Source organism: Rhodococcus sp. Eu-32, assembly GCF_003336925.1.
Lineage (GTDB): Bacteria > Actinomycetota > Actinomycetes > Mycobacteriales > Mycobacteriaceae > Rhodococcoides > Rhodococcoides kyotonensis_B.
In genome coordinates, this window is record NZ_QGNK01000015.1 from 1 (window position 1) to 115,343 (window position 115,343).

108 protein-coding genes, 2 tRNA genes, 1 other RNA gene and 1 pseudogene (1 of these 112 running past the window's edge) are annotated in these 115,343 nt (G+C 65.7%); 40 read left to right on the plus strand and 72 right to left on the minus strand.

Annotation, left to right across the window (positions count from 1 at the left end):
• Positions 1–208 (minus strand): annotated as a pseudogene (locus tag DK926_RS27065) (cytochrome ubiquinol oxidase subunit I); the annotation flags it as partial.
• A 199-nt stretch (positions 209–407) separates the two neighbouring features.
• Between DK926_RS27065 and DK926_RS17860 the strand changes: the two are divergent.
• The 4 genes from DK926_RS17860 (at position 408) to DK926_RS17875 (ending at position 3,292) form a co-directional block, all read left to right on the plus strand.
• On the plus strand, positions 408–1,499 hold the full coding sequence (locus tag DK926_RS17860) for an ABC transporter substrate-binding protein (RefSeq protein ID WP_243636880.1): 1,092 nt from the start codon (positions 408–410) through the stop codon (positions 1,497–1,499).
• 1 nt (position 1,500) lies between these two features.
• Positions 1,501–1,974 carry an NUDIX domain-containing protein gene (locus DK926_RS17865; RefSeq protein ID WP_114331531.1) on the plus strand — a complete coding sequence of 158 codons (474 nt, stop codon included), beginning with the start codon at positions 1,501–1,503 and terminating at the stop codon, positions 1,972–1,974.
• A 199-nt stretch (positions 1,975–2,173) separates the two neighbouring features.
• On the plus strand, positions 2,174–3,091 hold the full coding sequence (locus DK926_RS17870; RefSeq protein WP_207890858.1) for an SPFH domain-containing protein: 918 nt from the start codon (positions 2,174–2,176) through the stop codon (positions 3,089–3,091).
• A 3-nt stretch (positions 3,092–3,094) separates the two neighbouring features.
• On the plus strand, positions 3,095–3,292 hold the full coding sequence (locus tag DK926_RS17875) for a hypothetical protein (RefSeq protein ID WP_114331532.1): 198 nt from the start codon (positions 3,095–3,097) through the stop codon (positions 3,290–3,292).
• Between the two features lie 33 nt (positions 3,293–3,325).
• Here the strand turns inward: DK926_RS17875 and nrdF are convergent, their stop codons facing one another.
• The 6 genes from nrdF to DK926_RS17905 all read right to left on the minus strand — a co-directional run bounded on the left by nrdF (position 3,326) and on the right by DK926_RS17905 (position 8,600).
• Entirely contained in the window at positions 3,326–4,327 is a 1,002-nt protein-coding gene (gene nrdF / locus DK926_RS17880; RefSeq protein WP_068421299.1) for a class 1b ribonucleoside-diphosphate reductase subunit beta, read from the minus strand.
• Positions 4,328–4,378: 51 nt separating this feature from the next.
• On the minus strand, positions 4,379–6,541 hold the full coding sequence (nrdE, locus tag DK926_RS17885; RefSeq protein WP_068421301.1) for a class 1b ribonucleoside-diphosphate reductase subunit alpha: 2,163 nt from the start codon (positions 6,539–6,541) through the stop codon (positions 4,379–4,381).
• A 38-nt stretch (positions 6,542–6,579) separates the two neighbouring features.
• The gene (gene nrdI / locus DK926_RS17890; protein WP_243636881.1) at positions 6,580–7,044 is read right to left on the minus strand and encodes a class Ib ribonucleoside-diphosphate reductase assembly flavoprotein NrdI; all 465 of its coding nucleotides are present in this window, start codon (positions 7,042–7,044) and stop codon (positions 6,580–6,582) included.
• A gap of 23 nt (positions 7,045–7,067) precedes the next feature.
• Positions 7,068–7,301, minus strand: coding sequence for a redoxin NrdH (locus DK926_RS17895; RefSeq protein WP_068421582.1), 234 nt, complete (start codon positions 7,299–7,301; stop codon positions 7,068–7,070).
• Between the two features lie 580 nt (positions 7,302–7,881).
• Complete coding sequence (gene ykgO / locus DK926_RS17900) at positions 7,882–8,004, minus strand: type B 50S ribosomal protein L36 (RefSeq protein ID WP_068421304.1); 123 nt, start codon at positions 8,002–8,004, stop codon at positions 7,882–7,884.
• Positions 8,005–8,033: 29 nt separating this feature from the next.
• The gene (locus DK926_RS17905) at positions 8,034–8,600 is read right to left on the minus strand and encodes an NAD(P)H-dependent oxidoreductase (RefSeq protein ID WP_114331533.1); all 567 of its coding nucleotides are present in this window, start codon (positions 8,598–8,600) and stop codon (positions 8,034–8,036) included.
• 105 nt (positions 8,601–8,705) lie between these two features.
• Here DK926_RS17905 and DK926_RS17910 point away from each other — a divergent pair, with 105 nt between their 5' ends.
• Positions 8,706–9,302: a TetR/AcrR family transcriptional regulator gene (locus DK926_RS17910; RefSeq protein ID WP_068421585.1), complete on the plus strand. Its 597-nt coding sequence runs from the start codon at positions 8,706–8,708 to the stop codon at positions 9,300–9,302.
• A gap of 6 nt (positions 9,303–9,308) precedes the next feature.
• Here DK926_RS17910 and DK926_RS17915 read toward each other — a convergent pair whose 3' ends face one another.
• A complete protein-coding gene (locus tag DK926_RS17915; protein ID WP_243636882.1) occupies positions 9,309–10,073 on the minus strand; it encodes a fructosamine kinase family protein in 765 nt (254 codons plus the stop codon).
• 36 nt (positions 10,074–10,109) lie between these two features.
• Between DK926_RS17915 and nadE the strand changes: the two genes are divergently transcribed.
• On the plus strand, positions 10,110–10,955 hold the full coding sequence (nadE, locus tag DK926_RS17920) for an ammonia-dependent NAD(+) synthetase (protein ID WP_068421313.1): 846 nt from the start codon (positions 10,110–10,112) through the stop codon (positions 10,953–10,955).
• A 19-nt stretch (positions 10,956–10,974) separates the two neighbouring features.
• Here the strand turns inward: nadE and DK926_RS17925 are convergent, their stop codons facing one another.
• Positions 10,975–11,217, minus strand: coding sequence for a MoaD/ThiS family protein (locus tag DK926_RS17925; RefSeq protein ID WP_114331534.1), 243 nt, complete (start codon positions 11,215–11,217; stop codon positions 10,975–10,977).
• Positions 11,210–12,280 carry a GTP 3',8-cyclase MoaA gene (moaA, locus tag DK926_RS17930; protein WP_114331602.1) on the minus strand — a complete coding sequence of 357 codons (1,071 nt, stop codon included), beginning with the start codon at positions 12,278–12,280 and terminating at the stop codon, positions 11,210–11,212. The genes DK926_RS17925 and moaA overlap by 8 nt, the downstream gene beginning before the upstream one ends.
• A gap of 207 nt (positions 12,281–12,487) precedes the next feature.
• Between moaA and glp the strand changes: the two genes are divergently transcribed.
• From glp to DK926_RS17945, 3 genes are read left to right on the plus strand one after another with little or no spacing between them, the layout of a single operon-like run.
• A complete protein-coding gene (gene glp / locus DK926_RS17935; RefSeq protein WP_243636883.1) occupies positions 12,488–13,672 on the plus strand; it encodes a gephyrin-like molybdotransferase Glp in 1,185 nt (394 codons plus the stop codon).
• Positions 13,669–14,658, plus strand: coding sequence for a bifunctional molybdenum cofactor biosynthesis protein MoaC/MoaB (gene moaCB, locus DK926_RS17940; protein ID WP_114331536.1), 990 nt, complete (start codon positions 13,669–13,671; stop codon positions 14,656–14,658). The genes glp and moaCB overlap by 4 nt, the downstream gene beginning before the upstream one ends.
• On the plus strand, positions 14,655–15,068 hold the full coding sequence (locus DK926_RS17945; protein WP_114331537.1) for a molybdenum cofactor biosynthesis protein MoaE: 414 nt from the start codon (positions 14,655–14,657) through the stop codon (positions 15,066–15,068). The genes moaCB and DK926_RS17945 overlap by 4 nt, the downstream gene beginning before the upstream one ends.
• A 1-nt stretch (position 15,069) precedes the next feature.
• Here DK926_RS17945 and DK926_RS17950 read toward each other — a convergent pair whose 3' ends face one another.
• Positions 15,070–16,113, minus strand: coding sequence for a GTP-binding protein (locus DK926_RS17950; protein ID WP_114331538.1), 1,044 nt, complete (start codon positions 16,111–16,113; stop codon positions 15,070–15,072).
• 11 nt (positions 16,114–16,124) lie between these two features.
• On the minus strand, positions 16,125–17,174 hold the full coding sequence (locus DK926_RS17955) for an N-acetylmuramoyl-L-alanine amidase (protein ID WP_114331539.1): 1,050 nt from the start codon (positions 17,172–17,174) through the stop codon (positions 16,125–16,127).
• Between the two features lie 242 nt (positions 17,175–17,416).
• Here DK926_RS17955 and DK926_RS17960 point away from each other — a divergent pair, with 242 nt between their 5' ends.
• Together DK926_RS17960 and DK926_RS17965 are read left to right on the plus strand one after the other, a co-directional pair.
• Positions 17,417–19,117, plus strand: coding sequence for an FAD-dependent oxidoreductase (locus tag DK926_RS17960; RefSeq protein WP_114331540.1), 1,701 nt, complete (start codon positions 17,417–17,419; stop codon positions 19,115–19,117).
• Between the two features lie 159 nt (positions 19,118–19,276).
• Entirely contained in the window at positions 19,277–19,624 is a 348-nt protein-coding gene (locus tag DK926_RS17965; protein ID WP_114331541.1) for an Lsr2 family protein, read from the plus strand.
• A 147-nt stretch (positions 19,625–19,771) separates the two neighbouring features.
• Here DK926_RS17965 and DK926_RS17970 read toward each other — a convergent pair.
• From DK926_RS17970 to prfB, 19 genes are all read right to left on the minus strand, one after another.
• Positions 19,772–19,844: transfer RNA gene (locus DK926_RS17970), tRNA-Ala, on the minus strand.
• Between the two features lie 95 nt (positions 19,845–19,939).
• Complete coding sequence (locus tag DK926_RS17975; protein WP_068421337.1) at positions 19,940–20,692, minus strand: thioredoxin domain-containing protein; 753 nt, start codon at positions 20,690–20,692, stop codon at positions 19,940–19,942.
• A 38-nt stretch (positions 20,693–20,730) separates the two neighbouring features.
• Positions 20,731–21,960 carry an MFS transporter gene (locus tag DK926_RS17980; protein ID WP_114331542.1) on the minus strand — a complete coding sequence of 410 codons (1,230 nt, stop codon included), beginning with the start codon at positions 21,958–21,960 and terminating at the stop codon, positions 20,731–20,733.
• Positions 21,957–23,597, minus strand: a complete 1,641-nt coding sequence (pgm, locus tag DK926_RS17985) for a phosphoglucomutase (alpha-D-glucose-1,6-bisphosphate-dependent) (protein WP_114331543.1) — start codon at positions 23,595–23,597, stop codon at positions 21,957–21,959. Before pgm ends, DK926_RS17980 begins: the two co-directional genes overlap by 4 nt.
• A 94-nt stretch (positions 23,598–23,691) precedes the next feature.
• Positions 23,692–24,480, minus strand: coding sequence for a DUF1295 domain-containing protein (locus DK926_RS17990; RefSeq protein ID WP_114331603.1), 789 nt, complete (start codon positions 24,478–24,480; stop codon positions 23,692–23,694).
• Positions 24,477–25,784: a cyclopropane-fatty-acyl-phospholipid synthase family protein gene (locus tag DK926_RS17995; protein WP_114331544.1), complete on the minus strand. Its 1,308-nt coding sequence runs from the start codon at positions 25,782–25,784 to the stop codon at positions 24,477–24,479. The genes DK926_RS17990 and DK926_RS17995 overlap by 4 nt, the downstream gene beginning before the upstream one ends.
• A complete protein-coding gene (locus DK926_RS18000) occupies positions 25,781–27,055 on the minus strand; it encodes a cyclopropane-fatty-acyl-phospholipid synthase family protein (protein WP_114331545.1) in 1,275 nt (424 codons plus the stop codon). The genes DK926_RS17995 and DK926_RS18000 overlap by 4 nt, the downstream gene beginning before the upstream one ends.
• A complete protein-coding gene (locus DK926_RS18005; RefSeq protein ID WP_114331546.1) occupies positions 27,052–27,792 on the minus strand; it encodes a DUF1365 domain-containing protein in 741 nt (246 codons plus the stop codon). Before DK926_RS18005 ends, DK926_RS18000 begins: the two co-directional genes overlap by 4 nt.
• Complete coding sequence (locus tag DK926_RS18010) at positions 27,783–29,048, minus strand: FAD-dependent oxidoreductase (RefSeq protein WP_207890860.1); 1,266 nt, start codon at positions 29,046–29,048, stop codon at positions 27,783–27,785. The genes DK926_RS18005 and DK926_RS18010 overlap by 10 nt, the downstream gene beginning before the upstream one ends.
• Positions 29,045–29,713, minus strand: a complete 669-nt coding sequence (locus DK926_RS18015; protein WP_114331547.1) for an alpha/beta fold hydrolase — start codon at positions 29,711–29,713, stop codon at positions 29,045–29,047. The genes DK926_RS18010 and DK926_RS18015 overlap by 4 nt, the downstream gene beginning before the upstream one ends.
• 140 nt (positions 29,714–29,853) lie before the next feature.
• Positions 29,854–30,224: a transfer-messenger RNA gene (gene ssrA / locus DK926_RS18020) on the minus strand.
• A gap of 91 nt (positions 30,225–30,315) precedes the next feature.
• Positions 30,316–31,680, minus strand: coding sequence for an NAD(P)H-binding protein (locus DK926_RS18025; protein WP_114331548.1), 1,365 nt, complete (start codon positions 31,678–31,680; stop codon positions 30,316–30,318).
• Between the two features lie 54 nt (positions 31,681–31,734).
• Positions 31,735–32,586, minus strand: coding sequence for a DMT family transporter (locus DK926_RS18030; RefSeq protein WP_114331549.1), 852 nt, complete (start codon positions 32,584–32,586; stop codon positions 31,735–31,737).
• Between the two features lie 8 nt (positions 32,587–32,594).
• Positions 32,595–33,068: an SsrA-binding protein SmpB gene (smpB, locus tag DK926_RS18035; RefSeq protein ID WP_068421367.1), complete on the minus strand. Its 474-nt coding sequence runs from the start codon at positions 33,066–33,068 to the stop codon at positions 32,595–32,597.
• Between the two features lie 87 nt (positions 33,069–33,155).
• Positions 33,156–34,061, minus strand: a complete 906-nt coding sequence (ftsX, locus tag DK926_RS18040) for a permease-like cell division protein FtsX (protein ID WP_114331550.1) — start codon at positions 34,059–34,061, stop codon at positions 33,156–33,158.
• Positions 34,062–34,123: 62 nt separating this feature from the next.
• Entirely contained in the window at positions 34,124–34,813 is a 690-nt protein-coding gene (gene ftsE, locus DK926_RS18045; protein WP_068421371.1) for a cell division ATP-binding protein FtsE, read from the minus strand.
• 47 nt (positions 34,814–34,860) lie between these two features.
• Complete coding sequence (locus tag DK926_RS18050; protein WP_114331551.1) at positions 34,861–35,322, minus strand: hypothetical protein; 462 nt, start codon at positions 35,320–35,322, stop codon at positions 34,861–34,863.
• Complete coding sequence (locus DK926_RS18055; protein ID WP_068421377.1) at positions 35,319–36,224, minus strand: mechanosensitive ion channel family protein; 906 nt, start codon at positions 36,222–36,224, stop codon at positions 35,319–35,321. The genes DK926_RS18050 and DK926_RS18055 overlap by 4 nt, the downstream gene beginning before the upstream one ends.
• Before the next feature lie 9 nt (positions 36,225–36,233).
• Complete coding sequence (gene prfB, locus DK926_RS18060; RefSeq protein WP_114331605.1) at positions 36,234–37,346, minus strand: peptide chain release factor 2; 1,113 nt, start codon at positions 37,344–37,346, stop codon at positions 36,234–36,236.
• A 113-nt stretch (positions 37,347–37,459) separates the two neighbouring features.
• On the opposite strand from prfB, the gene hisN reads away from it, so the two are divergent.
• Positions 37,460–38,248: a histidinol-phosphatase gene (gene hisN / locus DK926_RS18065; protein WP_114331552.1), complete on the plus strand. Its 789-nt coding sequence runs from the start codon at positions 37,460–37,462 to the stop codon at positions 38,246–38,248.
• Between the two features lie 3 nt (positions 38,249–38,251).
• Here the strand turns inward: hisN and DK926_RS18070 are convergent, their stop codons facing one another.
• Complete coding sequence (locus DK926_RS18070; protein ID WP_347812647.1) at positions 38,252–38,524, minus strand: DUF1304 family protein; 273 nt, start codon at positions 38,522–38,524, stop codon at positions 38,252–38,254.
• Positions 38,525–38,744: 220 nt separating this feature from the next.
• On the opposite strand from DK926_RS18070, the gene DK926_RS18075 reads away from it, so the two are divergent.
• The 6 genes from DK926_RS18075 to DK926_RS26680 all read left to right on the plus strand — a co-directional run bounded on the left by DK926_RS18075 (position 38,745) and on the right by DK926_RS26680 (position 45,155).
• Positions 38,745–40,151, plus strand: coding sequence for an acyl-CoA dehydrogenase family protein (locus DK926_RS18075; RefSeq protein WP_114331606.1), 1,407 nt, complete (start codon positions 38,745–38,747; stop codon positions 40,149–40,151).
• A gap of 39 nt (positions 40,152–40,190) precedes the next feature.
• Positions 40,191–41,414: an acyl-CoA dehydrogenase family protein gene (locus tag DK926_RS18080; protein WP_068421383.1), complete on the plus strand. Its 1,224-nt coding sequence runs from the start codon at positions 40,191–40,193 to the stop codon at positions 41,412–41,414.
• A gap of 142 nt (positions 41,415–41,556) precedes the next feature.
• On the plus strand, positions 41,557–41,892 hold the full coding sequence (locus DK926_RS18085; protein WP_114331553.1) for a YciI family protein: 336 nt from the start codon (positions 41,557–41,559) through the stop codon (positions 41,890–41,892).
• A 19-nt stretch (positions 41,893–41,911) separates the two neighbouring features.
• Complete coding sequence (locus tag DK926_RS18090; RefSeq protein WP_243636885.1) at positions 41,912–43,156, plus strand: RNA polymerase sigma factor; 1,245 nt, start codon at positions 41,912–41,914, stop codon at positions 43,154–43,156.
• Between the two features lie 100 nt (positions 43,157–43,256).
• A complete protein-coding gene (locus DK926_RS18095) occupies positions 43,257–44,900 on the plus strand; it encodes an acyl-CoA synthetase (protein ID WP_114331555.1) in 1,644 nt (547 codons plus the stop codon).
• 90 nt (positions 44,901–44,990) lie between these two features.
• Positions 44,991–45,155 carry a hypothetical protein gene (locus DK926_RS26680; RefSeq protein WP_165839602.1) on the plus strand — a complete coding sequence of 55 codons (165 nt, stop codon included), beginning with the start codon at positions 44,991–44,993 and terminating at the stop codon, positions 45,153–45,155.
• Positions 45,156–45,233: 78 nt separating this feature from the next.
• Here DK926_RS26680 and DK926_RS18100 read toward each other — a convergent pair whose 3' ends face one another.
• The 3 genes from DK926_RS18100 to DK926_RS18110 form a co-directional block, all read right to left on the minus strand.
• Positions 45,234–45,593 carry a metalloregulator ArsR/SmtB family transcription factor gene (locus DK926_RS18100; protein ID WP_084423537.1) on the minus strand — a complete coding sequence of 120 codons (360 nt, stop codon included), beginning with the start codon at positions 45,591–45,593 and terminating at the stop codon, positions 45,234–45,236.
• Positions 45,511–46,800 (minus strand): MFS transporter, encoded by a 1,290-nt coding sequence (locus DK926_RS18105; protein ID WP_114331556.1) that lies wholly within the window; start codon positions 46,798–46,800, stop codon positions 45,511–45,513. The genes DK926_RS18100 and DK926_RS18105 overlap by 83 nt, the downstream gene beginning before the upstream one ends.
• Positions 46,801–46,896: 96 nt before the next feature.
• Positions 46,897–46,973, minus strand: a tRNA-Met gene (locus tag DK926_RS18110).
• Positions 46,974–47,468: 495 nt separating this feature from the next.
• On the opposite strand from DK926_RS18110, the gene DK926_RS27225 reads away from it, so the two are divergent.
• Complete coding sequence (locus DK926_RS27225) at positions 47,469–48,089, plus strand: transglycosylase family protein (protein ID WP_114331557.1); 621 nt, start codon at positions 47,469–47,471, stop codon at positions 48,087–48,089.
• Positions 48,090–48,261: 172 nt separating this feature from the next.
• On the opposite strand, the gene DK926_RS18120 is transcribed toward DK926_RS27225, so the two are convergent.
• Positions 48,262–51,237: a UPF0182 family protein gene (locus DK926_RS18120; RefSeq protein WP_174551345.1), complete on the minus strand. Its 2,976-nt coding sequence runs from the start codon at positions 51,235–51,237 to the stop codon at positions 48,262–48,264.
• Between the two features lie 221 nt (positions 51,238–51,458).
• Between DK926_RS18120 and DK926_RS18125 the strand changes: the two genes are divergently transcribed.
• Positions 51,459–52,058 (plus strand): PPA1309 family protein, encoded by a 600-nt coding sequence (locus DK926_RS18125; protein ID WP_068421609.1) that lies wholly within the window; start codon positions 51,459–51,461, stop codon positions 52,056–52,058.
• Between the two features lie 24 nt (positions 52,059–52,082).
• On the opposite strand, the gene DK926_RS18130 is transcribed toward DK926_RS18125, so the two are convergent.
• Positions 52,083–53,108 (minus strand): PDZ domain-containing protein, encoded by a 1,026-nt coding sequence (locus DK926_RS18130; RefSeq protein ID WP_068421402.1) that lies wholly within the window; start codon positions 53,106–53,108, stop codon positions 52,083–52,085.
• Positions 53,109–53,256: 148 nt separating this feature from the next.
• On the opposite strand from DK926_RS18130, the gene DK926_RS18135 reads away from it, so the two are divergent.
• From DK926_RS18135 to DK926_RS18145, 3 genes are all read left to right on the plus strand, one after another.
• Positions 53,257–54,627: a zinc-dependent metalloprotease gene (locus tag DK926_RS18135; RefSeq protein WP_114331558.1), complete on the plus strand. Its 1,371-nt coding sequence runs from the start codon at positions 53,257–53,259 to the stop codon at positions 54,625–54,627.
• A gap of 143 nt (positions 54,628–54,770) precedes the next feature.
• A complete protein-coding gene (locus DK926_RS18140; protein WP_114331559.1) occupies positions 54,771–55,619 on the plus strand; it encodes a hypothetical protein in 849 nt (282 codons plus the stop codon).
• A 75-nt stretch (positions 55,620–55,694) separates the two neighbouring features.
• A complete protein-coding gene (locus DK926_RS18145) occupies positions 55,695–57,011 on the plus strand; it encodes an AarF/UbiB family protein (protein WP_068421411.1) in 1,317 nt (438 codons plus the stop codon).
• Between the two features lie 47 nt (positions 57,012–57,058).
• Here DK926_RS18145 and DK926_RS18150 read toward each other — a convergent pair whose 3' ends face one another.
• The 3 genes from DK926_RS18150 to DK926_RS18160 all read right to left on the minus strand — a co-directional run bounded on the left by DK926_RS18150 (position 57,059) and on the right by DK926_RS18160 (position 60,105).
• Positions 57,059–57,340 (minus strand): WhiB family transcriptional regulator, encoded by a 282-nt coding sequence (locus tag DK926_RS18150; protein ID WP_114331607.1) that lies wholly within the window; start codon positions 57,338–57,340, stop codon positions 57,059–57,061.
• A 241-nt stretch (positions 57,341–57,581) separates the two neighbouring features.
• A complete protein-coding gene (locus DK926_RS18155; protein ID WP_114331560.1) occupies positions 57,582–57,830 on the minus strand; it encodes a hypothetical protein in 249 nt (82 codons plus the stop codon).
• Positions 57,831–57,978: 148 nt separating this feature from the next.
• The gene (locus DK926_RS18160) at positions 57,979–60,105 is read right to left on the minus strand and encodes an ATP-dependent DNA helicase UvrD2 (RefSeq protein WP_114331561.1); all 2,127 of its coding nucleotides are present in this window, start codon (positions 60,103–60,105) and stop codon (positions 57,979–57,981) included.
• 124 nt (positions 60,106–60,229) lie between these two features.
• On the opposite strand from DK926_RS18160, the gene DK926_RS18165 reads away from it, so the two are divergent.
• Entirely contained in the window at positions 60,230–60,454 is a 225-nt protein-coding gene (locus DK926_RS18165; protein WP_114331608.1) for a mycoredoxin, read from the plus strand.
• Positions 60,455–60,482: 28 nt separating this feature from the next.
• Here DK926_RS18165 and nudC read toward each other — a convergent pair whose 3' ends face one another.
• Complete coding sequence (nudC, locus tag DK926_RS18170; protein WP_114331609.1) at positions 60,483–61,385, minus strand: NAD(+) diphosphatase; 903 nt, start codon at positions 61,383–61,385, stop codon at positions 60,483–60,485.
• 47 nt (positions 61,386–61,432) lie between these two features.
• On the minus strand, positions 61,433–62,500 hold the full coding sequence (locus DK926_RS18175) for a potassium channel family protein (protein ID WP_068421423.1): 1,068 nt from the start codon (positions 62,498–62,500) through the stop codon (positions 61,433–61,435).
• Between the two features lie 128 nt (positions 62,501–62,628).
• Between DK926_RS18175 and DK926_RS18180 the strand changes: the two genes are divergently transcribed.
• The gene (locus tag DK926_RS18180; RefSeq protein WP_114331562.1) at positions 62,629–63,015 is read left to right on the plus strand and encodes a hypothetical protein; all 387 of its coding nucleotides are present in this window, start codon (positions 62,629–62,631) and stop codon (positions 63,013–63,015) included.
• Between the two features lie 4 nt (positions 63,016–63,019).
• Here DK926_RS18180 and DK926_RS18185 read toward each other — a convergent pair whose 3' ends face one another.
• Together DK926_RS18185 and DK926_RS18190 are read right to left on the minus strand one after the other, a co-directional pair.
• Positions 63,020–66,463 (minus strand): ATP-dependent DNA helicase, encoded by a 3,444-nt coding sequence (locus tag DK926_RS18185; RefSeq protein ID WP_279387095.1) that lies wholly within the window; start codon positions 66,461–66,463, stop codon positions 63,020–63,022.
• Entirely contained in the window at positions 66,460–69,819 is a 3,360-nt protein-coding gene (locus tag DK926_RS18190) for an ATP-dependent DNA helicase (protein ID WP_243636886.1), read from the minus strand. The genes DK926_RS18185 and DK926_RS18190 overlap by 4 nt, the downstream gene beginning before the upstream one ends.
• Before the next feature lie 94 nt (positions 69,820–69,913).
• Between DK926_RS18190 and DK926_RS18195 the strand changes: the two genes are divergently transcribed.
• Genes DK926_RS18195 through DK926_RS18210 form a run of 4 tightly spaced genes read left to right on the plus strand, consistent with a single transcriptional unit; the run spans position 69,914 to position 73,235 of the window.
• A complete protein-coding gene (locus tag DK926_RS18195; RefSeq protein ID WP_114331564.1) occupies positions 69,914–70,690 on the plus strand; it encodes an alpha/beta hydrolase in 777 nt (258 codons plus the stop codon).
• Positions 70,691–70,993, plus strand: a complete 303-nt coding sequence (locus DK926_RS18200) for an MGMT family protein (RefSeq protein ID WP_114331565.1) — start codon at positions 70,691–70,693, stop codon at positions 70,991–70,993.
• A gap of 11 nt (positions 70,994–71,004) precedes the next feature.
• The gene (locus DK926_RS18205; RefSeq protein ID WP_068421436.1) at positions 71,005–71,439 is read left to right on the plus strand and encodes a PaaI family thioesterase; all 435 of its coding nucleotides are present in this window, start codon (positions 71,005–71,007) and stop codon (positions 71,437–71,439) included.
• A gap of 56 nt (positions 71,440–71,495) precedes the next feature.
• On the plus strand, positions 71,496–73,235 hold the full coding sequence (locus tag DK926_RS18210) for an NTP transferase domain-containing protein (RefSeq protein WP_279387096.1): 1,740 nt from the start codon (positions 71,496–71,498) through the stop codon (positions 73,233–73,235).
• Here DK926_RS18210 and DK926_RS18215 read toward each other — a convergent pair.
• The 6 genes from DK926_RS18215 to DK926_RS18240 form a co-directional block, all read right to left on the minus strand.
• Complete coding sequence (locus DK926_RS18215; RefSeq protein ID WP_114331566.1) at positions 73,192–73,932, minus strand: sirohydrochlorin chelatase; 741 nt, start codon at positions 73,930–73,932, stop codon at positions 73,192–73,194. The genes DK926_RS18210 and DK926_RS18215 overlap by 44 nt on opposite strands.
• On the minus strand, positions 73,933–75,141 hold the full coding sequence (locus tag DK926_RS18220) for a uroporphyrinogen-III synthase (protein WP_068421437.1): 1,209 nt from the start codon (positions 75,139–75,141) through the stop codon (positions 73,933–73,935). It abuts the gene before it with no gap.
• Positions 75,138–75,533, minus strand: coding sequence for a nitrite reductase small subunit NirD (gene nirD / locus DK926_RS18225; protein WP_068421438.1), 396 nt, complete (start codon positions 75,531–75,533; stop codon positions 75,138–75,140). The genes DK926_RS18220 and nirD overlap by 4 nt, the downstream gene beginning before the upstream one ends.
• Before the next feature lie 79 nt (positions 75,534–75,612).
• Positions 75,613–78,144 (minus strand): nitrite reductase large subunit NirB, encoded by a 2,532-nt coding sequence (gene nirB, locus DK926_RS18230; RefSeq protein ID WP_114331567.1) that lies wholly within the window; start codon positions 78,142–78,144, stop codon positions 75,613–75,615.
• On the minus strand, positions 78,141–79,565 hold the full coding sequence (locus DK926_RS18235; protein WP_068421442.1) for a nitrate/nitrite transporter: 1,425 nt from the start codon (positions 79,563–79,565) through the stop codon (positions 78,141–78,143). Before DK926_RS18235 ends, nirB begins: the two co-directional genes overlap by 4 nt.
• A 197-nt stretch (positions 79,566–79,762) precedes the next feature.
• Positions 79,763–81,013, minus strand: a complete 1,251-nt coding sequence (locus tag DK926_RS18240; RefSeq protein ID WP_068421620.1) for an MFS transporter — start codon at positions 81,011–81,013, stop codon at positions 79,763–79,765.
• Positions 81,014–81,112: 99 nt separating this feature from the next.
• Between DK926_RS18240 and DK926_RS18245 the strand changes: the two genes are divergently transcribed.
• Positions 81,113–81,775, plus strand: a complete 663-nt coding sequence (locus DK926_RS18245) for a FadR/GntR family transcriptional regulator (protein ID WP_114331568.1) — start codon at positions 81,113–81,115, stop codon at positions 81,773–81,775.
• A gap of 16 nt (positions 81,776–81,791) precedes the next feature.
• Here DK926_RS18245 and DK926_RS18250 read toward each other — a convergent pair whose 3' ends face one another.
• The 3 genes from DK926_RS18250 to DK926_RS18260 form a co-directional block, all read right to left on the minus strand.
• On the minus strand, positions 81,792–82,646 hold the full coding sequence (locus tag DK926_RS18250) for a TIGR02569 family protein (RefSeq protein ID WP_114331612.1): 855 nt from the start codon (positions 82,644–82,646) through the stop codon (positions 81,792–81,794).
• Positions 82,647–82,724: 78 nt separating this feature from the next.
• Positions 82,725–83,900 (minus strand): adenylyltransferase/sulfurtransferase MoeZ, encoded by a 1,176-nt coding sequence (moeZ, locus tag DK926_RS18255; protein WP_068421448.1) that lies wholly within the window; start codon positions 83,898–83,900, stop codon positions 82,725–82,727.
• A gap of 38 nt (positions 83,901–83,938) precedes the next feature.
• Complete coding sequence (locus DK926_RS18260; RefSeq protein ID WP_114331613.1) at positions 83,939–85,111, minus strand: DUF3152 domain-containing protein; 1,173 nt, start codon at positions 85,109–85,111, stop codon at positions 83,939–83,941.
• A 277-nt stretch (positions 85,112–85,388) separates the two neighbouring features.
• Between DK926_RS18260 and DK926_RS18270 the strand changes: the two genes are divergently transcribed.
• A complete protein-coding gene (locus tag DK926_RS18270) occupies positions 85,389–86,042 on the plus strand; it encodes a TetR/AcrR family transcriptional regulator (protein WP_114331570.1) in 654 nt (217 codons plus the stop codon).
• Positions 86,043–86,121: 79 nt separating this feature from the next.
• On the opposite strand, the gene DK926_RS18275 is transcribed toward DK926_RS18270, so the two are convergent.
• Both DK926_RS18275 and DK926_RS18280 read right to left on the minus strand, forming a co-directional pair.
• Positions 86,122–86,346, minus strand: a complete 225-nt coding sequence (locus DK926_RS18275; protein ID WP_207890862.1) for a DUF3107 domain-containing protein — start codon at positions 86,344–86,346, stop codon at positions 86,122–86,124.
• Between the two features lie 126 nt (positions 86,347–86,472).
• Positions 86,473–87,192: a ferritin-like fold-containing protein gene (locus DK926_RS18280; RefSeq protein WP_068421460.1), complete on the minus strand. Its 720-nt coding sequence runs from the start codon at positions 87,190–87,192 to the stop codon at positions 86,473–86,475.
• Between the two features lie 345 nt (positions 87,193–87,537).
• Here DK926_RS18280 and DK926_RS18285 point away from each other — a divergent pair, with 345 nt between their 5' ends.
• Together DK926_RS18285 and DK926_RS18290 are read left to right on the plus strand one after the other, a co-directional pair.
• Positions 87,538–89,163: a DEAD/DEAH box helicase gene (locus DK926_RS18285; RefSeq protein ID WP_243636887.1), complete on the plus strand. Its 1,626-nt coding sequence runs from the start codon at positions 87,538–87,540 to the stop codon at positions 89,161–89,163.
• Between the two features lie 11 nt (positions 89,164–89,174).
• Positions 89,175–90,443 (plus strand): hypothetical protein, encoded by a 1,269-nt coding sequence (locus DK926_RS18290; RefSeq protein WP_114331572.1) that lies wholly within the window; start codon positions 89,175–89,177, stop codon positions 90,441–90,443.
• On the opposite strand, the gene DK926_RS18295 is transcribed toward DK926_RS18290, so the two are convergent.
• Positions 90,419–91,216, minus strand: a complete 798-nt coding sequence (locus DK926_RS18295; RefSeq protein WP_068421465.1) for a ParA family protein — start codon at positions 91,214–91,216, stop codon at positions 90,419–90,421. The two genes, DK926_RS18290 and DK926_RS18295, sit on opposite strands and share 25 nt — an antisense overlap.
• A 115-nt stretch (positions 91,217–91,331) precedes the next feature.
• Positions 91,332–92,813, minus strand: a complete 1,482-nt coding sequence (locus DK926_RS18300) for a DHA2 family efflux MFS transporter permease subunit (RefSeq protein ID WP_114331573.1) — start codon at positions 92,811–92,813, stop codon at positions 91,332–91,334.
• Between the two features lie 329 nt (positions 92,814–93,142).
• On the opposite strand from DK926_RS18300, the gene DK926_RS18305 reads away from it, so the two are divergent.
• Entirely contained in the window at positions 93,143–93,769 is a 627-nt protein-coding gene (locus DK926_RS18305; RefSeq protein WP_114331616.1) for an acid phosphatase, read from the plus strand.
• Here DK926_RS18305 and DK926_RS18310 read toward each other — a convergent pair.
• Complete coding sequence (locus tag DK926_RS18310; RefSeq protein WP_068421469.1) at positions 93,766–94,188, minus strand: hypothetical protein; 423 nt, start codon at positions 94,186–94,188, stop codon at positions 93,766–93,768. The genes DK926_RS18305 and DK926_RS18310 overlap by 4 nt on opposite strands.
• A gap of 184 nt (positions 94,189–94,372) precedes the next feature.
• On the opposite strand from DK926_RS18310, the gene DK926_RS18315 reads away from it, so the two are divergent.
• Together DK926_RS18315 and DK926_RS18320 are read left to right on the plus strand one after the other, a co-directional pair.
• Positions 94,373–95,329, plus strand: a complete 957-nt coding sequence (locus DK926_RS18315) for a diacylglycerol kinase family protein (RefSeq protein ID WP_114331617.1) — start codon at positions 94,373–94,375, stop codon at positions 95,327–95,329.
• A 287-nt stretch (positions 95,330–95,616) separates the two neighbouring features.
• Positions 95,617–95,871 carry a WhiB family transcriptional regulator gene (locus DK926_RS18320; RefSeq protein ID WP_026347946.1) on the plus strand — a complete coding sequence of 85 codons (255 nt, stop codon included), beginning with the start codon at positions 95,617–95,619 and terminating at the stop codon, positions 95,869–95,871.
• Positions 95,872–96,004: 133 nt separating this feature from the next.
• On the opposite strand, the gene DK926_RS18325 is transcribed toward DK926_RS18320, so the two are convergent.
• The 4 genes from DK926_RS18325 to DK926_RS18340 form a co-directional block, all read right to left on the minus strand.
• Positions 96,005–97,483: a PAS domain-containing sensor histidine kinase gene (locus DK926_RS18325; protein ID WP_068421630.1), complete on the minus strand. Its 1,479-nt coding sequence runs from the start codon at positions 97,481–97,483 to the stop codon at positions 96,005–96,007.
• A gap of 19 nt (positions 97,484–97,502) precedes the next feature.
• Entirely contained in the window at positions 97,503–97,718 is a 216-nt protein-coding gene (locus tag DK926_RS18330; protein WP_068421475.1) for a biotin/lipoyl-binding carrier protein, read from the minus strand.
• Between the two features lie 239 nt (positions 97,719–97,957).
• Positions 97,958–98,269 carry a mycothiol system anti-sigma-R factor gene (gene rsrA / locus DK926_RS18335; protein ID WP_114331574.1) on the minus strand — a complete coding sequence of 104 codons (312 nt, stop codon included), beginning with the start codon at positions 98,267–98,269 and terminating at the stop codon, positions 97,958–97,960.
• Positions 98,266–98,925 (minus strand): sigma-70 family RNA polymerase sigma factor, encoded by a 660-nt coding sequence (locus DK926_RS18340; protein WP_068421633.1) that lies wholly within the window; start codon positions 98,923–98,925, stop codon positions 98,266–98,268. The genes rsrA and DK926_RS18340 overlap by 4 nt, the downstream gene beginning before the upstream one ends.
• A gap of 204 nt (positions 98,926–99,129) precedes the next feature.
• Here DK926_RS18340 and ybaK point away from each other — a divergent pair, with 204 nt between their 5' ends.
• From ybaK to rsgA, 3 genes are read left to right on the plus strand one after another with little or no spacing between them, the layout of a single operon-like run.
• Positions 99,130–99,624, plus strand: coding sequence for a Cys-tRNA(Pro) deacylase (ybaK, locus tag DK926_RS18345; RefSeq protein WP_114331575.1), 495 nt, complete (start codon positions 99,130–99,132; stop codon positions 99,622–99,624).
• Positions 99,625–99,630: 6 nt separating this feature from the next.
• Positions 99,631–100,950, plus strand: coding sequence for a 3-phosphoshikimate 1-carboxyvinyltransferase (gene aroA / locus DK926_RS18350; protein WP_114331576.1), 1,320 nt, complete (start codon positions 99,631–99,633; stop codon positions 100,948–100,950).
• A complete protein-coding gene (gene rsgA / locus DK926_RS18355) occupies positions 100,947–101,936 on the plus strand; it encodes a ribosome small subunit-dependent GTPase A (protein ID WP_165839604.1) in 990 nt (329 codons plus the stop codon). Before aroA ends, rsgA begins: the two co-directional genes overlap by 4 nt.
• A gap of 61 nt (positions 101,937–101,997) precedes the next feature.
• Here the strand turns inward: rsgA and DK926_RS18360 are convergent, their stop codons facing one another.
• The 5 genes from DK926_RS18360 to DK926_RS18380 form a co-directional block, all read right to left on the minus strand.
• Positions 101,998–103,251, minus strand: coding sequence for a fatty acid desaturase (locus DK926_RS18360; RefSeq protein ID WP_068421486.1), 1,254 nt, complete (start codon positions 103,249–103,251; stop codon positions 101,998–102,000).
• Between the two features lie 85 nt (positions 103,252–103,336).
• A complete protein-coding gene (locus DK926_RS18365; protein ID WP_114331577.1) occupies positions 103,337–104,665 on the minus strand; it encodes an acyl-CoA desaturase in 1,329 nt (442 codons plus the stop codon).
• 107 nt (positions 104,666–104,772) lie between these two features.
• On the minus strand, positions 104,773–105,888 hold the full coding sequence (locus tag DK926_RS18370; protein WP_114331578.1) for a ferredoxin reductase: 1,116 nt from the start codon (positions 105,886–105,888) through the stop codon (positions 104,773–104,775).
• Between the two features lie 121 nt (positions 105,889–106,009).
• Entirely contained in the window at positions 106,010–106,504 is a 495-nt protein-coding gene (locus tag DK926_RS18375; protein ID WP_207890865.1) for a hypothetical protein, read from the minus strand.
• 41 nt (positions 106,505–106,545) lie between these two features.
• On the minus strand, positions 106,546–108,018 hold the full coding sequence (locus DK926_RS18380; RefSeq protein WP_114331579.1) for a wax ester/triacylglycerol synthase family O-acyltransferase: 1,473 nt from the start codon (positions 108,016–108,018) through the stop codon (positions 106,546–106,548).
• 200 nt (positions 108,019–108,218) lie between these two features.
• Here DK926_RS18380 and DK926_RS18385 point away from each other — a divergent pair, with 200 nt between their 5' ends.
• Positions 108,219–108,785, plus strand: coding sequence for an Rv3235 family protein (locus DK926_RS18385; RefSeq protein ID WP_114331580.1), 567 nt, complete (start codon positions 108,219–108,221; stop codon positions 108,783–108,785).
• 3 nt (positions 108,786–108,788) lie between these two features.
• Here DK926_RS18385 and secA read toward each other — a convergent pair whose 3' ends face one another.
• The 5 genes from secA to mtrB form a co-directional block, all read right to left on the minus strand.
• On the minus strand, positions 108,789–111,731 hold the full coding sequence (secA, locus tag DK926_RS18390) for a preprotein translocase subunit SecA (RefSeq protein ID WP_114331581.1): 2,943 nt from the start codon (positions 111,729–111,731) through the stop codon (positions 108,789–108,791).
• A gap of 223 nt (positions 111,732–111,954) precedes the next feature.
• Positions 111,955–112,599, minus strand: a complete 645-nt coding sequence (raiA, locus tag DK926_RS18395; protein ID WP_174551352.1) for a ribosome-associated translation inhibitor RaiA — start codon at positions 112,597–112,599, stop codon at positions 111,955–111,957.
• Positions 112,600–112,848: 249 nt separating this feature from the next.
• A complete protein-coding gene (locus tag DK926_RS18400) occupies positions 112,849–113,529 on the minus strand; it encodes a ComF family protein (protein WP_114331582.1) in 681 nt (226 codons plus the stop codon).
• Positions 113,530–113,567: 38 nt separating this feature from the next.
• The gene (gene lpqB / locus DK926_RS18405) at positions 113,568–115,316 is read right to left on the minus strand and encodes an MtrAB system accessory lipoprotein LpqB (RefSeq protein ID WP_114331620.1); all 1,749 of its coding nucleotides are present in this window, start codon (positions 115,314–115,316) and stop codon (positions 113,568–113,570) included.
• A 23-nt stretch (positions 115,317–115,339) separates the two neighbouring features.
• Positions 115,340–115,343, minus strand: the final stretch of a protein-coding gene (gene mtrB / locus DK926_RS18410) for an MtrAB system histidine kinase MtrB (RefSeq protein WP_114331583.1). 1,760 nt of this gene lie beyond the right edge of the window; the window shows 4 of its 1,764 coding nt (coding positions 1,761–1,764); its start codon lies off the right edge, out of view; its stop codon occupies positions 115,340–115,342.

Consider the following 115,343-nt stretch of genomic DNA (forward strand, 5'->3'; position numbering starts at 1 on the left):
GCACAGCCAACTCGGCGCGCATCAACAACGCCATCAACCCGCCGACCAAGAAGAACGCGATCGACGTCGCGATGTACATGATCCCCAACACCTTGGGATCAGTCGTCGTCACCGCCTTGTGAATGAAAGAACCCTTCGGTCCCATCCGCGGCGGAAACGGCCGTGCCGCTTCCACAGCGGGAGTCGGCCTAGGCGCTAGGGCAGTCACTGATCCTCCTGAAGATGCGTCCCGTCGGCGAGCATGCGAGGGCACGTCCGGGTGTCTTGCGCTACGTCGAATCGTAGACCTTGACTCGGCGCCTCGCCTCACCGGTCCTACCGAGTGTCGTACTCGAACGTCGCACCTGCCCGGAAGCGCGGCCGGATAGGGTGTGACGGCATCCGACTCCCGTTAGGAATTTCACGAGTTGTCCAGACAGTCGTTTCGGTCAGTCCCTGCTTCACTTCCGGCTCATCGCATCACCGCACTCGCGCTCGCGGTCGGTGTTGCACTGACCGTCACGGCATGCTCAGGCACCTCCGAGTCCGCGGACAATGCGTCGACCATCGTGCGTAGTACGACCAACATCGCGGGGGCAGGCGTCGTCGGAAACAATCGTCCGACGACCGGGCTGTGCCCCGCGACCGCGCCGCTCGACCCGACGGGCATCGAAGGTTCGGTGCGACCTGTCGGCCACAGCGAAGGAATCAGCGAGATCCCGGCGGACCCCATGCGCATCGTCGTGTTGGACGCGGCCGCACTGGACGCCACCTGCGCGCTGGGAGTGTGGGAACGCGTCGTCGGCGCGTCGACGCTGGATCCTGACTTCCGCGGTGACGGAGACCAGGAGTTGTATCTCGGTACCGGAATTGCCGAGATCCCCGGCGTCGGAACGGTCGGCTCACCGGATCTGGATGCCATCGCCGGGCTGAACCCCGATCTGATCATCGGCGCCGACTCGCTGGGCACCGAGACCTACCGATCCTTGAGCGGGATCGCGCCGACGGTCTTCACCTCGTCGGATTCCGGGTGGAAGGGCACGTTTCTGCAGTCCGCAGCCGCGCTCGGACGTGGACAGACCGGTTTCGACGAGCTGGCGCGCTTCACCGCCGACGCCGAACAGGTCGGGCGCGATGTGAACGCCACCCAGACCCAAGCATCGGTCGTCCGATTCCTGCCCGACTCGATCGTCACCGACGGCCCGGCGTCGTTCGCGTCCGAGGTGCTCGCCGAGGTCGGCGTCGGCCGGCCGCCGTCGCAGCAGGACGCCGAGAACACGGTGCCCGCCGACGATCTGTCCGCAGTCGAGGGCGACATCGTCTACGCCCGATTCGACGGAGACGACGGCGAGTCGTTCGGCACCGACGTGATGGACGGGGACGACTGGAAGGACCTCGGCGCCGCGAAGGACGGTCGAGTGTTCGTCGTCGACGACACCGTCTGGTCGAGCAGCGGCGTCGTCGCGGCTCGCGCGATGCTTGCGGATGTGACGAACTCGTTGAACGCGTACGTTTCCTGACATGCCGATCCCCGAGTTCGTCCTCGCCCTGCGCAGTCGGATCGGTACGTCGCCTCTGTGGCTGTCGGGGGTCAGCGCGGTGGTCCTCGACGCCGACGGGCGAATCCTGCTGACGCGTCGCCGCGACAACGGGCTCTGGGCCATCGTGTCCGGCATCCTCGAACCCGGTGAAGAACCCGGGCCCGCCGCGCTGCGCGAGATCGCCGAGGAGACGGGCCTGGGCGCCGAACTCGTCCGACTCACAAGCGTCGACGTCACCGAGAAGATCACCTACCCGAACGGCGACGTCGCCCAATACCTGGACCTGACCTTCCTCGCCCGCCACACCGACGGCGAAGCCCGCGTCGCCGACGACGAGAACCTTGCGGTCGACTGGTTCGACGTCGACGCATTGCCCGACGACCTGACCGACACCTCGCGGCTGCGAATCTCCAAAGCGCTCAGCGGGTCTGCGGAAACCTGGTTTCGGCGCTAGCCCCCACCCAGCCCGGACCGAGGGCGTCCCCTGCTCACTCGGAGTGACCGAAGGCGCCCCTCGCTGGCATCCCGCGCCCACCCCGCCCGGACCGAGGGCGTCCCTTGCTCACTCAGAGTGACCGAACGTGACATTCGGTCGGTACGTGCGGCGGAAATGTGATATCACTTTAGTATCACTACGACGCAGGGAGACCGAGATGTCCACACCCACGACCGTCGCCGAGAAGCCGACGGGCACCCCCACGACGACGATTGCCGAACGCCCCGGTTGGGATCTGCCCGGTTGGTGGATGCTCGGGGCCGGCACCCTTCTCTTCCTCGGAAGCATCGGCGTGTTCGTTCCTGCAATCCTGTCCGAATCGATCCCGGGGGTCATCGGCAGCGTCGTGATCTTTCTGGTGGCGCTGACGGCACTGATGGGTCTCACCCTGGTGCAGCCGAATCAGGCTCGGGTGCTGCAACTTCTGGGCAGTTCGTACAGCGGAACGCTCCGCACGCCCGGGCTGCGATGGACGAACCCGTTGACCATCCGTAGAGCGATCTCCACCCGTATCCGCAATCACGAGACGGGTCAGTCGAAGGTCAACGATGCCGACGGCAACCCGATCGAGATATCGGCGATCGTCGTCTGGCAGGTCGCGGACACCGCATTGGCATCGTTCCAGGTCGACGACTACGAAGAATTCGTGGCCGTGCAGACCGAATCGGCGGTGCGGCACATCGCCGGCAGCTACCCGTACGACGCCGAAGGTCGAATGTCATTGCGCGAGAACGCAGACGAGATCACGGCGGCGATGTCCGAGGAGGTGCACGCCCGGGTCAGGTCAGCAGGCGTCGAGGTCGTCGAGACGCGTATCAACCGTCTCGCCTATGCACCGGAAATCGCCCAGGCGATGTTGCGACGTCAGCAGGCCGGCGCCGTCATCGCAGCCCGTCAGCAGATCGTCGAGGGCGCCGTCGGAATGGTCGACATGGCGCTGTCACGACTGGAGGAGAAGCACGTCGTCGAACTCGACGAGGAGCGAAAGGCCACGATGGTGTCGAACCTGCTCGTCGTCCTCTGCAGCGACCGGGATACTCAGCCCGTGGTGAATACCGGATCGCTCTACCAGTGACCCATGGCAGTCGAACGTAAGAAGCTGTTGCTGCGGCTGGACCCGGCGGTGCACGACGCACTGGCCCGCTGGGCCGCCGACGACCTCCGCAGCACCAACGCGCAGATCGAGTTCCTGCTTCGTCGAGCGCTCACCGATCAGGGCCGAATGCCCAAGGACGCCGGGAAGATTCGCAAACAAGGACGACCTCCGGGCTCGTAGGAGCCCGGGGGTCGTCCCGGTTCGACCAAGGGTCTAGAAGTCCCAGTCTTCGTCTTCGGTGTTCACGGCCTTGCCGATGACGTACGACGAGCCGGATCCGGAGAAGAAGTCGTGGTTCTCGTCGGCATTCGGCGACAGCGCCGACAGAATCGCCGGGTTGACGTCGGTCTCGTCCTTCGGGAACAGACCCTCGTAGCCCAGGTTCATGAGCGCCTTGTTGGCGTTGTACCGCAGGAACTTCTTGACGTCCTCGGTGAGACCGATCTCGTCGTAGAGGTCCTGGGTGTACTCGACCTCGTTGTCGTACAGCTCGAACAGCAGCTCGAACGTATACGCCTTCAGGTCCTCACGCTCTGCCTCGGTGAGCTTCTCGAGTCCGCGCTGGTACTTGTATCCGATGTAGTACCCGTGCACTGCCTCGTCACGGATGATCAGACGGATCAGGTCTGCCGTGTTGGTCAGCTTTGCGCGCGACGACCAGTACATCGGCAGGTAGAAGCCCGAGTAGAACAGGAACGACTCGAGCAGCGTGGACGCGACCTTGCGCTTCAGTGGGTCGTCGCCCTTGTAGTAGTCGAGAACGATCTCTGCCTTGCGCTGCAGGTTCGAGTTCTCCTCGGACCAGCGGAAGGCGTCGTCGATGTCGCGCGTGGAGCACAGCGTCGAGAAGATCGAGCTGTAGCTCTTGGCGTGCACCGACTCCATGAACGCGATGTTCGTGTAGACGGCTTCTTCGTGCGGGGTGACGGCGTCGGGAATGAGGCTGACGGCGCCGACCGTGCCCTGGATGGTGTCCAGCAACGTCAGGCCGGTGAACACCCGCATCGTCAACTGCTTCTCGGTAGCGGTCAGCGTCTGCCACGACGGGATGTCGTTCGAGACCGGGACCTTCTCGGGAAGCCAGAAGTTGCTGGTCAGCCGCTCCCAGACTTCCGCGTCCTTGTCGTCCGGGACGCGGTTCCAGTTGATCGCGGAGACGCGGTCGATGAGCTTGATCTTCGCCCCGTCCGCAGGCGAATGCGGTGCTGCTGTCATGAAATGTCCTTGCGTCGGTTCGACTCAGTCTAGATCAGTGAGCGCTGCTCACTACAGCATGCAGCTGACGCAACCCTCCACCTCGGTGCCCTCGAGGGCCATCTGACGCAGACGGATGTAGTACAGCGTCTTGATCCCCTTGCGCCACGCGTAGATCTGCGCTTTGTTGATGTCGCGGGTCGTCGCGGTGTCCTTGAAGAACAGCGTCAACGACAGTCCCTGATCGACGTGCTGCGTCGCCGCGGCGTACGTGTCGATGATCTTCTCGTAGCCGATCTCGTACGCATCCTGGTAGTAGTCCAGGTTGTCGTTGGTCAGGTACGGCGCCGGGTAGTAGACGCGACCGATCTTGCCTTCCTTGCGGATCTCGATCTTCGACGCCACGGGGTGAATCGACGACGTCGAGTTGTTGATGTACGAGATCGAACCCGTCGGCGGGACAGCCTGCAGGTTCTGGTTGTAGATGCCGTACTCCTGCACCGACTTCTTCAGCGCGGTCCAGTCGTCCTGCGTCGGGATGTGTACCTCGGCGTCGGCGAACAGCTTGGCGACGCGCGCCGTGCTCGGCTCCCACACCTGATCGGTGTACTTGTCGAAGAATTCACCCGACGCGTACTTGGACTGCGGGAAGCCCTTGAAGTACGACCCTCGATCCTTGGCGAGCTGATTCGACGCCTGGATCGCGTGGAACAGCACCGTGTAGAAGTAGATGTTCGTGAAATCGATGCCTTCGGTCGAGCCGTAGTAGATGCGCTCTCGAGCGAGGTATCCGTGCAGGTTCATCTGGCCGAGACCGATGGCGTGAGAGTCGTTGTTGCCCTGCTCGATCGACGGCACCGAGTAGATGTGCGTCTGATCGGAGACGGCCGTCAATCCGCGGATCGCGACGGCGATCGTCTTGCCGAAGTCGGGCGAATCCATCGTCTTCGCGATGTTCAGCGAGCCGAGGTTGCACGAAATGTCCTTGCCGACATGGCTGTACGACAAATCGTCGTTGAACAGCGACGGCGTCGAGACCTGCAGGATCTCCGAGCACAGGTTCGAGTGCGTGATCTTGCCCTCGATCGGGTTCGCCCGGTTCACGGTGTCCTCGAACATGATGTACGGGTAGCCGGATTCGAACTGCAGCTCGGCGAGCGTCTGGAAGAATTCGCGTGCCTTGATCTTGGTCTTGCGAATTCGCCTGTCGTCGACCATCTCGTAGTACTTCTCGGTGACGTTGATGTCGGCGAACGGGACGCCGTAGATTCGCTCGACGTCGTACGGCGAGAACAGGTACATCTCTTCGTTCTTCTTCGCCAGTTCGAACGTGATGTCCGGGATGACGATTCCGAGCGACAGCGTCTTGATACGGATCTTCTCGTCGGCGTTCTCACGCTTGGTGTCGAGGAACTTGTAGACGTCGGGGTGATGGGCGTGCAGGTACACCGCACCCGCTCCCTGACGCGCACCGAGCTGGTTGGCGTACGAGAACGAGTCCTCGAGCAGCTTCATGATCGGGATGACGCCGGAGCTCTGGTTCTCGATGCGCTTGATCGGCGCGCCGGCCTCCCGAATGTTGCTCAGCAGCAACGCAACTCCGCCTCCGCGCTTGGACAGCTGCAGAGCCGAGTTGATCGAACGACCGATGGACTCCATGTTGTCCTCGATGCGCAGCAGGAAGCACGACACGGGTTCTCCGCGTTGCTTCTTTCCCGAGTTCAGGAACGTCGGCGTGGCCGGCTGGAACCGACCGGCGATGATCTCGTCGACGAGATCGGTTGCGAGAGCTTCGTCGCCGGCGGCAAGCGTCAGCGCGACCATGCACACGCGATCCTCGAAACGCTCGAGGTAGCGCTTACCGTCGAACGTCTTCAGCGTGTACGACGTGTAGTACTTGAACGCACCCAGGAACGTCGGGAACCGGAACTTCTTCGAGTACGCGTGGTTGATGAGGAACTTCACGAACTCGCGCGAGTACTGGTCGAGCACCTCGGGCTCGTAGTAGTTCTCCTCGACGAGGTAGTCGAGCTTCTCGTCGAGGTCGTGGAAGAACACCGTGTTCTGGTTGACGTGCTGCAGGAAGTACTGGTTGGCCGCTTCGCGGTCCTTGTCGAACTGAATCTCGCCGTTGGGTCCGTACAAATTCAGCATCGCGTTCAGCGCGTGATAGTCCAGGTCGCTCGCCGACCGATCGGCCTTGACGGGTGCTGCCTCTGTGATGGTCGGTGCCACGGCGATCGCTCCAGTTCCTCGTGTATTCCGGTGTGTGACTAGTGAATTTGTTCTGCGCGGCGGGACTCGCGTTCCCAGAAGTCCTCGAGCCCATCGCGTACTCGGTGAACATCCTCGGGCGTGCCCATCAGCTCGAATCGGTAGAGATACGGAACTGCGCACTTCTGTGAAATGACGTCGCCTGCAAAGCAGAACGAGTCACCGAAGTTGGTGTTGCCCGCTGCGATGACCGCTCTGATCAGAGATCGGTTGTGCTTCTGGTTGAGAAACTTGATGACCTGCTTGGGAACGTAATTGGTGTCACGTCCCAGGTACGTCATTCCCCCGCCATAGGTGGGCACGATCAGCACGTACGGCTGATCCACCACGAAGTTCTCAGGATGATGCAGGGGAATCCGACTGGCCGGAAGACCGAGCTTGACGACGAATCGGTGCGTGTTCTCGGACGCACTCGAGAAGTACACGATCGGATGCGTCGACCGGGGAGTGAGAGCGGAAGTCACACCTGCTCATCTCCATTTTCTGTTCAAGCAACGCTCGCGCTGAGCGCCTTGATGCGGTCGGGGCGGAAGCCCGACCAGTGCTCGTCACCGGCGACTACGACGGGAGCCTGCAGGTAGCCCAGCGCCATGACGTAGTCACGGGCCTCGGGGTCCTGCGAGATGTCGACGACGGTGTACTCGATGCCCTCTTTGTCGAGGGCGCGGTAGGTGGCATTGCACTGAACGCAGGCGGGCTTGGTGTAGACGGTGATGCTCATGAGGGGTCCCTTCTCCCTGGCCGAAATCGCGGTGAGTGTCCGAGATGTCGATATGCGCTGCGTGTTCTGTCGAGCGTTCGAGCCGACGCGTTCGTCTTCGAACTCGTCGACTTGCCCAGACCCGTGAACGTTCACAATTTCCGCGATCTCGGCAGGAGTTCCACTCGCTGCACAAGCCCATCGCCCGGTGGGATCAGCGGCTTGTCGCGTTGTGGCCTCTCGACGGTTCAAACACTACACCTAGTGGCCGACATATACCTACAACACGAGATGTTGCGAACAACATTGATGAAATTCCTGGTCATAGCCCTACGCATCTCGGAACATCGTGGTCACGTCGGCGTGTCGCAGATCACAGGCTCGCGGTGACGTCGAACACAGAAGACGACGACTGCCGCCCGCCGTCGGCACGCAAGCCGACACGCCACACACAAAGGGTGAAAACTGCCTTCTCTCCGTCCGCACCGTCTCACTGGAGTGCCCCGAGCTCACCCGGCCCGAAACGTGCGAGACCCCCGAACTTCGCGAGTTCGGGGGTCCGGCAGAGGAAGCCCATTCAGCGCTGACGCGCTTCCACGTCTCAGCGCTGACGCGCTTTGAAGCGAGGCTCCTTCTTGTTGATGACGAACACCTTGCCGTGACGTCGCACGACCTGCGCGCCCGGCTTGTCTTTCAGCGATTTCAGCGAGTTGCGTACCTTCATGCGACAACCCTACCTGAAAACGATTGTCGTTATGCGTTGACCAGTTCGTTCGACGCCTTGACGAGCTCGGTGACGACCGTGGAGATCTGACCGGCCACCTCGGCGTTCTCCCGCGGGTGTCCCGTACCGAACTTGTCGATGGTGCCGCCGATGGTGAGTTCGACGTCCTCGAGCACCTTGCCGCCTGCGATGCCGACAGCCTTGCGGGCGTCGTCGTGCGCCCACTTCGCGCCGTTGCCACTGGGGGACGCGCTGATGACGGCAACAGGCTTGCCGACGACGGCGCCCGCGCCGTACGGGCGCGACAGCCAGTCGATGGCGTTCTTCAGAACGGCAGGAATCGTGCCGTTGTACTCGGGCGTCACCAACAGGAATGCAGTGGACTTCTCGGCGGCGGCGCGCAGCTCGAGAGCAGCGGCGGGAACTTTGCCGTCGACGTCGATGTCCTCGTTGTAGAACGGAACCTCGGCCAGGCCGGAGTAGACGACCACCTCGGCGCCCTCGGGGGCCAGCGATGCCGCGGTCTCGGCGATCTGCTTGTTGACGGAGTCGGCGCGGAGGCTTCCGACGAGTGCGAGTACCTGAGCGTTGCTCATGACGATCTTCCTTCGATGTATGGGTGAAAGCCGGTGTTCGATCAATTCCTACCACTCAACCGGACCGCGGTCCACTTTCATTCCCAACCGGGTAGACTGTCCGTTGTGACCGACTTCATGCTCCCCATCGCAGGCGAGGAGACCGAGCGCTGCGACGCGGCCCGCAACCGACGCCTTCTGCTGGATGCAGCTGCAGAGATGGTCGCGACCGTCGGCGCCGACGCGGTGACCATGGACGGCCTCGCCGCCAAGGCCGGTGTGGGCAAGGGCACAGTCTTCCGGCGGTTCGGAAGCCGATCGGGCCTGATGCAGGCGCTCCTGGACCACACCGAGAAGGATCTGCAGGCCGCGTTTCTGTTCGGCCCTCCCCCACTCGGCCCCGGGGCCGATCCCATCGATCGCCTCGTGGCCTTCGGCCGCGCTCGCCTGGATTTCGTCCATGTTCAGGGCGAGGTGATGCGAGCGGCGGAGAATTCCCCGGGACTGCGCTATTCCGCGCCTGCCCACATGGTCAACTACACCCACGTGCTGAATCTGTTGCGCGCGGCGGGCGTCGACGGCGATCTCGAACTTCTCGCGTACGCATTGTTGACCCCGCTCGAGGCGACTCTCGTACTCCACCAGTTCCGCGACCTCGGAATGTCCATGGAACGCCTTGCCGACGGTTGGGAAGCATTGGTGCGGAGGGCTACTCGCAACTGACGTGGTTCAGGAGAGTCGTGCGACGGCGTCGGCAGCCCGTCGTAGAGCAACTCCGTAGGAGGGTCCGTGGCCGGCGGCATGCACGGCGAGTGGATGCAGCTGATGCAGTGGTACGCGCTGTTCCCAACCGTCCCGCAGCGGGTGCACCGACCGATATCCGTCGACGATGTCGTCCAGCAACGGCGCACCGAACAACGCGAGCATCGCGAGATCGGTCTCGCGGTGGCCGCCGTGCGCGGCCGGGTCGATCATGACGACACCCGACGCGGTCCACACGACGTTTCCCGTCCACAGGTCGCCGTGGATGCGCGCGGGCGGGTCGGCGTCGTCGAACACCCCGTCGGCCACCGGACCGCACGCGCGCTCGACGTCGGCCGCGTCCGAGGTGGAGATGTTGCCCGCGTCGACCGCGGTTCGGAGGAACGGAAGAACGCGTTCGGCGATGTAGAACGCACCCCACGAGGGATGTTCGACGCTGGACATCGGCCGCGCGCCGATGAACATCTGACCCGTGAAACCCTCCGGCGGACAACCGAACTGACGCGCGCCTGCATCGTGTGCGCCGGCAAGCTCGGCTCCGAACCTGCGGGCGGCGTCGCCGGTGGGCGACGTCGGAATCAGCCGTTCCAGTTCGATGTGAGTTCGATCGACGTCCAGGACGTCCACCACGGTTGCTCCCCCGTCGCGAAGCCACTGCAAGCCAGCGGCTTCCGCAGCGAAGAAATCCGGGTGTGCACTGCGATCGGTCTTCGTATACGTATCGGCAGACATCGCGCACCAGCCTACCGACCGCCTTAGGATGGCCCGATGGCCCTTCTCCGTTCCGAGCTGCGTACGCGTATCCAACGCGAATTGGCAGTCCAGTCCACCATCGATCCCGCCACCGAGATCACCCGACGCGTCGACTTCCTCAAGGCGTACCTCCGGTCGACGCCCGCTAAGGGCTTCGTTCTCGGGATCAGCGGCGGCCAGGACAGCACCCTCACGGGCAAGCTGTGTCAGCGAGCCGCAGCAGAGCTGCGCAACGAGGGGGCAGAGGCCGAGTTCCTCGCCGTCCGACTGCCGTACGGGGTACAAGCCGACGAAGCCGACGCCGAGGTCTCGCTGAAGTTCATCGACCCCGACCGCACGGTCACGGTCAACATCAAGGACGCTGCCGACGCGTCGGCGGTGGCCGCGGCACGGGCGTTGGGCACCGAGGCGACACGAGACTTCGTGCGCGGCAACATCAAGGCCCGCGAGCGCATGGTGGCGCAGTACGCGCTGGCCGGGGAGCTCGGTTACGTCGTCGTCGGTACCGACCATGCAGCCGAAGCGATCACCGGATTCTTCACCAAGTTCGGCGACGGCGGCGTCGACATCACTCCGTTGACGGGGCTGTCCAAGCGTCAGGGCGCGGCACTGCTGCGCGAACTCGGAGCGCCCGAGAGTACGTGGAAGAAAGTACCGACTGCCGATTTGGAGGACGACCGCCCGGCCCTGCCCGACGAGGAAGCCCTCGGCGTCACGTACACCCAGATCGACGACTACCTCGAAGGCAAGGAGGTCGACGACGACGTCGCCGAGAAGCTCGAGCGAATGTTCTTGAACACCAGGCACAAACGAGCCGTACCGGTCACACCCTTCGACGACTGGTGGACCACCGAGAACTGATCCGTTCGGACCGTGCTCTCTAGCCCCCCGCGAACGGCGGCAGGACGTCCACCCTGTCGCCGAACGTGGCGGTCTCCTCGCGCGTGAGGTAGTCACCGACCAGAAACGCCGAGACGCGCAGCACATCCGTCATGACGTCGCCGTGCCGGTGTGCCACAGCTGCCTTCAGCTCGGCGATCGTGCTGCCCGGCCGCAGATCGAACGTCTCTTTCGCACATCCCGCCTTGTCGGCTGCTCCTGCGAAGTACCGAACCTCAACCACCGATCGCTCCCATGCTTCTGGCCGGCGGCACGAAATCGTCCGCATCGATTCCATGGCCTGCCCACTTGTTCCACATCGCACCGCGCCACAGATCTGCGATGTCCTCGTCCGACGCTCCCCCGCGCAGCGCCGCACGCAGGTCGGTTTCGGAATCGCTGAACAGGCATGACCGGACAGTGCCTTCCGCGGTGAGACGCGTGCGGTCGCACTCCGAGCAGAACGAGCGGGTGACCGACGCGATGATTCCGACGGTGTCGGAAGTGCCGTCGACAGCCCACTCCTCGGCAGGCGCCGACGGATCCTCACGGCCCACCTCCCGCAGGTCGAATCGGGCCGACAGAACGTCGAGCAATCGAGCCGCGTCGAGCATGCGCGAACGTGCCCACTCATGATCGGCGTCGAGCGGCATCTGCTCGATGAAACGGAGCCGGACTCCCTCGTTCAGACACCATTCGAGCAAATCGGCTGCACCGTGCAATGTTTCGGGCATGAGCACCGCGTTCACCTTGACCGGCGTCAGGCCCGCCCGCTTCGCGGCGCGGATTCCCGCGAGAACCGACGGAAGCCGATCGCGTCGAGTCAGCTCGGCGAAATGTGCTCGGTCGATCGAATCGAGCGACACGTTGACGCGGTGCAATCCGGCGGCGGCAAGGCGCTCGGCACGGTGTTCGAGGCCGACCGCATTGGTGGTCATCGCAAGCGGAACGCCGGGTGCACGAGCGGAGGTCTGCGCGAGAATGTCCGCGAGATCGGCGCGCATCAACGGCTCGCCGCCGGTGAACCGCACTTCCTCGACGCCGAGGCGGGCGACGGCGATACCGACCAGACGCGCGATCTCCTCGGCCGAGAGCAAGTCGGGCGCCGGGATCGGTGGCAGGCCTTCCTCCGGCATGCAATACGTGCAGCGCAGCGAGCATTTCTCCGTGATGGACACGCGAAGATCGCGAGCCACACGCCCGAAACGGTCCAACAAACCAGGGACGTTCGGTCGATCGTCGGTAGTCGGAACCGCGGTGTTCTTCACCGGAGGGATGCCGAGCCCGACGACGCTGCTGACGGTCATGCACACCTTCTTTCCACGCAGACGTGGTCGTCGAAACTTCCTCCAGTATGCCGTTCCCTTCGGAGCCTCGACGATCACTCCCCTAACGGGGTCGTTCCTGCAGGCTCCACTCCCGGCACCATAGGGTCGTTCCTGCAGGCTCCACTCCCGGCCTAGGATCGGTCACATGACGAAATGTGTTGCTCCGACTGCCAGGACGTGTCCGGCGTGAGCGCGGCCTCGGTCGAGGACCACGCAGCCCACGTCCGCGAACTGTTGCAACCGATCACGAATCGGACCGCCGAATCGGTCACCGTCGCCGACGCGGTCGGCCGCGTCGCGCACACCGACGTCGCGTCGCCGGTGGATCTGCCACTGTTCGAGAACTCTCAGATGGACGGGTACGCCGTACGTGCTGCCGACATCGTCTCGGTGCCCGCGGTTCTGCGCGTCGTCGGCGCCGTCGCGGCGGGCGGTGCGCACGATCGCACTCTCGAACCCGGTACCGCGCTGAAGATCATGACGGGCGCTCCCGTTCCCGACGGCGCCGACGCGATCGTGCCCGTCGAGAACACGACGAGTGACGGCGACGACGTCACCATCGACGTGTCACGTGAGGCCGGCGAGTACATCCGTCAGCAGGGCAGCGACGTCCGCCGAGGAATGGTGCTGGTGCGCGCGGGACAACTGCTCGCGCCCCGGCACGTCGCCGTCCTCGCCGCCGTCGGACTGTCGCACGTCGACGTGGTCTCGCGGCCGCGCGTCGCGGTGATCACCACCGGAGCCGAACTCGTCGACGCAGGCAGCGACCTGCAGCCCGGACAGATCTACGACTCCAACGGAATCACGCTCGCAGCGCACCTTCGCGCGAACGGTGCCGACGTCGTCGCGGTCCTGCGCAGTTCCGACGAGCCCGAGGTGTTCCGAGGTGTTCTGGCGAGCGCCGTTACCGCAGCCGATCTCGTCATCACGTCCGGCGGCGTCTCGAAGGGCGATTTCGAGGTCGTCAAGGACGTACTCGAGCCCATGGGCGGCACGTTCGGATCCGTACGCATGCAACCCGGCGGACCACAGGGCACAGCCCTCGTCGACGGTGTGCCGGTGCTGAACTTCCCGGGTAATCCGGTCAGCACCGTCGTCTCGTTCGTGGTGTTCGCGCGCGACATCGTCCGTGAGGCGGCCGGGCTGTCGCCACGTCCGAAACACACCGTGCCACTGAAGAATTCGATCGACTCGGTCCCGGGAAAGAGACAGTTCCTCCGCGGCAGCGTGCAAGACGGTCATGTCTCGCTCGTCGCAGGACCGGGCTCACACCTCGTCGCCGCGATGGCATGGGCGGACGTGCTCGTCGACGTCCCCGCCGACGTCACTGCCCTCGATGCGGGCACCGAGGTATCGGTGGTGGCACTGTGAGCGGCTTCTCTCACCTCGACTCCGAGGGCCGGGCACGCATGGTCGACGTCTCGTCGAAGTCCGACACCACCCGAATCGCCGTCGCCGCAGGAGAATTGGCGACGACCGCAGAAGTCGTCGCTCTCGTACGCGCCGACGGTATGCCCAAGGCCGACGTGCTCGCCACCGCGCGCATCGCCGGGATCTCGGGCGCGAAGAAGACCTCCGAGCTCATTCCGCTGTGCCACCAGCTGGCGTTGTCGTCCGTCGATGTCCGGTTCGGGTTCACCGACACCACCATCACCGTCGAGGCCACCGCCAAGACGAAGGGGGCGACCGGTGTGGAGATGGAGGCACTGACCGCTGTCGCGGTCGCCGGGCTCACGCTGCACGACATGGTGAAAGCCGTCGACCCCGCCGCGACGATGAACGGCGTCCGACTACTGACGAAGGAAGGCGGCAAACGCGGCCGTTGGTCGCGCGACGACGCCGCAGTCGCGACGTCGGAACCGGCAGGGCCGCGGTCGGCCGTCGTTCTGGTCGCATCGACCGGCGGCGCGCATGGAACCCGCGAGGACACGACCGGCCCGGCGATCGCACGATGGCTGTCCGAGCGCGACTTCACCGTGCGCGGACCGTTGGTCTATGCCGACGCCGACATCGCAGCCGGCCTCGACGACGCCTTGTCGACGCGGCCCTCGCTGATCGTCAGCACCGGGGGTACCGGAGTCTCGCCCACGGACGCGACACCCGAGGCCACCGCGGCCGTTCTCGACCGCGAGCTTCCCGGCGTTGCCGACGCCATTCGGTCGAAGGGCACCCACGTCACCCCGCACGCGAATCTCAGCCGAGGGCTCGCAGGCCTGGCCGGGTCGACCGTCGTCGTCAACCTCCCGGGATCCCCGGGTGGCGTGAAAGACGGTCTCGCAGTACTGGATCCGATCGTCGACCACCTGCTGGCTCAGGTAGCGGGCGGCGGTCTCCACGACGACACAGAAGGACAGTGAAGTTCATGCTCGCCAGGATCTCGTCCGAACCGCTCGACGCCGCGGCCGTCGAAGCCGCCGTGACCGGCCCGGAACACGGAGCCGTCGTAGTCTTCTCCGGGGTGGTGCGTGACCACGATGGCGGACAATCGGTCTCGGCACTCGAGTACCAGGCGCATCCCGACGCGGAGAAATTCCTCGAACAGTGCTGCGCGGCAGTCGCATCGGAATCCGGGCTACCCGTGGCCGCGGTACATCGAGTCGGCGATCTCGTCGTCGGCGACATCGCGCTCGTGGCCGCGGTTGCGTCCGCGCATCGCGCCGAGGCCTTCGCCACCTGTGCGACGCTCGTCGAGCGCATCAAATCCGAGGTACCGATCTGGAAGCGTCAGCAGTTCGCCGCGGGCACGTCCGAATGGGTCGGCTTGTAGGTCAGTTCTGCGACGTGTATCGATGCACCGGCAGCATCGCCGACGCATCGGTCGCGTCGCCGGGCCTGCGGACGCAATCGAGGAAACGCACCTCGGCGTACTCGGCGTCGATGTCGGTGCCGATCAGCACGATCCGCGTTGCCTCGACCTCACCCGGATCCCATCGCGCCGAATCCAGTCGGATATGTCGTCCGACCGTGTTCAGCACGTACTTGCCGCGGTACCCGTCGACATCGAAGTGCACGAAACCCTTGCTCCGATAAACGTCACCCGACGGATTCTCCAGTAGCTCGACGAACCGACGAGGATCCATCGGCTCGTCGCTGAACAGCGTCGTGGTCGAATAGCCGGCGTGGAGATGCGACGAGTGGTCGTCCTCCTCGTACAGAAGCTCGTCGAACGACAGCTGGCGAGCCGCGGTGCGGTCGACGGTCCGTTCGGGAACGTCGAACAACAGTTGCGCATCGACGCGTCCGTGTGCGGTCTCGAGGATCGGCACCTCCCCGACGATGTCGCGCACCACGTCTCGCACGACCGCACGCTCTGCGCTGTCCAGGCGGTCGATCTTGTTGAGCACTATTAGATCTGCGAGTTGGAGATGGTGGTCGATCTCGGGGTGCGACCGACGAGTGCCGGCGAACTCGACTCCGTCGACGACACCGACCAGGCCACCGTAGACGATGCGACGGTTCTCGCTGGCCAGGACGAGGCGGATCAAGTTTCTCGGCTCCGCGAGACCACTGGCCTCGACGACGATGACGTCGATGTTCGACGCGCTGCTCGCCAAGGCGTCGAACATCGTGTCCATCTCCGCCGCGTCGACGGCGCAGCACAGACATCCGTTGCCGAGGGACACCATCGAGTCGACCTGACCCGCGACCATCATGGAATCGATGTTGATCGACCCGAAGTCGTTGACCACCACGCCGATTCGGATCCCGCGGTTGTTGCGCAGCAGGTGATTGAGCAGCGTCGTCTTCCCCGAACCGAGAAAGCCCGAAACGAGAACGACGGGGATCTGACGGTCTTCTCGCGCGCGTGCCACGCACGAAGACGCTACTCGGGTGCCAGTATCTGCTGGAGCAGGCCCTGAGCGAAGGTGGAGACGGCACCGACGTTGTCCTCGGTGACGAGGTCGGTCAGCCCGTCGACGCCGGCGGAATCGATGTAGGGCGCGATCCCGGCGAGCACTCGCGACAGCGCGCTCTCGCCGACGGTGGCACCCGCGGACGGAGACGCGGTCGTCGACGGAGACACCGACGCTGCCGGGCTCTTCGCGACGACGTCGGGGGTCTCGGACTCCAGCGAGGACTCGGCGGATCCGGCGTCGGGACCGAGCAGATAATCGATGACGCCCGTCGACAGTGCGATCGCGTGCTTCAGCTGCCCCTCCGAGCTTTCGAGCACCGACGCGTCGTCCGGGTCGGAGCCGTTACCCATTTCGACGAACACCAGCGGAACGCTCGTCAGGGCGGGTCCCGCGACGTCGGAGCGCTCCTGGATGCCGTCGACCGCTCCGGCGTAGTTTGCGGGCGAGAAACCGGCCCTGGTGTACGCGTCGCGCATCGCGTTCGACGCCGCGCGACCACCCGCGGACTGCGCGGCGTTCGCCGCCGCGTCGGGAATCGGCAGCGTCGGAACGATGAGGTGGAATCCGCGCTTGCCCGGATCGGATCCGGTGGACGTGGAGTCGGCGTGGATGCTGACGGCGACGTCGGCTCCGGACGCGCTGGCCGCTCTCGCTCGGTCGTCGACGCATCCGCCCCATCCGGAATCGTCGTCACGCGACAGAACGACGGTCGCTCCGAGGCTTTCGAGGCTCGACTGCACCAGCTTCGCCACGTTCCAGTTGATGGTGTGCTCGGCGACGCCGTTCACCGTCGTCATACCGGTCGTCTGGCAATCCTTCGTACCGCCGCGGCCGTCGTCGACCTGCTTGCCGAGATTCTCGCTGTGGCTAGTTCCCTGGTGCCCGGGGTCGAGGAACACAGTCTTGCCTGTCAATTCGGTGCCGGTGGCGGGTTCGGCAGCGGCAACGCCCGGTGCCAGAAGCGCAGCGGCGACCACGCCCGCGGACCACACGCCGAGCAGCGCAGTTCTCTTCATCGCGATGTGGACCCATCGACCGTCGCCGATGAGCCGCTCCCCTTCCGGATTCGAACCTCGACAGCCACTGCGGCGAACATGGGCAACAGCAGGCACTTGCGCACCAAGTGAAACAGACGTGCGGAAGCCACACCAGCTCGCCGAGTTTCGATGACCGATCGTGAGCATGCCGTGACCGAACTGTTGCCGAGGTTCCTTCGATCTCGACACGGGCGGAGTGACCCGAGCGGTAGAACGACTACATGACGTTCGTGATCCTCCAGCAGTGCTGCAACGACGCGTCGTGCACCGATGTCTGTCCCGTCGACTGCATTCATCCGACTCCCGACGAACCGGAATTCATGACGTCGGACATGCTGCACATCGAACCCGACGTCTGCATCGACTGCGGCGCGTGCGTCGACGAATGCCCGGTCGACGCGATTCGGGCCGATCACGAACTCGACGCCACCCAGGGTCGGTATCTCGATCTGAATGCCGACTGGTTCGAGCTGCACCCGTCGGGAGCCCGTGTCTACGACGAACCACGGAACTGGGCGGGAGTGGATTTCTCCGGCCGACGCGTCGCCGTCGTCGGTACCGGGCCTGCCGCGTTCTATGCGGCGACGGAATTGGCCGGCATTCGCGGCATCGAAGTCGAGATGTACGACCGACTTCTGACGCCGTACGGCCTCGTACGTTCGGGCGTCGCTCCCGATCATCCGGGCACGAAGGCCGTGACGGACCTCTTCCGCAGCGTTGCGGGCCGGAAATCCGTGCGGGTACACCTCGGCGTGGAGATCGGTTCCGATCTCACCCATGACGACCTGATCGCCCACCACGACGCCGTTCTGTACGCGACCGGAGCCGCCGACGACCGCACCCTCGGGATTGCGGGCGAAGAACTGCCGGGCAGCCATTCGGCCCGCGAGTTCGTCGCCTGGTACAACGGCCATCCCGAGTACGCAGATCGCACCTACGATCTGAGTTCGCCCCGTGCCGTGGTGGTCGGCAACGGCAATGTCGCCCTCGACGTCGCCCGAATCCTGTTGGCGCCCATCTCGGAACTGGAGAAGACCGACATCGCCGATCACGCACTGGAGGCGTTGCGTTCGAGTGCCGTTCGCGAGGTCGTCGTCGTCGGACGACGAGGTCCCTCGCATGCCGCGTACACCGGGCCCGAGTTGCTCGAGATCATGGCATCGCCGTGGATCGACCTCCACACGCCCGAGAACGACGTCACCACGGACGAGGCGACGAGGACTGCGATCGACGCCGGTTCCGCAGAAGCGACGACGGTGATGAAAGTGGCTCTGGCACAGGAGATAGCTGCTCGCCCGACTTCGGACCCGGTCGACGAGGCGAAGAAACGGCTGATTCTTCGGTTCGGGTTGTCTCCCGCCGAGATCCTCGGGGACGAATCCGTCTCCGCCATCCGGTTCGTGCGTGCGACGTCGACCGTGCACGACGACGGAACGGTCACGACCGAACCGACCGGCGAGGAGGAAACGATCGACACCGGTCTCGTGCTTCGCTCGGTGGGATATCGAGGCCGCGCTGTCGAATCGGTACCTTTCGACCACACCCGAGGAATCATTCCGAATCGAGACGGGCGTGTGATCGACGACGACGGATCGACGGTCCCGGGCGTCTACGTCACCGGGTGGATCAAAAGAGGACCGTCGGGTGTCATCGGGACCAACAGAAAGTGTGCCGCGGATACCGTCGCCGCCATTCTCGAAGACATTGCCGCGGAATCCATTCCGCGCGCCCCGCACGGACGCGTCGAACTCGATGCGATGCTCGCCGAGAAATGCCCTGACGCGCTGGATTTCTCGGACTGGTCGCGAATCGACGAAGCGGAAAGAAACGCGGGCGCAGAGCACGGCCGCCCACGCATCAAGTACGTGGGAGTCGATGACTTACGTTCTGCCGTTGTGCGCGACCGTACCGATCGTTACTGATTCGCAATTGTTCCGTTCCGCGATCTTGCTATTTCGGATCGCGCGTCGGAAAGAAAAACGTTCTGACGGAGACCGTGCATGGATTATTCGGGATCGCAGTCGTATAGTCGTTTCGTTCGCACCGACGCACCCCGAAAACATCATTGGAGAACTTCGGAAATGGCCAAGAAAGTCTATGTTCAACTCGTCGACGATATCGATGACAAGCCCATCGAGTCGGGCGGCGAACACATTGTATTCTCCGTCAACGGCGTCGACTACGAAATCGACCTGAGCGACAAGAACGCGAAAGAATTTCACCGCAAACTGAACTACTACATCGATCACTCGGCGCGGGTCGGTGGAAAACGAACCAAGAAGTCGGTCGGGACGGCGACTGCGGGCGGTAAACGCGACGCCAATCAGACCAAGGCAATTCGAGAATGGGCGAAAGCGAACGGCTACGCGATCTCGGCGCGAGGCCGAATTCCAGCCGACGTCGAGAACGCTTTCGACGCAGCGCACTGACGTAGCCACCCGACTCGGGTCGGACTCGGAGGCGTCGACGACAGGGGTGCGGGATCGCCGACGTCTCTGCAGTTCGAGACGAGCGTGAAGACCAGAAAAGGGAGTCACCTCGCGGTGACTCCCTTTTCGGTGAAGCTTGTGTTCGAGTGGAGCTAAGGGGACTCGAACCCCTGACCCCCACACTGCCAGTGTGGTGCGCTACCAGCTGCGCCATAGCCCCGTACTTCGCTCCCGCACCGCAGTGCGTTTGCTTGAACGAAGTTACACCATGCCGACTTGGAGCTACAAATCAGCTGGTCGGAGCCGCGGTCGCCGTCAGCCGATCGACTCGACCCAGCCGGAGTCCCGGAGCGCGTCGACGAGCGAACCGTCGACGAGTACGCCCGGGGTCCCCGCAGCCCCGGTTGCCGCCAGAGCTTCACGGGCACCGTCGGCGTCGGCTGCCGCTTGCTCGGTCATCGCGCCCGACGTGATGCACTCGGCCGTGACATCCGACGCGCCGCTGCGACGCGCGAGATCGGCGAGCTCGGAATCGGACCGGTCCGAGTCCGCGTTCTCCTCGGGCTGGAAATCCGCCGCGAAAAGCCCTGAATGGAACGCCGAATAGACAACCGCGTTCTCCGAGGCGGCAACGCACTGCGACGCGGCCGCTGCGCGGCTCGAATAGTTGCCGCTCGCCGACACCGCGTCGAGGCCCGGCAGAACGACCATGTGATAGCGGACGGCGACGGCGCCCTCGTCGATCTTCTGCGCGAGTTCCTGACCGTGCTTGATCTCGAGCTGGCCGCAGAACGGGCACATCGGGTCCTCGAAGAGATCGACCGTCGTGGCTGCGCCCGGCCGTGCGAGCTGAACGACCCCGCCGTCCTGCACCGTCAGCGCCACGTCGGCGTTCTTGACGGAACCGTATCCGTCGTTGCGTGGTTCGTCTCCGCCGCGCTGCCACAGGATTGCGACGACGACAACGATCACCACGACGACGAGCGCGACGCCCGCCAGAATGTAGGTGGACGTGCTGGAGGTGGGTTGCGGCGTGTGCTTGACGCTGGACGGTCTCTTCTGACTCACAGTCCGAATAGTACGGATCTACGTGCGTCGACGACTCGTCACGACGCGCGTTCGGCCGGTTTCGATCGATCCAGGGTGTCGGGAACGCACATCCACCACACCGCAGCGACGAACAGAATCACGCCGGACATGACGAAAGCCGCTCCGTACGAATAATGTTCGACGACGGCGCCTGCAATCACCGGACCGAGAATCGCGCCGACGTCCGCCACCATCTGGAAGGTCGACAGCACGGGACCACCGCGCGCCTTCGAACCGATGATGTCGGCGACCGACGCCTGCTGCGGCGGCGTCATCGCTCCGGATCCGACGCCCGCCACGAACGATGCGATCATGAACGGGACGATGTGGTCGGTCAGACCGATGGCCGCGGTGCCTGCCGCCGAGACGACGAGACCGAGTACGACGAACGGCTTCCGTCCGCGTACGTCCGACAGACGACCCGACCCGATCAGGACGAGCGCGTTGCCGACCGCGAACACCGCGAGCGCGATCGCAGCCACGGCAGCGGACCGGTCCAGTATTTCGATGACGAACAACGGAATCAGCGCGACACGTACGCCGAAGACCGCCCACCCCGTAGCGAAGTTCGACGAGAGCGCCGCTCGGTACGCGGGCACCTTCAACGCAGCCCGCAGAGACATCACCGGCACGGACGAGTCGTGTTCGTCTTGTCGTCCGGCGTCCTTTCCGAGACTGAAGAAGACGACCGCCGCGGCGACGACGAGAGCGACGGCGTAGACGACGAACGGCACGCGCAGACCGAAGTCGACGAGAGCGCCGCCGACCAGCGGCCCCCCGATCGACCCCATCAGGAAGCTCGTCGCGTACATGCCCGAGACCCGGCCACGGCTCTGCGGCGGACTCATACGAATCAGCAGGCCGAGCGCCGACACCGAGAACATCGTCGAACCGATACCGCCCAGGCCACGGAAGATCAAGAGCTGCCAGTAGGTTTGAGCGACCGCGCACGCACCCGTGGACGCGGCGACGATGAGCAGGCCCGTCAGGTAGACGGGCCGCTCGCCGAGTTTCTGCACGAGTGCTCCACTCGCGGGCGCGAACACCAATCGCATCGCGGCGAACGTGCTGATGACCGCCGACGCCGCGACGACGCCGACGCCGAACTCGGTAGCGAACTGCGGCAACGCAGGCGAGACGATGCCGAATCCCAGCGCGATGACGAAGCTCGCCGAGACGAGGACCCAGATCTCGGAGGGAAGTCGATCCGTGCGTTCCGAAGAGCTCGAAGGGTTCGAACTCGTCACGATTCCTTCAGAGCCTGCGACACGAGTTCTTTCGCGGCGGACTGAACTTCGGACAGGTGCTTCTCACCGTGGAAGGACTCTGCGTAGATCTTGTACACGTCCTCGGTCCCCGACGGTCGCGCCGCGAACCACGCATTCTCCGTCGTCACCTTCAATCCGCCGATCGCCGCTCCGTTGCCGGGCGCTGCGGTCAGGGTGGCTGTGATCTTCTCGCCGGCGAGACTGGTCGCGGTGACCTGGTCGGGAGACAGCGCGGCCAGAACTGCTTTCTGCTCGCGAGTGGCGGGCGCGTCGACGCGCGCGTACGCCGGATTGCCGTACTGCGCGGTGAAATCGCCGTAGCGCTGCGACGGGGTCTTGCCGGTGACCGCGGTGATCTCCGACGCCAGCAGCGCGAGGATGATTCCGTCCTTGTCGGTGGTCCAGACACTGCCGTCGGTGCGCAGGAACGACGCTCCGGCGCTTTCCTCGCCACCGAAACCGAGATCACCGGTCACGAGCCCGGACACGAACCACTTGAAGCCGACCGGGACCTCGATCAACGACCGGCCGAGCCCCTGGACGACGCGATCGATCATGGACGACGACACCAGCGTCTTGCCGACCTTCGTCGCGGGCGACCAGCCCGGCCGGTGGGTGAACAGGTAGTCGATGGCAACGGCCAGGTAGTGGTTGGGGTTCATCAGACCACCGTCGGGTGTGACGATCCCGTGACGGTCGGAGTCGGCGTCGTTACCCGTCGCGATGTCGTAGCTGTCGCGCGCCGCGATCAGCGACGCCATCGCGTTCGGCGACGAGCAATCCATGCGAATCTTGCCGTCGGTGTCGAGCGTCATGAACCGGAAGGTGGCGTCGACGAGCGGATTGACCACGGTGAGGTCGAGGTTGTGACGTTCGGCGATCGCGGTCCAGTAGTCGACGCTGGCACCGCCCAACGGATCGGCCCCGATGCGCACGCCCGCAGCCCGAATGGCGTCGAGATCGACGACGCCCGGCAGATCGTCGACGTAGCTGCCGAGGTAGTCGTACTCGCCCACCGTCGTACGCAGCGCCGTGGCGAGCGATACTCGCTTCACTCCGGCCAGATCCTTCTTCAGCAGTGCGTTCGCACGTTCCGCGATGACCTTGGTCGCGTCGCTGTCGGCCGGACCGCCGTGCGGAGGGTTGTACTTGAACCCACCGTCGCGCGGCGGGTTGTGCGATGGAGTGACGACGATGCCGTCGGCCTGGGCCGACGGCCCGGATGCGTTGTGTCGCAGGATCGCATGACTGACCGCGGGCGTCGGAGTGTATCCCTGCCCGGAGTCGACGAGAACCGAGACGTCGTTGGCGGCAAGCACTTCCAAGGCCGTCGTCCATGCAGGTTCGGACAGCGCGTGGGTGTCACGGCCGATGAACAACGGGCCGGTGATGCCCTGCGATGCCCGGTACTCGACTATCGCCTGTGTCGTCGCGAGAATGTGTGCCTCGTTGAATGCGCCGTCCAGGCTGGAACCGCGGTGTCCCGAGGTACCGAAGACGACCTGTTGACCCGGATCGGACACGTCGGGCGTGCGCGAGTAGTACGCCGTCACCAGGTGCGGAAGGTCGACGAGATCCTCCGGTAGGGCCACGGTTCCTGCTCTGTCGTGCGCCACGATGCGCCTCCCTCTGCCTTGCTCGATTCGCCTGCGGTCAACACTAGTTGCCCGCACCGACTTTCTCGTGGGTGGCGTCCCGAGAGCGGAGCGGCTACTTCGGAGGGCGCGGAAGGAAGTAGCTGGTCCGCTGCTGGTACTCCTCGTATCCGGGCCGCTGCGACATGCTTTTCTCCAACAATCGGGCACCGGTTGCGAAGACGAGGAAGTACGTCATGGCCACGGGTGACAGCAGCGTGACGACGCCCGGCCACGCCGATGCCGCGATCAGGTAGATGCCCCACCACACGCACGCGTCGCCGAAATAGTTGGGGTGACGCGTCCACGACCAGAGACCGCGGTCCATGATCTTGCCCTTGTTCGACGGGTCGGCCTTGAACGCCTTCAGTTGCGCGTCGCCCGTGGCCTCGAACGTGAGCCCGACCGCCCAGAGGACGATTCCGACGAGTGCAACGACCACGACCGAGCCGTGTGCCACCGAGGACACCTGGATCGGCAGCGACACGAACCACAACGCGAGGGCTTGGGTCAGATAGATCTTGCGCAGCGCATACAGGGTGTGGTTGCCGGATGTCTTCGACAACATCTCCTCGTACCGCGGATCCTCGCCCTCCCCGCGTGAGCGCTGGAACATGTGCGACGCGAGTCGCAGTCCCCAGAGTGCGACGACGGCAGCCAGCACGAGCCGGCGCCACAGCTCACCTGTGCCGACCGCAGCCGCGACGGCCGCGATGAGCACGAAGCCGGCGCCCCACGTCACGTCGACGACGTTGTGCCGACCGATGCGGGACCCGATCACCGCAGTCACGATCATCAGCACCGCGGTCGCAGCAGCACTGCTCAGCGCGACGACCAGGAAATCGGACCATTCGAACGACGTCACGGTCTCGCGCCCACCCACTGCGGGCGCACCATGTCGATGCCGACGTGCCCACGCTCATCCGGTCGCACCGCGAGAATCTGGTCGACGCCCATGCGACCGTCCCGGAACGCCATGCCGCCGCCGACGAGGTAGAGGCGCCAGACCCGGGCGACTTCCTCCCCCACGAGCGCGACGACGTCGTCCCAGCGAGCCTCGAACCGTTCGGTCCACACGTCGACGGTGCGAACGTAGTGTTCCCGCATCGCGTGGACGTCGCGTACCTCGAGCCCGGATTCCTCGATCATCGCGACCGTTCGTCCCACCGGTCGCATGTACATGTCCGGCGCGATGAACGATTCGATGAACGCGCCGCCTCCAGGGTTGTCCCCCTCCTTGCGCGACATCTGCTGCACGAGCACACGTCCGCCGGGTCGGACGTTCGAGAACAGCGCAGCCGCGTACGTCGGATAATTCTTCTCGCCGACGTGCTCACCCATCTCGATCGACGCGACGGCGTCGAACGGGCCGTCCGGGATCTCGCGGTAGTCCTGAATCCTGATCTCGACACGGTCCTGCAGTCCGCGGTTCGCGATGCGCTTGTCCACGAACGCTTTCTGCTCCCGCGAGATCGTGACGCCGACGACGCGTGCGTCGTAGTGCTCGGCGGCATGCAGACTCAGTGACCCCCAACCACATCCGACGTCGAGGAACCGCTGCCCCGGTGCGGCGTCGAGCCCGATCTTGCGACAGACCAGATCGAGCTTGTCCCGCTGGGCGTCGTCGAGGGTGTAGTCCGGTGCATCGGACGTCCAGTAGCCGGACGAGTACGCCATGTGCGAGTCGAGAACCAACTCGTAGAAGTCGTTCGACAGGTCGTAGTGGTGACTGATCGCGGCCCGGTCGCGCAGCAACGAGTGCAGTCGCCCCTTGACGACGGCCTGCGAGCGTGGGGGTGCGAGCGGCTTTCCCAGCGCGCCTAGGTCTTTCGCGAGTTTCGCCAGCTTCGCCAGCGCCGCAGGCGTGGGACGCACAGCCGTCAGATCACGCGAACGCACTTCGGACCACACGTGATCCAGCGCGTCGGCGATACTGCCGTCGACGTCGAGTTCCCCGGTGACGTACGCCTGCGCGGCCCCGAGTTCCCCTGGGCTCCACAGCAATCGACGCAGGACGCTCGGACTGTTCACGCGAACGTGCGGAGCGCTCTCCGGACCCGCGACGCTGCCGTCCCACGCCTCGAGGTGAACGGGAAGCTCGCCCCCGACGAACGGCGCGAGAAGGTCGGCCAGACGTGGCGCGACGCCGGTCGGTGCAGTGGTGTTCATTCGCCTCTCCTTCGATCGAGCACGACTTGTTGGACGTCGAGGTACCCCGACCGGAAGCCTGCCTCGGAATAGCACAGATAGAAATGCCACATTCGGGCGAACACGCTGTCGAATCCGAGTTCGGCGACGTGCTCGGACTTGCGGCCGAACGCTCGATCCCAGTGACGCAACGTGCGAGCGTAGTGATCCCCCATCGACAATCGTTCGCGCACACGCAAGCTCGTGTGCTGCTCGGTCACCTCCTCGATCGCCCGGATCGACGGCAGGAATCCGCCGGGGAAGATGTACTTGTGCACCCACGTGTAGGTGTTCCTGGTGGCGAGCATGCGATCGTGCGGCATCGTGATCGCCTGGATGGCGACGCGTCCGCCCGGCGCGAGAACGCGGTCGATCGTCCGAAAGTACGTGCCCCAGTACTGATGTCCGACGGCCTCGATCATCTCGACCGACACGACCGCGTCGTATTCTCCGTCGACGAGCCGGTAGTCGAGCAGATCCACCTGAACACGCTCGGCACATCCGGCCGCTGCGATGCGCTTGTCCGCCAGGTCTTTCTGTTCGGTCGACAGCGTGACCGACCGCACCGTCGCGCCGCGCCGAGCTGCACGGATCGCGAGTTCGCCCCACCCCGTGCCGATCTCCAGCACACGGGTTCCTTCGCCCACTCCGGCCTTGTCCAGTAGCCGATCGATCTTGCGACGTTGGGCGTCGGCGAGTGATTCCCCGTCGTCGACGGTCCCGGTAGAGGCGAAGAGCGCACTCGAGTACGTCATCGTGTCGTCGAGGAACAACTCGAACAGATCGTTGGACAGGTCGTAGTGCCGCGAGATGTTCGACCGCGTGTTCTTCGTCGTATTGCGCTCGGTGCGTGGCGGTTTCGCAACGTACAGTCCTCGGAGGCGCTGCAGTGACGTCGGAATCAGGGTGGCCATGCGCGTCGCGAAGACCTCGAGAACGGCAGTGAGGTCCTCGGCGTCCCAGTCCCCCGCCATGTACGCCTCGCCGAACCCGATGAGTCCACTGTCTCCGACACGGGCGGCGAAGTCCGCCGACCGCCTTATCGTCATCAGCGGCGATTCCGCGGTACCACCACCGATCAGCGTGCCGTCCTGCAGAAGGACCCTGATCGGAAGGCGGTTCACCGCACGGCGGAACAGAGCATCCGCGATGGGCCCGGCAACCGTGGCCTTCACCCCGGCAGGGGCACACGCGATCCCAGGCCACACGTCGCGGTCGATGGTCGAGACGTGTCGCGTCAGCGTTGTCGTCATCCGATTGCCTTTCCTACTGTCGAAACACGCGGGCGTGGACGGATGGGAAGTCCCCTCGCCCACAGACGAATTCCTTGAAGTCGTATCTGCATCACCACCCGCAGCGGCGCGAGCGGTACCGCGACTGCGGATTTCACGGCTGCACGGGTATCTGCTTCACGACGCGAGCCCGAAACGGTGGCGACGAAGGGCGGCGACCCTTCTCGCTCGAGCACGATCGACAGCCGAAGCGCGTCGTCGGGTTCGGGGAGCCGCATCCGATACTCACCGTCGACGTCGTTGAACGGAGACACGTAGAACTCCTTGCGCGTACGCGCACGGCCGGTGGCGTCCGTGTGGAGCAGGTATGCGTACCGTTCGCCGTACGTGTTGTGCACTTCGGCGACGACACACCTCACGTTCCCCTCCGGGTCGTGGCACCAGAACACACTGAGCGGGTTGAACGTGTGCCCGAGCACCCGGGCGTTGGCCAACATCGTGATTCGTCCGCCACGTAGATCGATGTCGTGTTCGGCGAGGAACGCGTCGATGTTCGCGCGGATGGACTTCGTCGGGTCGCCGATGTGGTCGCGGGGATCGAACACCGCCAACGGCCGCGCCATCCGATGCAAGCGAGGCAGGTCGTCGAGGTCTACGAACCAGCTGTAGCTCCTGTATCGAAACCTGTTCCGAAGCGGCCCTGTCCGTACGTGCTCGATCGTGGTCGAGTAGATGGCGTTCGACGCCGTCACGTCCATCGTCCGCCGAGCCGTTCCGCCGCGGAGAGCCCCGATCTCGCGCCGTCCTCGTGGAAACCCCAGCCGTGGTAGGCACCCGCGAACGCGACGGTGTCGCTGTCCAGTTCGGGAAGCCGTCGCTGCGCCGCAAGAGATTCCGGCGTGTACTGCGGATGCTCGTAGGTCATCTCGTCCACCACCTTCCGAGGATCGACGAGATGAGATCCGCCCAACGTCACCAGGTATCGACGCGGTCCGCCGAGTCGCTGCAGTCGAGTCATGTCGTAGCTGACCAGAACGGTGTCCGGTGCGGCACCACAATCGGGAATTCGGTAGTTCCACGACGCACGCGCCCGCTCCGTCGTCGGCAGTACCGATTCGTCGGAATGCAGTTGAGTTCGGTTGACCGAGTAGGGCATGGCGCCGAGCACCGCGTGTTCGAGTGCAGTGGGCTCGGCCAGGATCTTCAAGGCCTGCTGCGGATGCACCGCCACGACCGCCGCGTCGAACCGTCGTAGCTCGTCACCGTCGTCCCTGATGTCGACGCCGTCGTCGTGGCGATAGACGGCTCGGACCGGCGTGGACACGCGGATCTCGTCGATGCGCTCCGCCACTCGCCGTACGTATTCGACCGATCCGCCGGTGACCGTCCTCCACACCGGCGACCCGGAGACGCTGAGCATTCCGTGGTGGTCGAGGAACGAGAACAGATAACGCGCGGGATAGTTCAGTGCGGTGACCGGGTCACACGACCACACGGCCGACACCAACGGCGCCATGAAGTGCGACGTGAAGTAGTCGGAGAACTTGGCGCGACGAAGAAACCGGTCGAGCGTCTCGTCACGGTCCGGCGAATCGGACTGCAGCAGAGCCGTCGCCTCGCGGTGAAATCGCTTGACCTCCACGAGCATTCCGAGATAACGCGGGCGCGTCGCCGTGCGCACCGACGGCAGAATCCCGCGGAGTCCCTGTCCGCCCGAGTATTCGAGGCCGCAGCCGTCGCATCGGATCGACATGCTCATGTCCGACTCCTGCGTCGGCACCTCGAGTTCGGCGAACAACCGCAGCAGCGTGGGGTACGTGCGGTCGTTGTGCACGATGAAGCCGGTGTCCACTGCGGTCGGCCCGTCCGGACCGTCGACCATGTGCGTGTCCGCGTGCCCACCGAGCCGAGAGTCGGCCTCGAACAACGTCACTCGCGCCGATTTGGTCAACACGTACGCAGCGGTCAGTCCCGCCACGCCGCTACCGACGACGGCGATGGAACGAGTGGTCATCGCGTCGCCTCGTCACGGTCCGTGGTCGACCGTCCGGCGGCGGCCATGACGAACTCCTGCGTGATGCGCACCCATCGGCGCGCACCGCGAATCATGAAGTGCCCGCCCGGCATCGACACGAATCGGGCGTCGACACCCCGCTCGGCGGCAGCCTCGGTTTCGCGGCGCGCCCGCACCGGGTCGGTCCACGTGTCGTCGGCGCCGTGCACGACGCGCACGACCTGGTTCGCTCGCATCGCGTTCAGCTCACCTCCGTCGGGCCACCAGGGCGCCAACGCGACCACGCCACTCACCAGATGATCGTCGGCGACGGCGGCAGCCGTCCGGCCGCCCATGGAATGGCCGACCACCACGACGGGAACGTCCGGATGATCACGGTGAATCTCCCGAAGCGCCCACCGCGCGTCCTGGACGGGGCTCTGCTCCACCCCGTTCCATCCGCGGAATCGGTACTGGAGTTGAGCGACGACGACGCCCTCGGACCGGCCTGCGCGTCGAAGCGCGCACGTGAACTGCCACATGCGAATTCCCGACAGATGCCACGGCCGGCTGCGTCTGACGCTCGACACCTTTCCGCCGTGCAGAACCAGTACGACACACGTCACCGGTGTCGATGACTTCGGTGACGGACCCGTCCACAATCTCGGTCGTGGGCTGTTGCTCATATCCGCTATTCGGCACCGAGGCGGCCCCGGGTTGGGTTCTGTACCGATGTGACGTGGGCTACGTCTGTGGAGACACACAACGAACCCTTACGCACGAAAAAGCCGGGCCGGTGAGCTTTCGCTCTCCGGCCCGGCTGTTTCAGTGGAGCTGCCGGGAATCGAACCCGGGTCCTCCGCTGTATCGGCAGGGCTTCTCCGTGTGCAGTTTGCTATGTCTCTACTTGGATCTCCCGATCTCGCAAACAAGTCAGGATGACGATCCCAGCCACTGTTTGATGTTCCTCACCACTCCGTAGCCGAGTGATTCGGTAAGCCCTCTAGCTGATGCCAGTACCCGGACCGAGGGCGAATCCGGACTGACAGACACGCAGTCGCTACTTAGGCAGCGAGTGCGTAGTCGCGCTGATTGGAATCGGCGCTTATATGTTTGCGATGACGCTTACGGTGGTCTCTCGCCTGCACCGACACGCTTCCCCTGACTCAACATACAGAGTCGAAACCGTTCAGCCCCGTACGTCCCCAGCACCTTGCTCGGGCTGTTCAGTGTAACAAGCGACCCACGAAGAATCATCCCGATATCTCCGCGTGGCCTTCGTCTCCGGTCAGGCCCGGTCGATGTCGCCGACGACCCGAGCCAACATGCGTCCGGTCAGCACCTTGCGGAGCGGGAAGGACCCGTACCAGACCGCCCGGCCGGCGAGACCGCGGGGAAAGTAGTCGATGCGCTGCTCCACACGTGTTCCCCCTCCTGCCGAGGTCGCGCGATAACGGAGCCACGCGGTGCCTGCGATCCGCGCGGTCGAGCGCAACCGAACGTCGTCGGATCCGTCGTCGTCGAGCCGCCAGCCTCTCGTGTCGTCGGAATGGATCACGTCCCCCAGCCTGCGACGAATGACGCTGGGTTCCGTTCCGAGGAATGCACCCTTGACGTCCGAATAGACGACCTCCCCCGCCCAGTGCGGATCCGACGGGAGCGGATCCGAGGGTGCGGTGACCGTATCCGCCCACGACGACTCCGTCTCCCCTTCCTCGATGTTGCGCAACGCAAGGCGAACGGACTCGCGGTAGGGCGTGAGACCTCCCTCCGGCCGATCGACGACGTCGTCGATGTCGTGTTCGTGCGCCACGGCGTCGTACTGGAGCGATTCGATGAGGGGCATCGCGAGTCCACGCGGCATCGGGGTCACCAAACCGATCCAATGCCCGGCGAGCCGCGGGGTGAGTACCGGTAGAACCAGGATGCGTCGCTGGCGAAGTCCCGCGACGTCGGCGTAGATGTTCATCATCTCGCCGTACTCCATGACATCCGGTCCTCCGACGTCGTACGCACGACTCTGCGGCAACGTCGCCTCGGCAGCGCCGAGGAGATAGTGCAGCACGTCCCGTACCGCGATCGGCTGAATTCGGTTGTGCACCCAGCGAGGTGTCGTCATGACCGGGAGGCGGTTCGTCAGGTGCCGGATCATCTCGAACGACGCCGAACCCGACCCGATGACGACGCCTGCCTGCAGCACGAGCGTCGGCGTCGGGGACTCCATGAGAATTCGGCCGACTTCTGCGCGCGACTCCAGATGTGGAGACAGATCGCCGGTCTGCGGATGCAACCCGCCGAGATAGACGATGCGGCCGACGCCCGCATCGGCGGCCACCGTCGCGACGTTCTCCGCGCTTTCCCGTTCGGTTTTCGCGAAGTCGTCGTGACCGGACGTCCCCATGGAGTGCACGAGGTAGTAGACGACGTCGACGTCGGCGAACGCCGACTTCAGCGAATCACGATCTCCGAGATCGCCTCGCGCGACCTCGACCTTCTCGGCCCACGGGACGCCACGAAGCTTGTCGGGGTTACGGGCCAGCACTCGCACCGTGTAGCCGGCGTCGAGCAGTCGTGGGGCGAGCCGGCCACCCAGATAGCCCGTCGCACCGGTGACGAGAACTCTGGAAGGTCGTGGGGTCTGTTCGGCGGTCATTGCGGGTCGATACCCTCGCCGAGCCCGATTCAACCGGGCGTGCGCGCCGCGGCACTAGGCGACGGCGATGAGCCCGACCGCCCCGAGAGCCAACAGCATTCCGGCCTGCTGCAACCGACCGACGCGCTCGCCGAGCATGACCATCGCGAGCATGACGGTCGCCGCCGGGTACAGCGACGCGATGACGCTGACGAGCGACAGCAACCCACCTTGATAGGCGTACAGCAGTGCGGCATTCGCGACGACGTCGAGCACACCGACGAACGCGGCCAACTTCAACACGCTGCCGTGCGGCAGAACGAAATGACGGGACGCCACGGCGACGCACCAGACGACCGCGGTGGCCGACGCCCGCGACGCCGCGAGCGGCCACAGGCCCGTACCGTCCTCGATCTGGTGGAGACAGATGAACGCGATCGCGAACGTCACCCCGGACCCGATCGTCAACCATGCGACCGAACGGGTGAACTTCATCTCGCGGCCGCCCGCCACCTCGCCGGTGGTTTCGTCGGGCGACTCCTTGCTGACGAGAACGACGGCGACGAGCGCCAACGCGATTCCGACGAAGGCGAGCGCGCCGGGTCGCTCGCCGATGGCGAATCCGGCGACGACGGGAATGCCCGCGACGAGCACCGCGGTCAACGGCGACACGACGGCCATGGGCCCGGTCGCGAGTGCCAGGTAGAACCACCAGACGGCCAGTGCACCCGCCACGCCCGACGCGAGACCCCACAGGATCGGCGTCCAGGAGAGCGTCCCTCCGACGAACGGCGCGATCAGGAGGACGACGACGAGCGAGAACGGGTACGACACGATGACGACCCGGAGAGCTGCCACTCGCCTGGACGCGACACCGCCGACGAAATCACTGACCCCGTATCCGACAGCTGCGACCAGAGCGAGCAGAACGGCGGTCAGCGCATACCTTTGATGCGACGCCCGAGCTCGCGGGTCACTTCGCGCTCGGCGGTACGACGCGCCAGATCCTGACGCTTGTCGTAGTCCTGCTTACCCTTGGCCAACGCCAGTTCGACCTTCACCTTGCCGTCGGAGAAGTACATCGACAGCGGCACGAGGGTGAGACTGCCTTCCTTGACCTTGCCGACGAGGCGTTCGATCTCACGCTTGTGCAGCAACAGCTTCCGGGTGCGACGCGGGGCGTGGTTGGTCCAGCTGCCCTGCGTGTACTCGGGGATGTGCAGCCCGCGGAGCCAGATCTCGCCGTCGTCGACCGTCGCGAACGCATCCGCGAGCGACGCCTTGCCCTCTCGCAGACTCTTCACCTCGGTGCCGACCAGCGCGATGCCGGCCTCGTAGACATCGAGAATCGAATAGTTGTGTCGCGCCTTACGATTGGTCGCGATGGCCTTGCGGCCCTTTTCCTTCACTGCAGGGCCCTTTCCTTCCGAGCGCCGTCTAGGTCGTGCACGCGTCGTGCACAACCGCTCCAGCATAGAACTGCACGGCAAGTGGATTTACTCCCGCACGTACAAGCGCAGGGTGATGTACGCCGTGACCGCTGCCATGCCGACGCCGACGAGCACCAGGAAGGGCGAGACGAGCAGTACGTCGCTGTTGGAGATACGGGCAAGGATGTTGGCTTCGTACACCTCGGAGAGCACGTCGTCGATGAAGAGGTTCTTGGCGGTGAACAGTCCGGCGATGGCAAGCACCGATCCGATCAACGCGGCGACGACGGCTTCCAGCAGGAACGGCAGCTGCGTGTACCAGCGGGTGGCGCCGACGAGCCGCATGATGCCGACTTCGGTGCGCCTGGTGAACGCGGCGATCTGCACCATGTTGGCGATCAGAAGAATCGCGGCGATGGCCTGCACGACCGCGATCGCGAACGCCGCGTTGCGCACACCGTTGAGGACACTGAACAACCGCTCGACGAGGTCGCGCTGGTTGAGAACGCTCTGCACGCCGGGCCTGCTGCCGAAGTTGTCGTTGATGACGCCGAAGCGTTCGGGGTCGTTGAGCTTGACCTTGAACGACGCTGGGAAACTGTCCGGACTGACCAACTCCGCGAGTTCGGGCTGATCCTTGAACACGCGCTCGGTGGCGTCCTTCACCGCGTCGTCGCGGTTCAGGTACTGCACGGTCTCGACCGACGGCGTCTGCTCCAGATCGGACCGCAGCGTACGGCAGGTGTCCTGCGCGCAGTCGGGGTCGCCCGACGAGATGTCGTCGGTCAGAAAGATCTGCACCTCGACGCGGTCCAGGAAGATCTGCTGGGTCTTCCCTGCCATCTGCACCACGAGCAGTCCCCCGCCGAACAACCCCAGCGAGATCGCGGTCGTCAGGATCATGGCAATGGTCATGGTGATGTTGCGGCGAAGTCCGGTCAGAACCTCACTGGTGATGAAACTGGCGCGCATCGCGGTATCGGGCCCTTCGGTAGTGCAGAACGAGAATGTCGGCGGGAGTCGGTCCTACGTCTCTACCTACCGACGCCGTAGACGCCGCGGGCCTCGTCGCGCACCACTCGTCCGTTGTCCAACTCGACGACACGTCGACGCATCGAGTCCACGATGTGGTTGTCGTGGGTTGCCATCAACACCGTCGTACCGGTGCGGTTGATGCGTTCGAGCAGCATCATGATGTCCTGGCTCGTATCCGGATCGAGGTTTCCGGTCGGCTCGTCGGCGAGCAGGACCAACGGGCGGTTGACGAACGCGCGTGCGATGGCAACACGCTGCTGTTCTCCGCCGGAGAGTTCCGTGGGAAGCCGGTCGGATTTGCCGCCGAGACCGACCAGATCGAGCACCTCGGGGACCGTACGTTTGATCACCGAGCGGGGCTTGCCGATCACCTCGAGCGCGAAGGCCACGTTCTCGACGACCGTCTTCTTCTGCAGCAACCGGAAGTCCTGGAACACGCACCCCATGCTCTGGCGCAGACGAGGGACGCGGCGCGACGACAGTCGATTCACATGGAAATCGGCGACGTGGATGTCACCCGACGTCGGCGTCTCTTCCTTGAGCAGCAGCCGCATGAACGTGGACTTGCCCGAACCGGACGGACCGATGAGAAAGACGAACTCGCCCTTGTCCACGGATACGGTCACGTCGTCCAGAGCAGGCCTGGTCGACGTCTTGTAGGACTTGGACAGTTTCGTCGTGCTGATCACGGGTCGCCAGTGTAGCCCCTACCGACCGGTAACCGTTTCAGGCTCACTCAGGGCGTGCCCGTCGCGCTCGGCGGCGCAGGTAGCAGCGATCGCAGCTCCGGCGGCACCGTCAGTCCGGGGAGATAGGTGGGGGCGGTGGTCGTCGACGTACCCGTGTCGCTGGTGCCCGTTCCCGGCGCGCCAGGAACCCCTGACGTCGTGGTGGGCACGTCCGTCGGCGTCGGAGAAGCCGTCGTCGTCGGCGCGGGCGGAGTCGTCGTCGTGTACTGCTCGGTGTACTCCTGCTGGGCGCTCGGTCCGGGACTCACCAGCCCGGGGTCGACGGCCGTCGGTCCTGCGGCCGGCGCGTCGTTGCCCTCCTGCAGTTGGTTGTAGAGCAGACCCGTCAACACGAAACACAGTCCCAGAATCGCCGTCGACGTCCGAATGCGGCCGAACAGTTTCGCCGGCGGCCGCCAGGCTCGCCACGACGATCGCTCCTCGGGCTCGGCGACAGGGTTCTCGGTCACAACGGCTCACCTTCGTTACGACTGCGCCCTTCGGCCGCCACCCCTGCCGTCGACACGTCGGGTGTGACGCGAATGCCTTCCGGCTGCAGCGCGGCGGCGACGCGGACGCGTAGTTCACGGCCGACCTGGAACTGTTTGCCCGGCAGTGTTCGGGCCACGAGTCGGACGTTGACCTGATCGACCTCGATGCTCTCCACACCCATGACCGTCGGCTCGTCGAGCAACAACGGCCGCAGGTTCGAGTCCTCGTAGGCGGCGTGCCCGACGCGTCGGAGCACCTCGTTGACACGGTTGAGGTCGGCGACCGACGGCACCGGGACGTCGACGACGGCTCGGGCCCAGTCCTTCGACAGGTTGATGGCCTTCACGATCTGCCCGTTGGGAACGGTGATGACCTCGCCGTCGACGCTGCGGATCCGCGTGACGCGCAGCGTGACGTCCTCGACCGTGCCGACGGCGTCCTCCGCCGACCCCGTGACCGCGATCTGCACGACGTCACCGAACCCGTACTGCCGCTCGGTGATGATGAAGAAGCCCGCGAGAATGTCCTGCACGATGCGCTGCGCACCGAAGCCGAGCGCCGCACCGAGGACCGTCGCCGGAGCTACGAGTCCGGTGACAGCGAAGCCGAGTCGTCGAAGCACCTCGATCGTGACGAGGATGTAGACGATCGTCACGGCGACCCAGGTGATCACCTGCGCGAGAGCGTGCCGATGCTTGGCCGCCTCGGTACGCACGAGCGCGTCGCTGTGCTGATAGTTGGCGTCGATCCGAGACGTGATGCGTGAACCGAGCCAGGAGATGAACCGGGCCAGCAGCACGCCGCCCAGAACGAACAGCACTATTTCGAGCCCGCGAAGACGCAGGTAGAGCGGAACGCCGAAGTCGAGTGCCGAGTTCACCGGGGTGACCTACTCTTCGCCGCGCATCCGCCAGCGGATGCCGGATTCGAGGAAACCGTCGATGTCGCCGTCGAGGACGCTGGACGGGTTGTTGACCTCGTACTCGGTCCGCAGATCCTTGACCATCTGGTACGGATGCAGCACGTAGGACCGCATCTGGTTGCCCCAGGAGCTGCCGCCGTCGCCTTTGAGGGCATCCATCTCTGCGCGCTCTTCCTTGCGCTTGACCTCGAGCAGTTTGGCCTGGAGGACGCGCATCGCGGACACCTTGTTCTGCAACTGCGACTTCTCGTTCTGGCAGGTGACGACGATGCCGGTCGGGATGTGCGTCAGGCGCACCGCCGAGTCGGTCGTGTTGACCGACTGTCCGCCCGGTCCACTGGATCGGTAGACGTCGACGCGGATGTCGCCTTCCGGGATGTCGATGTGATCGGTCGTCTCGACGACGGGAAGTACCTCGACCTCGGCGAAGGACGTCTGACGCCGACCCTGGTTGTCGAACGGGCTGATGCGAACGAGGCGGTGCGTGCCCTGTTCCACCGACAGCGTTCCGTACGTGTAGGGCGCCTTGACCGCGAAGGTCGCGCTCTTGATGCCTGCTTCTTCCGCGTACGACGTGTCGTACACCTCGACGCCGTAGCCGTGCTTCTCCGCCCAGCGGATGTACATACGCATCAGCATCTCGGCCCAGTCGGCCGCGTCGATTCCGCCTGCACCGGACCGGATGTTGACGAGCGCGTCGCGCTGGTCGTACTCACCGGACAGAAGAGTCCGCACCTCGGCCGCCGCGATGTCCTCGCGCAGCGACGCGCGCTCGGTGTCCGCGTCGGCGAGGGCCGACGCCTGCGCGTCGCCCTCCTCGCCCTCCGCGAGTTCGTACAGAACCGGCATGTCCTCCAGCCGTTGACGAAGCTCCTCGACGCGACGCAACTCGGCCTGCGCATGCGACAGCTGACTGGTCACCTGCTGCGCGTGTTCCTGGTCGTTCCAGAGGTCCGGTGACGCGGCCTGGTGTTCGAGTTCGTCGATCCGTCGACGCAGTTCCTCGACATCGAGCACCGACTCGATGGTGGTGAGGGTGATGTCGAGTTCGTTCAGATCTGCGGAGACGTCAGGATGCACGAGATACAAGGTTACCGGCACACCGATCGTGGTCGAACTCGAGTCGTGGTGACTGCTGGTTCCGGCCCGGGACGGGGTGACGACGCGACTGTCACCCTGTCTAGGCTTTCCTGGTGACCTTCTCCGCCGCTGACCTGCAACTCGCACTGTCCCTCGCCGACCAGGCCGACGTCATCACCCGCGATCGATTTCTCGCGCTGGACCTGAAGGTCGACGACAAGCCCGACCTCAGCCCGGTCAGCGACGCCGATCTCGCGGTCGAACGCCATGTGCGCGCCGTGCTGGCCGAACAGCGCCCGGACGACGCCGTCCTCGGTGAGGAATTCGGCGGCGACGCGGTGTTCGAGGGCAGGCAGTGGGTCGTCGATCCCATCGACGGCACCAAGAACTTCGTACGAGGAGTGCCGATCTGGGCGACGCTCATCGCACTACTCGAGGACGGCGTGCCGGTCGTCGGAGTGATCAGCGCCCCAGCCCTGAACCGGCGGTGGTGGGCCGCCGACTCCATGGGCGCGTTCACGTCGTACGACGGCGGCGACGCCCGCCCGATCACGACGTCGTCCGTGCGTGACTTGGGTTCGGCGAGTTTGAGTTTCGCCAGCCTCAGCGGCTGGAAGGACCGCGGGATCCGTGAGCAGTTCGTCGCTCTGACCGATACCGTGTGGAGGACGCGAGGGTACGGCGACTTCTTCTCCTACTGCCTCCTCGCCGAGGGCACGCTGGACATCGCCGCCGAGCCCGAGGTCTCACTGTGGGACCTGGCCCCACTCGACGTTCTCGTCCGCGAGGCGGGCGGGCGTTTCACCGGTCTCGACGGCACCGCCGGACCGCACGGCGGCAGCGCGGTCGCGACGAACGGACTGCTGCACGACGAGGTCCTGGCCGCGCTGCAGCACGGCTGACGCTCAGAACAGAGCCGCGATCACGAGGGCGACGAGCGGAGTGACGCCCTGCGTGACCGCCGCGCGGAAGTACGTGCGTCCACCCGTCGCGAGAACGACGGCCGCGCCGACGATGCTCAGGCACGCGAAGATCACGACGGCGTGGCCTGCAGATCCTCCGACGATCAGGCCGCCGACGATGCCGAGTGCGAGGAAGAGGTTGTAGAAGCCCTGGTTGAAGGCCATCGGCCGGACGGTGTCGGCGTCGGCTTGGCTGGCGACTCCGAATCGCTTCACACCGTAGGCCTGGTCCAGACGACGCTTTCCATGACGAAGATGGCGACGTGGAGCACGGCCGCGAGTGCGGCAAAGATCTGGGCAAGTATCGGCACGGTACGAAATCGTGCCATATCGGCGTTGACGTGCGCGGATGTTCCCGTTCTTACCGGGGAGTAGACAGCTATCTTACTCGGGAGTAAGGTTGGCGGAGTCCGAGCCCGACACCGAGAAACAGCTGGTGATCATGAGCAAGCAAGACAGTGTGATCGAGACGAAGCGCAAGACGCCTCGCGACACATCCGCAATCGGCCTGAACCCGATCAAGCGAGATGCCATCGGCACCGCCATGCGCGTGCTCACGGCCATCACCGGATCGGAACTGGCGGAGAAGTACAAGATCCGGCAGACCATCGATCGCGTCACGTACGAGGGCACCAAGTCGGGGTTCAAGACACTCGGCGCGGCCACACGTACCTTCGCGAAGGTCACCGGCGGCGGCAAGCCCAAGCGCCTCGACGACGCCGCGGTCAAGAACCTCGACTACTTCGACCTGACGCCCGACGACGAGCAGCGCATGATCGTCGAGACGGTCAAGGAATTCGCCGACGAGATCCTGCGCCCTGCCGCGCACGACGCCGATGCCTCCGCGTCGTCACCCGAGGACCTGGTTCGTCGTAGCGCCGAGCTGGGCATCACGCTCATCAACGTTCCCGAGGAGCTCGACGGCGCCGCCAGTGAGCGTGGCGCGGTGACCAACGCCCTCGTCGCCGAGGCCCTCGCACACGGCGACATGGGCCTCGCGCTTCCGATTCTCGCTCCTAGCGGCGTCGCAATTGCATTGACGCAGTGGGGAACCGACGCTCAGCAGCAGACCTACCTCCCGGCGTTCGTCGGCGAGAAGGTCCCGAACGCGGCGGTCGTCGTCAACGAACCTCGTGCACTGTTCGATCCGTTCTCGTTGCAGACCAAGGCTGTTCGCTCCCCCAGCGGATACAAGCTCAACGGAGTCAAGAGCGTCGTGCCTGCCGCGGGCTCGTCCGAGTTGTTCGTGGTGGCCGCCGAGCTCGACGGACGGCCGTCGTTCTTCATCGTCGAATCGGATTCCAAAGGCCTTGTCGTCGAGGCGGATCCGAGCATGGGCCTGCGCGCCGCAGGACTCGGACGGCTGCATCTGACCGATGTAGCCGTTCCCGAATCGGCCCTGCTGGGTGGCGGTGACGCCGACCAGCGTGCGCTCGATTACGCCGACGCCATCAGCCTCGCTCGGCTCGGCTGGTCCTCTCTCGCCGTCGGCACCGGCCAAGCAGTCCTCGACTACGTGATTCCCTACGTCAACGACCGCGTGGCATTCGGCGAACCGATCAGCAACCGACAGGCAGTCGCGTTCATGGTCGCGAACATCGCGATCGAGGTGGACGGTCTGCGTCTGGTCACGCTGCGTGGCGCATCGCGGGCGGAGCAGGGTAAGTCGTTCGCCCGTGAGGCCGCACTCGCACGACGCCTTGCATCCGAGAAGGGCATGCAGATCGGCTCCGACGGAGTGCAGTTGCTGGGTGGCCACGGTTTCACCAAGGAGCACCCGGTGGAGCGTTGGTACCGCGATCTTTGCGCCGTCGGCGTTGCCGAGGGCATCGTACTCATCTGATTCGTCTCAACGCGCGAACGAAAGACTCGAGGACACACGATGATCAATCTCGAACTCCCCAAGAAGCTTCGGGCACAGGCGAATCAGGCACATCAGGTCGCAGCCGAGATCTTCCGGCCCATCTCCCGTAAGTACGACCTGGCCGAGCACGCCTACCCCGTCGAGCTGGACACGATGGCGTCCATGGTCGAGGGCATGTCCGACGCGGGCAACGAGATCGGCGGGGCCGCAGGCGGACGCGAGAAGGACAGCGAATCCGCCCCGAAGCCGAGCAAGACGGCAAATGCCAACGGCGGCAACATGTCCGCACTCGTCAACGTCATCGAAACATGCTGGGGCGACGTGGGCCTGACGCTGTCCATCCCCTACCAGGGCCTCGGCAACTCGGCCATCGCTGCAGTGTCCACCGACGAACAGCTCGAGCGGTTCGGCAAGGTGTGGGCGTCCATGGCGATCACCGAACCCAGCTTCGGTTCGGATTCGGCCGCCGTCACCACCACCGCCGAGCTCGACGGCGACGAATGGGTGCTCAACGGCGAGAAGATCTACGTCACCGCGGGCGAACGCTCCACCCACATCGTCGTCTGGGCCAGCGTCGACAGGTCCAAGGGCCGCGCGGCGATCAAGTCGTTCGTCGTCCCGCGGGACGCTCCTGGTCTGAGCGTCGCACGACTCGAGCACAAGCTGGGCATCAAGGCGTCCGACACCGCCGCACTGCTGCTGGAGAACTGCCGTATCCCGAAGGACAACCTGCTCGGATCGGCCGAGGTCAACACCGAGAAGGGCTTCGCGGGCGTCATGCAGACGTTCGACAACACGCGCCCGCTCGTCGCAGGCATGGCGATCGGCGTCGCGCGTGCGGCCTTGGAAGAGCTCCGGTCCATTCTCGACGAGGCCGGTGTCGAGATCTCGTACACGACCCCCGCGTACAACCAGCACGCAGCGGCAGCCGAATTCCTGCGTCTCGAAGCCGACTGGGAGGCGTCGCACCTTCTTGCCCTGCGCGCCGCCTGGATGGCGGACAACAAGGAGCCCAACTCTCTGCAGGCGTCCATGGCCAAGGCCAAGGCGGGACGGTCGGCCACCGAGATCACGCTCAAGGCCGTCGAACTCGCCGGCAGCTACGGCTACTCCGAACGACTTCTGCTCGAGAAGTGGAGTCGCGATGCCAAGATTCTCGACATCTTCGAAGGCACACAGCAGATTCAGCAGCTGATCGTCGCCCGTCGCGTACTCGGTAAGACGTCCGCCGAATTGAAGTAGCAGAACCGACCGACGAGAGCCCGCTGCATCCGTGCCGCGGGCTCTCGTCGTTTCTCCGAAGTTTTTTCTCAGCCGTGTCGAAAGCGCAGCATTCCGTTCGTCTTACATCATGTAAGCCGAGGAAAACGACCGAGGAGACACCATGAAGTACATGCTGCTGATCAACGCACCGAGCGCCGACTTCGACAACGGCTGCACGCCGGAGGACTGGATCCAGTTCGGCAAGGAGATGCAGGACGAAGGCGTCTTCGTCACCGGATACTCGCTGGCCGATCTGACGAGCGCCACCACCGTTCGTGTCGACGACGACGGACACCGCAGCATCACCGACGGGCCGTTCGCCGAAACACGCGAAGTACTCGGTGGTTTCGAGGTCATCGACGTCCCCGACCTCGACGCGGCCCTCGACTGGGCCGCTCGGTGCCCCGGTTCACAGGGCGGCGGGACCGTCGTCGTACGCCCGATCGCCGGGTACTGACCTCGTGCGGCGCACGGGCGTGGACAGTTCCCTGGACGCGGTGTTCCGCGAAGAACACGGCAGACTGTTGGCCACACTCGTGCGTCGTTACGGCGATCTCGACCTCGCCGAGGATGTGGCGTCGGACGCGATCGAAGCCGCCCTGGTGCACTGGCCGGTCGACGGCGTCCCGAAAGCTCCCGGCGCCTGGCTTCTGACGACGGCAAGGCGTCGAGCCGTCGATCGTCTTCGTCGGGACTCGACCTACGCGTCGAAGCTGGCCTTGCTGCACGTGGATCGCGACCGGGCGGAGTACTCGTCGCCGCCGGACGTGGCCGACGCCGAATTTCCCGACGACCGTCTGCAGATGTTCTTCACGTGCGCGCACCCGGCGTTGGGACCCGACGACCGCGTCGCCCTGACGTTGCGGTGCCTGGCAGGGTTCACGACGCACGAGGTCGCGCGAGCGTTTCTCGTCACTTCGACCACCGCAGGTCAGCGAATAACGAGGGCGAAGAAGAAGATTCGCGACGCGCGCATCCCCTTCCGAGTCCCCGGCGTCGACGAGTTGCCCCACCGCCTCCCCGGGGTGCTGCAGGTCGTCTATTCCATCTTCACCGAGGGGTACGCCGCATCGACCGGTGACGATCTGATGCGCACCGACCTCGCCGACGAGGCGATACGCCTCGGCCGCATTCTTCGCGCGCTGCTACCGAGTCAGCGCGAGACGACCGGGTTGCTGGCATTGATGCTGCTGACCCATGCACGGCGTGCCGCTCGCACCGGCCCGGGCGGTGCCATCGAGATGCTGGAGGAACAGGATCGCACGCTGTGGGACCAGGCCATGATCGACGAAGGGACTGCTCTCGTCGTCGAGGCACTGTCCGGGGATACCCCTGGGCAGTATGCCGTGCAGGCCGCCATCGCTGCGCTGCACGGCGAGGCACGCACCCCCGACGACGTCGACTGGCCACAGATCGTCGCCCTGTACGGCGTACTGTCCGTCGTCGCACCGTCTCCTGTCGTCTCGCTGGGCCGTGCGGTGGCCGTCGCGATGCGCGACGGCCCCGAGGTAGGACTTGCACTACTCGACGACATCGCCGATGAGCCGATGCTGGCGAACTACTTTCCGTACGCCGCAGCCCGTGGCGACCTGCTGCTGCGGTCGGGCCGGAACGCCGAGGCTGCCGCAGAGTTCCGACGGGCTCTCGACCTGGCCGGCTCGAACCCGGAACGAGATCTGATGCGACGGCGGATCATCGACGCACGATCCGCAGAGGGCTGAACCCCATTCGCGCTTTCCGCCCGAGCTTTGTGATCGTTCACTACCATCGTTTCTCGACGAACACTGCTGGATCACCGGAACGTTCTCGGGGGAGACGATCATGTCGGTACGACACAGAGTCGAACGCCACCGCACACTGACGCACATCGTCGACAGTCTGGGCGCGGTACGCGTGATGAACCGCTCGGGGCTCCTCCCGTTCCCCCGAATCGATCAGGGGATCGCGTCTCTCCGAGCCGTGCGCAAGTACGGACCGTTCGCCGGTCCTGTTCACGCGCATGCACATTCGGACACCGATGCCGACACCGTCGCGCTGATCGACGAGGCGGGCAGCCTCACATATGCGGACCTCGAACGTATGTCGAATGCGCTCGTCCGAGGGTGGCGCGCCGACGGTATCGGAGCCGGGTCGGTCATGGGTGCCATGGCGCGTAACCACCGACTCCTGGTCACGACGATGCTCGCGGCGGCCAAGGGAGGCGTCCGGCTCGTCATGATGAACACCGGCTTCGCCGCCCCGCAGCTGGCCGACGTGGCAGCCAGGGAGCAGGTCGGCGCATTCGTCTTCGACGAGGAATTCTCGGACGCCGCCGCCGCCCTCTCCCCCGCAGTCACCACATATCTCGCATGGACCGACACTGCGAACCCGCGCTTGCGGACGCTGACGTCGATCATCGAGCGAGAATCGACCGCGGCAGTTCCGGCACCCAAGATCCAGGGGGGATTCGTACTGCTGACCAGCGGAACGACGGGCGCGCCGAAGGGGGCTCCTCGGGATCACACGTCGCCGCTGGCGTCGGCGCAGTTCCTCGATCGAGTGCCGTTGCGCCGCAACAAGACCATGGTGATGGCGGCACCGATCTTCCACGGCACCGGTTTGTCCCAGTTCGCGCTCGCACTCGCGCTGGCCGACACCGTCGTGATGCATCGCAAGTTCGATCCGAAGAACACCGTCGAACTGCTCGCACAGCACAAGGCGGACACGCTCGTGCTGGTACCCACGATGTTGCAGCGCATCGTCGACCTCGGTCCGGACGTTCTCGATCGGTTCGACACATCCGCTCTGCGCGTCATCTTCGCGGCGGGCTCGTCGATTTCGCCGGATCTGTCGCGTCGGACCGCCCGCGCCTTCGGCCCGGTGTTGCACAACCTGTACGGATCGACCGAAGTCGCCGTAGCGACGGTGGCCACACCCGACGAGCTCGAGCAGGCTCCCGGCACGGCGGGCCGACCACCGGTGACGTGCCGCGTTCGATTGTTCGATCACGACGACACACCCGTGACGACCGCAGGAACCGTGGGACGCATCTTCGTCTCCAGTGGCCTCAGCTTCTCCGGTTACACCGACGGACGAGACAAGGAACGCATCGACGGGATGCTGTCGACCGGTGACCTCGGACATTTCGACGAAGGCGGTCTGCTCTTCGTCGACGGGCGTGACGACGACATGATCGTGTCCGGCGGCGAGAACGTCTACCCGATCGAGGTGGAGAACCTACTGGCCGACCGCGACGACGTCGTCGAGGCCGCCGTCGTCGGTGTCGCGGATCCCGACTTCGGACACCGACTCCGGGCGTACGTCGTGCCCACGCCCGCGTCCCATCGGGATCCCGACGACATCAAGACCTACGTGAAGGCACATCTCGCGCGGCACAAGGTCCCTCGTGACGTCGTGTTCGTCGACGACCTACCGCGCAACGCCACCGGCAAGGTCCTCCGACGTCTACTTTCCGACCCTGACTAGCCCGCCGGCGTCGACTGGGCTGAGAATGGTTGGCGGAGTATCGGGTACACGTGCTTCGAATGCTCGACGGGTAGCGGAGGAGAAGTGACCATGTCCGAATGGACGAAGAAGATCAAGGACGAGGCCAGGGGTCTGATCGCCGAGGCCGAGCAGGAGCTGACCGCACTCGAGGGTGCCGACACCGTCGACCTGACAGCCGACGAGACCGATGCCGATTCCGACGCGGTCGACACCGACACGTCCGAGAAGAACTAGATCTTCACCGCTGCCAGAAGGGCGGCGACGTAAGCGTCGCCCTTCTGCTGCTCCAGAATCCGGCTGCCCTTCTGCGCGTCACCGGTGCGGCGGTTCGCCGGTCACCCGGTGATCCGCATAGTTGAAGCCCTCGCGAACCAGTCGTGCGAGGTGCCCGTCGACGATCCGGTACACGACGCGTCGGCCGTCCCTGGTCGTCTCGACCATTCCGGTGAAGCGCAATTTCGCGAGATGCTGACTGACCGCTGTCCGCGATGCACCGGTAGCCTCTGTCAGAGTCGACACGTCGGACGGGTCGTGCGACAGAATCCACAGCAGGTGAAGCCGTGTGGGATCGGCCAACATGCGGAAGATGTCACTGGCGGATTCCAGCCGGACGCGGTCCGGGTTCGTCCCGTGGTCGAGACTCGGACTTCGAGTCGGCACCGATTCGGTCATCGCCACCTCCCTCACTCGACCTCCACAGCAACGAGGCTGCAATCGTCGCCAGTGTAGCGAGCACGGCCGAGATCGCCGTCGAGACCGATTGTCCCGCTGCCGCACCGACCCACCCGACGATCGGGTACGTCAGAAGAAAGCACGCATGTGACAGCGAGAACTGAGCCGTGAACAGCGCTGTCAGCTCGTCGTCGGCGGCGCAGCGACGGATCACGCGGGCCGTCGGAGTGCCTATTGCCGACGCCGCTGCTCCCGCACCCACCCACAGGACGGCGAAACAGATCCAGGAGGTCGGGCTGGTGGTGACGGCGACAGCGAAGATCGTCGTACAGGCGGTCGTCAACGCCGCTACCGCGCATCCTGTCAGCATGACGGTGCGGTCCGAGACACGTTTCAGCAGCTGGGGAAGGCACACTGCAACGGCGATGGAGCCTGCGCCGAAGCAGCCCAACAGCAGCGCTACCTGATCCGCGGACCCATCCAGCCGCGCACGGACGTACACGACCGTGTCGACGACGACGACACTCGTCACCGCGGCCGCGACGAGGTTCATCGCTGCTACTCCCCGCAACGGTGCTCGAGTCACGAAGTTGCGTGCGCCGGACGTGATTCGCGTGCGAAACGGCACCGGGTCGACCGATCTCATCGACGGTAATCGGGCGCTCAGGACCATACTCATCGACGCGGCGAAGCCGGCAGCCGTTCCGACGAACAGCACGTGGTACGAAACCACGGTCAGCAGAGCTGCCGCCACCATCGGACTGACGATCGACTCGAGGTCGTACGCGAGCCGGGACAGCGACAATGCCTTCGTGTAGGCGACGTCCTCCCTCAGTAGCGCGGGAATGGTCGACTGGAACGCCGGTGTGAACGTCGCCGACGCGGACTGCAGGACGAACACGAGCGCGTAGATCTGCCAGGGATGGACGACGAACGGAAGTACGAGCACGGTCGCCGCACGCACCGCGTCGGCGGCGACCAGAACCGTCGTACGGTTCACGCGTGCGGTCAGGGCCGACGCGACGGGTGACACCGCGGCGTAGGCGACCATCTTGACGGCCAAGGCCGTGCCGAGGACGGCACCCGCGTCGGATCCGGCGATGTCGAACGCCGCGAGTCCGAGTGCAACCGTCGTCAGCCCGGTACCGATCAGAGCCAGGATCTGGGCGGTGAACAGGCGTCGGAACCGCGAGTCGGCAAGAGGCACGGAATCAGACTAGCCAATTATGTGCGCACATAAGCACGCATTTGACCGCCCGAAAACGAACAAGACCGGCACTCGCGCGAGTGCCGGTCTTGTGGGTGGTAGCGGGGACAGGATTTGAACCTGCGACCTCTGGGTTATGAGCCCAGCGAGCTACCGAGCTGCTCCACCCCGCGTTGCGAACGCAAAGTTACAGGACGGTGTCGAGGATAAGCAAATTCACGGCCCGGGCCTGCTTCCCGATCGCCGTCGGTGCCGAACGGCCTCGCTTCATCGTCGAAAATGCACAGAAATGGGTGCGCTGCATCACGGTTTACCGGTGATCTGCGTCACATCACAACGGTGTAACGAAGCGGAAACGAATCCGTCGCAACCCGGATCGACCTGCGCGAACGCCGTTCTTTGTCTCAACATGTGGACAAGCCAGCCACCAAATCTCTGTGTGACGTCACCAGATTACTGGACTACCTTCACGATCGGTCCTAGAAACCAGGGCCGAAACCGCCCCCGCCGCTGCGACTCTCTGCCCCGCGGGGACCGGTTCCCCGATTGGCACGGGGGCAGAGGCGCGAGAAGTACGAACCCGTGACCGTTCGTACACCGACGCGAGACACATCGATCGATGTTCGTCTTACGAGATGCGCAGGCTAGCGCGGAGAGGATTCACCCGCATGACCACACACACATCATTCGGCAAGCGTGCTTTGGGATGGGCTGCCGTGACCGGCGCCGTCGTTGCGATTCCCCTCGGCGTCTCCATGGGCACCGCGAACGCTGCCGGGCACAACTGGGATGGCGTCGCACAGTGCGAGAGCGGCGGCAACTGGAGCATCAACACCGGAAACGGCTACTACGGCGGTCTGCAGTTCACGCAGAGCACCTGGGAGGCCAACGGCGGCTCGGGATCACCCGCAGGCGCATCGAAGGCCGAGCAGATCCGCGTCGCCGAGAACGTCCTCGCGACCCAGGGCGTCGGCGCATGGCCCGTCTGCGGTCAGCACTTGACCAGTGGCGAGTCCACGTCCGTCGCACCGGCGGCCGCGATCGAGGAAGCCCCCGTCCAGGAGGCGCCCGCACCCGTCGCCCCGGCAGTCGAGGCACCCGCAGCACCGCAGCTGCCGGTCGCACCCGAGTACCAGGCAACCGCTCAGCAGTACATCGATCACGCCACCGCTGTCGCACAGCACGGCTTCGACCAGGCTTCGGCACTGGCGAGCCAGTACGGGCTCAGCGCGCAGTTCGATCAGGCAGTCGCCGCCGCACAGCCGGCGCTGGCTTCGTTCGGCCGGTAACACGTTCGGCCGACACCTTCTCGGCTGACCGCAGTTCGGATCGCGTCGACGATCCGACGACGAAGCGGCGCCGTCACTGTGGAAGACAGTGACGGCGCCGCTTCGGTTTTCGCAATTCAGTTGTCGTGTTCGGTTGCAGCTCAGTGAATTTCCGAGCTTCACGGGTGCAGAGTCAGCGGCCGTTCTGGTACGCGTCGATCGCCTGCTGAAGCGCCTCGAACGCGGTACCCAACCGTCCCAGATCACCACTCTGCTGAGCGGAGCGCACCTCGGTCAACGCAGCGTCGAGTCGTTGCACCGCATCGGAGTTCGGCGGCTGACTCTGCGTCGGCGCGTTGGCAGGCGGTGGAGTGGTCGCCTGCGTGCCCGACTGTGTCGGCTCCTCCTCCGTGGACTGCGGATTCGACGCGTCACCACCCGGTGCGGTCGCCGCGGACCCGGTGCCGGAACCGAACACCTGGTCGAGCGCCTCGGACAGCGTCGCCGCATACCCGACGCGCACGCCTCCCCCGGCTCCCGGTTCCCGGTAACTGACGAGCACTCTCGTCAACTGCGGGAACGTGGACGTCGACGCAGTGTTGCGTTCGGTGTACAGCGGTTCGACGTACAGGATTCCGCCGTCAGCGATCGGCAGAGTCAACAGATTCCCGTACTGGATGTTGTTGGACTGCTGCAACAGCGTTCGATCCGATGCCACACGAGAGTCCGATGTCATCGAGTTCTGCGCCTGCTGCGGACCTTGTGTCTGCGTGTCCGTCGGTAGCTGCAACACCGTGAACTTGCCGTAGTTCTCCGGGTCGGATCGCACCGAGATGTACGCGGACAGCAACTGTCGGTTGAAGCCGACCATCGCGCTCGTCAACCGGAACGACGGTTCACCGGTCTCCGGATCGCCGATCAGCACGTAGTAGGGCGGCTGATTCAGATCCGTTCCACCGTCGACCGTCGGGTCGCTCGGGACGGACCAGAACGCGTTGTTGGTGAAGAATTCGTTCGGGTCGTCGACGTGATACTTGGCGAGCATCTCGCGCTGGACCTTGAACAGGTCTTCCGGGTAGCGGAAGTGGGACCGCAGATCGTCCGGAATCTCCGATGACGGCTTGACCGAGTCGGGGAACACTCCCATCCACGCGTTCAGCACCGGATCCTTGTCGTCGACCTGGTAAAGCGTGACGGTTCCGTCGTAGGCGTCGACCGTGGCCTTCACCGAGTTGCGGATGTAGGACACCTCTTCCTTCGGAAGCGGGCGACCGGTAGTGGGTTCCAAGCTGTCGACGGTCAGGCCGTCCAACGACGCGCGCTGCGCGTACGGGTAGTCCTTCAGCGTGGTGTAGCCGTCGACGATCCACACGATCTTGCCGTCGACCACTGCCGGGTAGGAGTCGCTGTCCGTCGTCAACCAGGGAGCGACCTTCTGTACACGCTCACGCGGATCGCGGTTGAACAGAATCTTCGAATTGTCGCCGATCGCACCCGAGAACAGGATGTTTCGTTCGGCGTACTTCGCCGCGAACGCCAACCGGTTGAACCAGTTGCCCACCGACACGCCACCCGCACCGGTGTAGGTGTAGCGCGAGGTGTCGGTGTCGTACTCACGGTCCTCGCCCTCGCCGCCGGTACCGACGATCGCGTAGTCGGGATCCGACTGTGCGATGACCTCGCCGTAGTAGATGCGCGGTTGATCGACGGGGATGACCTGTTCGGTTCCCTGCGACGCGATGTCACTGACGGTGTAGATCGGGTAACCGCTGTTGCTGTTGGCGCCCTCGGCCGTCGGATCCTGCACGGCCGCGTTCACGCGGTTCGCCGGAGCAGCGACGAAGCCGTTGCCGTGGGTGTAGACCGTGTGCTTGTTGATCCAGTCGGTCTGGTTACCCGTCAAGCTCTCGGGCGACAGCTCACGAGCCGCGACGATGTAATCCTGCAGCTGGCCGTCGATTTCGTACCGGTCGACGTCGAGCGTCGCCGGGAAACCGAAGAAGTTCTTCAGCTGCTGCTGCTGAGTGAACGTGCGAGACAACACGTTCGGGTCGAGGAGCCGGGTATTCGCGATCGTCGTGATGTCGGCTTGACTCTCGCGCGGGTTCTGGGAACCCTCCCCCGAGTAGGCCTGGTATTCGACGACGTCGTCACCGATGCCGTACGCGTCACGCGTCGCGGCGATGTTCCGCTCGATGTAGGCGCTTTCCTTCTCCGCCGCGTTGGGGCGCACCGAGAACTGCTCCATCAACAGCGGGAAGATGGCACCGACGAGGATCGACGACAGCACGAGCAACGCCGTCGCCAACGCGGGGACGCGTAGATCACGCAGGAAGATCGCGGCGAAAAATGCTGCAGCGCAGATCAATGCGATCGCCAGCAGAATCAGCTTGGCCGGCAGGACCGCGTTGATGTCGGTGAAGCCTGCGCCGGTGAACGTCGGTTCCTTACGGCTGCTCGACAGCAACGAGTAGCGGTCCAGCCAGTAGGCGATGGCCTTGAACAGAACGAAGGCGCCCGCCAGGACTGCGAGCTGTACGCGCGCAGCACGCGTCAGTGCACCTTCGCGTCCCGCGAGGCGGATACCGCCGAAGACGTACTGCGTCAACAGATTGGCGAAGAACGCGATGAGCGTCGCAACGAACAACCAGTTCAGCACGAAGCGGTAGAACGGCAGATCGAACGAGTAGAAGCTGACGTCGAGACCGAACTGCGGATCGACGCGACCGAAGTCGCCGCCGTGCAGAAACAGTTGCACGACAACCCAATTGGTCTGCGCGATCAAACCGGAGATGACGCCGAACGCGACCGGGATTCCGATTCCGAACAGACGAAGCCTGCTCATGACGGTGGTCCGGTACCGAGCGATCGGATCGTTCGGGCCTGCAACGGGCACGAACACCGGGCGATTGCGATACGCCAGCAGCAGTGCCAGGAACACGACACCGCCAACGAGCACTCCGACGATCAGGAACAACAACGCCCGGGTGACCAGCATGGTCGTGTACACCTGGCGGAAGTCGACCTCTCCGAACCACAGCCAGTTCGTATAGGTGTCGATGAGGCGCGGACCGACAAGCAGCAACGCTGCGAGGACCAATGCCAATACGAGCAGAATCCGGCTCCGCCGCGACAACGACGGTAGACCGGTGGGGGCCCTCATGCCCACGTGCCACACTCCAACTTCGGGCGATACAGCGTGTACCGCAGATGGCTTCGGCGACGCACAACGTGCGTCGCCTGTCCGATTTGTGAACCACTGTACGGAACCGCTCGGTAGCCCGGCCACACCCGTCCTGTCCCGCAGTGGCCGGGGGACGTCGATGGGCACGTCGATGCGAGGATGAGCAGGTGAGCGATTTCGACGACCACCGATTCGACGGCAGTGACATGGACATGAGCCCCGACGAGCTAGAGGCGGCACTCGCGCGTTGTGCGCGCGAGGTCGCGGATTTCGTCGACGCCGAGGGGTGGGGCCAATCTCCGCAGATCTTCGCCCTCGTGCCGACGTCCGTCCTCGCCGCGGCGGAGCCGGGCCTGCTCGACGACATCGCCGACGGCTCGGCGTTGACGCCGATCCAGCAGCACTCGCTTCCCGAGGACATCGAGGGCGGTTCACCCGCGCTGGAGGAATTCCTCGCCACCACCAGCTGGCCCGACGGCGTCGTCGGCTGCGCGCTCGTTCAGGAGATCGTCGTGCTGCCGCCGACGGCGGAGTCCGACCTCGACGAGGCGTTGACGCCGTTGCTCGCCGATCGCGACGCAGCCGACGAGGCCGCCCGGTTGACTGCACACGCGCATCCCGAACGGAAGGACGGCCGTCTGATCGCGGCCGTCGTCAAGGACGGTCCGTCGTTGGCACTGCTGCAGATGCAGCCCGACGACGACGCAGACCCGTTCGGTGCCGCCGAGTTGCTCACCTACGAGGATCTGGCGCCGAACATCGTGCAGGCCCTGTACGCGACGTTCGACAACGAATCCGATGACTGACGACGCCGCCTGATTCGCAAGCGGTCAGCTGCACGACGGCGCGTCGCCGCCCGCTCCGATCGATTCGAGCGCGTCGATCGCGCCGTCGAGTGAGTCGACCTTCACCAGACGCAGACCGTCGGGCGTGTTCGCACTGGCCTCGTCGCAGTTCTGCGACGGCACCAGGAATGTCGTCGCACCCGCGTCACGCGCGGCGATCAACTTGTACGGAATGCCTCCGATGGGTCCGACCGCCCCGTCATCGGCGATCGTGCCGGTGCCGGCGACGAACTCACCGTTGCTCAGCTCCCCCGGACTCAGCTTGTCGACGACGGCGAGGCTGAACATCAAGCCCGCCGAGGGCCCGCCGACGTCGGCGAGGTTGAACGTGACGTCGAACGGAACGTCGGGTTCCTCGGTCGGTGTCACACCGAGGTACCCCTTCTCGGCGTCGTCGGGCCGGGCGCCCAACGTGACGGACTCGTCGCGTTCGACTCCGTCGGTGGACACCCGCACGACGATCACGTCGCCCGGAGAGTGGGCGCTGACGACGTCACGCACCCCCGTGACGGTGTCGATCGGAGCGCCGTCGATCGACACCACACGGTCGCCCTCGTTCAGCAAGCCAGAGGCAGGACCGTCGGGCGCCACGGTTCCGACGGTCAGCACCACCGGATAGCCCAGGTGTCGCAGTGCGGCGAGTTCGGCGCTGTCTTCGGATTGTTCGAAGTCCGCCTGGTTGCTCTGCTGAACCTCTTCCTTCGACTTGTCCGGCGGGTACACCTCTTCGCGAGGAACGAGGCCCTGCCGTCCGCTCGCCCAGAAGCCGAACGCCTCGAAGATGTTCAACTGGTCGCGGACCGCCACGGTCGTCATGTTCAGATGCCCGGTGGTGGGGTCGACGTCGGTGCCGTCGATCTGTACCACCGGGCGACCGTCCGCGTCGCCGAGAGTGTTGTAGGTGGGTCCCGGGCCGAGCGCAGCGAACGGGACGGTGACGACGGTTCCTGCGACGCCGAGTACGACGACCGGCACGAGAGCGGCCACGAGAGTGGCGATCCTACGATTCACCCGACAAAGACTAGAACCGATGTCTGTGCAGCGGATGTGAGACCCCTCCCACGGGCGTGCCAGGCGGTGTTTCGCAGCGGCAATCGTGTTCGCCGTCAGCGTGAGAACCAGCGGTGCCACCGGCCTGTATGCCTTGTACCGTTGAACCATGAGCAATTTCGGTTTTCAGGGCCCCGACGACGATCCGGACAAGAAGAAGGATCAGGGCGGAGACGGCGGCCAGGCCGGCATGCCGGGCGGCTTCGGCTTCGGTGCCGAAGGCTTCGACCCCGCCGCGCTGGGCCAGATGCTCACACAGTTCGGTCAGATGCTGAGCGGCATGGGCACCGCGGGTTCCGCGGGCTCGGGTCCGGTGAACTACGACCTGGCCACCCAGCTCGCCCGACAGCAGATCGGTACGGTGTCTCCCGTGTCGGCCGGCAAGACCGACGCGATCGCCGACGCGGCACATCTCGCCGAGCTCTGGCTCGACGGATCGACGACGCTTCCCGCGGGTGCGTCGCGCACGGTTGCCTGGACGCCGGGCGACTGGCTCGACAACACCATCGACACCTGGAAGCGTCTGTGCGACCCGGTGGCAGCCCAGATCTCGAGCATGTGGACGTCCGGAATGCCCGCCGAGGCGCAGCAGATGGCCGGTCCCATGATGGGCATGTTGACGCAGATGGGCGGAATGGCGTTCGGGTCGCAGCTCGGCCAGGCGCTCGGGCAGCTGTCGAAAGAGGTTCTGACCTCGACCGACATCGGAATCCCGCTGGGTCCCAGCGGTGTCGCCGCGTTGCTTCCCGACGCCATCGCGAGTTTCACCGACGGGCTGGAGCAGCCCGAACGCGAAGTCCTCGTCTTCCTTGCCGCACGTGAAGCCGCCCACCAGCGTCTCTACAGCCACGTTCCGTGGCTGCGTCAACGGGTGCTCGCGACCGTCGAGGAGTACGCGCGTGGCATCAAGATGGACTTCTCGGCGATCGAGGAAGCGGCGTCCGGACTGGACCCGGCGTCGCTGACGGACCCGTCGAAGATCGAGGAGATTCTCCAGCACGGTGCGTTCGAACCGCAGACCACCCCGGAGCAGAAGCTGGCACTCGAACGTCTGGAGACCATGCTCGCCCTCGTCGAGGGATGGGTCGAGGTCGTCGTCGCGGACGCTCTCGGCGAACGACTCCCCGGTGCCGTGGCGCTGGGCGAGACGATCCGCCGCAGGCGCGCGTCCGGCGGTCCGGCCGAGCAGACGTTTGCCACACTCATCGGCCTCGAACTGCGTCCTCGTCGCGTTCGTGAAGCCAGCGAACTGTGGCGCCGACTGACTGCAGCGGCAGGCATCGACGGACGCGACGGCGTGTGGGCCCACCCGGACCTGCTTCCGACGTCGTCCGACCTCGACGATCCGGCATCGTTCATCGACGGTGTCGTCGGCGGCGGAACCAGCGAGTTCGACGATCCCATCGCGATGCTGAAGGCAACGGAGGAGCAGGAACGCTCCGAACGCGACAAGCGCGACGGCGGCGACGAACAGGCCTGATCGCAGGAAGAAGAGGGGTGGATCCGACGTTGTCGGATCCACCCCTCTTTTTCGATGGAATGCCAGGTCAGCGGGTCGGCTGCCTGTGGACAACTCGTGTCGTAGGGCGGAAACGCCGAGCACCACCGTGTCATCGTTCTTTCATGTCCATTGGTGCACTCGTGCGCAGACCGAAACTGCGTGTCGGCGCGTTCGTCCTCCGAGACGGCTCCATCCGGCTCGGGCTGAATCCCGATCGCTCGTACGTGCTCACGGCTCTCCCCAACGTGCCGCCCGACGTCGTCCTCGACGTTCTGTCCCGCCTCGACGGCAAAGCCTCGCGAGCGAACATCGTCTGGTACGCCGGAACGCGGGGAATGTCCGCGCCCACGACATCCACGCTTCTGGCCGAACTCGCCGAGTTCGGGCTTCTCGTCGACTGCGCGACAACCCCCGAACCTCGAGTGTCGACACTGCACATCGTGGGACGTGGCCCGCTCGCCGACGCCGTCCAGCACGGTCTCACCGCGTCGACGATCGCCGTGACACGATCGTCGAACCCTCCTCGTCGTCTTCTGCGCTACGACGAGGGCCACTGGCAGAACGATCTCGTCGTGCTCGCGGACGATCTCGTGGCGGACCCGCAGACGATCACGGCGCTGGCTGCGACGCGCACCCCCCATCTGCAGATTCGGTTGCGCGACGGGGTCGGGATCGTCGGGCCGTTCGTCCTACCCGGAGTATCGACGTGCCTCCGCTGTCTGGAACTCACCCGCAGCGCGTTGGATCCGCAGTGGCCCTACGTGTCGGCGCAGCTACTCGGACGCACGGGAGACGCCAGCGGACCGACCGTTCTCGCCACCGCGGCGTTCGCGTTGGCTCAGATCGACGCCTGCACGAAGCGTGACTCGACGCCGATGATCGACACGACGCTCGAGATCGACCTCGCGTCGAACCGTACGACGACGCGGCGATGGTCCCGCCACCCCAGGTGCGACTGCGCGCACGAATGACGGGCGTTCGTCCGAGTGACGGCGCTCTTACCTGCACTATGGGCGAGATGGTCGTCCGTCAGCCATGATGGGTACGTGCCAGACATTCCTCGTCGGGGATCAGCCCGAACCGCCAAGCTCGCTCGAATCCCCATCGGTATCGCAGGACGGGCCGCGGTCGGTTTCGGCAAGAAGCTCGCCGGTGGCAATCGCGAGGAGATCGACTCGGATCTCGCGGCCAAGGCCGCCGAACAACTGTTCTCGGTTCTCGGCGAACTCAAGGGCGGCGCAATGAAGTTCGGCCAGGCGCTGAGCGTCATGGAGGCGGCCGTTCCGGAGGAGTTCGCCGAGCCGTATCGGGAAGCACTGACCAAGCTTCAGTCGTCCGCGCCGCCACTGCCGGCAGCCAAGGTTCATCGCATGCTCGATCGCCAGCTGGGCACGGCCTGGCGATCACGGTTCGAGTCGTTCGACGACACCCCTGTCGCATCGGCGAGTATCGGGCAGGTCCACCGCGCGGTGTGGACGGACGGTCGCGATGTCGCCGTCAAGATTCAATACCCGGGCGCCGACGACGCACTGCGCGCGGATCTGAAGACGATGTCACGTTTCGCGAGCACCTTCAGCGCGATCTTCACCGGCGCCGACGTCAAGCCCGTGCTCGACGAGCTGATCGCACGGACCGAGGACGAGCTCGACTATCGCATCGAGGCCGACAGTCAGCGCGCATTCGCGAAAGAGTTCGCCGACGACCCACAGTTCGCGATTCCCCGTGTCGTCGCGAGTGCTCCGAAGGTGCTCGTCAGCGAATGGATGACCGGTACGCCCCTGTCGTCGATCATTGCGTCGGGAACCGCCGACCAGCGCAACGACGCAGGCGCCCTGCTCGCGCTGTTCGCGTTCGCTGCGCCGGCTCGCGCCGGTCTGCTGCACGCGGACCCGCATCCAGGGAATTTCATGTTGCTGCCCGACGGACGCCTCGGCGTCATCGACTTCGGAGCTACGGCGCCGATGCCGAACGGGCTACCTCCCGTTCTGGGCAGGATGGTGCGACTCGCGCGCGAGGAACGGTTCGACGAACTGGTCGCACTGTGCGTGGAGAGCGGATTCGTCATTCCCGGCCGGACGGTCACCGCGAAGGAGATCGCGGACTATCTGCGCCCGTTCACGGACCCGATCCGCACGGATTCCTTCCACTTCACTCGGTCGTGGCTACAGAAAGCGGCGGGAACAGCAGCCGACTTCGACAGCGCGCAGTTCCGAACGGCGCGAGCTCTGAACATGCCCGCCGAACACATCATGATCTTCCGGGTACTCGGAGGTCTCGTCGGCATCTGTGCGCAGCTCGACGCGTACGCCCCCTACATGGCCATCCTGACGGAATGGATGCCCGGCTTCACCGACGACGTCTGATCTTCCCGATCGTCGTCGAAAAGCCGGGCATCACAAGTGGACTCGCATCACGCAACCTGCTGATCGGCCCTGTTCTTACGGGGGCGGCCACGCGGGCGTTTGCGTGCGATGACGACACCCTGATCGAGGATCTCGCCTCCCCACACGCCCCACGGCTCGGCCCGATCGAGGGCCGCGCTCAAACAGGTCCGGCGGATCGGGCAGTCGGCACACAGTGCCTTGGCCTGCTCGAGTTCCCCCGGGGTTTCGGCGAACCACAGGTCGGGATCCGCCGCTCGGCACGGAACGGCCATCTCGTCGGCGGGGCGTGTTCCGCGCTGCGCGCCCATGGTCAGCGACGTGATCGAAACCGTTGTCGCGGTGGTGTTCTCGGTCTCGAATCGGCATGTCGTCCGGATCGTGGCGGTTGACACGTCGGTCTCCTCTACTTTTCGTGCGGCGTATTCACGGTTTCTGAAACTGGTGCGAACCCGGAGGCCGAACGTTCGAATCCGAGGGGACTCATCGAACGAAAAAGGCCACGGTCCGCGTCTGCGGGTCCGTGGCCTGTGGTGGCTGAATCGACGTGGTCTACCGAGAATGCTCTCGATATCTGTCGATCACGGACGCGCTGTATGCGCGGCGGAGACGTGTAGCTGGAATTGCGCTTTTCGCTGCTGCTGCGGTGCCGGCGAACGCGGCGGTGCCTACGACAGCCGTGCTGGCTGCTGCGGGTGCGACGCGACCGGACGCGAGGGGGTGAGCGGAATCCTGAACCATCCACGTGGACAGGTCAGCAGCGACAACGCCTGCGTACTGGGCAACGATCGAATTCTTCACGATTCTCCACCTCCTCATCTCGACTCGACACGGACACACTGCATGCTCGCGGCTTCCCGTGAGCGGTGAAAACAGACTAAACCCCGTGATCGACACCGCACAAGTTATTTTCTACCTGCGGTTTCGTGTCATCGAGGCACCACTTCGACTACTTGGTCGACGATTCCCGGACGACGGCGAGAACGTCCTCTCCGAACCGCTCCAACTTCTTGGCACCGATACCCGGAATGGCGACGAGCCCACGGTCGTCCTGCGGCTGCTGCTCCGCGATGGCCGTGAGCGTCGTATCGCTGAAGACGACGTACGCCGGGACCTTCATCTCGCGCGATTTGTCGAGACGCCAGGACTTCAACGCGTCGAGAAGCGCGATGTCGACGTCGGACGGGTGTGACTCGCACCGCCCGAGCATGGTGGCGCCCGTTCCGATCAACGGCTTACCGCACAGGCGGCACTTGGGGCCGGACTTCTTGGCTGCAGGCGCTGCGATGCGCGACGCGGGCGAGTCGTCCGGAATCAACCCGTTGAGGAACCGCGACCTGCGCCTCGACTTGCGGCCACCCTGGTTGCGTGCCAGTGCCCACGACAGCTGCAGGTGCTCACGAGCGCGGGTGACGCCGACATAGAGGAGTCGACGCTCTTCCTCGACGGCCGCCTCGTTGTCGGCGCTGGGGTCGTTGCCGAGCGCGTGCGTGATGGGCAGCGTGCCGTCCGCGAGCCCGACGAGGAACACCGCGTCCCATTCGAGGCCCTTGGCCGCGTGAAGCGATGCCAACGTCACGCCCTGCACGACGGGTGGGTGACGCGCCTCGGCACGAGCGGCGAGCTCGTGCAGCAGACGACCGAGATCGAGCTCGGGGTCCTGACCGATCAACTCTTCGGTGACCTGCACGAGACCGCCGAGTGACGCCCACTTCTCCCGCGCTTGCGCACCGGTCGGCTCAGTGGCCGTCAAACCGAGCGGCGCGAGCACGGCACGCACCAGCGACGGCAGGCCTGCACCCGACTTCGATTCCTCGGGTAGGTCGTCGCGGCTGGACGCAGTGCGCAATGCCGAAATGCCTTGGCGTACTTCGGGTCTGTTGAAGAAGCCTTCACCGCCGCGAACCTGGTACGGAATACCCGCGTTTGTCAACGCCTGCTCGTGCACCTCGGATTGCGCGTTGATGCGATACAGCACGGCGATCTCGGCGGGTTCGACGCCTTTGGCGATCAAGCGCTTGATCGCCCGGGCGACGCCGTCTGCTTCGGCGGGTTCGTCGTCGTACTCGGTGAACTCCGGCTCCGGACCCGGGGGCCGCTGACCGATCAATTGCAGTCGCGTTCCGGCGATACGTCCCCGCGCGGCACCGATGACCCGGTTGGCCAGCGATACGACCTCCGGCGTCGAACGATAGTCACGTTCGAGGCGTACGACCGTCGCATCCGGGAAGCGACGCGAGAAGTCGAGGAGATACCGCGGCGTCGCACCCGTGAACGAGTAGATGGTCTGATTGGCGTCTCCGACGACGGTCAGGTCGTCACGCTCCCCCAACCACGCGTCGAGAACACGCTGCTGCAACGGCGTCACGTCCTGGTATTCGTCGACGACGAAGCACCGGTAGCGCTCGCGGAACTCGTCGGCGACCGCGGAATGCTCTTCCAGTGCGGCAGCGGTGTGGAGCAGTAGGTCGTCGAAGTCGAGCAGGAAGCCGTCGTCACCGCGCGTCTTCAGGTCCTCGTACCCCGCATACACCGACGCGACCTTGCCCGCGTCCATGGGAACTTCACGTCGTACGCGGGCCGCGATGGCCGCGTAGTCCTCCGGCGCGACGAGCGAGCCTTTGGCCCACTCGATTTCGCCCGCCAGGTCGCGCACCGCGTCCGTCGACGTCGACACGCCCGCGCGATGCGCGGCCTGGGAGACCAGCGCGAATTTCCGATCGAGCAGCTGCCATCCCGTGTCTCCGACGACCTGAGGCCAGAAGTACTTCAGTTGCCGAAGCGCTGCCGCGTGGAACGTGCGGGCCTGAACCGGCGGTCCTTCTCCGCCGACACCGAGCTCACGCAGACGCCCACGCATCTCTCCTGCAGCACGGGCAGTGAACGTCACCGCCAGTACCTGGCCTGCGGAAACGTGGCCCGCGGACACCAGATGCGCGATGCGCCTCGTGATGGTGCGCGTCTTGCCTGTTCCGGCGCCTGCAAGTACGCACACGGGCCCACGCGGTGCCGAGACCGCAGCGGACTGTTCGGGATCCAACCCGGCGAGCATCGAGTCCACTGGCATGCCGACCATCATGTCAGGGGGTGCCGACAACACCCGCGACCGGTCGAGCGGCGTCGACCGCGACGGAACAACCACCACGGTCGACGTGTTGACTGGTGGCGTGACTACTACCGAGAACGCCGCAGCACTGACCATGTACTCCACCACGTGGTGCGGATACTGCCGCAGATTGAAGACGCAACTCGACGAGGCAGGAATCGCCTACGACGAGATCGACATCGAGCAGGACCCCGCGGCCGCGGAGTTCGTCGGCAGCGTCAACGGCGGGAACCATGTCGTCCCGACCGTCAAGTTCGCCGACGGTTCGACGGCCACCAACCCGTCGTTGGCCGCCGTCAAGCAGGCGCTGTCTCTCTGATTACTGCGTGAGCGCCGTCGTCGCCCGCCTACGCGGCGGCGGCCCAGGCTTCGAGCATTCCTCGGGCGATCGAGATCGAGCCGGGCAGCAGCAGTCGGGAGTCCGCGTCGGCGGCCCAGTCTCCGAGTTTCAGTGCGGCCTGGACCTCTGCTCGGTCGAACCAGAACGCCTCGGCGATCTCGCCGTCGACGAACTCGAGAGGCTCGTCGGGATCGCCGATCGCGGAGAAACCCACCATGATCGATCGCGGGAACGGCCAGGGCTGACTGCCGAGGTACGTGATGTCGGACACCGTGATCCCGACCTCTTCCTTGATCTCGCGCGCAACGCAGGTTTCCAGAGACTCGCCCGCCTCGACGAAACCCGCCAACACCGAGAAACGACGCTCGGGCCATGCGGGCGCGCGAGCGAGCAGGACCCGGTCCGCGCCGTCGTGCACCAGACAGATGACCGCCGGGTCGGTGCGAGGAAACTCCTCGTGTCCGTTCGACGTGCTCGTGCGTGACCATCCCGCGGCCGACGGCGTCGTGGCGGCGCCGTCGAGCGCGCTGAAACTCGCCCCCGCGTGCCAATTCAGGATCGCGAGCGCGCTCGTCAGAATCGACAGTTCGGTCGCGTCGAGGTACTCCGCGAAGCTACGCAAGTCTGCCAGCTTGCCGGTGAGAACGCCGACGCGCTTGGCCCACAGATGGCGATCCTCGTGAATGCCGAGGAACACCGCGTCGAGTGCAGGTTCCGCCGAGATATCGGTGGCCGGCGTGTAGACGATGCCGGACTCGTCGACGCGCAGCTGACCTCGGTGATCGATTTCGATGACGCGCGCGGTCGGCCAGCCTGCACGCAGCGCCGCGGTGTCTCTACGTAGTTCTTCCGCTCTATGCAACGGAGAACGGGACAGCAGCGGAGGCTGGGAAAGCTCGAAACGTGGCACGGTGAAGACACTATCGCGGACGGGCGACGTGCCGGATTCGTGCGTCGTCACTCCCCCACACGTCGGATGTACAGCAACCGGTCCGTGGCTTCGACCGCGTCGACTTCCGGTGATCCGACGCGGAACAGTTTGCCGCCGCGTACCACTCCCAGCACGATGTCGGTGAGATGTCGAGGTGAGCCCCCGACCTCGTCGCGCTCGACCTCGCGCTCGGCGATGGCGAAGCCTGCCTCGGGCGTCAGCAGATCCTCGATCATCTCGACGACGCTCGGCGTCGACGTCGCGATACCCAGCAGTCGACCTGCTGTCTCCGACGAGATGACGACCGAGTCGGCGCCGGACTGCCGCAGCAGGTGCGTGTTCTCGGCTTCACGAATCGCGACGACGATCTTCGCTTTCGGCGCGATCTCACGCGCGGTCAACGTCACGAGCACCGCGGTGTCGTCGCGGTTAGTGGCCACGATGATGGCCGCCGCATGTTGTGCGCCGGTGAGCCGCAACACATCCGATTTGGTCGCGGAACCGTGCACGGTCACAAGACCCATGTTCGAGGCGGAGTCCAGGACCGCCTGATCGGTGTCGACAACGACGATGTCCGACGCGGCGACGCCGTCGCCGAGCATCGCGTCGACGGCGGTGCGGCCCTTGGTTCCGAAACCGATGACCACGGTGTGATTGCGCACGGTGCGCCTCCATCGCTGAATTTTGAATGCCTGTCGAGACCGCTCGGTCAGAACTGCGAGCGTCGTGCCGACCAACAAGATGAGGAAGAAGATTCGAAGCGGGGTGATGACCAGGATGTTCACCAGACGCGCCGACGGCGCGATCGGGGTGATGTCGCCGTAGCCGGTGGTCGACAACGACACCGTCGCGTAGTACAGCGCGTCGAGGAACGACAGCTCGTTGTCCTGCGCGTCACGGTATCCGTCACGGTCGAGATACACGATCAGCGCGGCGACGAGCAGCGCGGCGAGCGCGATCAGGATGCGGCGATAGATGGCGCGCCACGGGCTGCTCTGCAGTTCGGGAACCCGAAGAACACCGACGAGCGCGAAATCCGGCCGCTCCGTCAAGGTGTCACCGGCGCTCAAGCGAGCACGCAATCTACCTGCCACGTCGCCTACCTAGTACGAGACTGTCCACGGCTGGCAGCGTAGCCCTCTTCTGCCGTACCGCGACGCCAGGCGCGACGAAACACCGTCGCGGACTTCGTGGACCATGACGATGTGGCACGGTGTACCCCATGACACAGGACAAGAGCAGGGCACCTGCCGTGCGTCTCGCGGTGCTGCTGGGCGGAGCCGGGGTACTTCATTTCGCGACGCCGTCGTTCTTCGACATGCAGGTACCGTCCTTCCTGCCCGGTGAGGCTCGCACGTACACCTACGTGTCCGGCGTCGCGGAACTCGGTGTCGCTGCGGCACTGTCGGTCCCGCGTACGCGTCGTGTCGGCGGCACGCTCGCGGCCGCACTGTTCGTCGCCGTGTTCCCGGCCAATCTCGACCTCGCCCGCCGCCACGTGCTCAGCCGTACCACGTCCCCCGCTGTCAAAGCTGCACTGCTCGCGCGGCTTCCTCTGCAGATACCGTTGGTGACCGAGGCGTTGAAGGTGAGGCGTCGCGCGTCATAGCGAATCATGAGGCGTCCGAATCGAACCGGACATCGGTCCGTCCCTCGATGAGCGCCGCCAACGCGTCGGCGTCGGGCAGCTCTGCCGGCGCCACGGTGCGGCCGCTGCGCACGTAGTGGAACGCGGCGCGCACTTTCTCGAGCGGAACCGGTTCGGCGGACACCGCAGACATCAGTTCGGCCCAGGCGATGCGGTACGCCGCGAGCTGCATCACCACCGACTTCTCCTCCTTCGGAGTCGGCTCGGCGCCCGTCTTCCAGTCGACGACGGTCCAACCGCCGTCGGAATCGGCGAACACGGCGTCGATCCGGCCCCGCAGAACCGTTCCGGCGACCGAGGTCTCGAAGGGCACCTCGACTTCGACGGGACTGCGCAGAGACCAGTCCGAGTCGAGAAAGGCCTGCTGCAGCGTCTCGAGATCGACGTCCGTCGCAGCGCCCGTGTCCGCTGATCCGGGCAGTTCGTCCAGGTCGAGTAGCCGCGTCGCGCCGAATCTCCGCTCGATCCACGCGTGGAACGCCGTACCTCTGCGCGCCAACGGGTTCGGCGGGAACGGCAACGGACGACGCAAGCGCGACGCCAAGGCATCGGGATCGGCCGCGAGATCGACCAACTGACTGACCGACAGATTCTCCGGCAGCGTAACGGTCACAGTGGATCCGGCCCGTTCCGCTCGTTCGGCCAGCAGAGCGTCCACGTCCGCCGCCCACTGCTCGGGATCGGCGTCGTTGTCATTCTGTGGCTTCTCGTCCTGAGGCTCGTCGTTCTGCTGCTCGCTCGTCCCGTCGGCACGACCGCGCAACGCCGCGAGTACGGCCCGGGCGCCGTTCTCCACCGCTGCCCGTCGCGCTCCGAGTGGGTCGCGCGGCCATGGCGCCGAATGTGGTTCGGCGGCAAGCGGATTGTCCACTCCGTCGTCGGGCGCGTCGGCCCACCGGTCGACGACCGCCACCGGAGCCGACCCGGCGTGCGCTCGCTCGTCGACCAACTCTTTCAGCTCGATCAGGAAGGGCGACGGTCCGCGCGGTTTGGTGGCGCTCTCGTCCCAGTGATGCGCCGACACGAACAGTGCACGCTCGGTGCGCGTGAGCGCGACGTAGAACAGACGTCTGTCCTCGGCGAGCCGGCGTCGCGCGAGCGCCTCCTTGTGGCGGTCGACGGCGTCCTGCAGGTCCTTGCGGTTGTGCAGGTCCTCCAGCTCCAGGACGGGGACACCTTCGGACATTCGGCCGTCCTCCTGGGCGACGGACCTGTCACCGCGTAGCGACGGGGGAAGTTCGGCGAGCGCGCCGAGCCAGGTCGCCGACGCCGTCGTCGACGGGAACACTCCGGTTGCGACGTGCGGAACGGCCACCACCTCCCACTCGAGGCCCTTGGCCGAGTGCACCGTCAGCACCTGGACACGATGCGGCGCCACCTCGACCTCGCCGGGCGCCAACCCGTCCTCGACCGTCTCGGCAGCACCGAGGAAGGACAGGAACCCGGTGACTGTAGCCGTCGGATTGTCGGCGTAGTCGGCCACGACGCCGGCGAACTCGTCGAGGTGTTCGCGCCCGACCCCGCCGACCACGCCCGCCGCGGTACGCGCCTGCGCTTCGACACCGATGCCCATGGCTCGCTCGATGTCGGCCACCAGTTCGGTGAGCGGCTGGCCGATACGTTCGCGCAGCGAATGCACCTCGGCGGCCAGCGCTGTGATCCTGCGGTACCCGACCTCCGAATAATGCTCTGCCGGCCCGGGGTCCGCGATCGCGTCGGCGAGACCGGCTTCCTCGGATTGTTCACCGGGAAGCGAACTTTCGAGGGCGGCGTCGAGTGCGGCCCGATCGTCGACGCGTCCCGACGCGCCGAAACCACCTGCGATGGACAGTCGCTTCGCCCGCCGCGCCAATTGGCGTAGGTCGGCCGCACCGATCCGCCAGCGCGACCCGGTGAGGACACGCATCGCTGCGCTGCCCGCCATCGGATCGGCGACCAGTCGAAGCATCGCGGTGACGTCGGCGATCTCGGGTATGTGCAGTAGCCCACCGAGTCCGACGACCTCGACGGGGAGGCCACGGGACCGCAGCACCTCCGCGATCGGCTCGGCGTCGGCGTTGCGTCGAACGAGGACGGCCGCAGTGGGCGGAGGTCGGTCCTCGTCACGCGCACGTCGGTACTCGTCGGCGATCCGATCGGCGACCCATTCACGTTCGGTCAGCACGGTGTCGGTGACGGCGAGGCGGACGTCACCCGGTGTAGCGCCCGGACGCGCTCGCAGCGTCGGAACCGGAACTCCCGTGCGCCTCAGCGGTTCGGTGATGTGATTGGCCAGTTCGAGTGCCTCGGGCGGGTTACGCCAGCTCGTGAGCAGCTCGAGCCGCGGTGCCGGCGTTCCGTCGGCGAGTGGGAAGTCGGTCGCGAAACGCGGCAGATTGGCTGCCGACGCACCACGCCATCCGTAGATCGACTGCATGGGATCGCCGACGGCCGTCAGCGCGAGCGTCGGATCCGATCCGCCGCCGAACAGCGACGACAGCAGCACGCGTTGAGCGTGCCCGGTGTCCTGGTATTCGTCGAGCAGAACGAGTCGGAACCGTTCGCGTTCGGCGCGGCCGACCGGGGCGTGGTCGGCGGCCACACGCGCGGCGAGCGACATCTGGCTGCCGAAGTCCAGCGCGCCCTCGCGCCTGAGTGTCTGCGCGAGCCGCTCGACCAGAGGGAGCAACGCGATCCGATCATGTTGCGCGGCAAGGATGTCGAGCAGCGCCTTCGACGGGCCACCGCGCTGCTTGGGGCCCGCGGGCAGACCGTGCACGAGCTTGTCCAGGTCGGTGTGCGCCTCGCGAAGATCGTCGGGATCGACGAGGTGTTCGGCGAGCTGACCGGACAGAGCCAGTACGGCTTCGGTGATCGACGTCGGGTTGCGATCGGTGTCGAGGTCACCGTCCCACGTGCTGACGACACGATGGGCCAGCTGCCACAACTCGGTCTCGGACAGCAGTGTGGCCGACGGTTCGATCGGCAGCAGCAGGCCGTGTTCGGTCAGGAGTCGGCCCGCGTACGAGTGGTAGGTGCTGACCTCCGGCTCACCGGTCAGAATGCGCTCGCGTAGGTGCAGACTCGGGTCGAGGGCACGGACGACATCCGATCCGGCAAGGCGGTTCAGCCGCGCACGGATACGGGTGGTCAACTGCTGTGCGGCCTTTCGGGTGAACGTCAGGCCGAGCACGCTGTCGGGGTCGACGAATTCGTTGGCCACCATCCACACGACGCGTGCAGCCATCGTCTCGGTCTTGCCGGCGCCGGCTCCGGCTACGACGAGGGTCGGACCCGAGGGCGCGGAGATGACCGCGGCTTGTTCGGCGGTCGGGGGATGTTTCTGACCGAGTGCACGGGCCAACTCGATCGGATCGATGCGGGGTTCCGGTCGTTCCTGCCGCTTCTTCGGCGCGGATCGGGTGGTCAACTGTCGGTCACCTGCCTTCCGGTCTCGTGCGCGGGACAGCTCGACTTGACCGGGCAGTGCCTGCACCCGTCGTTGACGAAGGCCCTGAACGTAGGGCCCTTCGTCGCGGCGGCCGCGGCGTGCACGATGTCACGCCATTCCTCCAGCGTCTCGGGACTCGGCGGTTCCTGCATCCGCTGTGTCGCGCCGTCCTTGTTGTGCGGCTTGGCCACATAGACGAGGCGTGCGCCTCCCGGTTGTGCTGCGGGCTCCCCCTCGATAGCACCGGCCGCAGCCGCGACCTGGTAGGTCGCGAGCTGATTGTGGCTCCGCGCATCTTCTTTCGACAGAGCACTCTTGGCCGTCTTGACGTCGATGATCACCGGCCTGCCGTCGGCGTCGTGCTCGAGACGGTCGATACGGCCACGTAACGCCACCGCCGGTTCGTCGTCCGTCCGTGCAGGCAGCACTCCCTGCACCGTCACTTCGACGCCGGCTTCGGTCAGTTCTCCCCTGGTGCCGCGTAGCCATGCTTCGAACGTCTCGAGCATCGTTGCGGTTCGATCGAGCTCCCGCCGCGAGAACCACTGCGACCCGAGATCCACGGCATCCCATGCTGTTTCGAGGGCACGTCGGACCTGATCGGGGGGCATGTTGCCGGCGACTGCCTGCACGAGCGTGTGCACGAGCGTTCCCGTCACGGCATGGGTGTTGGCACCGTCGTTGCCTCCGTGACGATCGAGCATCCACCGCAGCGGGCACGTCGTCAGCTGCTCGACCGTCGACGGCGACAGCGGAACCGGTCCGTCGTCGACGGTCCACAGCGGTGCATCGGTGCTGACATCCGCAAGCCCGAACCACTCGTCGGGGTGAGCTCCCTTGACCCCCGCGTCGGCGAGGCGCGCCAGTTGCGCCGCGGCGCGATTCCATTTTGCGGAATCCTGTTCTGCGACGACGGGATCGCACACGACGCTTCGCAGTTCAGCGACCAACATGGGCAGCGCGAGCACCCGATCGTTCGACTCCTTGTCCTGTGCGTGCGTCGACCAGTCGTCGGCGTCCTGGGAGCCCTGCTCGCCGGCGTTGCCCGCCACGAGCTCGTCGACGAACCGGGACCGGACGAGATCCGCGTCGCCGGTGCTCGAATCGACCGCCGAGACGATCAGGATGGAACGAGCGCGGCTGCACGCCACCATGAACAGCTTGCGTTCCTCCGCGAGCAACGGTGCGGTACGAGACAGTCTGCCGTCGATCAACGAGGCGGCGTCGGCGATACCCGACGTGAGGTCGACGAGTGACTCGGTACCGAGGAGACTGCCTCGTGCCCGCAGCCCGGGCCACAGCCCCTCCTGCACTCCGGGGACCGCGACGAGTTCCCATTCTCGTCCCGCGGCCGAGTGCGCACTGAGGACGGTGACGGCGTCGGTTGCGGCCGCCGCCGAGATGCGGGTGCCCGGGATCTGCTGCTGGGTGATGTAGTCGACGAATCCGGCGAGCCGCGCCTGGGGCAACCGGTCGACGTAGGACGCAGCGGCGTCGAACAGTGCGACGACGGCGTCGAGATCCCGATCCGCCTGCGCACCCGCAGAGCCGCCCCACGCCGACACCGATGCCCACCGCCGTTCCAGACCGGTGCCCTGCCATGCCGCCCACAGCACGTCCTCGACGCCGCGCCCACGTCGAGCGACGGCAGCGGCCTTCCGCACCACCGACAGGACTCGACGCAGCGGCGCCGACTCGACGTCCGAGAGCTCGGACATCCACGACGAATCCGACTGTGGCGCATCGCCATCCGTGCGACGGGATCCGGCGTCGACGATGACCGCCCGCAGGAGTTCCGACGAGTCGCGTTCGCCGCCCGCGGCCAACTCGATCCGCCGGACGCCACGGCGCAGCCGACGCAGCGCAACAGGATCGGCGCCGCCGATCGGACCGGACAGCAACGCGAGCGCGTCCTCACCGTCGAACGAGTCGTCGACCATGGACCGCAGCACCAACAGCAGACCCACGGCACCGTGCTGCCGATGCAGCGGCAGTTCCGACGCCGGGGTCACGACGGGAACACCCGCCGCCTGCAGTGCTCGTCGCAGCGGTGCGACGACCCGAGGAACCGACCGCACGACGACGGCCATCTCCGACCACGGCATGCCGTCGACCAGATGGGCGCGCCGCATGACGTCGGCGATGGCAGTGGCCTCCTTGGCCGCCGACGCGTGCACCCGAACGAGTGCCTTGGCCTCGCCGAAACGCGGTGCGCCGACTGCCTCCGCACCTCGATGACGCGCGAGACCCGGAAGTCGGCCCGCGATGGAGTGAGCGATCTTCGCAACGACGGGATCGCTACGAAAATTGTGCGTCAGCACCACTCGGCGGGCATCCCCCGGCTCGGCCAGATCCGCGACGAACGACGGGTCGGCACCGCGGAACGTGAAGACCGATTGGTCGGGGTCGCCCGCGACGACGGTGGAGTCGGTGTTGCTGCCGATGGCCCGAATCAGGTGCGCCGCTTGTGGATCGAGATGCTGTGCGTCGTCGACGACGAGGTGCCTGATGCGGGCGCGCTCGGATTGCAACAGCTCCGGGTCGGTCGCGAAGGCCATCAGCGCGCTGCCGATGAGCTCCGCGGCGTCGAGCCCGGGCGCCGACGCCCCTGCTGCCTCCATTCCGACGGCACCGCGCAGCAACATGGCCTGCTCGTAGCGCGCCGCGAACTTGCCGACGGCCACCCATTCCTCGCGCCCGTGCTTTCGGCCGAGTTTGACGAGGTCCTCCGGCCCGATACCGCGTTCGGCCGAGCGCAGCATCAGATCGCGGACCGCCGTGGCGAAACCCGACATGCCGAGTGCAGGGCGCAGCCTCTCCGGCCAGTCGGCAGCGCCGTCGTCGATGTCTCCTCGCAGCATCTCGCGGACCACGGCGTCCTGCTCGGCGCCGGTGAGAAGCCGAGGAGGTGGGTTGCCGTAGATGGCCGCCTGCAGACGCAGGACGGCGAACGCGTACGAGTGGACGGTGCGCACCAACGGTTCACGCGTCGCTCGCACCGGAAGTTCGCCGGCGAACAGTCCCGCGGTGATCTGCTCGCGCATCCGGACCGAAGCCCGTTTCGACTGCGTCAGCACGAGCACCGATTCCGGGTCGCCGTCCGCGATGCGGGACACCGCGTAATCGGCCATCAACGAGGTCTTGCCGGTGCCGGGACCGCCGAGCACCTGCCACGGACGCCACGCCGCACCTCCGTCGGCTGCGGCTTCGGCGGCATCCGAGAAACTGGTCAACAACCGCTGGGCGTCGCCCGACCACGTGCGACGAGCCTGCGCGACGCGAGGCGCCCGCACGAGCGTCGCCCCGCCCTGCCTGTCACCGCCGCGTCCGTCCACGGAAAAGATTGGATCACGCCCCACCGACACATTCGCATCCCGTGACCGTCCCACCCGACGCCGTGCGATCGCATCGATGCGGCAGACTGAACCGGTGCCCCAGCTGAACCTTCACACGTACGGGCCGGTCGACGGGCCCGAGATCCTCGCCGTGCACGGCATGACCGGACACGGCGCCCGCTGGCGTGACCTCGCCGAGAATCATCTGCCGGAGGCCAGATTTCTCGCCCCGGACCTGATCGGCCACGGCCGATCGCCGTCGACTCCGCCGTGGGACATCGCCGCGCAGATCGATGCACTTCGAACGCTCGTCGAGAACCACGCGCGTGGACCGGTCCTGGTCGTCGGCCATTCGTACGGCGGCGCGCTGGCCGTGCATCTGGCGGCGACGCATCCCGAGCTCGTGCGGGGGCTCGTTCTTCTCGACCCGGCGATCGAGATCGACCCGAACGACCTGCTCGAGGTCGCCGAGCTCACCGCCAAGTATCCCGACTACACCGATGCCGACGAGGCGAAGTCGGAGAAGATCAACGGCGCGTGGGCGGACGTGCCCGTCGAACTTCTGGATCGCGAGATCGAGGAGCATCTCGAACGGACCGACAACGGCCGCGTCAAGTGGCGCATGTCGACGGCGGCGATCGTCGCGTCGTGGGGTGAGCTCGCGCGGCCGCTCGTCGTGCCCCCGGCGGGTACGAGGACCGTCGTCGTGCAGGCGATGCGTGTACAGCCACCGTACGTGACCGACCAGTTCAAGAAGGCGCTCGATGCACAGCTGGGTGACGACCTGACGATCGTCGAACTCGACTGCGATCACATGGTTCCTCAGGCCAAGCCCGCCGACGTCGCCGATCTGGTGCGTGAGCTGTTGTAGATGGCGCGCATCACGGACGAGCAGGTCGAGACCGTGCGATCGCTGGTCGCATCCATTCCCCCGGGCCACGTCGCAACGTACGGGGACATCTGCGCGGCCGCCGGGCTGTCCAGCCCGCGCATCGTGGGCTGGATCATGCGAACGGACTCTGCGGACCTTCCGTGGCATCGAGTGCTGTCGGCCAGCGGAAAGCCGGCCGCGCACCTGGCCACGCGGCAGCTCGAACAATTGCGCGCCGAGGGCGTCCTGGCTCGGGACGGTCGTGTGGACCTGAAAGCAATCCGCTTCCCGTTCACCGACTAACCTCGTCAGGTATGGATCTCGGACAGTTCGACCCGCGGTCGACCGCGAAGTACGCCCTGAAGAAGGCGAGTCCGTTCGTCGCCGCTGCCGGTCTGGTCGTCGACGAAGTGTCGGGTACACGCGTCGTCGGCCACATCGAACTGTCCGAGGAGCACTTCACCCCCTGGGGCGTCGTGCACGGCGGCGTCTACACGACGGCCGTCGAGAGCGCCGCCAGCATCGGTGCGAGCGAGGCCGTGAAGGAACGAGGCGAGTTCGCCGTCGGCGTGCACAACGGAACCGATTTCCTGCGTGCCAGCAAGGGCGGACGCGTCGACGTCGTCGCGGAACCGTTGCAGCAGGGCCGCGTTCAACAGTTGTGGCTGGTGACCGTCACTGCTTCGGACAGCGGCAAGACCATCGCGCGCGGTCAGGTTCGACTGCAGAACGTGCCGCTTCCGACGTGACCTCACACCCGGTCGGGTCGTCCCGGCAGGCGCAACTCCCGGATACCGGGTCGTTCCTGCAGGCTCCACTTTCCGATTTCGACGCCGTCGTACTCGCCGGCGGGTCGGCTCGGCGCATGGGAGGCATCGACAAACCCGGTCTTCGTGTCGGCGGGATGCCCCTCCTGCACAGGGCCGTCGACGCCGTCGGAGACGCACGACGGATCGTCGTCGTGGGTCCTCACCGCGACGATCTCGCCGACGACGTCCTCCAGACACGCGAGGAGCCTGCCCGCTCCGGACCCGTCGCGGCCATCGCCGCGGGGCTGCAAGCACTGTCGCGGTCCACGGCCGACATCGTCGTGGTCATCGCGGCCGACCTTCCGTTCGTCGACACCCGCGCCATCACCACTCTGGTTGCAGCCGTGGGTGATTCACCCGTCGTGTTCGCGATGGACGACGCCGGAAGAACACAGTATCTCTTCGGCGCGTGGGCACGTTCGACACTGACCCACAAAATATGCGCACTCGAAGACGTTGCAGGACAGCCTGTTCGCTCCCTCCTCCCGGACGATTACCGCACCGTCGCCGTCGACGGTACCGACGACTGCGATACACCGGAGGACGTGCGCCGAGCACGGGAACGCACTGCCCTTCACGCGGCGGGCATCGAGGCATCACGGGCGAGGATCCGAGAACGGTTGTCGCCCCTTGCGGTACGCCACGTACCTCCGGTGGAGGCCGAGGGAGGTGTCCTCGCCGACGCCCTCGTCGCTGCCGGTGCGCTCCCCCACGTCGACACGTCCGCGATGGACGGCTACGCGGTGGCAGGCGACGAGCCGTGGACGGTGCGAGGCCAGGTTGCCTTCGCGGGAACGTCGGATCTCGAAGACATGCACGACGGCGATGCCGTTCGCATCGCAACCGGCGCGCGGGTTCCCGACGGCGCCACCGCCGTCGTGCGGGACGAGCACGTCGTCGTCGGCGACGACGGGCTCCTGCGTCGACGTCCCGACGCACCGGTGCGGAACGACGCACGCCGACGTGGTGAGGACTGGCGACCGGGGACCGAACTGGTCTCTGCGGGAACGACCGTCTCGGCCGCCGTGGTGTCGGTCGCTCTCAGCGCCGAGGTGGGCAACCTGATGGTGCGCGGGCCGGTTCGTGCCCGAACCGTGTTCAGCGGGAACGAGATTCGCGCCGAGGGTCCACTCGATCCTGGTCAGACCCGTGACAGCATCGGCCCGGCCCTTCCGCGTTACCTTCGTTCGTGCTGCATCGACACGGCGGACTCGGTGCACCTTCACGACACACCTGCCGCGTTCGACGAACTACTCGCCGACGCGTCGGACGTGGACCTGCTGGTCGTCGTCGGCGCGACAGGCGGCGGCGCGGCGGATCAACTCAGGTCTGCGTTGAACCGGGCGTCGGCGGAGACCATCGTGAGCCGGGTTCCCATCCGCCCCGGCGGATCTCAGATCACGGCGGTCCTGCCGAACGGGGTCGTCGTGCTCGGGCTGCCCGGCAATCCACTGGCGGCCGTCAGCACCCTGATGATGACGGCACCCGCGATCGTCGACGCGTTGACCGGCAGGATACCCACCAAGCCGTGGCTCGGCTTCCTCACCAACGCTGCCGACGTCGCGTCCGACAGTGCGCGCATCGTTCCCGTCTCGCGCGATGGGGTGGGATGGCGCGCGGACACCGCCGTGCGCACCGCACACCTGCTTCACCTCGTGGGTCACGACGCGTTGGCGGTCGTCCCGCCGCATGTCAGCCCAGACGACCCCGTGGAGCTACTTCCGCTGTTTCGGTAAGAATCGAATCGTGGAGAACCGCTGCACCGGCACGGAATCGGTCGACGACGAGATCGACGATTCCTGCGTGGACGCCGAGCGGATCGGCGACGCCGTCGCTGCCCGCGTCGACGAGCCTGGAGTGGAACAGCCCGCGTGCCAGCAGGTACGACGCCACGAAGACTCTCCTGTGGCCCTCACGACGGAGCTCGGCGACTACGTCGGGCACCGCGGGCTGTGCGGTTGCGACGTACCCGATACGCACCGGCACCTGCGCAAGCTCGGCCAGCATCGCCGCCGCACGACGGTGGTCACGTAGTGCTCGCTGGTCGGACGATCCCGCCGCGGCGAACACGATGGCGTCGCCGTCGTTCCATCCCACTGCGCGCAGCCGCTCGAGCATGACCTGCGCGAACACCGGATCGGGACCGAGTGCACGCGTGACCGTCACCCGCAGGTGCTCGCTGTCGGCAACCTCGCGGGGAACGTCGGTGTGCACGTGATAGCCGGAGGCCAGGAACGCAGGTACCACGACAGCGGGAGCAGTGAGACCTCTCAGCACTTCGGACGGAGACGGGCCGAGCACGTCGACGAACGCGACGCGCGTCTCGCCGACCTCGCGGCCGACCGCGTCGGCCAGTTCGGCGACCATCTCGACGCCGCGGGGATTGCGGGTTCCGTGCGCGACCAGCACGAGCGTCGGGTTCTTCACGTTCATCTAGTACTTGCTCCCCTCGGGAACTCGAATCGGTGGCGCGGAGGGGATGTGCGACCGGTCGTCGACGGCGACGTCGGCGGGATCGATCGCGAGGCGATATCCCCTCTTGACCACGGTTTGAATGGTCTTCGGTGCGCCCAGTGACGACCGGAGCCGTGTCATCGCGGTCTCGACGGCGTGGGTGTCGTCGCCACCGCCGGGCAGCGACGCCAGCAGTTCGTCGCGGGACACGACCTGCCCCGGCCTACGGGCCAGTGTCTTCACCAGGGCCATCCCGGCGGGTGAGATCGAACGCACGACGCCGTCGACGACGACGCATCGACCCCGGATGCTGATCGAATGACCGCCCGCCTGCATCGGCCGCGCACGCCGCGGGAGTTCCTCGGCGATATGTCTGGCCAGTGCACCCAGGCGAGCGCGCGCCGGCTGCGTCGTCGCCACCTTCAGATGTTCGAGCGGCGCCGCCGTCACCGGACCCACGCACACGGGCAGAACCCGGGTGCGCAGCGAGTGCAGCAGTGGTTCGAGCACACCGCTGACGTCCGCGCGCATCAGCAGCGACGCCACGGCAGGTGCACTCGTGAAGCTGACGGCGTCGAGATCGCCGACGAGCACCGCCTCGATCATCCGGTCCATCGGCGTGCCGTCGTCGGGGGCGGTCCACCGATACACCGGTACGGGCACGACGTCCGCGCCTGCGTCGCGCAGCGCCTCGCAGAAGTCCGGCACCGGTTCCCATTCGGTTGTCGCACCGTGCAATTGAACGGCGACACGTTTACCCGCGACTCCTTCGTCGAGAAGGTGTTCGAGCACCTCCGCCGACGACTCCGATGCGGGCGACCATTCCTCGCGGAGGTCGGCCGCACGGATGGCACCCTTGGCCTTCGGTCCGCGAGCCAACAGTCTCGACGACGCGAGTGCCCGCCCCAGGCTTTCTGCCCTTCCCCACCCGTCGGCGGCCTCGACCCATCCACGGAATCCGATTCCGGTCGTGGCGACGGTGATGTCCGGTGGCTCGGCGATGATGCTGTCGGTGACGCGTTCGAGTTCTGCGTCGTCGGCGAGCGGGATGATGCGGATCGCCGGAGCGTGCATCACCGATGCGCCTCGGCGCTCCAGCAACGTCGCGAACTCCTCGGCACGACGCGACGCGGTGACCCCGACGGCAAACCCTGCCAGAGGCGTAGCAGCCTCGGCGGCTTGGCTCATGTCGTCGCGCCCCGCACGAAGATCACACCGTCGACCACCTTTGTCTCGAACGAGCCGAGGCCGACCGACTCGTCGTCGAGGCAACGGCCGTCGACGAGCGAGAACACCTGCTTGAGCAGCGGCGACGCCACGGTCGGCTCCCCGGCGCGGTCACCGACCAGGCCACGGGACATGACCGCGGCGCGGCCGAACGGATCGATGTTCCCGACGGCGTACACGTCACCTCCGGGGAGAACGAACAGTGCAGCCTGCACGCCTCCTCGCAGCAGCACCGCAACGCCTCGGCCGGGAACCAGGGTGTCGATCGCGGCCGCTGCCGTCCATTCGCGAGCGGCGTGTGTGCCGGCCGAGACGGCCCGGTCCGTGCTGGTTCGAGTATCGATGACAGTCATTCGAGTACCTCCTGGTGCTATTGCACGTTGCCGATGTTTCTTCGTCGTTAAGCAGCCATTACTGCGGTGTGCACATGCGTCACGCGCCGACTCGGGGCATTCCCATCAACACGGGAACCTTGCGCTGACCACTGTCGTCGAACGAAATGGTCTGGTCCGCCTCGTCGGGTGCGTTGACGAACGAGACGAACCGGCTCAGCTTCTCCTCGTCCTCGAGGACGCCCGCCCACTCGTCCTTGTATCCCGCGACGTGGCGTTCCATGTCGGCCTCCAACTCGGCGCCGATTCCGAGGCTGTCCTCGACGACGACCGCCTTCAGATGGTCGAGCCCACCGTCGAGGGATTCGAGCCACGGGGCGGTGCGCTGCAGTCGGTCCGCGGTGCGCACGTAGAACATGAGGTACCGATCGATGTAGCTGACGAGCGTCGCGTCGTCGAGGTTCGACGCCAACAGCTGCGCGTGCTTGGGCGACTGTCCACCGTTGCCACCGACGTACAGGTTCCAGCCGCCCTCGGTCGCGATGACGCCGACGTCCTTGCCCCGCGCCTCGGCACATTCGCGTGCGCAGCCGGACACACCGAACTTGATCTTGTGCGGGGAACGCAGTCCGCGGTAACGATTTTCCAGGTCGACGGCCATGCCGACCGAGTCCTGCACGCCGTAGCGGCACCAGCTCGACCCGACGCAACTTTTCACCGTCCGCAGCGACTTGCCGTACGCCTGGCCGGATTCCATCCCCGCGTCGACGAGTCGTTTCCAGATCGCCGGAAGCTGTTCGACGCGTGCGCCGAACAGGTCGATCCGCTGACCACCGGTGACCTTCGTGTACAGACCGAAATCGCGGGCGACCTCGCCGATGACGATGAGCTGTTCGGGCGTGCACTCGCCACCGGGCATGCGCGGCACCACCGAGTAGGTCCCGTTCTTCTGAATGTTGGCGAGGAAGTGGTCGTTGGTGTCCTGCAGCGACGCCTGCTCCCCGTCGAGAATGTGGTCCGACGACGTCGACGCGAGAATCGATGCGACGACGGGCTTGCAGATGTCGCAGCCGGTTCCCGTGCCGTACTTCGCGACGAGGGAGGAGAAGGTTCGCGTGTTCGTGGCACGGACGATCTCGAACAGCTCGGCGCGCGACTGAGAGAAGTGCTCGCACAACGACTTCGACAACACGACGCCCGACGCCGCGAGCAGCTGCTTGATCGACGGGAGGCAGCCGCCGCACGTCGTGCCTGCCGTCGTGCAACTCTTGACCGAGGCGAGGTCGCAGGCGCCGCCCTCGATAGCACCACAGATCGCACCCTTCGTCACCCCGTTGCACGAGCAGATCTCGGCGTCGTCGGGCAGTGCACCGATGCCAACGGACTCGGCCGCGGGCGAGATCAGCGACCCGGGATCGCCCGGGAGTTCGCGTCCGACAAGCGGTCTCAGAAGTGAATATGCCGTCGCATCGCCGACGAGGATGCCGCCGAGCAGCGTCTTGGCGTCGTCGGACACGACGAGTTTCGCGTACGTACCCTTCGGTGCGTCGCTGAACACGACTTCGAGCGCACCGGGCGTCGCGGCCATCGCGTCACCGAAGCTGGCGACGTCGACGCCCATGAGCTTGAGCTTGGTGGACATGTCGGCACCCGGGAATTCGGCTGCGCCCCCGAGCAACCGGTCGGCGACGACCTCGGCCGTCGAGTATCCGGGTGCGACGAGACCGTAGCATCGACCCTCGACGGCAGCGCACTCACCGATCGCGTAGACGTCGGGATCCGCTGTGCGACAACCAGTGTCGACCATGATGCCGCCACGCGCGCCGACCTCGAGACCACAATCGCGTGCCAGCTGATCCTGAGGCCGCACACCTGCCGAGAACACCACGAGGGCGGCGTCGATGACCGTGCCGTCGGACAACTCCACCGACAGTCCGGCGCTGTCGTTCTCGGCTATGGACGACGTACCGACTCCCGTGTGAACGTACAGTCCGAGATCGGTGACGAGACGCGCAAGCAGTGCGCCGCCACCCTCGTCGACCTGCAACGGCATGAGCCGTGGTGCGAACTCGACGACGTGCGGCGTCATGCCCATCTTCTTCAGTGCATTCGCGGCCTCGAGCCCCAGGAGGCCACCGCCCACGACGATGCCGACGGCTCCCGGCCCGGCAGCGTCGGCGCGAGCGCGAATGCGGTCGAGGTCGTCGAGCGTGCGGTAGACGAAGCACCCGTCCAGGTCGTGGCCGGAGATCGGCGGTACGAACGGGTAGGACCCCGTCGCAAAGACCAGGGCGTCGTAGTCGACGGTGTCGCCGAGCGACGTCGTCACGGTCTTCGCCGCGCGGTCGATACTGTCGGCGCGCACTCCGAGCCGCATCTCGACGGCCGTGTCACCGAGATAGTCGTTGCCCGCGAGTGCGAGCTCCTTGTGATCCCAGCTACCGACGTAGGACGACAGACCGACACGGTCGTAGGCCGGCAACGCCTCCTCGCACAGAACGGTGATCTTCCAGTCGGCGGCCTCGTCACGCGCACGCAGCGCTTCGACGAACCGGTGACCGACCATTCCGTGTCCAACAACCACCGCGTTCTTCACGAGAGGTCCTTTCGATGTGTCGAGTTCGAGAGTCATACCGCTGCAGCCGAATTCGCGGGGCGCTTGCGCAGGTAGACCGCCCAGGTGACGCCGCAGCAGAGGACGTAGAAGGCCAGGAAGACCCAGAAGGCGGTCGTCGCCGATTTCGCCTCACCCGAGTACGACGCGCGGAGAACGAGATTGATACCGACACCGCCCAGAGCGCCGATGGCACCGGCGATTCCGATGAGCGCACCGGACATCCTGCGGGACCAGTGCTGCTGCTCCTCGATCGTCGTTCCCTGCAGTTCGACCGACTTGGCGGCGAAGATGGCAGGGATCATCTTGTAGACCGAGCCGTTTCCGAGGCCGGACAGCAGGAACAGCAGGATGAATCCGACGACGAACAACGCCATCATCGTTCCGCTCGCGGCGCCCGCGGTGTTGTCGTCCCACGTACTCGCGGCGACGAGGATGCCGGTCGAGAAGACCATGGCGACGAACGTGTACAGCGTGATCTTCCCGCCGCCGATCTTGTCGGCGAGTTTGCCACCGAACGGACGCGAGATCGATCCGAGAAGCGGCCCGAGAAACGCGATCTGGGCTGCGTGCAGCGACGCCTGTGCCTGCTGCGCGGCCGTCGCGGGTGCGCCGTCGGTCAGCCCAGCCAGGAAGTTGATCTGCAGAACCTGACCGAACGCGAAGCTGAAGCCGATGAACGATCCGAACGTGCCGATGTAGAGGAACGCGATCCACCACGAGTCGGAGAAGCGCAGCACGTCGATCATGGAGCGCCCGTTGGTCTTCTGGTTCTCCAGGTTGTCCATGAACAGAGCCGCGCCGACCGCGGCGATCGCGATGAACACGAGATACACGGCACAGACGATCTCGGGCGCGGTGTTGCCGACGGTTGCGATGACGAGCAGACCGATCAACTGGATGACGGGCACGCCGATGTTGCCACCGCCCGCGTTGAGGCCGAGCGCCCATCCCTTCTCACGCTGCGGGTAGAACGCGTTGATGTTGGTCATCGAGGACGCGAAGTTGCCGCCACCGAGTCCCGCGAACGCGGCGACGATCATGTACGTGGTGTACGACGCCGGATTCAGCATGAAGTACATCGTCAGCACCGTCGGGACGAGGAGCACGAGAGCGCTGAAGATCGTCCAGTTACGTCCGCCGAACTTGGCCGTCGCGAACGTGTAGGGAATGCGCAGAATGCCGCCGACGAGCGTCGGGACTGCGACCAGGAAGAACTTGCCCGCCGCGTCGATGCCGTACACCGACACCGGCATGAACAGCACCATGACCGACCAGATGGACCAGATCGAGAAGCCGACGTGCTCGGCGACGACCGACCAGATCAAATTCCGCTTCGCGATGTCCTTGCCGCCGGCCTCCCACGCCTCGATGTCCTCGGAGTTCCAGTAGCTGATGCGATGATTCTTCGACACCGGAACCGTGCCCGGTTTCGGCACTGCAGACGAAACAGCGTCGGCGGGGACAGTACCGGTTGGCAATGCCTCGGGGGTGCTTGTCACGTAGGCCTCCTGATCGGGTGTGTGCACCGAATCTAGGAAAGCCATGTTGCGCGGGCGCTGCCCGCGATGACCTCGCGATTAACTTGGTCTCACGTTCGACGGAAGCCGAACGTGAGATAGACCGCGACTTTCCGTCACCAGGTGTCCTCGAGCATCCGAGGCCTGCAGCAGAAGTAACCGGCGACGAGCAGCACGGCGACACAGACGGTCAGCACGAGGACGGGCACGCCCCATCCCCCGGACAGAGAATGCAGCAGACCGAACGACAGCGGGCCCATCGACGAGACGACGTAACCGAGGCCCTGTGTGAAGCCGGACAGTCCCGACGAGCCTGCCGGGGTGCGGGTGCGCAGGTTCATCAGCGTCAACGACATCGGGAACGTCAAGGTGCCGAGACCGAGCAGACAGACCCAGACGACGGTGCCCGACGCCGGCGACCAGTGCAGACCGGCGAATCCGACGAGGTAGAACACGGCAGCCACGACGACGAGTCCGTACGGGTTGCGCAGACGCGCGCACAGCGACGGCGCACCGAGCGACGTGACGAGACCCATGGCACCGAACGCGGCGACGGATGCGCCTGCCGCAGCCTCGCCGATACCGGCGTCGGTCAACAGCGTCGGGAGCCAGGTGAGCATTGCGTAGGTGATGAACGAGGTCATCGCGAACATGCCGACCATTCCCCAGGCGAGCGACGAACGCCAGATGCGTCCCGTCGACTCCTCGTGGACCGCAGCCGACCCTTCTTCCCCCGACACGTCCGCCACGTCCCTGCCCCGACGCGCGAGAACGACTCCCAGCCACGGCACGGCCGCCGCGAGCCCGACGACGGCCCAGACTCCGATCGAGATGCGCCAGCCGTGTGCATTCGCGACCGGAACGGCGAGCAACGGAGGAGCCAGCGTGCTGATCTGCATCGCGCAGATGTACATCGTGCTGACGACGGCGAGCCGGTCGGAGAAGTATCGCTTGACGAGCGGCGGGATGACGACGTTTCCGATTCCCATGCCCGCCAACGCGAGAGCGGACAGAACCAGCAACGACACGGTACCGGGCGCGAACGCGCGCACGGCCATGCCCACCGTCGTCATCGTCATCGCGATCAGTGCAGCGCGCTCGAGTCCGGTGCGCTTCGCGATCACGGGAGTGAGCAGACCGAACACGGCGAACATCGCCGGCGGCAACATTCCCACGAGACCGATGACTCCGGACCCGAAGTGCAGATCGTCACCGATACGACCGAACAAAGGGCTGATACTCGTGACGGCCGCGCGCAGCGTCAGCGCCGAGACGATGATCGCCGCGAACACCAGAATTCGGCCACGAAGGAGTCGGGTCGATTCGGAGTGTTCGGAGGTCTCGGTGACGACGGCGCTGGTACCCACGCGTTGAATCATAGGATGACCGGATCATCGGCCGCAAAGCGTTAAACTAGCGGCCGATCGCGCAGAACCCGGGGCGCGAAGACCGACGGGGAGTCCAACGTGCAGCAGGTACAGCGTTCCAGCCTGATCTCTCAGGTGACGGCGCAGCTCCGTGACGAGATCGTCTCGAAGCGATGGCCTGTCGGGTCACGGATACCGACCGAGCCCGAGCTGTGCGAGATGACCGGAACGGGGCGCAACACTGTCCGCGAAGCCGTTCAGGCGCTCGTGCACGCAGGGATGGTCGAGCGTAGGCAGGGATCAGGGACGTTCGTCCTGGCCACCTCGGACCTCGGCGGGACTCTCGGAAAGTACTTCGCCGACGCTCTCGACCGCGACGTCACCGAGCTCCGACGCGCTCTCGAGGTCACCGCGGCGATGCTCGCCGCCGAACGCCGCGACGACGAGGACATCCGCGCGTTGACAGAAGCGCTCGCGAACCGGAACGAATCGATGAGCGGCGGCGTCACCGTCGACGCGATCGCCGTCGACGCGCTGTTTCACCGTGCCATCGTCGCGGCCAGCCACAACGCCGTCTATCTGGAGTTCTACGACTCTCTGCTTCCGGTCATCCAGCAGGCCATGCTGCATCACCTCGTCGCACACGACCTGAACTACGACGCCGAACACATCGCCTTGGTCGACGCAATCGTCGACGGCGACGCCGATCGGGCGGGTCAGGCCGCCCAGGTGCTGTTCGACGAGCTCGTCCGCGAGGCCTGAACTCCCGTCGGCGAACCTAGAGCAACAGCCGAACGAGATCGGCGGTGCGCGCCAGACCGGGAAATGCCTCGGGCGTCGACCGCGCGTGCAGTGCGTGCACCGCGAAGCGGAAGATCAACGCACGCAGCAGCATCTGCGGCCACTCGGGCAAGTCCTCCCAGCGACCGACCAGAGCATCGTCCGCACCGCCCCACGAGATCGCGTCGACGACGGACACCGCCGCCGCCCACGCCGCCGGTCGCCAGTACGGAGTGATGTCGGTGATGCCGGGGGCGTCGCTGCCCTCGAACAGAACGGTGCCGAACAGGTCGCCGTGGACCAGCTGATCCGGCGATTCGACGGGTTTGCGCAGGCTCGCGAGCTGCTTGATCAGCTCCAGACTTTGTTTGCCGTCATCGGAGGTCACTTCGGGCGCACCAGCGCCGCGCGCGGCACGCAGTGGAACCGCCTCCCACGCGGCACGGTCGGCGACCGCGAAGACGTCGACGTCGGCCCACGGCGCGACCGGGAGCTGCGACAGGAACCGCGGCCTGTCCAGCTGAGCCGTCGCGGCGTGCAAGCGAACCGACATCGAGACGACCTCGTCGTGCCGCGGCTCGGGTGAACCCTCGATGAACGTGTCCGCGCGCCAACTGCTGACGACGTAACGCCCGTCGGTGGATCGCACCGGCCGAGCGAGTCGAACCCCGTCGACCACCAAGTTCTCGCGCACCTTGGCCGACCACGCCGCACGGGCGTGGTCGGCAACGGGCGACAGCACGACGTCGCCGAGCCTCCAACCACCGTCCCAATCGGCCCCGAGCGGGATGGGAGGCACGTCGCGCAGCCCGAACGTGGAGATCACGTGCTGAGGGGGTTCCACAGAGCTCACGTCTGTCACGCTACCGTCGACCGCCCGCACCCCGGCGCAGGCGCGCGACGCACGAACCTCACGAGTAATCGACCCCACTCAGTACTGCGGCAGGCTCGGATCCACCTGTGCTGCCCACGCGACAATTCCACCCTGGAGGTGGACGGCGTCGCCGAAACCCGCCTCGTGCAGCACCGCGAGTGCCTCGGCCGAACGGATACCGGTCTTGCAGTGCAGCACGATCCGACGGTTCTGCGGCAGCTCGGCCAGTGCCTCACCCGACAGAATCCGGCCCTTGGGCACGAGTGTTGCGCCGTCGATATGCGCAATGTCCCATTCGACCGGCTCGCGTACGTCGATGAGCGCGACGTCGTCGGAGCCCTTCATCAGCGCGGCCAATTCCGCCGGGGTGATCGTCGACCCGTCCGCGGCAGCCGCGGCCTCGTCGGACACGACCCCGCAGAACGCGTCGTAATCGACCAGTTCGGTGATCGGTGTTCGGTCCGGATCGCGTTGCACCCGCAACGTCCGGTAGTTCATCGACAGGGCGTCGTAGATCATCAACCGACCGAGCAGCGTCTCGCCGATGCCGGTGACGAGTTTGATGGCTTCGGTCACCATGACCGAGCCGACCGACGCGCACAGCACGCCGAGAACACCGCCCTCGGCGCAGGACGGCACCATGCCGGGCGGCGGCGCCTCGGGATACAGATCCCGGTAGTTCAGGCCGACGCCACCGGGTGCGTCCTCCCAGAACACCGACACCTGACCTTCGAACCGGTAGATCGAGCCCCACACGTACGGCTTGTGCGCGAGTACGGCCGCGTCGTTGACGAGGTACCGGGTCGCGAAGTTGTCCGTGCCGTCCAGAATCAGGTCGTACTGTTCGAACAACGCCACGGCGTTGGTTCGATCGAGTCGGAACTCGTGCAGCCGGACGTCGACGCCGTCGTTGATCTCGCGTATCGACTCGGCCGCGCTCTGCGCCTTCGATCGGCCCACGTCGGACCGACCGTGGATGACCTGACGCTGAAGGTTGGACATCTCGACGACGTCGTCGTCGACGATGCCCAGCGTGCCGACGCCTGCCGCAGCCAGATAGAGCAGTGCGGGCGAGCCGAGGCCACCCGCACCGATGACCAGCACACGGGCGTTACGGAGTCGACGCTGACCGAGAGTGCCGACGTCGGGAATGATGAGGTGCCTGCTGTAGCGCGCGACGTCCTCGTGGGACAGCGGCGCCGACGGTTCCACCAGCGGGGGCAGCTGGACCATGTCGTTCGTTCTCTCTTTCAGCGCGAGCGTCGACCAGGTCAGCTACGCGGGTAGGGCCACGGATTGAACCGGCAGGTCTTGCCGTCCATCGGCACGACGCCTTCCGGATCGAGCCGGGCGATGTCGTCGTTGGCGGTTCCGAAGGTCTGCTGCATCATCACCGGCGCCAACCCTCCCTCGGTCTCGCACGGCTGGTGCTGCTGATAGCCGATGGCGTGGCCGACCTCGTGATTGATCTGATACTGACGATACGAGCCGATGTCGCCCTGGAACGCGATGGCACCGCGCACCCAACGCGGCTCGTTCAGCACGACACGTCCGATCCCGGGGTTGTAGCAGGAGACCTCGAGCTGGATGTCGTACCCACACGCCTGCCGGATGCTCATCTGCGATGTCAGCGAGATGCGGAAGTCCGGTTCACCCGAATCCACACGACGGAAGGCGAATCTCGGATCGTTGGTCCAGCTCTTCGGGTTGGCGAGCGTCTGATCGACGAGACGGCCGAACGACTCGTCGCCTCCGAAACCGACGGTGTCGACCCCGTCCTCCACCTCGACCGTGTAGGTGAACACGCGCTCGGTACCTTGACCGACCTGCGGCGTCGTTCCCGCAACGGTGTGCCACGTGCCCGCGCCCTGCACGGCGAACGGGCCGCCGTCGGGCAGATCGCCCGACGGAATCGAGTCCGCGAAGTTGCCGTCCGCGGCCGGCGGAACACCGATGACGTCGGTCGAACCGGTCGTGTCGGTGCTCAGCGCGCCGAACCCGGGATCGGCGGACTGATTCGTACCACCCGCCGTGGTCGTCGCCGGATCACCGGTACGAACGGCATCGAACACGACCAAGGCCGTCACGACCAGAAGAATCGGAATGGCGTACGCACGCCAGCCGTACACCGACGCGAACTTGCCGAGCTTGCTCTGCTTCTTCGCCTGACGTTCCGGGCGCGGCGACCGTGTGCGGGGCTTGCGCGGCTCGGTACGCGTCGTGGGATCCCATTGCGCACGCAACGGCTGATGGGAACCACGCGAACCGACGTCGCGCGGAAAATCGTCCGGGCCACCGTCGTCGAACTCACGGCGCATGTCGCGTTCGGCGCGGCGCGCTCGGCCACCGACAGTCGAGTACTGCCGGTCTCGTTCGGTGTCACGGGAGTCGTCGGCGCTCGATCTGTTCCTTCCGCTGCGCCGCGGCCCACCTCGGTCAGTCACCACGCCAGAATCTCACAGTCGTCGACATCCTCTGTTCGCCGCGCCGAAATCAGTGACACGGAACAACCGACCGGTCTCCAAACCGACCGGCAGGTCGCGGCGTCGACAATCGAAGATCCGGACGTCGGCGGACGACCCGCGGGCGGTCGTATCGGACGTACCGTTGCCGGGAGGTATCGTTGCCACGATCTGCACTACCCGAATTCGAGACGACACCATCTCGGCCCAGGGTCCCCCACAACGGGTGCAGAGACGAATGCGGATGGGATCGAGCACTATGACTGAAATCGCGGATCGGACGTCCACGGACCGTCCGGCCCCCACGGCCGGCCGTCGCAGCGCGCGGCTGCCCCGCGATGCGCGACGCGCACAACTCCTGGCGGCAGCGAGCGAGGTATTCGTGACCCGCGGCTATCACGCGTCGGGAATGGACGAGATCGCCGAGTGCGCGGGCGTCAGCAAGCCCGTCCTCTACCAGCATTTCCCCGGCAAACTCGAGCTCTACCTCGCAGTCCTGCAGAGCTACGTCGACACGCTGATCTCCGGGGTCCGTCAGGCGCTGCGCTCGACGACGGACAACCGCAAGCGTGTCCGGGCGGCCGTACTCGCCTATTACGACTTCGTGGACACAGACTCCCAGGGCTTCCGTCTGGTCTTCGAGTCGGACCTCATGGGCGAACCTCAGGTCAGCGCACGCGTCGAACAGGCAACCGAGGCGTGCGTGGACGCGGTCTTCGACCTCGTCGCCCACGACTCCGGCCTCGATCCGTACCGAGCACGCGTACTGGCGGTCGGCCTCGTCGGCGCAAGCCAGTTCACGGCGCGCTACTGGCTCGAAGCGGACCGGCCCATCTCGAAGGAAGACGCAGTGGACACCACGGTCTCGCTGGCGTGGGGTGGTCTGTCGCACGTGCCGTTGCAGTCTCCGTAGTTCGACTCCGCCCGAGTACCCGCAGACGACCGAGGCCCCGTATCGATTCGATACGGGGCCTCGCGTTCGTCCACGACGTCTAGGTGGCGAATCCGACCTTGCGAGCGTCGGCGGGGCCGATCTCGACGTAGGCGACCTTCGAGATGTGGATCAAAAACTTGCGGCCCTTCTCGTCGACGAGCGACAGCACGCCGTCCTTGCCCTCGAGCGCCGTGGCGACGAGCGCTTCGACCTCGTCGGGCGACTGAGCGCTGTTCACCACGAGCTCGCGAGAGCTTTCCGACACACCGATCTTGACCTCCACGGCCAACCTCCGAACTCCTAGAGAAACTTCAGCTGCTTCGCCCAGGCTAGTGCAGCCGGACCGACCCACGCGCGCGACGGGCACGTGCTGTCAGCGAACACGCGCACGGCCGCACGACGAGAGAACTCAGACGAGGCCGAGGACCTTCATGCGTTCGGCGTGCTGCTCCTGCATGCGGTCGAACAGCGCAGCCACGCCGTTCAGATCTCCCGACGCCGTGATGACGAGATCGGTCAGTTCCTCGCGCTGGGCCAGCACGTACTGCGCCTGGGTGATCGCTTCACCCAGCAACCGCCTGCCCCACAGCATCAGTCGCGCCTTGTCCTGCGAGCTGGCTTTCACTCGCGTCGAGACCTCGTGGACGACGAACTCCGAGTGTCCCGTTTCTGCGAGCACCTCACGGACCGTCGTCGCCACTGCCGGGTCGAGGGTATGCGCGATCTCGCGGTAGAAGTCGGCGGCCAACCCGTCGCCGACGTGCGCCTTGACCAGCGTTTCCATCCAGGTCGACGGGTTCGTCGAGGCGTGATATTCGTCGAGCGCGCGAACGTACGGGTCCATGGCGGTGTAGACGTCGATGCCGCGATCGGACAGCGCCTGCACGAGGGTCTCGAAGTGGTTCATCTCGGCGGCGGCCATGCTCGCGAGTGCGACGCGTCCCTGCATCGTGGGTGCCATGCGTGCGTCCTCTGCCAGACGGTAGAACGCCGAGATCTCGCCGTACGCCAGCACAGCCAGCAGCTCGGCGACACCGGGATGGTCGTACGCGATCCGAGGTTCGTCGGTATCGCTCCCGACCGTTGTCGACGGGTCGGTGGTCACGGCGTCTGGCGAGTGGGCTCCCATGACGGCAATCTTAAGGCTCGGACGCGCCCGTCACATGTGTCGTTCGGGCATGCGAAAGCTCACACCGTCCTGCCGCGTCGACGCGGTGGTCGGACGCCTCGATACCCGCTTCGCGGGCTCGGCAAGTTACCATGGTCATCGGATCGACGCGCGGACCGAAGACACGGACCGATTTTCACCGCGAAGATTCACGACAATGTGTGCGCACCCGCCCCGGGTCGCTCCGACTGCTTCGCCGATCGTGTGTCTATTTCCGACACGGCTGAGGCTCGCTGCGACATCACATCGGGACGAGGGCATCGACTTCGGCCGGCAATAGGCCTGTGCCCTTCTTCGTGCGTACGTGTGACCACGAGGAAGGCCAGAACCCTGAGCAAGATCATCGTCGACCAAGAAACCGAGACCGGCGACACCACGTTGTCCGCACAACTCGACGACACACACGTTCCGCCCACGTTCGCCGAACTGGGAGTTCGCGACGACATCGTCCGCTCCTTGAAAGAGATCGGCATCGAGCGCACCTTCGCGATCCAGGAGTTGACGCTCCCGCTCGCGCTCGCAGGCGACGACCTCATCGGCCAGGCACGCACCGGCATGGGCAAGACGTTCGGATTCGGCGTGCCGTTGCTGCACCGCGTCGCGACCACCGACTCCGGTACGACGCCGCTGGACGGCACTCCCCGAGCTCTGGTCATCGTGCCGACGCGCGAGCTGTGCATCCAGGTCAGCGCCGACCTCGCCAACGCGTCGAAGCACCTGAAGTCGTCGAACGGGCCGGTGAAGATCCTGTCGATCTACGGCGGCAAGCCGTACGAGACGCAGATCAGCGCGCTGCAGAAGGGCGTCGACGTCGTCGTCGGCACGCCGGGACGACTCCTCGACCTCGCGAAGCAGGGCCACCTGATTCTCGGCAAGATCGGAGTCCTCGTACTCGACGAGGCCGACGAGATGCTGGACCTCGGTTTCCTACCCGACATCGAACGCATTCTCGGCATGGTCCCCGACGGACCGTCGGCGGGGTCGACCCACGCGGGCCGTCAGACGATGCTGTTCTCCGCCACGATGCCCGGCCCGATCATCACCCTGGCACGCACGTTCCTGACGCAGCCGACGCACATCCGCGCCGAAGAGGCCGAGTCGTCCGCCGTGCACGACCGCACCACCCAGCACATCTACCGCGCCCACGCTCTCGACAAGGTCGAGATGGTGTCCAAGGTCCTGCAGGCGAACGGCCGCGGCGCGACGATGATCTTCGTCCGCACCAAGCGCACCGCGCAGAAGGTCGCCGACGAGTTGCTCGAGCGTGGCTTCGCCGTCGGCGCCGTCCACGGAGACCTCGGCCAGATCCAGCGCGAGAAGGCACTGAAGAAGTTCCGGAGCGGCAGCATCGACGTGCTCGTCGCCACCGACGTCGCCGCGCGCGGCATCGACATCGACGACGTCACCCACGTCATCAACTACCAGTGCCCCGAGGACGAGAAGACCTACGTCCACCGCATCGGTCGCACCGGCCGCGCCGGACGCACCGGCATCGCGGTGACCCTCGTCGACTGGGACGACATCCCCCGCTGGCAGGCCATCGACAAGGCGCTCGACCTCGGTACGCCCGACCCGATCGAGACGTACTCGAGCTCGCCTCACCTCTTCGACGACCTCGACATCCCCACGGACGTCACCGGTTCGATCAAGAAGACGCCGGAACCGAAGGTCGAGGCGTCCGACGCAGGCACCGCCGAGAACGACGACGCATCCGACGCCGACGCAGCCGCATCGAAGCCGCGTCGTACCCGCAACCGGACACGCACGAGGGCAGGCAAGCCGACTGCTCGCCGCGCGGACGCAGGCGAGACCGCCGACAACGGCTCGGAGAGCGCTCCCGCCGACGCCGGCACCGAGGCTGCCCCGCGACGACGCCGTCGTCGTCGCCGCTCCCCCGCGTCGGCCGCACCCGCGCAGACCGCGTCGGAGTAGTCTCTCTCTTCGTGCTGGCACCGGAACGTCGACGGCGATCGGATCTCGTCGCGGCGGCGGTGATCGTCGTCGTCGTGGTACTCGGACTCGCCGTCGTCTGGCTCAGGAGCGACGCACACGGAACGACGGACACCGTCGCGACGACGCCGCTCCCCCAGACCGACACCGCGACAGCGGTGCCGACGGCGTTGACCGAGCTCTGGCGCGCCCAGAGTCCCGTCACCCGATCACCGATCGTCACCGGCGCCGCCGTCGTCACCGGGGACGGTGGCACCGTGGAGGGACACGACCCCACCACGGGTGACGTCGCGTGGTCCTACCAGCGTGACCGAGCGTTGTGCGACGTGACCGACGCCTGGAACACGGCGGTCGCGATCTACTCCGACGATCGCGGTTGCTCACAGGTCACCGAGCTCGACGGTGCGACCGGCATGCGGAAGGCACAGCGCACCTCCGATGCCGACGCCGCAGTTCGGACCACCGACGACGGCACGTATCTGACCTCGCGAGGTGACACCCGTATGGAACTGTGGCGGTCGGATCTCGTGCGCACACTCGAGTACGGCCGCGTCGATGCTCCGGTCAATCCGAACTCCCAACCGCGGACCGGTTGCACACTGCTGTCGTCGGCGTCGAACTCCTCGCGCGTCGCAGTGCTCGAACGGTGCCCCGGCGAGGACGCCGCACGTCTGACGATGCTGAACCCGGCACCGAAGGACGCGCAGCAGCCGGAGGTATACGGCTCGTCCGTCGTCGCAGCGCTCACCGGCCCCGAGGGCAAGATCGACGGCGCCACCGTGTTGGTCGCGTCGGGAGACCGTGTTGCACTTGCCATTCCGGCGTCGCCCGGCGAGCCCGCGCGGGTCGCGATCTTCGACGGCACCGCGCAACAACTGTCCGAATTCGACCTGCCCGACGCCGTCGCGGGCCCGGGTCCGTTTCCGAACGACGACACTGTCGTCAAGGCAGCATCGGTGTTCGCGTGGTGGACCGGAACCGCCACGGTCGCGCTGGGACTCGGCGACCTGTCACCCGTCTGGTCACTGCCGTCCGCGCTCGGCCCGGGAGCGGTCATGGCAGGCAAGCTTCTCGTGCCCGTTCCCGACGGCATCGCAGTACTGGACCCCGGCACCGGTTCGCCGGGCAGCACCATTCCGGTGGATCGGGCCGGCTACACGGGAATGGTCGGTATCGCGGTCGTCGGCGACGTCGTCGTCGAGCAACGCGGAGAGACCGTCGTCGCGCTGAGCGCCCCTCAGTCGCCCGCGGCCGGCGAATAGGTCTCGAGTTCCGACCCGTTCCAGTAGGCCAGCAGATTCGCCGCGAGTTCGCGATACGCCTGCGCGCCCTTGCTCTTCCGTCCCGACAGAACGGTCGCGCCCGACGCCGTGGCTTCGGCGAAACGGACCGTCCTCGGAATCGGCGGCGCCAGAACCGGCAGCGAGTACCGATCGGACACGTCACCGAGAATGTCACGGCTGTGCGTGGTGCGAGCGTCGAACAGGGTGGGAAGAGCGCCGAGCAGAGCGAGGTCGGGATTGGTGATCTGCTGGACGTCCGACACGGTCCGCAACAGCTGGCCGACACCGCGATGGGCGAGCGTCTCGCACTGCAGCGGCACCAGAACCGAATGCGCAGCCGTCAAACCGTTCAGAGTGAGCACCCCGAGCGACGGCGGACAGTCGATCACGACGACGTCGAAATCGTCCTGCACCGACGCCAACGCCCGCTTCAGCGCGTACTCCCTCCCGGCTCGCATCAACAACAGCGCCTCCGCGCCCGCGAGGTCGATGGTGGCCGGCAGCAGGACGATGCCCTCGTCGGTCTCGACGACCGCGTCGGACAGTGGCGTGTCACCGGTGAGGACGTCGTGCACCGACGTCTCGAGCTTGTCCGGGTTGTGCCCCAACGAGAAGGTGAGACAGCCTTGGGGATCGAGGTCGATCACCAAGACCCGCTGATCGAGCGCGTGCAGTGCCGCCGCAAGTGATGCCACTGTCGTGGTCTTCGCGACGCCACCCTTCTGATTCGCAACCGCCAGTACAGTCGTCACAGCGTTAGATCCTCGCTTACATCGGCGCTGGTGGCCAGACAAGACGACCGCGGGCGCGTCGCACACCCTTCGAGTCCGGATGGTCGACGCGCCCACAGTGCAGATTCACGACGTGTCAGTGCATGATCACCGGTGCTGCCGAGTCCTTGCCCTCGGACGGGGTGACCTTCTTACGCGGCAAAAAGAACGCGGGAACGAACGTCAGAACGACCAGCACGAGTGCCACGGTGAACGTCGTCGCGAAACCGTCCGCCGAGATGCTCAGCGCCTCGACCGGCGACGTCGCCGCCTCGACGCCCTTGAGCTGGTTGGTCAACACGACGGACATGACGGCCGTACCGATGGAACCGCACGTCTGCTGGACGATGTTCATCAGCGTCGATCCGCGAGCCACGCTGTGGTCGGTGAGCGTCTGCAGCGCCGCTGTCATGATCGGCATCATCGTCGAACCGAGGCCCATGCCCATCACGAACAGTCCGCCGAGCAGCAGGACGTAAGACGTGTCCGGCCCGACCTGTGTGAACACGGCCATACCCGCGGTCACGAAGACCAGTCCGACGAGCACGATCTTTCCCGGGCCGATGCGGTCCGCGAGCGTGCCCGCGATCGGCATCGTCAGCATCGCGCCGAGGCCCTGTGGCGCAAGGAGTAGACCTGCTGCCAACGTGGTCTCGCCGCGAATCTGCAGGAAGTAGCTGGGGAACAACAGGCCGGCGCCCATGAACGCGGTGATGAAGAACAGCGTCGTGACCACTGCGACGGTGAGCGCGCGGTTTCGGAACAGTCGCAGATCGATCAACGGGTGCTCGGTGCGCAGAGCATGGAAGACGAACAGCACGATGAGCACTGCACCGACGACGGCCGGGACGAGAACTCGCGTCGCGAACACCGTCTCGGTCTCGGGGATCGACGACACACCGAACAGGAACAGGGCGAGACCCGGCGACAGCATCAGCATGCCCAGGAAGTCGAACGACTCCGACGGTGTCGGTGCGTCCTGCGGCAGAATCACGACGGCGGCGATGAGCGCGACGATGCCGATCGGCACGTTGATCAAGAAGATCCAGTGCCAGCTGGCCGCCTCGAGAAGCCAACCACCCAGGATCGGACCACTGATCGGGCCGAGCAGCATCGGCACGCCGAGGACGGCCATGACACGGCCGATGCGCTCCGGGCCCGCTGCACGCGTCATGATCGTCATACCGAGCGGCATCAGCATGCCGCCACCGAGACCCTGGAGCACGCGGAACACGATCAGCGACGTGATGTCCCACGCGAAACTGCACAGGACGGACCCGAGCACGAACAACACGAGCGCAGTGATGTAGAGACGCTTCGTTCCGAACCTGTCCGCAGCCCATCCGGTCAACGGAATGACCGTTGCGAGGGCGAGCGTGTAGCCCGTCATGGTCCACGCGACGGTCGCGTACGTCGCGTCGAACACGTCCATGAACGTCGGCACCGCGACACTGACGACGGTGACGTCGAGAATCGACATGATCGCGCCGAGCACGACGACGCCCGCGACCTTCAACACGGCCGAGTCGAGCTTCTCCGGCTCGGCTGCACCCGGTGGCGATGATCCTGGCTGCGTCATGGGCATCCGTCCTTTTCTTCTTCGCGAGCACGCCGTGCACGCGTCCAATGTGATTCGCGCGCCGCGACATCGAGCATCGGGCGACGAGACGATCAGTCGAACCGTCGGCTGCGCTTACGGGGTTCGAGACGTCCTCACCCGCGTGGAACGGGCGAGAGTGCACGCGTTCCGGCCGACGGGAGACAGTATCGCGTTATCGAGGCGACCACTCAATTCATTTAGCGACCGGATCGGGCCGGACGGCTGTGAGACCGGACACGACCGTCCCGTTCGTCCGATTCCGTCGAGCCGGACGCGAAAGCCACAGTGCCGCACGGCACTATATGAGCATGAGCGCAACAGCCAGCGGTGACCACGGACGTGTCGTTCTGCTCCGGCACGGCGAGACCGAATGGGCGACGACCGGGCGTCACACCGGCACGACGGACGTCCCGCTCACGGCCGTCGGCGAGGAACAGGCGGTCGCGGCGGGCACGTTGCTCGGCGAACTCGACCTACGCGATCCGCTCGTGCTGAGCAGCCCACGCGAGCGTGCTCGGCGAACCGCGCAGCTGGCAGGCCTCGACATCGATCGACCGTGGGATGCACTGGCGGAGTGGGACTACGGCGACTACGAGGGCATGACCACGCCGGAGATCCGACAGAACGTGCCGCACTGGACGGTCTGGACCCATCCGTGCCCGAACGGCGAGACGATGGACGAAATCGGCACCCGCGCAGACCTTGTTCTGTCGGTAGCCCTCTCGGCTCTACCGGAACGTGACGTCGTCCTCGTCGGGCACGGTCACTTCTCCCGAGCACTGCTCACCCGATGGACCGAACTCCCCGTGTCCGAGGGCAAACGCTTCGCGATGTCTCCCGCGGCGTACTCGGTTCTCGGATTCGAGCACTCGTACCGGCAGATCGCCGTCCACAACATTCACCCGTCCGTCCGGACCGGCAGGCGTACGAGCTAGCTCTCGTCGTCGTCCTGGCCGTACTCGGCCGCCATCCACCTCGACGACGGCGGACTGAACAGCAGCACGAGAATCGACAGCACACCTGCACCGAGCAGCGCCCCGTAGAGCGGCTGGTGTGAATCCGTCAGCAGCGCCCACACGACGGGCAGCAGCAGCAACTGCACGACGAGCGCGATGGCACGCCCCCACCGCTTGCCCGCGATCAGCGCGACGCCGGCCGCGAGCACCGCAGCGCCGACGACCGCGAACCACCCGGCAGTTCCGTACCCGTTCGCCGTGGTCCGGTCCGACCCCTCGACGGCACGAACCACGTACACGACCGCGGCGACGAGCGCGACGATTCCCTCCACGGCGACGAGCACTCCCGCGGATCGAAACGTCACGGGGGGCACCTGAGGCAGCGAAGGCGTCGACACTCGGCCAGGATAAACGGCTCGTTCCTGCAGGCTCCACTGCTGCCCCTCTTCGAGTCGTTCCTGCAGGCTCCACTCCTGTCCCCTATCCGGTCGTTCCTGCAGGCTCCACTCCTGGCCCCTATCCGGTCGTTCCTGCAGGCTCCACTCCTGGCCCCTTATGCCGGTGCCGATAGGCTCGGTTCCCGTGCGCGCGCTCCTGATCGTCAATCCCAATGCGACCTCGACCACCCCCGCGGCTCGCGACCTCTTGGCACACGCCCTGTCGAGTCGTGTTCGCGTCACCGTCGCCCATACGACGCATCGCGACCACGCAGCCGAACTGGCATCCCAGGCCCGTGACGACGGAATGGGTCTGGTGATCGTCCACGGCGGCGACGGAACCGTCAACGAAGTGGTCAACGGCATGCTCGGAGTTCCCCTCCCGGCGTCGATGAAATCGGTCACCATCGGTGCGATACCGCCGCTCGCCGTCGTCCCAGGCGGCAGCGCGAACGTGTTCGCCCGCTCGCTCGGCATTCCGTCGGATCCGGTGGCGGCCACGAACCAGTTGATCGACCTGCTGTCGGAACGCTCGAGGCGCACCATCGGACTCGGACATTGCGACAACCGCTGGTTCACGTTCAACGCCGGACTCGGCCTCGACGCAGACGTCTGCCGTGCCATCGACGCGAGCCGCAAGAACGGCAGACCGGTGTCGCCGAGCCGGTACGTCCGGGCGTCGGTGCGCGAGTTCTTTCGTAAGAAAAATCACGAACCGACGCTGACTGTCGACATCCCGGGTCACGATTCGGTAACAGGTGTTCATTACGCTTTCGTTTCCAACTCGAGCCCGTGGACTTACCTGAGCGAACGGCCAGTGCACACCAATCCCGGCACCTCGTTCGAGACCGGACTCGGCCTGTTCGCGATGCGGACGACCAAGGTGTTCCCCAGCTTGAACGTGTCGCGACAGCTGCTGTCGGCCACGTCGGAACCCAAGTCCCGCAAGCTGTTTCGACACGACGACGTTCCTCGCGTCCGCATCACGTCGTCGGAACCGATCGGACTGCAGATGGACGGTGACTATCTCGGCGAGCGCACGGAAGCGGAATTCTTCTCCACACCGTCGGCGTTGGAAGTGGTGGCTCCGAGACCCCGGTGACACCTGCCCGATCGGGTAGTTACGTACCCGTAAGGCAGGGCTCGCCACAACGCCCGAGGCCGGTTTTGCTGGGGAAATCTCAGCAGAATCACCTCCATCGGGGTACAAAGGAGCGCAGGAGGCTTAAGCGAGCCTAACAGAGTGAGCTTGACCACGGACACACGGCTATCTCTTGACTTCCCCTAAGTTCGTGAAAGCATTCACAAGCAACAGTGCGGAAACATTCGATACGCACTCGTGAACTACAGAGAAACTATGGCGCTACGGCGCCCGGTAAGGAGCAGAGGATGGACTGGCGCCACAAGGCCATTTGTCGCGACGAAGACCCGGAACTCTTTTTCCCCGTGGGAAACAGCGGCCCGGCTCTCGCGCAGATCGCTGATGCCAAGGTCGTCTGCACGCGTTGCCCAGTCACCGCAGAGTGCCTCTCGTGGGCACTCGAGTCCGGCCAGGACGCAGGCGTGTGGGGTGGAATGAGCGAGGACGAGCGTCGCGCACTGAAGCGGCGTAATGCACGTACGCGTGCACGCAGCTCCGTCTAGCAACGGATCCCGACGCTCGCATCGGACGAGCTGATTCGGAGAAAGGACCCGGCTCAGGGAGAGCCGGGTTCTTCTGCGTTCGGGGGTCGTGCCCGTCGGGCCGGCCGGGTGCCCGCGTCGCGTGGCGGGCGCGTCAGGGCGTGCGGGGACGGCGACCCAGCGGAACACGAAGGGACGCATCGGTTCCCCCGCCCTGCGCGGGATGGAGGCCGAGAGAGCCGTTCAGTTCGACGGACACCAACGTTCGGACGATCTGAAGACCGAGCCCTTCGGACCGCTCGAGCGAGAAGCCGGTGGGCAATCCCTGGCCGTCGTCGTGGATGACGACGTCGAGCCACCGGGCCGACCGGTCGGCGGTGATCAGCACGGTTCCTGCGGTACCTGCCTCGAAACCGTGCTCCATCGCGTTCTGCACGAGTTCGGTCAACACCATCACCAACGGCGTCGCGCGCTCGGCGGAGAAGACGCCCAGCTTGCCTGTGCGCTTCACCCGAACTCGCGGATCGACGGTTCCCACGTCGAGCATGATCGGGACGAGGCGGTCGACGATCTCGTCGAGATCGACCTCTTCGTCCACCGACATGGACAGCATCTCGTGGACGACGGCGATCGACGTGACGCGTCGGACCGACTCGCTCAGTGCGACCCGAGCCTCCTCGTTCTCGGTGCGACGCGACTGCAGCCGCAGCAGCGCGGCAACGGTCTGCAGGTTGTTCTTCACCCGGTGATGGATCTCCCGGATGGTCGCGTCCTTGCTGAGCAGCGCCCGGTCCCGACGCTTCACCTCGGTGACGTCGCGCACGAGGACGATCGCTCCGACCGAACGGTCGTGAGGTCGCAGCGACAGTGTTCTGATCAACACCGTGGCACCGCGCGCGTCGACCTCCATACGGTGGCCGACGCTTGCCGTCAGAGTCGCCCGGATATGGTCGGCGGCTTCCTGCGAGTCGAACGGGTCGGTGATCAGCGAACGCGTCACCGACGCCAGGTCACGGCCCGACAGTTCCGTCGACAAGCCCATTCGGTGATAAGCGGACAGCGCGTTCGGGCTCGCGTAGACGACGCGTCCCTCGGTGTCGAGGCGGATGAAGCCGTCACCTGCACGAGGCGACGAATTGACGTCCGTGCGCTCGACCGGCGTCGGAAACGTGCCGTCGCCGATCATGCGGCACAGATCGTCCGCGCTGTCGCGGTAGGCGATCTCGAGCGCGCTGGGTGGACGCTGCTGCGTGGGGTTCACATCGCGGGTCAGCACGGCGATCACGTGTTCGCCGCAGCGAACGGGCACGCTGTCCGACCCCCCGACCTCGCCTCGGACGATCTCGCGGCTCACGAGGGAGTCGATGACCGTCGGATGCTGGGATTCGGATACGACGGCCCCGACCATGTCCTCGGTGAACGCCGTCGGGGCGGTGGTCGGCCTGCACTGTGCCACACACAGCACCTTGGCGCCGGGCGCGCCCTCGACGTCGTCGGTGCCGACCCACAGCAACAGGTCGGCGAAGGACAGGTCGGCGAGCAGTTGCCACTCCCCGACCACCCGCTGCAGATGGTCGACGGCCTCACCCGGCAGGTCGGTGTGCTCGGCCAGCAGATCGCTCAGCGTGGACACGGTGTCGGCTTCGGATGTGTCAGGCCACGACGGCGATGAGGTCACCCTGCTGGATGACGTCACCGACCTCGACGCCGATCGTCGTGACGGTTCCCGACGTCTCGGCCAGCACCGGAATCTCCATCTTCATCGATTCGAGGACGACGAGGGTGTCCCCGACCGCGACCGTGTCGCCCTCGGCTACGACGATCTGAAAGACGGTCGACACCATCTCCGCGCGCACGTCCTCGGCCATGACTCTCCCTCTCGTTCGTCGCGCTCCACGGCACCCGTGGACGCACACCCGATCACACGTGAAAGACTGTAGTGAATCTACGAGAGGAGCTACACATGGGTAAGCGCGGACGTAAGAAGCGCAGCCGCAAGGGCAACGCAGCAAACCACGGCAAGCGTCCCAACAGCTGACGCGAGCGCCGAGACACGAAAGGCCGGGAAGCACATGGCTTCCCGGCCTTTCTCGTGTTCGTGGGTCGTCTACTCGCTCTCGGACTGCTTGATCAGCACGGTCCGACGGATCTCGATGCTCAGGCGTTCGCGGAGCCCGGACGGCGCCTGCTCACCGCCGCACTTACGCCCGATGAGGCTCTTGACCTTCTCCTCGATCCCGTACGCGGCCAAGCACGACCCGCACTCGTCGAGGTGACGCTTCAGGCGGTGCTTGGTGCCTTCGTCGCACTCGTTGTCCAGCATGAGCCACACGTCGGCGATGACTGCGGAGCAGTCCAGCTTCTCGAACTCGCTGTTCGCCGCGTCGGCATCCGGTGTCCTGTCCGCATCCGATGTCACCGCGAAACCTCCTGCTCGTGCACGTCCACCGCTCCGCCTCGATTGAATCCACGCTCACGGGCCACGCCTGCGAGCAGACCTCTGAGTTGCTTGCGCCCTCTGTGCAACCGCGACATCACCGTTCCGATGGGCGTGCCCATGATCTCGGCGATCTCCTTGTACGGGAATCCTTCGACGTCGGCGTAGTACACCGCCATCCGGAACTCCTCGGGAAGCGACTGCAGCGCTTCCTTGATGTCATCGTCGGGCAACGAGTCGAGCGCCTCGACCTCGGCCGAACGCAGTCCGGTCGACGAGTGCTCGGCGGTCGCGGCCAACTGCCAATCGGTGATCTCGTCCGTCGGATACTGCGCAGGTTGCCGCTGCTTCTTCCGGTACGAGTTGATGTAGGTGTTGGTCAGAATGCGGTACAGCCAGGCCTTGAGGTTCGTGCCCTCGCGGAACGACCGGAAAGCGGAATAGGCCTTGATGTAGGTCTCTTGGACCAGGTCCTCCGCGTCGGCCGGATTTCTCGTCATCCGCAGTGCGGCACCGTACAACTGGTCCAGCATCGGGAGCGCATCACGTTCGAAGCGTTCCGTCAGTTCGGTCTCCGATTCAGCCGCCGCCTGAGCTGTGCGCTCGACTTCCTCCACGCTGATCCCTTCGGTAGCCATGTCCTTCCAGGCTACCGCGGGCGATGTCAGGTCCTTCACGTAGATCGCGCTGCCGTCGGTGGCAGCGCGGACGGGGCGCTCGGTCGTCGATACAGCCACAGCGTCTCCCTTCCTGCTCGTTCGGTACTCGACCCACAAGAACACCGCGAGAGCCCCACCTGTTCCCTGCTCCGTCGAACGAGGACCCGTCGATACAGTGACGCCATGGCCGCAGCGTCCACACCAGCGATCGCCGTCCTTCGCAAGCAGAGGGTCGACCACGAGGTGCACACCTACGATCACGACCCTCGATCGGAGTCGTACGGAACCGAGGCCGCCGACGTGCTTGGCGCCCGGCTGGGCGTCGACAAGTCCCAGATCTTCAAGACCCTGGTGATCAGAAAGCACGACGGAGCCCTGGCTGTCGCCGTCCTCCCCGTCACGACGACTCTTTCCCTGAAAGCCGCCGCCGCCGCTCTCGGCGCACGCAAGGCCGCGATGGCCGAACGCGCCGAAGCAGAGCGTTCCACCGGCTACGTGTTCGGTGGAATCTCGCCCCTCGGCCAGAAGCGAGCGCTGGCGACCGTCGTCGACGAGTCCGCGCTCGGGTGGGACCGGGTGCTCTGCAGCGGCGGGCGTCGTGGACTCGAGATCGAGCTCGATCCGCACGACCTGGTGCGACTCACCCGCGCCGTGACGGCGCCCATCGGGGCGGGCTGAAGCTCGATGCGCAAAGATGGGCAGGTGAGCAATTGGACAGCGCCGACCGCGACCACCCCAGTCCACGCGACCGTCACCCTGCCCGGATCCAAGTCCATCACCAACCGCGCATTGATCATCTCGGCTCTGGCCGAGGGTTCTTCGTCGGTGACGGGCACGCTGCGCAGCCGCGACACCGACCTGATGATCGCCGCGTTGCGCGACCTCGGGGTCGGCATCGACATCGATGCCGACGACCCGTCATCGCTGACGGTCACGCCCGCTCCCCTGCACGCCGCGACCATCGACTGCGGCCTCGCAGGTACGGTCATGCGCTTCGTTCCGCCGCTCGCCGCGCTCGCCACGGGCACCGTCGCGTTCGACGGTGACGAGCAGGCCCGTTCCAGACCCCTGGACACGATCCTGGGCGCACTGCAGACACTGGGCGCCCAGGTGGACGGCAACGCGCTCCCCTTCACCGTGACGGGCAACGGACGCCTCGCAGGCGGTCCCGTCGAGATCGACGCGTCGGGCTCCTCGCAGTTCGTCTCGGGCCTGATGTTGTCCGCTGCCGCGTTCGACGACGGCGTCACCATCCATCACGTCGGCAAGCCGGTTCCATCGATGCCGCACATCGACATGACCGTCGAGATGCTGCAGCGCGCGGGTGTCCGGGTGGACACTCCCGCCGACAGCGGCGACGCCGACACCTGGCGAGTGCATCCGGGACCGATTCGAGCGGTCGACTGGGTTGTCGAACCCGATCTGTCGAACGCCACCCCGTTCCTCGCAGCAGCCGCCGTGACGGGAGGCGAAGTGCGCGTGCCGCATTGGCCGTCGTCGACGACCCAGCCGGGTGATGCGATCCGCGACATTCTCACGTCGATGGGCGCCGAGGTCACACTGGACGACGGCACCCTGGTGGTTCGTGGACCACAGACGTTGCGCGGGATCGACGTCGATCTGCACGACGTCGGCGAATTGACCCCGACCGTCGCCGCGCTGGCCGCACTCGCGGACGGCCGCTCCACGCTGCGCGGAATCGCGCACCTGCGCGGCCACGAGACCGATCGTCTCGCCGCCCTGGTGACGGAGATCAATCGTCTCGGCGGCACTGCAGTCGAGACCGACGACGGCCTGGAGATCACGCCCGCGCCGCTGCACCAGGGAGTATGGCGCGCCTACGCCGATCACCGAATGGCAACGGCTGGAGCCATTCTCGGCCTCGTGGTCGACGGTGTCGAGGTGGACGACATCGATACGACGTCGAAGACGCTCCCCGGCTTCGCACTCCTGTGGGACGAGATGCTCGCGGGCACGCCCGGACGCGTTGGGTCGTCGTCCTGAGTCGCCGTCGGTACGACGAGTCGGATGTGCGGATTCGTCCTGGCAAGAGTTCACGGCCCAGGACGAAGACGCGACCCGAGCACGCCGACGCGGAATCGGCGATGGTGGTCTCGGTCGACCGTGGCCGATGGGGCTGCGTACTCGGCGGCGATCCGGACAGACCCGTCGTGACGATGCGGGCGCGTGAACTGGGCCGCACTCCTATCGTCGTCGGCGACGACGTCGACATCGTCGGAGATCTGTCCGGCAAGGTCGACACCTTGGCACGCATCGTGCGGGTATCCGAACGGCGAACGGTGTTGCGCCGCACCGCCGACGACACCGACCCGTACGAGCGCGTGGTCGTCGCGAACGCCGAACAGCTGCTCATCGTCTCGGCGTTGGCCGACCCGCCCCCGCGTACCGGGTTCGTCGAACGGGCGCTCGTGGCCGCCTACGTCGGCGGACTGAATCCGATCCTCTGCCTGACCAAGAGCGATCTGGCCGATCCGGCCGAGTTCGCGGCGGCGTTCGCCGATCTCGACGTGCCGGTGGTGCTGGCCGGCCAGAGCGAGGACCTCGGCGAACTGACCGGCGTTCTCGCCGGCACGGTCACGGCGTTGATCGGGCACTCCGGCGTCGGCAAATCGACGATGGTCAACAGGCTCGTGCCCGACGCGCATCGCGCCACCGGTGTCGTGTCCGGCGTCGGCAAGGGTCGTCACACGTCGACGCAGTCGGTCGCGTTGCCACTACCCGGTGGCGGCTGGGTCATCGACACGCCCGGTATCCGGTCCTTCGGCCTTGCTCACATCGCGCCGGAGGACGTCGTGGCGGCGTTCTCCGACCTCGCGGAGACCATCGACGACTGCCCACGCGGATGCACTCACCTCGGCCCGCCCGCGGATCCCGAGTGCGCGCTCGACACGTTGACCGGCGACGCTGCCCGACGCGTCCGCGCCGTCCGATCGCTGCTCGAAGCCGTCCGGACCAACGACGCCTGGTAGACGCACGTGCGCGCGAATGTGCAGCGGGCTGTACATTCGCGCGCACGTGCGCCGAAGGCGCCTACTTCGAGAGTTTCGCGATCAGACCGCGAATCCCCTTGTTCTTCTTCGATTCCTGGATCGCGGTACGCAGTCCGCGGCGCTTGCCGGTCTCGGGGTCGACGGTCAGCAGACCGCCGGTCGCGCCCGCGAACTTCTTCTCCGACGCGGTTTCCGGTGCGTCGTCGGCCGTCGCCTTGAGGTACTTGTTCGGCAGCGAGAGCTTCGCGATGGTGCGCCACGACAGCAGGTACTGCTTACCGAGAGACCCTGTGGTGTACGGCAAGTCGTACTTCTCGGCCAGTTCGAGAACACGGAACTTGATCTCGCGCAGCCGGTTGCTCGGCAGGTCGGGGAACAGGTGGTGCTCGATCTGGTAGCAGAGGTTTCCGCTCATGAACTCCATGACGGGCCCTGCTTCGAAGTTGGCGCTGCCGAGCATCTGACGCAGGTACCACTGCCCCTGCGTTTCGTTCTCCATGTCCTTCTTGGTGAACTTCTCGGCACCGTCGGGGAAATGCCCGCAGAAGATGACGGTGTTGGTCCACACGTTGCGAATCATGTTCGCGACGATGTTGGCCGTCAGCGTGCTCTTCCAGGCCGGGCCTGTCACTGCCGGATAGATGACGTAATCCTTGGCGATCTGGCGACCGATCTTCGCCAGCACCTCGCTACGCTTCCGCTCGAACTCCTCGCGGGGAACGCGCCCCTTGGCGACCTTCCCGAGTTCGAGGTGCTGAGCGGCGACGCCGTACTCGAAGAACAGCTGCAGCAGCAGGTTGTACACCGGGTTGCCCAGGTTGAACGGCTTCCACCGCTGGTCCCGGGTGACGCGCAGCAGACCGTAGCCCACGTCGTCGTCCATGCCGAGAACGTTCGTGTACTTGTGGTGGATGTAGTTGTGCGTCTGCTTCCAGTGCGCGGACGGACCGGTGTTGTCCCACTCCCACGAGGTCGAGTGGATCTCCGGATCGTTCATCCAGTCCCACTGCCCGTGCATCACGTTGTGGCCGAGTTCCATGTTCTCGATGATCTTCGCGACCCCGAGCATGCCCGTGCCCAGCAACCAGGCGGGACGCTTACGGCTGGCGAAAAGCACAGCGCGACCGCCGATTTCGAGCGTCCGCTGCAGACGAATGGTGTTGCGGATGTACCGCGCATCCTTCTCGCCGCGCGATGCCTCGATGTCACGCCGGATCGCGTCGAGCTCGACGCCGAGAGCTTCGACGTCGGCATCGGTCAGATGGGCGTATTCCTTGATATCCGAAATCGCCACGGGTTACGGCCCTCCTGGCAGTCGTCGGGGTGCACGTCGTGCACGTTTCTTTCGACTACCGTACCGTAACTTACGGCTCCGTAGGTTACGAGTCCGTAGGTGTGAGTGAGCTCACCGGCCGCCCACCTTTGGACGCACGACGCAAAGCGCGTGCCTGTCGCTTCGCTTCCTTCTTCGCGTGCCGCAGCTGCACACGCGCCTCGGCGATCGCCGACCGCAGGCCACGCCGCTTCCCTGTCAGCGGATCGATCGTCAGCGCGTGGACGACAGGAGTATCACCGGTGCGGAAGCGCCGTTCCGAGCTCGTCTCGGGTGCATTGTCCGACGTCGCCCGCAGCCAGGAGTCCGGCAACGACAGCTTGTGGATGGTGCGCAACGCGAGCAGGTACTGCTTGCCCAGCGACCCCGTCGTGTACGGAAGGTCGTACTTCTCGCACAGCGCGTGCACCTTCTCGGCGATCTCTGCGTAGCGATTGCTCGGCAGGTCGGGGAACATGTGGTGCTCGATCTGGTAGCAGAGGTTGCCACTCATGAACGCCATGATCTTGCCCGCGTCGAAGTTGGCGCTGCCGAGCATCTGACGCAGATAGAACTCGGCGCGTGTCTCGGACTCGAACTGACCCATCGTGAACTTCTCGGCGCCGTCGGGAAAGTGACCGCAGAAGATGACCGCGTACGCCCACAGGTTGCGCACGAGGTTGGCGGTGGTGTTGGCCGTCAGCGTGCTCTTCCACGCGGGCCCCGACAGAGCGGGAAACAGCACGAAATCCTTGCCGACCTGACGGGTGATCTTCGCCCAGAACGCTCGGTTCGACGGCGACTGCCAGTACGGCAGCGCCATTTCGCCGTCCATCTCCTTCTGCTGCCTGCAGTCGTGGATGGCGATGCCCCACTCGAAGGTGGCTGCCAGCACGATGTTGGCGAACGGCTGCAGGAGGTTGATCGGCCGCCAGGCCTCGTCGCGCGTCATGCGCAGGATGCCGAAGCCGATGTCGTCGTCCATTCCGACGATGTTGGTGTACGTGTGGTGCGAGTAGTTGTGCGCACGCTTCCACTGTTCGGACGGACCGGTCTGATCCCACTCCCACGACACCGAATGAATTTCCGGGTCGTTCATCCAGTCCCACTGCCCGTGCATCACGTTGTGGCCGAGTTCCATGTTCTCGACGATCTTCGCGACGCTGAGCATCGCCGTGCCGACGAGCCACGCCGGCCGATACTTGCTGCCCAACAACACGATTCGCCCGCCGAGCTCGAGGCAGCGCTGCAGTTTGATGGTCCGCCGAATGTACGACGCGTCCCGCTCACCCCGGCTGTCCTCGATGTCACGGCGTACCGCGTCGAGTTCGCGACCGAAGGCTTCGAGATCTTCCTCGGTCAGGTGGGCGAATTCCTTGATGTCCGTGATGGCCATCGTGGTCCTCCGAAAGTCATGGGCGGTGCCCGAAGTACAGATTCGCGACAAGCGCCGACCGCAAGCCTAACCGACGATGCTGAGAAGTCGGTGTGTGAAGTCACACGCTAGAGCTCGAGCGTGCAGTCCCCCGCCGCAGCCGAGATGCACGTCTGTATCCGATCGCCTTCACCGTGTTCCTTGCCGGACCGTAGATCGATGACGTGTCCCTCGATCAGCGGAACCACACAGGTCTGGCAGATGCCCATGCGGCAGCCGAACGGCATCTGGACGCCGAGCTTCTCGCCTGCCTCCAGCAGGGTGGTGGCACCGTCGACCTCGGCCGAACGATCGGACTTGGAGAACGTGACGGTTCCACCCTTGCCCGAGGTGTCGGCGCGGGCGATCTCGAACCGCTCCAGGTGCAGCTTGTCCTCGATCCCCTCCTGCTTCCAGACGCGCTCGATCTCCTCCAGCAGCGCCGACGGGCCACACGCCCACGTCTCGCGCGAACGCCAGTCCGGGTACAACTCGTCGAGCGACGCCAGGGCGAACTTGCCGTCCGACCGGGTCAACTGCACGTGCGAGACGAACTGTGGGTGACCGTCGGCGATGCTCGCGAGTTCGCTCGCGAACATGACCTCGTCCTCGGTGGGCGCGGAATGGATGTGGACGGTGTCCGGCATGTCGCCGTGCCGGTCCATCGACCGCAGCATCGACATGATCGGGGTGATTCCGCTACCTGCGGTGAGAAACAGGATCTTTTCGGGCGGCGGCGTCGGGAGCGCGAAATTGCCCTTCGGAGCGGCCAATCGAACGATCGTCCCCTGCGGTACCCCGCCGACGAGATGGCTCGACAGAAAGCCCTCGGGCATCGCCTTGACCGTGATCGAGATCAGTTTCTGTTCCCAGTTGGGAGGCGACGTCAGCGAATACGAACGCCAGTGCCACCGTCCGTCGAGATGCAGGCCGATGCCGATGTACTGCCCCGGCTGGTAGTCGAAGTTGAAGCCCCATCCGGGCTGGATCACGAGCGTCACCGCGGTCGCGGTTTCCTGCTTGACCTCGACGACGCGTCCGCGCAACTCGCGGGCCGACCACAGCGGGTTCGCCAAGTGCAGGTAGTCGTCGGGAAGCAAAGGGGTGGTGATCCTGGTGAACGCGCCACGCAGCATGTTCAGCTTCGGCCGCTTCGGTGCGGACACGTCCGCAGCCGGAGCTTCCAGCCACTTCTTGAGGTTCATCCGGGGGTTCATCTCCTCGATCGCGACGATGCGGCAGATCGCGCACGCCGCCCTGCCGTCGTACAGGTTACGCTACCGTAGGTTACCTGGAGGTAGACGACTGTGTCACAGCTGTTCGAGGTCACAGCAGTTCGAGCAGGAACGGCAACTCCTGGGTCGCGTACCACGCCAGGCTGTGGTCCTCGGCGTCTCCGAGCACGAACTCCGCGTCGGGATCACCCATGTCGGCAGCATCGATCACTCCGACTGCCTTCTCGACGGCGGGCTCTGCGGCCTCGAGATCCATGTGCACCGACGCGACCTGGTTCAGCCGCAGCGGCTCTTTCAAGCGCACGACGGCGTCGTCCAGATCGGGGCGCAGCGTGGGATCGTCCACGTCGGCAGCGATGACGGCTCGGCGGTGCACGACACCCCCGTCGACGACGCCATCCTCGGCCTCGTCGTCGCGCGACGCGGCGATCAAGCGCAGCGACGCCCGTGCCGCCTCGTTCATGGCGACCTCGGACAGTTCCTCGTCGTCACCCGACGAATACGCCTCGCGCAGTGTCGGAGTCACCGCGAACGCCGTTCGGCTCACCGGATGGAACTCCTCGTCGGCGACGAGCGTCCTCAACATCGAGACCGTCGCCGGTACATACACCCTCACGCGTTCTTTCCTCACACTCTCGACTCGTTGCTTGCATCGATCAACTCTTCGAGCGACTCCAGAATCAGAGCCGTCACGACGTCGACGTCGGGCATCGCCCCGCGGTCGGCGTTCAGCCCGTAGAAGACGTTGCCGTCGTAGGACGTCAGCCCGATGCTCAGCGCCTGATTCTCGAACAGCGGTGACACCGGGAACATTTCGAGCATCCGTGCGCCGCCGACGTACAGCGGGAACTGCGGTCCCGGTGCGTTGGTGATGATCAGGTTGAACAAGCGCTGCGACAACCTGCTGCCCGCGCGTGCACCCATCGCGTGCAGACTGGCCGGAGCGAAGCCGGAGATGCGCATCAGGGTGTGAGCCGTGACGCCGGGCGACTGCTTCTCGTGAGCTTCCGTCGCATGCGCGATGTGCGACAGCCGGACGACGGCGTTGGGCTCCCCCACCGGCAGATCCACCAGGAACGACGACACCTCGCTGCGCTGCGATTCCACGCCGGACACCACGGCGTCCGACTCGTGTTCACCGGTCGGTCCGTCGGTGTACTCGTCGTACGCTGCCCGCGCAGCCGACACGTACACCGACATCGGGACCATGGCACGCACCGTCGACGACGCGGTGACCGGTTCCCCGCGCGAGAGCAGCCAGTTGCGCAATGCACCGGTCACGACGGCGAGCACCACGTCGTTGATGGAGCAGTCGAACCTCGTGTGGATCTTGCGGTAATCCGACAGTTCCGTCTTGGCGACGGCGAAGCGACGGTTGCGCGAGATGGGCGCGTTCAGTGGACTCGACGGTGCGACCTGCGCCGCGGTACGCACGGCCGACAGGACCTTGCCCGTCGCCTGGACAGCCTCGCTCGCGACCCCTGCGAACCCACGCGCGACACCCTTGATCATCTCGATGCCTTCGCTGGGCCGCACGATCATCTCGGTGATCGCGTCCAACACGAGCGCCGACTCCTTCGGCTCGCTCGCGGGCATCCACAGCTCCTCGGCCATCGGGGGCGGACTCTTGCTCGCGTCGAGAATGACCTGCCCGATCTCGAGCGCCTTCTCGCCGTCGACGAGAGCCGAATGCGACTTCGTGAAGATGGCGAACCGATTCTTCGACAACCCTTCGACCAGATACATCTCCCACAGCGGCCGTGTCCGATCCAACGGTCGCGACGTCAGCCGTGCGACCAGGTCGTGAAGCTGTTCGTCGGATCCCGGTTTGGGCAGTGCAGAGCGGCGGATGTGATATGTGATGTCGAAATCCGGATCGTCCACCCACACCGGGCGCGCGAGTCCGAATGCCACTTCGCGCACCTTCTGTCTGTAGCGCGGCACCAGAATCAACCGCTGCTCGACGAGCGACAGCAAGCTCTCGTAACTGAACCCCGAACGCGGCGTTCGGAACACCGCCAGCGATCCGAGATGCATCGGGGTACTGCTCGCTTCGAGAAAATAGAACGACGCATCCTGCGTGGTCAGCCTTGTCGCCATCGCGTACCCCGGTCTCCCCGTTCCTGCTCGCTCCGTCACGCGACTCGATCCGAGCCTGCGATCCGTCCCCTCGAACTTAGATGAAGCAGAACGCTACAGCCATTCATGCGCGCGACGCGTGAGGCGTGGGGAACCGAGCGTGTATCGGTTTCGTCATACATCTTCGACGGGCAAGACCGTAGGAGCGAAGGACGTGGCGTATGGAGGCGACCGAAGCCAGGCGACAGAGCAGATTGGTGCGCCCGGCGCAGCCGTACGAACCGCCCGCCGTCGAGCGCAGCACGGCAACGCCGGCCGCGCCGTGTCGAGTCGCAGTGCGGCGCAACACCATTCGGTCGAGCTCGGCCGTGAAGCGACGTCACCCGTTCCCCCGCAGCCTCGGAGCACATCCCGCGGCCGCACCCACGACGGTAGCCCCGAACCCCGCTCGCGACGTCCCGGACGACATCCGCCGAGGTGTCGATCATGCATTGCGACTGCTGTTGGAGGTACTCGATCGACGCAGGACTGCCGACCAGTTGCGCAGTCTGTTCGCGCCGGCCGTCATCGAATCGATAAGAACGATCGTCAGGAACGGGCCTCCCGGGCACGGTCTCGGTATCGCATCACTCCGGACCGTTCATTCCCGTCCGGCGTCCGAGAACTCCGTGGAGATCTTCGCGACGTACGCGCGTGGGCCTCGTGTGTTCGCGCTCGCGGCCCGGATCGACGTTCGATCCGGGCCGCGAGGAGACACACCGACGGTGACGTCGTTGCGGGTCTGCTAGGTGTCAGCGTTTCTTCTTCGACCGAGCAGGCTTGGACGTCTTGGCCTGCGCGCGCGCAGCCTCACGGCGCTCACGACGCGTACCTTGCGCCGCCTCGTCGGCCTTGCCGCCGCGTGCAGCACTCCCGTTACCGTCCGTCGCGCTCGACCGACGCACCTCTGTGCCGCCGCCCTCGTCCGGACCGGTGTAGGTCAACCCTCCCGAGGGCCGATCCTCCAGCCCCTTCGCACGTAGCGCGGTCGGCGCGGGCGCGCCCGCAGGCTGCGCAGCCCGCTCCTGCGTCGGCAACGGCTTCGGCGCCTCCGCCTTACGGGTGGTGACGGCAGGCTGCTGGGCGGTGGGCTGTTGCTGCGCGCCGGACCCGATCGGCGACGCCAGGCCGGGCGCCACTGCGAGCCCAGCGCTCGCGGCCGGTCCCGCCGGGGCAGGAGTGGCTTCCACCTGCAGGTTGAACAGGAAGCCGACCGACTCCTCCTTCAGTCCCTCCAACATGCCCTGGAACATGTCGTAGCCCTCGCGCTGGTACTCGACGAGCGGATCGCGCTGAGCCATCGCGCGGAGTCCGATGCCCTCCTTGAGGTAATCCATCTCGTAGAGGTGCTCGCGCCACTTACGGTCCAGGACCGACAGCAGGACGCGGCGCTCGAGCTCGCGCATTCCGTTCTCGCCCGCGATCTCCTCGATCTCGGCCTCACGCTTGGTGTACGCAGCGCGGGCGTCGGTGAGCAACGCGTCGAGCAGCTCCTCGCGAGTCAGGTCGCTCTTCTCGCCGAATTCGTTCTCGTGCGTCAGTTCCTTGTGGTCGACGCCGACCGGGTACAGCGTCTTCAACGCCGTCCACAGCTGTTCGAGATCCCAGTCCTCGACGTACCCCTCGGCGGTAGCGCCGTTCACGTAGGCCGTGATCACGTCGGTGATCATGCCTTCGACCTGGCCCTCCATGTCCGCACCTTCGAGGATGCGGCGGCGCTCGTCGTAGATGACGGTGCGCTGCTGGTTCATGACCTCGTCGTACTTGAGGACGTTCTTGCGGATCTCGAAGTTCTGCTGCTCGACCTGGGTCTGCGCGCTCTTGATGGCCTTGGAGACCATCTTGGCCTCGATCGGGACGTCGTCGGGCAGGTTGAGTCGCGTCATGATCGACTCGAGCGCAGCACCGTTGAACCGTCGCATCAACTCGTCGCCGAGCGACAGGTAGAACCGGGACTCGCCCGGGTCTCCCTGACGACCGGAACGACCGCGGAGCTGGTTGTCGATGCGGCGCGAGTCGTGCCGCTCGGTGCCGAGCACGTAGAGGCCGCCTGCCTCGCGAACGGTTTCGGCGTCTTCCTTGACCTGCGTCTTCACGTTCTCCAGCGCGGCATCCCACGCGGCCTGGTACTCCTCCGGGTTCTCCACCGGGTCGAGGCCCTGCTTACGCAGTTGGATGTCGGTGATGATGTCGGGGTTTCCACCGAGCACGACGTCCGTACCGCGGCCTGCCATGTTGGTGGCCACGGTCACTGCCCCGAGACGACCGGCCTCGGCGACGATGGTCGCTTCCTGCTCGTGGAACTTCGCGTTCAGAACGCTGTGCACGACGCCGCGCTTGGTGAACTGCTTCGACAGATACTCCGAACGCTCGACGCTCGTCGTACCGATCAGGACCGGCTGGCCCTTCTCGTGACGCTCGACGACGTCGGACACGACCGCGTCGAACTTCGCTTCCTCGGTCTTGTAGATGAGGTCACCGTTGTCGACACGAACCATGGGCCGGTTGGTCGGAATCGGGATGACGCCCAGTCCGTAGGTCTGGTGCAGCTCGGCGGCTTCGGTCTGTGCCGTACCGGTCATTCCCGAGAGCTTGTCGTACAGACGGAAGTAGTTCTGCAGTGTGATCGTGGCGAGAGTCTGGTTCTCGGCCTTGATCTCCACCTTCTCCTTGGCCTCGATGGCCTGGTGCATGCCCTCGTTGTAGCGGCGACCGACGAGAATACGACCGGTGAACTCGTCGACGATGATGACCTCGCCGTCGCGGACGATGTAGTCCTTGTCCTTCGTGTACAGCTCCTTCGCCTTGATGGCGTTGTTCAGGTAGCTGACGAGCGGAGAATTGGCGGCCTCGTAGAGGTTGTCGATGCCGAGCTGGTCCTCGACGAGCTCCACGCCCGACTCGTGCACACCGACCGTGCGCTTCTTGATGTCCACCTCGTAGTGGACGTCCTTCTTCAGCAGCGGCGCGATACGCGCGAACTCGCTGTACCACTTCGACGACGCGTCGGCCGGGCCCGAGATGATGAGCGGCGTGCGCGCCTCGTCGATGAGGATCGAGTCGACCTCGTCGACGATGGCGAAGTGGTGACCGCGCTGCACCAGGTCGTCGAGCGAGTGCGTCATGTTGTCGCGCAGGTAGTCGAAGCCGAACTCGTTGTTCGTTCCGTATGTGATGTCCGCGGCGTAGGCGGTGCGACGCTCGGCCGGGGTCATTCCGGACAGGATCACGTCGGTCTGCAGGCCGAGGAAGCGGTGGACGCGTCCCATCCACTCGGAGTCACGCTTGGCGAGGTAGTCGTTGACCGTGACGACGTGTACGCCGTCACCGGCGAGTGCGTTGAGGTAGGCCGGCAGGACACAGGTAAGTGTCTTTCCCTCACCGGTCTTCATTTCCGCGACGTTGCCGAAGTGCAGCGCTGCACCGCCCATGACCTGTACGTCGAAGTGCCGCTGCGACAGCACGCGCCACGACGCCTCACGCGCGACGGCGAAGGCCTCGGGGAGCAGCTCGTCGAGCGACTCGCCGCCCGCGTACCGCTTCTTGAACTCGTCGGTCTTGGCGCGCAGTTCGTCGTCGGACAAGCCCTCGACGTCCGGGGACAGGGTGGACACGTGATCAGCGATGTTCTTGAGTCGCTTGACCATGCGACCTTCACCAACACGGAGCAGCTTGGAAAACGACAGCGAAGGCACGGGCTTTCTCGTCCTCGATCCTCGGTTAACGGATAAAAGGTTGTCAGGGCGTCACAGGCGTCGGGAGCACGACCGTACTCACGCCGACAGCGCGAGTCGACCGCGACCCGACGCGTCCATGGTAGGCGCTGCCGCGGTGAGCGTAGAAGACCCACCGGGACGAAACGGGTCCGACCTGGGATTTCTCCCAGGTCGGACCCGTTGTAGGCAGTGGTTACGAACCTCAGGTCAGCCTGATCAATCCGTAATCGAACGCATGCCTGCGGTACACGACCGACGGTCGGTCGGTGGCACTGTCGTGGAACAGGAAGAAGTCGTGACCCACCAATTCCATTTCGTAGAGAGCGTCGTCGACGGACATGGGGGCGGCGGAGTGCACCTTGGTCCTGACGATCTGACCGGGACCGCTCGGCTCGTCCTCGAACGAATCGAGGGGAATGTTCGGATCGATCGCCAGTGAGTCGTCCTCGGCGAGTTCTGCGGTGGCCTCGGCAACCGAGACCGGAGTCTTCTCACCGTAGTGAACTTTGCGACGGTCCTTGGTCCGGCGCAGGCGACTTTCGAGTTTGGACGTCACCGATTCCAGTGCGGCATAGAAACTGTCGGCACAGGCTTCTGCACGGACTACCGGCCCCTTGCCCTTCGCGGTGATTTCCACGCGCTGACAGGCCTTACGTTGGCGGCGGTTACGTTCGTGCTGGAGTTCGACGTCGAACAGGTAGATAGAGGGGTCGAAGCGTTCGAGCCGGGCGAGTTTCTCGGAGACGTAGACCCGGAAGTGATCCGGGATCTCGACGTTGCGGCCTTTGACCACGACGTCGGCATTGTTGGTGCTGGACTCGTCCGAAGGCTCCTCGTCGAAGAACACAGAAGCTTGTGAAGGGGTCGTCACGCGTACCTCCCGATATCGGTCGCGCCGCCGGTGCGACGCGGCAAGTGCTCATGCCGACTGGGGAACCAACCGGCACCATTTTCTGCCGCATCACCTCCACACGAGAGAAGTCGCATCCGCCTTCGAAGGGCGTGTCCACGACGCTAGTCGGTCATCCGCTCGTGTGCCACTGTTCACCGAATTTGGGTAGCGGTGCGTGTCGCGAAACCGTGCGTTCGCGCCGTGTCACACCGCGGCCACCACCAGCACACCGTCGACTCGGACACCGAAATCGTGTAGGACACAGACCGATTCGGCGGCCGTCGAACCAGTTGTCAGAACATCATCGACGACGAGGACCGTGACGTCACGCGACGCGGCCTCGAACGTCCGGCGCGTCGACGCTGGAGGCACCATCAAGATTCGGCCCGCGACGTTGGCCTGCCTCTCGGCAGCACCGAGCCCCACCGAATCGCGCACTCCCCTGCCCATCCGCAACGAACGCGGAACCGACACCGGCTCGGGTTCCAGCATCGTCGCGGCAACTCGTGCGAACCGCTCGACGTGATCGCCGCCGCGCATTCGCGCGGCCCGCGACCGCGACGGGGCGGGCACGAGTGCAAGCGCCGCGAACTCGGGCGGGTCCAACTCACCCAGCATCCGCAGATGGGACACCGCGCGTGCCGTCGCCCGCCCCAGTGGCTGTGCGAGGTCGTGCCGATTGCGTTCCTTCAACGCCAGCACGGCACCGCGAAACGGGCCCGCATACGGGCCGAGCGCCCAGCACGGCACTCCGACGTCGACACGCGGCCGTACCGAGACAGGCGGACGCGTCACCGCGCCTTCACACCGAGCGCACCACGCCTCACCAGCGACGTCGCAGCCTCCGCACTCGTTCGGCAACACCAGATCCAGAAGAGTTCGCATGGCCGCGGAGTATGACCGCCGGGTCCGACAGGATCGGGTCAGCCAGGAAGGATCGGCGTCGCCTTCACGCCGGCGAGACCGGAGACTTCACGCCAGTAGCGATCGCCCGCCGGGTCGTTGTTGTCCAGCTCGAACACCGCACGAGAGTCCGCGACGAACTCGTTCGACGGCGACGCGTCGACCGACAGCACCGGTGCCGTGAGGTTGCGGCTCGGCAGGGCGTCGAGTCTGGATCCGTCGGTCGTCACCTGCACGACGGGGACGTCCGTCGCGATGCGCACGATGACGATCGCGTCGCCGGTGCTCCAGTCGAGAGCGAGTGCGTCGCTGCCGAGACCGTTGGCCACGGCGCGCGGTGACGTCAGGGAGTACAGACCGTTCTCCTGCCGGACGACGGTCGCGACGTACACCAGCCCGTCGACGATCATCGCGGCGCGGACGCCGTCACGCGACAGTCTCAGATCCGTGATGCGGGAGCCGAGCGCGGTGACCGCTCCCGCGTCCACCGGAACGACAGATACCTGCCCGGTGGCCGGATCACGAGCTGCGCGAATGACATTCGTTCCGTCGATGACAGCCCACACGGCGTTGTTGTCGGCACCCCACGTCGGTCGTGTGATCGACTGCCCCTCCGCCACGGGGAACGCGCCACTGTCGTACCCACCGATCATCAAGGCCGACGACGGCTCCGGCGCCGGGCGCCCGGTGTCGGCGACACCCGCGACCAACGTCCCGTCGGTGGACAAGGCGACCGTCCGCAGATTCACCATCGATCCGAAATAGCCTGGCACGGGCGTCGTTCCGGTGTCTTCCACCGACACCAGTCGCCCACCGACGACGGCGTGCAGTCCGACCTCGTCCTCGGGCGCACCGAGCGGATCGAAGTCGGCGACGTCGAGGGTCGTCCACCCGTCGGGCTTGGAATTGTCGAGCGGCTGACCGTCCGCCAGCAGCACGTACGGACCGGAGATCTCGGCCGAGGCGAGAGTCCAGATGACCTGCGCGGCAAGCAGTTCGCGGTTCTTCGCGTCCATCGCCTGAAGACCGCCGAAATCGATACGCACACCGCCGGATCCGACGCCGACCTGGCCGGTTCGACCGTCGGCCTTGGTGATCGGGCCGCGCACGCCGACCTCGTCGGCCAGCTCGTTGGACACGGCAGGCTCCAGCGTCGACTTGGGCCCGTCGATCAACAGCTGCACGAGCTGATTGGCCGTCTGATCGGACGACCCGGTCAGCCATCGGACGTCGGGAACCAGCTCCGAGCCGAGCGGATCGACGAAGTACAGCGACTTCCGTTGGTACGCACTGAAGAACTGGGACCTGTCGATGAGCACACCGGGTGGCAGCTCGTCGATGCGCCACTCGCCGTCGACCTTGACCATCTTGATCGTCGAGTCGACCGTCCCCGCGCCGGCTTGATAATCACCGCCTGGAGCCAACAGACCGACCGTGTTCGACCGAAGCGTGTATTCGGCTTCGTCGTCGGTACGAGGACCGTAGAGGAGGTCGATCTTGTCCGCGACAACGGTTTTCGCGCCGTCGTCCCAACCGTTCGACGCATTCGAGGTCAGGAATTGGCGCGCCGCCTGATGTCGGTTCGCGGAACTCGCACTCGCAGCGATGAAGTCACGTACGAGACGGTCCGGTTCCCGGCCTGCGGCAGGAGGCGGTGGCGTCGTCGTCTCGGCACCGGCCGCGCTGAGCGACCCGATCGCCTGCGGAGTGGACGATTCGGGAAGACTCGCGCATCCGACGACGAGGGCAAGGACGCTGCACAGCACCATGACCGGTGCTATTCCACGACGGTTCAC

Bases quoted from the DNA above. Each gene is read 5' to 3' on its own strand.
- DK926_RS18095 (WP_114331555.1), top strand. From the start codon at position 43,257: ATGTCGGTACGACACAGAGTCGAACGCCACCGCACACTGACGCACATC.
- DK926_RS17870 (WP_207890858.1), top strand. From the start codon at position 2,174: ATGTCCACACCCACGACCGTCGCCGAGAAGCCGACGGGCACCCCCACG.
- DK926_RS18385 (WP_114331580.1), top strand. From the start codon at position 108,219: ATGGAGGCGACCGAAGCCAGGCGACAGAGCAGATTGGTGCGCCCGGCG.
- DK926_RS18100 (WP_084423537.1), bottom strand. From the start codon at position 45,593: ATGACCGAATCGGTGCCGACTCGAAGTCCGAGTCTCGACCACGGGACG.
- DK926_RS18330 (WP_068421475.1), bottom strand. From the start codon at position 97,718: ATGGCCGAGGACGTGCGCGCGGAGATGGTGTCGACCGTCTTTCAGATC.
- DK926_RS18340 (WP_068421633.1), bottom strand. From the start codon at position 98,925: ATGGCTACCGAAGGGATCAGCGTGGAGGAAGTCGAGCGCACAGCTCAG.
- DK926_RS17955 (WP_114331539.1), bottom strand. From the start codon at position 17,174: ATGAAGAGAACTGCGCTGCTCGGCGTGTGGTCCGCGGGCGTGGTCGCC.
- DK926_RS18160 (WP_114331561.1), bottom strand. From the start codon at position 60,105: ATGGTCGGCATGCCAGTGGACTCGATGCTCGCCGGGTTGGATCCCGAA.
- DK926_RS18125 (WP_068421609.1), top strand. From the start codon at position 51,459: ATGGACATGAGCCCCGACGAGCTAGAGGCGGCACTCGCGCGTTGTGCG.
- DK926_RS17960 (WP_114331540.1), top strand. From the start codon at position 17,417: ATGACGTTCGTGATCCTCCAGCAGTGCTGCAACGACGCGTCGTGCACC.
- DK926_RS27225 (WP_114331557.1), top strand. From the start codon at position 47,469: ATGACCACACACACATCATTCGGCAAGCGTGCTTTGGGATGGGCTGCC.
- DK926_RS18140 (WP_114331559.1), top strand. From the start codon at position 54,771: ATGTCCATTGGTGCACTCGTGCGCAGACCGAAACTGCGTGTCGGCGCG.
- DK926_RS18375 (WP_207890865.1), bottom strand. From the start codon at position 106,504: ATGTTGAGGACGCTCGTCGCCGACGAGGAGTTCCATCCGGTGAGCCGA.
- DK926_RS18005 (WP_114331546.1), bottom strand. From the start codon at position 27,792: ATGGACGTGACGGCGTCGAACGCCATCTACTCGACCACGATCGAGCAC.
- DK926_RS18150 (WP_114331607.1), bottom strand. From the start codon at position 57,340: ATGGGCGCGCAGCGCGGAACACGCCCCGCCGACGAGATGGCCGTTCCG.
- moaA (WP_114331602.1), bottom strand. From the start codon at position 12,280: ATGACCGTCAGCAGCGTCGTCGGGCTCGGCATCCCTCCGGTGAAGAAC.
- DK926_RS18400 (WP_114331582.1), bottom strand. From the start codon at position 113,529: ATGCGAACTCTTCTGGATCTGGTGTTGCCGAACGAGTGCGGAGGCTGC.
- DK926_RS18370 (WP_114331578.1), bottom strand. From the start codon at position 105,888: ATGAACCTCAAGAAGTGGCTGGAAGCTCCGGCTGCGGACGTGTCCGCA.
- DK926_RS18025 (WP_114331548.1), bottom strand. From the start codon at position 31,680: ATGACCGCCGAACAGACCCCACGACCTTCCAGAGTTCTCGTCACCGGT.
- DK926_RS18280 (WP_068421460.1), bottom strand. From the start codon at position 87,192: ATGGGAGCCCACTCGCCAGACGCCGTGACCACCGACCCGTCGACAACG.
- DK926_RS18320 (WP_026347946.1), top strand. From the start codon at position 95,617: ATGGACTGGCGCCACAAGGCCATTTGTCGCGACGAAGACCCGGAACTC.
- DK926_RS18200 (WP_114331565.1), top strand. From the start codon at position 70,691: ATGGCGCGCATCACGGACGAGCAGGTCGAGACCGTGCGATCGCTGGTC.
- DK926_RS18300 (WP_114331573.1), bottom strand. From the start codon at position 92,813: ATGACGCAGCCAGGATCATCGCCACCGGGTGCAGCCGAGCCGGAGAAG.
- nrdF (WP_068421299.1), bottom strand. From the start codon at position 4,327: ATGACAGCAGCACCGCATTCGCCTGCGGACGGGGCGAAGATCAAGCTC.
- DK926_RS17905 (WP_114331533.1), bottom strand. From the start codon at position 8,600: ATGAGCAACGCTCAGGTACTCGCACTCGTCGGAAGCCTCCGCGCCGAC.
- DK926_RS17915 (WP_243636882.1), bottom strand. From the start codon at position 10,073: ATGTCTGCCGATACGTATACGAAGACCGATCGCAGTGCACACCCGGAT.
- DK926_RS17865 (WP_114331531.1), top strand. From the start codon at position 1,501: ATGCCGATCCCCGAGTTCGTCCTCGCCCTGCGCAGTCGGATCGGTACG.
- DK926_RS18010 (WP_207890860.1), bottom strand. From the start codon at position 29,048: ATGACCACTCGTTCCATCGCCGTCGTCGGTAGCGGCGTGGCGGGACTG.
- nirD (WP_068421438.1), bottom strand. From the start codon at position 75,533: ATGACTGTCATCGATACTCGAACCAGCACGGACCGGGCCGTCTCGGCC.
- DK926_RS17995 (WP_114331544.1), bottom strand. From the start codon at position 25,784: ATGAACACCACTGCACCGACCGGCGTCGCGCCACGTCTGGCCGACCTT.
- aroA (WP_114331576.1), top strand. From the start codon at position 99,631: ATGCGCAAAGATGGGCAGGTGAGCAATTGGACAGCGCCGACCGCGACC.
- DK926_RS18015 (WP_114331547.1), bottom strand. From the start codon at position 29,713: ATGAGCAACAGCCCACGACCGAGATTGTGGACGGGTCCGTCACCGAAG.
- DK926_RS17875 (WP_114331532.1), top strand. From the start codon at position 3,095: ATGGCAGTCGAACGTAAGAAGCTGTTGCTGCGGCTGGACCCGGCGGTG.
- DK926_RS18380 (WP_114331579.1), bottom strand. From the start codon at position 108,018: ATGGCGACAAGGCTGACCACGCAGGATGCGTCGTTCTATTTTCTCGAA.
- nadE (WP_068421313.1), top strand. From the start codon at position 10,110: ATGGCCCTTCTCCGTTCCGAGCTGCGTACGCGTATCCAACGCGAATTG.
- DK926_RS18135 (WP_114331558.1), top strand. From the start codon at position 53,257: ATGAGCAATTTCGGTTTTCAGGGCCCCGACGACGATCCGGACAAGAAG.
- DK926_RS18205 (WP_068421436.1), top strand. From the start codon at position 71,005: ATGGATCTCGGACAGTTCGACCCGCGGTCGACCGCGAAGTACGCCCTG.
- DK926_RS18180 (WP_114331562.1), top strand. From the start codon at position 62,629: ATGACACAGGACAAGAGCAGGGCACCTGCCGTGCGTCTCGCGGTGCTG.
- moeZ (WP_068421448.1), bottom strand. From the start codon at position 83,900: ATGGTCCAGCTGCCCCCGCTGGTGGAACCGTCGGCGCCGCTGTCCCAC.
- lpqB (WP_114331620.1), bottom strand. From the start codon at position 115,316: ATGGTGCTGTGCAGCGTCCTTGCCCTCGTCGTCGGATGCGCGAGTCTT.
- ykgO (WP_068421304.1), bottom strand. From the start codon at position 8,004: ATGAAGGTACGCAACTCGCTGAAATCGCTGAAAGACAAGCCGGGCGCG.
- DK926_RS18215 (WP_114331566.1), bottom strand. From the start codon at position 73,932: ATGAACGTGAAGAACCCGACGCTCGTGCTGGTCGCGCACGGAACCCGC.
- nirB (WP_114331567.1), bottom strand. From the start codon at position 78,144: ATGACTCTCGAACTCGACACATCGAAAGGACCTCTCGTGAAGAACGCG.
- DK926_RS18080 (WP_068421383.1), top strand. From the start codon at position 40,191: ATGATCAATCTCGAACTCCCCAAGAAGCTTCGGGCACAGGCGAATCAG.
- DK926_RS26680 (WP_165839602.1), top strand. From the start codon at position 44,991: ATGTCCGAATGGACGAAGAAGATCAAGGACGAGGCCAGGGGTCTGATC.
- ybaK (WP_114331575.1), top strand. From the start codon at position 99,130: ATGGCCGCAGCGTCCACACCAGCGATCGCCGTCCTTCGCAAGCAGAGG.
- DK926_RS18000 (WP_114331545.1), bottom strand. From the start codon at position 27,055: ATGACGACAACGCTGACGCGACACGTCTCGACCATCGACCGCGACGTG.
- DK926_RS18365 (WP_114331577.1), bottom strand. From the start codon at position 104,665: ATGGCCATCACGGACATCAAGGAATTCGCCCACCTGACCGAGGAAGAT.
- DK926_RS18085 (WP_114331553.1), top strand. From the start codon at position 41,557: ATGAAGTACATGCTGCTGATCAACGCACCGAGCGCCGACTTCGACAAC.
- DK926_RS18220 (WP_068421437.1), bottom strand. From the start codon at position 75,141: ATGAGCCAAGCCGCCGAGGCTGCTACGCCTCTGGCAGGGTTTGCCGTC.
- DK926_RS18165 (WP_114331608.1), top strand. From the start codon at position 60,230: ATGTACTCCACCACGTGGTGCGGATACTGCCGCAGATTGAAGACGCAA.
- DK926_RS18270 (WP_114331570.1), top strand. From the start codon at position 85,389: ATGACTGAAATCGCGGATCGGACGTCCACGGACCGTCCGGCCCCCACG.
- ftsX (WP_114331550.1), bottom strand. From the start codon at position 34,061: ATGCGCGCCAGTTTCATCACCAGTGAGGTTCTGACCGGACTTCGCCGC.
- DK926_RS18305 (WP_114331616.1), top strand. From the start codon at position 93,143: ATGAGCGCAACAGCCAGCGGTGACCACGGACGTGTCGTTCTGCTCCGG.
- DK926_RS17965 (WP_114331541.1), top strand. From the start codon at position 19,277: ATGGCCAAGAAAGTCTATGTTCAACTCGTCGACGATATCGATGACAAG.
- DK926_RS17895 (WP_068421582.1), bottom strand. From the start codon at position 7,301: ATGAGCATCACCGTCTACACCAAGCCCGCCTGCGTTCAGTGCAATGCC.